General features: G+C 35.6%; 86 protein-coding genes, 6 pseudogenes and 1 other annotated feature. Of the genes and pseudogenes, 18 read left to right on the forward strand and 74 right to left on the reverse strand.

Annotated elements, in window-relative coordinates:
- Positions 1-174: 174 nt before the first annotated feature.
- From ACTDJC_RS19235 to ACTDJC_RS19245, 3 genes are all read right to left on the reverse strand, one after another.
- Entirely contained in the window at positions 175-1,131 is a 957-nt protein-coding gene (locus ACTDJC_RS19235; protein ID WP_440604386.1) for a VOC family protein, read from the reverse strand.
- A gap of 542 nt (positions 1,132-1,673) precedes the next feature.
- Positions 1,674-2,963: a replicative DNA helicase gene (gene dnaB, locus ACTDJC_RS19240; RefSeq protein ID WP_440604387.1), complete on the reverse strand. Its 1,290-nt coding sequence runs from the start codon at positions 2,961-2,963 to the stop codon at positions 1,674-1,676.
- Positions 2,960-3,811, reverse strand: coding sequence for a DnaD domain-containing protein (locus ACTDJC_RS19245; RefSeq protein WP_440604388.1), 852 nt, complete (start codon positions 3,809-3,811; stop codon positions 2,960-2,962). Before ACTDJC_RS19245 ends, dnaB begins: the two co-directional genes overlap by 4 nt.
- A 607-nt stretch (positions 3,812-4,418) precedes the next feature.
- Here ACTDJC_RS19245 and ACTDJC_RS19250 point away from each other — a divergent pair.
- Positions 4,419-6,653, forward strand: a complete 2,235-nt coding sequence (locus tag ACTDJC_RS19250; RefSeq protein WP_440604389.1) for an ABC transporter ATP-binding protein — start codon at positions 4,419-4,421, stop codon at positions 6,651-6,653.
- Entirely contained in the window at positions 6,650-8,524 is a 1,875-nt protein-coding gene (locus tag ACTDJC_RS19255; RefSeq protein ID WP_440604390.1) for an ABC transporter ATP-binding protein, read from the forward strand. Before ACTDJC_RS19250 ends, ACTDJC_RS19255 begins: the two co-directional genes overlap by 4 nt.
- A gap of 200 nt (positions 8,525-8,724) precedes the next feature.
- Here ACTDJC_RS19255 and ACTDJC_RS19260 read toward each other — a convergent pair whose 3' ends face one another.
- From ACTDJC_RS19260 to ACTDJC_RS19280, 5 genes are all read right to left on the reverse strand, one after another.
- Complete coding sequence (locus ACTDJC_RS19260) at positions 8,725-10,224, reverse strand: sodium:solute symporter family protein (RefSeq protein ID WP_440604391.1); 1,500 nt, start codon at positions 10,222-10,224, stop codon at positions 8,725-8,727.
- Entirely contained in the window at positions 10,221-10,421 is a 201-nt protein-coding gene (locus ACTDJC_RS19265; RefSeq protein WP_440604392.1) for a DUF3311 domain-containing protein, read from the reverse strand. The genes ACTDJC_RS19260 and ACTDJC_RS19265 overlap by 4 nt, the downstream gene beginning before the upstream one ends.
- A 12-nt stretch (positions 10,422-10,433) precedes the next feature.
- A complete protein-coding gene (locus ACTDJC_RS19270) occupies positions 10,434-11,606 on the reverse strand; it encodes a M20 family metallopeptidase (protein ID WP_253631082.1) in 1,173 nt (390 codons plus the stop codon).
- A 226-nt stretch (positions 11,607-11,832) separates the two neighbouring features.
- Positions 11,833-13,131, reverse strand: coding sequence for a hypothetical protein (locus ACTDJC_RS19275; protein ID WP_440604393.1), 1,299 nt, complete (start codon positions 13,129-13,131; stop codon positions 11,833-11,835).
- 609 nt (positions 13,132-13,740) lie between these two features.
- On the reverse strand, positions 13,741-14,475 hold the full coding sequence (locus tag ACTDJC_RS19280; protein WP_253628796.1) for a DUF975 family protein: 735 nt from the start codon (positions 14,473-14,475) through the stop codon (positions 13,741-13,743).
- A 447-nt stretch (positions 14,476-14,922) separates the two neighbouring features.
- On the opposite strand from ACTDJC_RS19280, the gene ACTDJC_RS19285 reads away from it, so the two are divergent.
- From ACTDJC_RS19285 to ACTDJC_RS19295, 3 genes are all read left to right on the forward strand, one after another.
- Positions 14,923-15,285, forward strand: coding sequence for a VOC family protein (locus ACTDJC_RS19285; protein ID WP_253628795.1), 363 nt, complete (start codon positions 14,923-14,925; stop codon positions 15,283-15,285).
- Positions 15,286-15,420: 135 nt separating this feature from the next.
- Positions 15,421-16,065, forward strand: coding sequence for an alpha/beta family hydrolase (locus ACTDJC_RS19290; protein WP_440604394.1), 645 nt, complete (start codon positions 15,421-15,423; stop codon positions 16,063-16,065).
- Between the two features lie 375 nt (positions 16,066-16,440).
- Entirely contained in the window at positions 16,441-17,352 is a 912-nt protein-coding gene (locus tag ACTDJC_RS19295; protein ID WP_218007836.1) for a phosphatidylinositol-specific phospholipase C/glycerophosphodiester phosphodiesterase family protein, read from the forward strand.
- 1,539 nt (positions 17,353-18,891) lie between these two features.
- Here ACTDJC_RS19295 and ACTDJC_RS19300 read toward each other — a convergent pair.
- The 10 genes and pseudogenes from ACTDJC_RS19300 to ACTDJC_RS19345 form a co-directional block, all read right to left on the reverse strand.
- Positions 18,892-19,353, reverse strand: a complete 462-nt coding sequence (locus tag ACTDJC_RS19300) for a hypothetical protein (RefSeq protein WP_255258080.1) — start codon at positions 19,351-19,353, stop codon at positions 18,892-18,894.
- 277 nt (positions 19,354-19,630) lie between these two features.
- Positions 19,631-19,972 (reverse strand): hypothetical protein, encoded by a 342-nt coding sequence (locus tag ACTDJC_RS19305; protein ID WP_253628793.1) that lies wholly within the window; start codon positions 19,970-19,972, stop codon positions 19,631-19,633.
- A gap of 50 nt (positions 19,973-20,022) precedes the next feature.
- Positions 20,023-20,259 (reverse strand): annotated as a pseudogene (locus tag ACTDJC_RS19310) (T7SS effector LXG polymorphic toxin); the annotation flags it as partial.
- Entirely contained in the window at positions 20,256-20,549 is a 294-nt protein-coding gene (locus tag ACTDJC_RS19315; RefSeq protein ID WP_440604395.1) for a DUF3958 family protein, read from the reverse strand. The pseudogene ACTDJC_RS19310 and the gene ACTDJC_RS19315, both read right to left, overlap by 4 nt.
- 30 nt (positions 20,550-20,579) lie before the next feature.
- Entirely contained in the window at positions 20,580-21,032 is a 453-nt protein-coding gene (locus ACTDJC_RS19320; protein WP_440604454.1) for an SMI1/KNR4 family protein, read from the reverse strand.
- A 257-nt stretch (positions 21,033-21,289) separates the two neighbouring features.
- A complete protein-coding gene (locus ACTDJC_RS19325; protein WP_098305849.1) occupies positions 21,290-21,622 on the reverse strand; it encodes a hypothetical protein in 333 nt (110 codons plus the stop codon).
- Positions 21,623-22,049: 427 nt separating this feature from the next.
- The gene (locus ACTDJC_RS19330) at positions 22,050-22,388 is read right to left on the reverse strand and encodes a hypothetical protein (RefSeq protein ID WP_440604396.1); all 339 of its coding nucleotides are present in this window, start codon (positions 22,386-22,388) and stop codon (positions 22,050-22,052) included.
- Between the two features lie 17 nt (positions 22,389-22,405).
- Positions 22,406-23,572: pseudogene (locus ACTDJC_RS19335) on the reverse strand (EndoU domain-containing protein); the annotation flags it as partial.
- Positions 23,573-23,631: 59 nt separating this feature from the next.
- A complete protein-coding gene (locus tag ACTDJC_RS19340) occupies positions 23,632-23,934 on the reverse strand; it encodes a contact-dependent growth inhibition system immunity protein (protein ID WP_440604397.1) in 303 nt (100 codons plus the stop codon).
- Positions 23,935-23,946: 12 nt separating this feature from the next.
- Positions 23,947-24,609 carry an RNase A-like domain-containing protein gene (locus ACTDJC_RS19345; protein ID WP_253628789.1) on the reverse strand — a complete coding sequence of 221 codons (663 nt, stop codon included), beginning with the start codon at positions 24,607-24,609 and terminating at the stop codon, positions 23,947-23,949.
- A 15-nt stretch (positions 24,610-24,624) separates the two neighbouring features.
- Between ACTDJC_RS19345 and ACTDJC_RS19350 the strand changes: the two are divergent.
- Positions 24,625-24,717: pseudogene (locus ACTDJC_RS19350) on the forward strand (IS3 family transposase); the annotation flags it as partial.
- A gap of 93 nt (positions 24,718-24,810) precedes the next feature.
- On the opposite strand, the gene ACTDJC_RS19355 reads toward ACTDJC_RS19350, so the two are convergent.
- Together ACTDJC_RS19355 and ACTDJC_RS19360 are read right to left on the reverse strand one after the other, a co-directional pair.
- Positions 24,811-25,203 (reverse strand): immunity 50 family protein, encoded by a 393-nt coding sequence (locus ACTDJC_RS19355; protein WP_253628788.1) that lies wholly within the window; start codon positions 25,201-25,203, stop codon positions 24,811-24,813.
- An 18-nt stretch (positions 25,204-25,221) separates the two neighbouring features.
- Positions 25,222-26,445 (reverse strand): annotated as a pseudogene (locus ACTDJC_RS19360) (HNH/endonuclease VII fold putative polymorphic toxin); the annotation flags it as partial.
- Between ACTDJC_RS19360 and ACTDJC_RS19365 the strand changes: the two are divergent.
- Positions 26,446-26,745: pseudogene (locus ACTDJC_RS19365) on the forward strand (N-acetylmuramoyl-L-alanine amidase); the annotation flags it as partial.
- Positions 26,746-26,782: 37 nt separating this feature from the next.
- On the opposite strand, the gene ACTDJC_RS19370 reads toward ACTDJC_RS19365, so the two are convergent.
- From ACTDJC_RS19370 to ACTDJC_RS19385, 4 genes are all read right to left on the reverse strand, one after another.
- Positions 26,783-27,082 carry a contact-dependent growth inhibition system immunity protein gene (locus ACTDJC_RS19370; RefSeq protein ID WP_440604398.1) on the reverse strand — a complete coding sequence of 100 codons (300 nt, stop codon included), beginning with the start codon at positions 27,080-27,082 and terminating at the stop codon, positions 26,783-26,785.
- 18 nt (positions 27,083-27,100) lie between these two features.
- The gene (locus tag ACTDJC_RS19375) at positions 27,101-28,669 is read right to left on the reverse strand and encodes an RNase A-like domain-containing protein (RefSeq protein ID WP_440604399.1); all 1,569 of its coding nucleotides are present in this window, start codon (positions 28,667-28,669) and stop codon (positions 27,101-27,103) included.
- Positions 28,666-29,028 carry a DUF3958 family protein gene (locus ACTDJC_RS19380; protein WP_440604400.1) on the reverse strand — a complete coding sequence of 121 codons (363 nt, stop codon included), beginning with the start codon at positions 29,026-29,028 and terminating at the stop codon, positions 28,666-28,668. The genes ACTDJC_RS19375 and ACTDJC_RS19380 overlap by 4 nt, the downstream gene beginning before the upstream one ends.
- 70 nt (positions 29,029-29,098) lie before the next feature.
- Positions 29,099-29,374 (reverse strand): TIGR04197 family type VII secretion effector, encoded by a 276-nt coding sequence (locus tag ACTDJC_RS19385; protein WP_440604401.1) that lies wholly within the window; start codon positions 29,372-29,374, stop codon positions 29,099-29,101.
- Positions 29,375-29,919: 545 nt separating this feature from the next.
- Here ACTDJC_RS19385 and ACTDJC_RS19390 point away from each other — a divergent pair.
- Entirely contained in the window at positions 29,920-31,044 is a 1,125-nt protein-coding gene (locus ACTDJC_RS19390) for an FAD-dependent oxidoreductase (RefSeq protein ID WP_440604402.1), read from the forward strand.
- A 219-nt stretch (positions 31,045-31,263) separates the two neighbouring features.
- Positions 31,264-31,692, forward strand: coding sequence for an SgcJ/EcaC family oxidoreductase (locus tag ACTDJC_RS19395; RefSeq protein WP_440604403.1), 429 nt, complete (start codon positions 31,264-31,266; stop codon positions 31,690-31,692).
- Between the two features lie 453 nt (positions 31,693-32,145).
- Here the strand turns inward: ACTDJC_RS19395 and ACTDJC_RS19400 are convergent, their stop codons facing one another.
- From ACTDJC_RS19400 to ACTDJC_RS19430, 7 genes are all read right to left on the reverse strand, one after another.
- Positions 32,146-33,585 (reverse strand): GntP family permease, encoded by a 1,440-nt coding sequence (locus ACTDJC_RS19400; RefSeq protein ID WP_440604404.1) that lies wholly within the window; start codon positions 33,583-33,585, stop codon positions 32,146-32,148.
- 122 nt (positions 33,586-33,707) lie between these two features.
- Positions 33,708-34,499: an enoyl-CoA hydratase gene (locus tag ACTDJC_RS19405; RefSeq protein ID WP_440604405.1), complete on the reverse strand. Its 792-nt coding sequence runs from the start codon at positions 34,497-34,499 to the stop codon at positions 33,708-33,710.
- A 58-nt stretch (positions 34,500-34,557) separates the two neighbouring features.
- Complete coding sequence (locus ACTDJC_RS19410; protein ID WP_440604406.1) at positions 34,558-36,156, reverse strand: ATP-dependent acyl-CoA ligase; 1,599 nt, start codon at positions 36,154-36,156, stop codon at positions 34,558-34,560.
- 313 nt (positions 36,157-36,469) lie between these two features.
- Positions 36,470-38,218 carry a sigma 54-interacting transcriptional regulator gene (locus ACTDJC_RS19415; RefSeq protein ID WP_440604407.1) on the reverse strand — a complete coding sequence of 583 codons (1,749 nt, stop codon included), beginning with the start codon at positions 38,216-38,218 and terminating at the stop codon, positions 36,470-36,472.
- Positions 38,219-38,825: 607 nt separating this feature from the next.
- Positions 38,826-39,515, reverse strand: coding sequence for a polysaccharide deacetylase family protein (locus tag ACTDJC_RS19420; protein ID WP_440604408.1), 690 nt, complete (start codon positions 39,513-39,515; stop codon positions 38,826-38,828).
- A 72-nt stretch (positions 39,516-39,587) separates the two neighbouring features.
- Positions 39,588-40,253: a TVP38/TMEM64 family protein gene (locus ACTDJC_RS19425; RefSeq protein ID WP_440604409.1), complete on the reverse strand. Its 666-nt coding sequence runs from the start codon at positions 40,251-40,253 to the stop codon at positions 39,588-39,590.
- A gap of 19 nt (positions 40,254-40,272) precedes the next feature.
- Complete coding sequence (locus tag ACTDJC_RS19430; RefSeq protein ID WP_440604410.1) at positions 40,273-41,448, reverse strand: MGDG synthase family glycosyltransferase; 1,176 nt, start codon at positions 41,446-41,448, stop codon at positions 40,273-40,275.
- Positions 41,449-42,168: 720 nt separating this feature from the next.
- Between ACTDJC_RS19430 and ACTDJC_RS19435 the strand changes: the two genes are divergently transcribed.
- Together ACTDJC_RS19435 and ACTDJC_RS19440 are read left to right on the forward strand one after the other, a co-directional pair.
- Positions 42,169-43,434: a Y-family DNA polymerase gene (locus ACTDJC_RS19435; RefSeq protein WP_440604411.1), complete on the forward strand. Its 1,266-nt coding sequence runs from the start codon at positions 42,169-42,171 to the stop codon at positions 43,432-43,434.
- Entirely contained in the window at positions 43,431-43,778 is a 348-nt protein-coding gene (locus ACTDJC_RS19440; protein ID WP_440604412.1) for a YolD-like family protein, read from the forward strand. The genes ACTDJC_RS19435 and ACTDJC_RS19440 overlap by 4 nt, the downstream gene beginning before the upstream one ends.
- 389 nt (positions 43,779-44,167) lie before the next feature.
- On the opposite strand, the gene drt5 is transcribed toward ACTDJC_RS19440, so the two are convergent.
- The 9 genes and pseudogenes from drt5 to dcm all read right to left on the reverse strand — a co-directional run bounded on the left by drt5 (position 44,168) and on the right by dcm (position 59,732).
- The gene (gene drt5, locus ACTDJC_RS19445) at positions 44,168-45,895 is read right to left on the reverse strand and encodes an antiviral reverse transcriptase Drt5 (protein WP_440604413.1); all 1,728 of its coding nucleotides are present in this window, start codon (positions 45,893-45,895) and stop codon (positions 44,168-44,170) included.
- A gap of 244 nt (positions 45,896-46,139) precedes the next feature.
- Positions 46,140-46,742 (reverse strand): annotated as a pseudogene (locus ACTDJC_RS19450) (IS3-like element ISBce13 family transposase); the annotation flags it as partial.
- A gap of 358 nt (positions 46,743-47,100) precedes the next feature.
- Entirely contained in the window at positions 47,101-48,264 is a 1,164-nt protein-coding gene (locus ACTDJC_RS19455) for a DGQHR domain-containing protein (protein ID WP_440604414.1), read from the reverse strand.
- A 20-nt stretch (positions 48,265-48,284) separates the two neighbouring features.
- Positions 48,285-48,806 carry a hypothetical protein gene (locus ACTDJC_RS19460; protein ID WP_440604415.1) on the reverse strand — a complete coding sequence of 174 codons (522 nt, stop codon included), beginning with the start codon at positions 48,804-48,806 and terminating at the stop codon, positions 48,285-48,287.
- 823 nt (positions 48,807-49,629) lie between these two features.
- Complete coding sequence (locus tag ACTDJC_RS19465; RefSeq protein WP_440604416.1) at positions 49,630-52,170, reverse strand: SNF2-related protein; 2,541 nt, start codon at positions 52,168-52,170, stop codon at positions 49,630-49,632.
- On the reverse strand, positions 52,170-53,378 hold the full coding sequence (locus ACTDJC_RS19470; RefSeq protein ID WP_440604417.1) for a ParB/RepB/Spo0J family partition protein: 1,209 nt from the start codon (positions 53,376-53,378) through the stop codon (positions 52,170-52,172). Before ACTDJC_RS19470 ends, ACTDJC_RS19465 begins: the two co-directional genes overlap by 1 nt.
- Positions 53,375-55,717 carry a hypothetical protein gene (locus ACTDJC_RS19475; RefSeq protein ID WP_440604418.1) on the reverse strand — a complete coding sequence of 781 codons (2,343 nt, stop codon included), beginning with the start codon at positions 55,715-55,717 and terminating at the stop codon, positions 53,375-53,377. The genes ACTDJC_RS19470 and ACTDJC_RS19475 overlap by 4 nt, the downstream gene beginning before the upstream one ends.
- A 61-nt stretch (positions 55,718-55,778) precedes the next feature.
- The gene (locus ACTDJC_RS19480) at positions 55,779-57,329 is read right to left on the reverse strand and encodes a MutH/Sau3AI family endonuclease (RefSeq protein WP_440604419.1); all 1,551 of its coding nucleotides are present in this window, start codon (positions 57,327-57,329) and stop codon (positions 55,779-55,781) included.
- 1,119 nt (positions 57,330-58,448) lie between these two features.
- Entirely contained in the window at positions 58,449-59,732 is a 1,284-nt protein-coding gene (dcm, locus tag ACTDJC_RS19485) for a DNA (cytosine-5-)-methyltransferase (RefSeq protein ID WP_440604420.1), read from the reverse strand.
- Between the two features lie 761 nt (positions 59,733-60,493).
- On the opposite strand from dcm, the gene ACTDJC_RS19490 reads away from it, so the two are divergent.
- Positions 60,494-61,153, forward strand: coding sequence for a BglII/BstYI family type II restriction endonuclease (locus ACTDJC_RS19490; protein ID WP_440604421.1), 660 nt, complete (start codon positions 60,494-60,496; stop codon positions 61,151-61,153).
- Positions 61,154-61,303: 150 nt separating this feature from the next.
- Here ACTDJC_RS19490 and ACTDJC_RS19495 read toward each other — a convergent pair whose 3' ends face one another.
- Positions 61,304-62,281, reverse strand: coding sequence for an ornithine cyclodeaminase family protein (locus ACTDJC_RS19495; protein WP_440604422.1), 978 nt, complete (start codon positions 62,279-62,281; stop codon positions 61,304-61,306).
- Positions 62,282-62,394: 113 nt separating this feature from the next.
- Positions 62,395-63,399, reverse strand: coding sequence for a proline racemase family protein (locus tag ACTDJC_RS19500; protein ID WP_440604423.1), 1,005 nt, complete (start codon positions 63,397-63,399; stop codon positions 62,395-62,397).
- 374 nt (positions 63,400-63,773) lie between these two features.
- On the opposite strand from ACTDJC_RS19500, the gene ACTDJC_RS19505 reads away from it, so the two are divergent.
- The 3 genes from ACTDJC_RS19505 to ACTDJC_RS19515 all read left to right on the forward strand — a co-directional run bounded on the left by ACTDJC_RS19505 (position 63,774) and on the right by ACTDJC_RS19515 (position 66,459).
- Entirely contained in the window at positions 63,774-64,451 is a 678-nt protein-coding gene (locus ACTDJC_RS19505) for a GNAT family N-acetyltransferase (RefSeq protein ID WP_440604424.1), read from the forward strand.
- A gap of 556 nt (positions 64,452-65,007) precedes the next feature.
- Positions 65,008-65,826: a histidinol-phosphatase gene (locus ACTDJC_RS19510; RefSeq protein ID WP_440604425.1), complete on the forward strand. Its 819-nt coding sequence runs from the start codon at positions 65,008-65,010 to the stop codon at positions 65,824-65,826.
- A 411-nt stretch (positions 65,827-66,237) separates the two neighbouring features.
- Positions 66,238-66,459, forward strand: coding sequence for a hypothetical protein (locus tag ACTDJC_RS19515; protein WP_440604426.1), 222 nt, complete (start codon positions 66,238-66,240; stop codon positions 66,457-66,459).
- Between the two features lie 80 nt (positions 66,460-66,539).
- Here the strand turns inward: ACTDJC_RS19515 and ACTDJC_RS19520 are convergent, their stop codons facing one another.
- Genes ACTDJC_RS19520 through ACTDJC_RS19535 form a run of 4 tightly spaced genes read right to left on the reverse strand, consistent with a single transcriptional unit; the run spans position 66,540 to position 70,317 of the window.
- Positions 66,540-67,508 (reverse strand): sugar phosphate isomerase/epimerase family protein, encoded by a 969-nt coding sequence (locus ACTDJC_RS19520; protein WP_440604427.1) that lies wholly within the window; start codon positions 67,506-67,508, stop codon positions 66,540-66,542.
- A gap of 1 nt (position 67,509) precedes the next feature.
- Positions 67,510-68,523 (reverse strand): Gfo/Idh/MocA family protein, encoded by a 1,014-nt coding sequence (locus tag ACTDJC_RS19525; protein WP_440604428.1) that lies wholly within the window; start codon positions 68,521-68,523, stop codon positions 67,510-67,512.
- A gap of 12 nt (positions 68,524-68,535) precedes the next feature.
- Positions 68,536-69,561, reverse strand: coding sequence for a Gfo/Idh/MocA family protein (locus tag ACTDJC_RS19530; protein WP_440604429.1), 1,026 nt, complete (start codon positions 69,559-69,561; stop codon positions 68,536-68,538).
- 24 nt (positions 69,562-69,585) lie between these two features.
- Positions 69,586-70,317, reverse strand: a complete 732-nt coding sequence (locus tag ACTDJC_RS19535; protein ID WP_440604430.1) for a ThuA domain-containing protein — start codon at positions 70,315-70,317, stop codon at positions 69,586-69,588.
- Between the two features lie 343 nt (positions 70,318-70,660).
- Here ACTDJC_RS19535 and ACTDJC_RS19540 point away from each other — a divergent pair, with 343 nt between their 5' ends.
- A complete protein-coding gene (locus ACTDJC_RS19540) occupies positions 70,661-71,578 on the forward strand; it encodes an AraC family transcriptional regulator (protein ID WP_440604431.1) in 918 nt (305 codons plus the stop codon).
- Positions 71,579-71,633: 55 nt separating this feature from the next.
- Here the strand turns inward: ACTDJC_RS19540 and ACTDJC_RS19545 are convergent, their stop codons facing one another.
- The 20 genes from ACTDJC_RS19545 to ACTDJC_RS19640 all read right to left on the reverse strand — a co-directional run bounded on the left by ACTDJC_RS19545 (position 71,634) and on the right by ACTDJC_RS19640 (position 90,254).
- Positions 71,634-72,620, reverse strand: a complete 987-nt coding sequence (locus ACTDJC_RS19545; protein ID WP_440604432.1) for an NAD(P)-dependent alcohol dehydrogenase — start codon at positions 72,618-72,620, stop codon at positions 71,634-71,636.
- 430 nt (positions 72,621-73,050) lie between these two features.
- Complete coding sequence (gene mce, locus ACTDJC_RS19550; RefSeq protein WP_440604433.1) at positions 73,051-73,461, reverse strand: methylmalonyl-CoA epimerase; 411 nt, start codon at positions 73,459-73,461, stop codon at positions 73,051-73,053.
- 822 nt (positions 73,462-74,283) lie between these two features.
- On the reverse strand, positions 74,284-74,982 hold the full coding sequence (locus ACTDJC_RS19555; RefSeq protein WP_440604434.1) for an endonuclease V: 699 nt from the start codon (positions 74,980-74,982) through the stop codon (positions 74,284-74,286).
- Positions 74,975-75,427 (reverse strand): toxin-antitoxin system YwqK family antitoxin, encoded by a 453-nt coding sequence (locus tag ACTDJC_RS19560; RefSeq protein ID WP_440604455.1) that lies wholly within the window; start codon positions 75,425-75,427, stop codon positions 74,975-74,977. Before ACTDJC_RS19560 ends, ACTDJC_RS19555 begins: the two co-directional genes overlap by 8 nt.
- Position 75,428: 1 nt before the next feature.
- Positions 75,429-76,160, reverse strand: coding sequence for a YwqJ-related putative deaminase (locus tag ACTDJC_RS19565; protein ID WP_440604435.1), 732 nt, complete (start codon positions 76,158-76,160; stop codon positions 75,429-75,431).
- A 352-nt stretch (positions 76,161-76,512) separates the two neighbouring features.
- Entirely contained in the window at positions 76,513-76,992 is a 480-nt protein-coding gene (locus ACTDJC_RS19570) for an immunity protein YezG family protein (protein WP_440604436.1), read from the reverse strand.
- Between the two features lie 3 nt (positions 76,993-76,995).
- Positions 76,996-77,700: a DNA/RNA non-specific endonuclease gene (locus ACTDJC_RS19575; RefSeq protein WP_440604437.1), complete on the reverse strand. Its 705-nt coding sequence runs from the start codon at positions 77,698-77,700 to the stop codon at positions 76,996-76,998.
- Positions 77,701-78,343: 643 nt separating this feature from the next.
- The gene (locus ACTDJC_RS19580) at positions 78,344-78,862 is read right to left on the reverse strand and encodes an Imm6 family immunity protein (RefSeq protein ID WP_440604438.1); all 519 of its coding nucleotides are present in this window, start codon (positions 78,860-78,862) and stop codon (positions 78,344-78,346) included.
- Positions 78,863-78,872: 10 nt separating this feature from the next.
- Positions 78,873-80,597, reverse strand: a complete 1,725-nt coding sequence (locus tag ACTDJC_RS19585; protein WP_440604439.1) for a hypothetical protein — start codon at positions 80,595-80,597, stop codon at positions 78,873-78,875.
- A gap of 31 nt (positions 80,598-80,628) precedes the next feature.
- Positions 80,629-80,961: a hypothetical protein gene (locus ACTDJC_RS19590; protein ID WP_440604440.1), complete on the reverse strand. Its 333-nt coding sequence runs from the start codon at positions 80,959-80,961 to the stop codon at positions 80,629-80,631.
- On the reverse strand, positions 80,961-81,692 hold the full coding sequence (locus ACTDJC_RS19595; protein ID WP_440604441.1) for a DUF5081 family protein: 732 nt from the start codon (positions 81,690-81,692) through the stop codon (positions 80,961-80,963). Before ACTDJC_RS19595 ends, ACTDJC_RS19590 begins: the two co-directional genes overlap by 1 nt.
- A gap of 20 nt (positions 81,693-81,712) precedes the next feature.
- Positions 81,713-82,018 carry a WXG100 family type VII secretion target gene (locus ACTDJC_RS19600; protein ID WP_253628725.1) on the reverse strand — a complete coding sequence of 102 codons (306 nt, stop codon included), beginning with the start codon at positions 82,016-82,018 and terminating at the stop codon, positions 81,713-81,715.
- Between the two features lie 50 nt (positions 82,019-82,068).
- Positions 82,069-82,452: a hypothetical protein gene (locus ACTDJC_RS19605; protein ID WP_253628724.1), complete on the reverse strand. Its 384-nt coding sequence runs from the start codon at positions 82,450-82,452 to the stop codon at positions 82,069-82,071.
- A gap of 202 nt (positions 82,453-82,654) precedes the next feature.
- The gene (lhgO, locus tag ACTDJC_RS19610; protein ID WP_253628723.1) at positions 82,655-83,887 is read right to left on the reverse strand and encodes an L-2-hydroxyglutarate oxidase; all 1,233 of its coding nucleotides are present in this window, start codon (positions 83,885-83,887) and stop codon (positions 82,655-82,657) included.
- Between the two features lie 85 nt (positions 83,888-83,972).
- A complete protein-coding gene (gene glaH, locus ACTDJC_RS19615; protein ID WP_440604442.1) occupies positions 83,973-84,911 on the reverse strand; it encodes a glutarate dioxygenase GlaH in 939 nt (312 codons plus the stop codon).
- Between the two features lie 229 nt (positions 84,912-85,140).
- Positions 85,141-85,332, reverse strand: coding sequence for a hypothetical protein (locus ACTDJC_RS19620; protein WP_440604443.1), 192 nt, complete (start codon positions 85,330-85,332; stop codon positions 85,141-85,143).
- A 204-nt stretch (positions 85,333-85,536) separates the two neighbouring features.
- Entirely contained in the window at positions 85,537-85,896 is a 360-nt protein-coding gene (locus tag ACTDJC_RS19625) for a DUF3870 domain-containing protein (RefSeq protein ID WP_429708011.1), read from the reverse strand.
- Between the two features lie 38 nt (positions 85,897-85,934).
- On the reverse strand, positions 85,935-87,377 hold the full coding sequence (locus tag ACTDJC_RS19630; RefSeq protein ID WP_440604444.1) for an aldehyde dehydrogenase family protein: 1,443 nt from the start codon (positions 87,375-87,377) through the stop codon (positions 85,935-85,937).
- Between the two features lie 36 nt (positions 87,378-87,413).
- Positions 87,414-88,742 (reverse strand): 4-aminobutyrate--2-oxoglutarate transaminase, encoded by a 1,329-nt coding sequence (gene gabT, locus ACTDJC_RS19635; RefSeq protein ID WP_440604445.1) that lies wholly within the window; start codon positions 88,740-88,742, stop codon positions 87,414-87,416.
- A gap of 45 nt (positions 88,743-88,787) precedes the next feature.
- On the reverse strand, positions 88,788-90,254 hold the full coding sequence (locus ACTDJC_RS19640) for an amino acid permease (protein WP_440604456.1): 1,467 nt from the start codon (positions 90,252-90,254) through the stop codon (positions 88,788-88,790).
- Positions 90,255-90,656: 402 nt separating this feature from the next.
- Between ACTDJC_RS19640 and ACTDJC_RS19645 the strand changes: the two genes are divergently transcribed.
- Both ACTDJC_RS19645 and ACTDJC_RS19650 read left to right on the forward strand, forming a co-directional pair.
- Positions 90,657-90,809, forward strand: a complete 153-nt coding sequence (locus ACTDJC_RS19645; protein ID WP_440604446.1) for a hypothetical protein — start codon at positions 90,657-90,659, stop codon at positions 90,807-90,809.
- 159 nt (positions 90,810-90,968) lie between these two features.
- On the forward strand, positions 90,969-91,253 hold the full coding sequence (locus ACTDJC_RS19650) for a hypothetical protein (protein ID WP_440604447.1): 285 nt from the start codon (positions 90,969-90,971) through the stop codon (positions 91,251-91,253).
- Positions 91,254-91,400: 147 nt separating this feature from the next.
- Here the strand turns inward: ACTDJC_RS19650 and ACTDJC_RS19655 are convergent, their stop codons facing one another.
- The 8 genes from ACTDJC_RS19655 to ACTDJC_RS19690 form a co-directional block, all read right to left on the reverse strand.
- Entirely contained in the window at positions 91,401-91,694 is a 294-nt protein-coding gene (locus ACTDJC_RS19655) for a YerC/YecD family TrpR-related protein (protein ID WP_098306298.1), read from the reverse strand.
- A gap of 457 nt (positions 91,695-92,151) precedes the next feature.
- On the reverse strand, positions 92,152-93,537 hold the full coding sequence (gene nhaC / locus ACTDJC_RS19660; protein WP_440604448.1) for a Na+/H+ antiporter NhaC: 1,386 nt from the start codon (positions 93,535-93,537) through the stop codon (positions 92,152-92,154).
- Positions 93,538-93,822: 285 nt separating this feature from the next.
- Entirely contained in the window at positions 93,823-94,638 is an 816-nt protein-coding gene (gene pdxK / locus ACTDJC_RS19665) for a pyridoxine/pyridoxal/pyridoxamine kinase (RefSeq protein ID WP_440604449.1), read from the reverse strand.
- Between the two features lie 117 nt (positions 94,639-94,755).
- The gene (gene tdc, locus ACTDJC_RS19670; protein WP_440604450.1) at positions 94,756-96,618 is read right to left on the reverse strand and encodes a tyrosine decarboxylase; all 1,863 of its coding nucleotides are present in this window, start codon (positions 96,616-96,618) and stop codon (positions 94,756-94,758) included.
- 54 nt (positions 96,619-96,672) lie between these two features.
- A complete protein-coding gene (gene tyrP, locus ACTDJC_RS19675) occupies positions 96,673-98,112 on the reverse strand; it encodes a tyrosine-tyramine antiporter (RefSeq protein WP_098306290.1) in 1,440 nt (479 codons plus the stop codon).
- 603 nt (positions 98,113-98,715) lie between these two features.
- The gene (locus tag ACTDJC_RS19680; protein WP_440604451.1) at positions 98,716-99,393 is read right to left on the reverse strand and encodes a protein rep; all 678 of its coding nucleotides are present in this window, start codon (positions 99,391-99,393) and stop codon (positions 98,716-98,718) included.
- Between the two features lie 414 nt (positions 99,394-99,807).
- Positions 99,808-101,070, reverse strand: a complete 1,263-nt coding sequence (gene tyrS / locus ACTDJC_RS19685; protein WP_440604452.1) for a tyrosine--tRNA ligase — start codon at positions 101,068-101,070, stop codon at positions 99,808-99,810.
- Positions 101,071-101,153: 83 nt separating this feature from the next.
- Positions 101,154-101,370 (reverse strand) — a binding site (T-box leader).
- Positions 101,371-101,823: 453 nt separating this feature from the next.
- Positions 101,824-102,083, reverse strand: a 260-nt coding sequence (locus ACTDJC_RS19690) for a hypothetical protein (RefSeq protein ID WP_440604453.1), incomplete at its 5' end; no start/stop codon positions are given.

The raw sequence follows: 102,083 nt of genomic DNA on the forward strand, positions 1-102,083 counted from the left end.
AATGTAGTGTAGTGCTATCCTAAGGGGAAGTAAAAAATCCCTCTTGGCAATAGCACTATTTTTATACCGTAAACAGTTGTTTTGTGCCTTTTAAAACATTTACAGGAAATTAGTATTTTTTAAGTCTTAATCTACCCCTGTTTCAATTTAACGCGGATTGTTTGCTTTTTGCGGCTACGCTTTCCTGAACACGATGGCAGCACCAAGCGCCGAGGCCGCCGGTACGAAGAGGTCGCCCGAGTTCGTCTCCGCTATCGGTAAACCGTTCTCTTCGAGATAACTTCGGGTGTGGGAGATGTCGCTCACTGCTACCGCGTACCCGGCGAATCCCGGCACCGGGGGTGCCACCTCTCCTGGTAGCAGCTCTGACAACCGCGATCCGGGAACGATTGTGATGCGAGCCCCTTCCAAGTTGAAGATGTGTGTCACTCCATCCGTCCGGACCTCACAATCCAAGTATCGGCCGTATCGCCTAGTGAATTCATCCAGCTCGGAATCGTCTACGCATAAGATTGATTCGACTAGATCCGTCGCCCCATTCGGATGGTTCGGAGGTATTTGCTCCCCCATTATGGCTGAGGGTGGGTTTTCCGCTGCGGCCAGACGACCTTCGTGCACGTTGTCCCCGTCAATTTCCAAATAACGCACGGGAATAAGTTGAATTCCCCCGGACATCTCAAGAGGTCGCTGTACGGTGTTAACACCGCCATGACTGATTCCACTCCGTTGGAAACGGTCCGCTGTCTGGTCGGCATCCTCGGTACCGAAACAAAGAATATGCGCTCCTTCATAACGGGACAGACATCTGGAGACAGTATCGACCGTGCGTTTGATTTTTCCGATTATTACTTGGAGCACATCCGGCGATGCCTGCAACGGAACGAGTTTTGCATTGATCGGAATCCTCGCGCCTTTCTCGGCAACCGTTACGATTTCGATGAAGCTGCCTAAAAACTCGGCATGTGAATTGGCTGCTCCGAATGGCTTCGGAGGTTCTCCTTCATTTTCGGCCATCGCCGGATAGGACGGCGGCGAACAGACAAATCCCAGTTTTCTGTACAGCTCGAGTGCAGCTTCCATATCGGAAACTACATGGCCGACGTGATGAATGAATTTGATTTCAGCATGCATCTGCATCCACTCTCCTTGAATTCAATAATTGTGACAAAAGAAAAGTTTATTTTAATTACATTGAACAATTTGAGGTAGAGACACATAGCCATCAAGCTAAAGTTTTATTGCATCCCTAGAACGAAATTTTTAGGCTTTCTTGTAACGAAGAAGCTTATTTATCGTTTTTGGGGTGACTTGTTTTCTTAAGTTGATGGCAATGTGGTGGTACCCCAATTTATAATCCTTTGTTTAGTTGATTATTCTTATTTTTAAGAACCTCGATGCTTTACATCTGCGGATACGCCTCCCGCTATAGGCTATGTCCTCCTCCAAAACCAATTAATCCCTTATATAATTCCCTTGTTTTATACTCTTTCGCGTATAGTATGTAGTCTTTTATTTTTAACTAATTTATTCTGAAAAGCCTACGGAAATAATCGAACTTTATTCAAAAGCTAACTATACACGGCCTATTTTATGATAAGAATACATACAACCGTAGAGATGTTTATGAGGTAAAGACTAGAAAAATAATACCTTATTCAAATACAATTGCCTCCTCACCTATTCCCCTCCACAAACCTCCCATACTCCTTCAAAAACCGCAGCTTCACCAATCCAACTGGCCCATTCCGATGCTTTGCCACATGAATCTCTGTAACATCTTTATCCTCTGTCTCCTCATCATAATAATCCTCCCGGTACATGAGCATAATTACATCCGCATCCTGCTCAATTTGGCCTGTTTCCCGTAAGTCAGACAAAAGTGGACGCTTATCTTGGCGCGACTCCACCGCACGGGAAAGCTGGGACAGCGCGACTACGCACACATTCAAATCACGAGCCATCAGCTTTAGCTTGCGGGAGATTTCACTCATTTCCTGAAACCTGTTTCCCCTGTATTTCGAATCGCCTGTAATGAGCTGTAAATAATCAATAATAACGAGCAGTTTTTTATTTGCATGCTTTCGTTTCAGCTTTCGTACTTGCATCCAAATTTCCTGCGTTGTGACACCTGCTTTATCATAAATCTCGAGTGGCAGATTACCAATTTCCGCAAATGCCCGGCTTGTTTTCTCCCAATCTTCTATTGTAAAACGGTGCTTCGGATTTTTCAGCCTTTTTCCCGATACCTCTCCGGTACAGGAAACCATCCGTTTCAGCAGTTGTTTATCACTCATCTCCAAGGAAAACAGCCCAACTGCCGCACCCGATTTTGCCGCATGAAGAGCAATATTTAAGGCGAACGCCGTTTTTCCCATGGAAGGCCGTGCACCAATCACAACAAAGTCGTCTTCCTGCAAACCGCACGTCATCTTGTTTAAAGCGGAAAAACCGGTTTCAATGCCTATAAGCTCTTCTGCGTCCTGATGAAACTCTTCGTACAAACCGACTAAAGTATCCTTCAAATCAAAATCGAGCGTACAATCCCCCTCTTCCAGTTCACAGAGTGCCGTAATCGTCTCGCTGATGACTTTCTCATCCTTCTCCGCAAGAAGCCTTTCACTCATACTTTGTGCCATCATTCCCGCATGCTGCATTTTCCATGCGCTCCGAACAAGCCCCTCGTAATAGGAGAAATTAGCAGTATTCGGAACACTCTCGATGATATTTACAAAGTATTCAATGCCGCCAATTTGCTTCAAAAAAGAAGGATCCATTCTCGAAACAAGCGTAACAAGATCAAGCGGCTGTCCATCTTCCTCTATTTGCCGTATTAACTTGAATATCGCTTGATGCACAGGCATAGAGAAGTGCTGCTCTGTCAGTCGGCACTCCTTAATCAATTCACCATCAAGCAACAAAGATCCTAATACGGTCTGTTCAGCCTCAACATTTTGAATACTCATGGACGCCACCCCTTTTCCTGCAAGAACTTCTGCAACTCTTCTTCAGACGGTACGTTTTTCTCCCACTCTTCACACTCCTCCAAAAACTGCTCAGTCTCATGAACAGCAGACGATTCCTTCTTCCGGAACTTCACTGCCGCTTCCTCTACTTCACTAAGTTTCATATATCCCTTTCCGTGCCAATCTCGTAAAATACCTTTTACATAAGCAAGCGTCCGCTTATTATTTTCATGAGCAATTTGGAGTGCTTTCAATACGAGCTCCTCCGATAGGTCATCAATCCAGCCGCTCAGTTCCTCTGCGGTATACGGCGACAAGCTGCCAAAGTTTTGTTCATAAAATGTGAATACATTGCTGTCGGAATCTATTTTTTCATCTGCTTCACAGCTTTCAGAGTCGTCTTGAGAAGCAGCCTGAGACTCTTCAAACGGCATGCCGAAATGCTCCAGTAATAGCGGAATGCTTAGCTCTTCCTCCAAGCACTTTTGAAGAAACATATGAACAAACTTTTTGCTTTTCACAGTCTTTAGCTCACGCAATACACATTTCTCGATATTCGTGTTCGTAACTGGGTTATAGCGCACCCAATTCAAGATATATAACTCCTTCGTTTTTGCATCATATAATATCTTTCCATAATCGATAAACCGCTGCAGCAGCTTCTCAACAGTCTCTCTGTTGTAGCCTGTTTCCATTTCCGCCAAACGCTTCGGCAATGGATAAATACCGCATTGCGTCGTTTTAGAACATGTCAGTAAGTATATGTAAAAGTATCGCTCCTCCGGCGTTAAGTCCAATACAAAATCATCCTGCCAAAAATTCACCTGTACGTTACGGTATACTGCCATGTTTATTCCTCCCGTCTTTAACAACAAATATGAAATTGCCATTTCTTTAATAGATATAAAGATGAGAAAGGAAATTTGGCAGTTTGATTTTAAATTTTTTTAAAAATTTCTTTTTGGGTCATTCTTGTAGTAGTTTTTTTGTTTTTGTTTTTGTAATGATTTATTACTTGCAAGGGGCTTGGTAGGGGTTTGATAGGGGTTTGATAGGGGCTGTTTTACATTCATCATTCATAAGGAAAAGAAGTTTTATCAAATGATAATCCCCCTTTTAAACTGCCTTCCCATTTCTTTATTATATTCCCACATATGCTGCTTCTTGCTTACGGCGAAATGGAATGATACCACTTCTCTTTATCTCGTGTAGCATTGTCAACAGCACCTTACAACTTTTGTTAAATTTTAAAATTATTTAACAAATTTATTTATCATGAATTCCATACTCTAAATGTTGCATTACAACTTAATATAGTCATAGAATTATAATTATCCTCTGACCGAAAGGACGTAAAGAGCTGTTAGAATGAATTACTGAGAATATGAAGAATGAAGCAAAGAAACGAAGGAAAAGCTAAAAAAATTAGAAAAGGAAAATGGAGAGATGAATTAAATGTTAAAAATTATAAAACATTTAAAACCTTTTACTGCCTCAATCATTGCAGTTATATGTCTTTTAACCGTACAAGCGGTATGTGACCTATCACTGCCAGACTACATGTCTAACATTGTCAATGTAGGTATTCAGCAAAAAGGTGTAGAAAACGCAGTACCTCAAGTCATTCGTAAAAGTGAGTTTGATAAACTTAAGCTCTTTATGAATGAAGATGAGAAGAAAAAAGTAGATGACAACTATGTGCTTTTAGATAAGAAAGATCTTTCTCAAAGTGAGTTACAAAATTACTTGAAAGATTATCCACAGCTTGATAAAGAACCACTTTATAAGCTACATACAAAGGATAAAGATACAATTAGTGAACTTAACGACATATTTGGGAAACCAATTTTAATTACAGAGGGAATTGAAAAAGGTGGTACATCCACTGCGCCAGGTGGCAGCAAAACACCGACGAATCTTCCGCCAAATACAGATCCTTTCGCAGTAATTGCTAAATTGCCTCAAAGTCAAATCGATGCAATGAAAGAAAAGGCAGATGAAAAGTTTAAAAATATGCCAGGCAGCATGGTAACACAGTCAGCTGTTCCATTCATTGAGAATGAGTATAAAACAATCGGTATAGATACAGGTAAGCTTCAAACAAATTACATTCTTACTTCTGGTGGGAAAATGCTGCTTTTATCTTTAGTAAGTATGGCAGCTACCGTTATCGTTAGTTTACTTGCTGCAAAAGTAGCCGCTGGATTAGGCAGAGATCTTAGAAAAAAAGTATTTCGGAAGGTTACAAGCTTTTCGAATGCGGAATTTGATAAGTTTTCCACTGCATCTTTAATCACAAGAAGTACAAATGATATTCAACAAGTGCAAACACTTATGGTTATGATGCTTAGAATCGTATTCTATGCACCGATTTTAGGCATAGGCGGCGTAATCAAGGTACTTACTACAGACGTTTCCATGGGATGGATTATCGCAGTTGCAGTTATCGCGATTTTAAGCTTAGTCATTGGTTTATTTAGCGTCGCTATCCCTAAGTTTAAGAGTATCCAAAAGTTAGTTGATAAAATTAACTTAATCACTCGTGAATCTTTAACAGGTATGCTCGTTATTCGTGCTTTTAATAATCAAAAACATGAAGAAAAGAAATTTGAAAAAGGCAATCAAGATTTAACAAGAACGAATTTATTTGTAAGCCGTTTAATGTCATTTATGATGCCAATGATGATGTTTATCATGAATGCCGTTACTGTACTTATTATTTGGGTTGGAGCACACCAAGTGGATATGGGGCATATGCAGGTTGGTGATATGATGGCATTTATGCAGTATACAATGCAAATCATCATGGCCTTCTTAATGATTTCTATGGTATCCATTATGGTTCCGCGTGCTTCTGTATCCGCACAACGTATCGCAGAAGTTTTAAATACTGATGTTACCATTCGTGATGCAGAAGAACCAAAAACATTCTCTTCAGACAAGAAAGGTTACGTTGAATTTAAAGATGTTAGCTTTAGATATCCAGGTGCGGAAGAAGATGTGCTTTCAAATATCACCTTTACCGCAAAGCCTGGAGAAACGACAGCTTTCATTGGAAGTACAGGTAGTGGTAAATCAACACTTATAAACTTAATTCCACGTTTTTACGATGTAACAAGCGGCCAAATATTAATAGATGGCACTGATGTTAGAGAAGTATCACAGAAGGAATTAAGAGAAAAAATTGGTTATGTACCACAAAAAGGAGTTCTATTCTCAGGTACGATCGAAAGTAATCTGAAATACGGTAAAAAAGAAGCAACTGAAGAAGAACTAGCAAAAGCAGCAGAAATCGCTCAAGCTATGGAGTTTATTAACGCGAAACCTGAAAGCTTTAAAACAGAGATATCACAAGGTGGTACGAACGTTTCAGGTGGTCAAAAACAAAGACTTTCTATTGCGCGTGCTCTTACTAAGGAATCCGAAATATTCATATTTGATGATAGTTTCTCAGCTCTTGACTTCAAGACAGACGCAGCATTGCGTAAAGCTTTGAACAATGAAATTTCAGGAAGTACTATTCTACTTGTTGCACAAAGAATCAGTACAATCATGAATGCAGATAAGATCATTGTACTTGACGAAGGAAAAATAGTGGGAACTGGTACTCATGAAGAGCTTATGGAAAACTGTGAGGTTTATAAGCAAATTGCTTTATCACAACTTTCAAGGGAGGAACTTTCGTCATGAGTGATAGAAAAATAGAAAATAAAAGACAAGGTGGCCCTGGTCCTGGTGGCGGCGGTCATATGGGCGGCGGCATGAGAAAGATTGAGAAGGCAAAAAACTTTAAGGGAACGATGAATAAGTTACTTCAATACCTAAAGCCATATAAGTTATCAATCATCATCGTCATTATTTTTGCAATCGGTAGTGCTGCCTTTGCAATCGCAGGTCCAAAGATTTTAGGTAAAGCGACAACAAAACTTTTCGAAGGACTAGTAAGTAAGATAACGGGAGCGCCAGGTGCTGCAATTGACTTTACCTATATTGGAAACATTGTCGTTATACTCCTTGGATTATATATAGCGAGCGCTGTGTTTGGTATTATCCAAGGCTATATCATTTCAGGAGTCGCACAAAAGGTATCTTATAATTTCAGAAAAGAAATTGATGAAAAGATTAACCGTATGCCGCTGAAATACTTTGATAAAACGACGCACGGAGAAGTATTATCTAGAATTACGAATGACGTAGATACGGTGAGCCAGACTTTAAACCAAAGTATGTCGCAAATCATCACATCCGTTGTTACAATCATTGGTGTACTCATCATGATGTTCTCAATCAGCTGGCAAATGACATTAGTGGCGCTTTTAATATTGCCAGTATCCATGATGCTCATAATGGGAGTCGTAAAGAGATCGCAAAAATACTTTAAATCCCAGCAAGAGTATTTAGGACACGTTAACGGTCAAGTAGAAGAGATTTATAGTGGTCACAATATCGTAAAAGCCTTTAACACCGAAGAAGATGAAGTGAAAAAATTCGAAGAAACAAATGATATCCTTTATGCTTCTGCATGGAAGTCTCAATTTTTATCCGGAATGATGATGCCGATTATGATGTTTATCGGTAATATCGGTTACGTAGCTGTATCTATTTTAGGCGGATGGCTTGCGGTAAAGAAAACAATTGCAGTTGGAGATATTTTAGCCTTTGTTCAATATGTGAGAAGTTTTACGCAACCAATCGCTCAAGTAGCTCAAATCGCGAACGTACTTCAATCCACAGCTGCAGCTGCAGAAAGAGTTTTCGAATTTTTAGATGAAGAAGAGGAAGTTCCAGAAGCAGAAAATCCAATTAAGCTGCAAGAGGTTAAAGGAGAAGTTAGCTTCAAAGATGTTCAATTTGGATATAATTCAGATAAGATCATCATCAATAATTTCTCAGCTCATATTAAACCTGGACAAAAGGTAGCGATCGTCGGACCAACCGGCGCAGGTAAAACAACAATAGTGAAGCTGTTAATGCGTTTCTATGACATAAACAGCGGTGCTATATGTATAGACGGTCACGATATAAAAGACTTCACGCGAGAAGATTTACGCAACATGTTCGGTATGGTACTTCAAGACACTTGGCTATTTAATGGTTCAATCATGGAAAATATACGTTACGGTAGACTCGATGCGACTGACGAAGAAGTAATCGAAGCAGCTAAAGCAGCTCACGTTCACAGCTTCGTAAAGACCTTACCAAATAGATATAATATGGAATTAAACGAAGAAGCAAGCAACGTATCCCAAGGACAAAAACAGCTATTAACGATTGCTCGTGCCCTTCTAGCGGATCCGAAAATATTAATACTCGACGAAGCAACAAGCTCTATCGATACTCGTACAGAAGTACTAATTCAAAAAGCCATGGAAAACCTCATGGAAGGCAGAACAAGCTTTATTATCGCTCATAGATTATCAACAATACGTGATGCAGATTTAATCCTTGTCATGAAAGACGGGGATATTGTAGAACAAGGTAATCATGAAGAGTTATTGAAGGCTGATGGTTTCTATGCTTCGCTTTATAATAGTCAGTTTGAGAGTGCGGATGCTTCGTGAGATGAAATAGAAGAAGCTTTCCCAAAAGGTCGTTGAATTACGACCTTTTGGAGAAAGCTTCTTTCTTTTTGTTATTTTGTTGTGGTGACTTAATTATCTCAAAAAAGGACGGTTCTTTTTTATTTATATGGTTAGCGTAAGTGAACTACTCTTTGAAGTTAGTATAGTCATGTTGAGTTAGCTGTTAGAGTCTTTTTGTATCAGATCTTACTCTCTATTACTGTTGTCTCCAAAGCATTGGTCTTCTGATGAGTATAAGCAATATTTTTTGTCAGCAAACTGACAATCACTAAGACTACAATATTAACAAATAGGGCAATAATTCCTTCATTCAAGTCTTTAATTGCTTGAGGAAGATGAGGAAACATTTGACCAATTTTTATGTTCCCTAAGTCCATAATAGAGACTAACAGTCCCCCTGTTATAATCCCGGCAAATGCTCCATGTTTAGTCACAAAGTTCTTTCTCATCAAACTGGCGAAAAACGCAGGAGCGAGTTGTGTGATAAAATTATAAGCGATTATAGCGAGACTAAAGAGAGTATTTCCACCTTTAAAGGTCAAGTAAATCCCTACGAGCGAAATAAAGGGAACCAAGTATTTTACTAGTTTTGCAATCTGATTGTCTGTTGCAGATGGAGTGAATACATGATATATATTTTTAGCAAGCAATGTTGATATTGTCATTAACAGCAAAGAACTTGGTACTAAAGCGGCTAACACGCCAGCTCCACCAATTAACCCGACAAACCATGGATCAAAAGCCTGTTTAGAAAGTTGCAGCAAAACAAGATCGATTTCGCTGCCTTTTAACCCTGGTATCTGTAAAATAGCTGCAAATCCGACGAAAAAGGCAAACAATAAAATCAATTGGTACATTGGCATTAGGATTGCATTTTTTCGTAAAGCTTTTTCGCTAGAGGCAGCAAAAATGGGAGAAAACCCATGCGGCCACATATAAAATCCAATGGAACTTAATATCACGGTCGATATATACCATGATATGCTCATTCCTTGTTCAGGAAGTATGGTAAAGTTCGGCTTTACTTTTTCAATGGCCTCATACATAGGTTGAAAACCGCCATAATAATGAATAGGAAAATAAACTCCTAAAAATACGATAATACCAAGAATCAAAATATCCTTCAAAACAGATGTCCGGGCAGAGCCGTGAATACCGGAAACCATCACAAAAATAGTTACTCCAATTGCTCCAAACCAAATAGCGGTTGTAGAAGAGATGACCCCATAGGATGTTGCAGAAACGATATATCCTAGCCCCTTCAATTGCAGAACCAAATAGCAAGTACAGGCTATAACACCTATAACCGCAACAAGCACACCAAGATAAGGACTTCGATATTTTTTCACAAAAAAATCCGATTGGGAAACTAATCGATGTTTCTTTGCATATCTCCAAATAGCAGGAAATGTCCAGTAGGAGATTACTGTAGCCAGACAACCGTATGTTACGATACTAAAGATGGAACCTCCCTCCCCATAAGCCGAACCGCTTGCACCCAAAAAGGTAAAGGTAGTATACATTTCACCTGCGGACAAGAGGAAAATCAATAGAGTTCCCATTCCGCGTCCTCCAACCGACCATTGTTCTAAATTCATTTCTTGTCCCTTTTTAGCCCGGATACCAATCAAAACAGAAATGACGAAAAAAAATAGGATGAATAACACGGCAATATTCATCTTGAATCTCCCTTCTGATTAGCAGGATCTAGTATATATATAATCCCCATAATACCTGTGGTTAGAAAAGACCAGAGTACAATCCAAAAGTGGAAAAATGGCATTCCCAGAACATAGGGGGTCACCTTATTTGTAAACAAAGCACCTAAAATAAATCCTAAAAACGGAATAGCACTAAGCCAATATATGGTTTTCATACTTTTATCCCCCTAGTTTGTTAGGTTTAACATTTTAAAAGTTCCGTGAACAAATAACTTCACCCCGTATTGTAAAGCCTGTTCATCGACAGTAAATTGGGGATGATGGTGAGGATAAATAATCCCTTTTTCTTCATTACGAGCTCCTATTATAATAAAAGATCCCGGAGCTACTTTTTGATAGGCAGAGAAGTCTTCACTCCCCATAATTGGCTTTAAAATCTCTCGACTATTTTCACTAAATACTTCACAGACCGTTTCGTCCATCAATCGTGTTACTTCTTCATCATTAATGGTCGGAGCATAACCGAACTGATAATCGAATTCATAAGTAGCTCCATGCGCTTCTGTAATCCCCTTTACTATACGTTCGATAAAAGTTGGAATCTTTTCCCTCAGTTCCGGATTAAAGCTTCGAACGGATCCTCCAATGCTTATCCTACTTGGAATAACGTTAATCGCACTTCCTGCAAAGAACTGAGTCACTGAAATCACAAGAGTTTCCTGAGCATCTCGATACCTCGAAACAATGTGCTGGAGATTTGTTACAATCTGAGTTCCAATTGCAATAGGGTCAATGGTTAGTTCGGGCTGTGAGGCGTGTCCCCCTTTACCCACCACGGTAATTTTAAAAGTATCAGCTCCAGCCATCATCGGACCGTAACTCAAACCAATTTTCCCTAAAGGAACCATCGACGAGAGATGAGTTCCCATAATCATATCTACTCCATCAAGCACACCGGTTTGCACAATCTCTTGGGCACCACCGGGCGGTAGTTCCTCAGCATGTTGAAATAAAAAGCGCACCTCTCCTTTAATTTGATCCTTTAACTGTGAAAGAATCTTTGCTGCACCAAGCAGCATCGCCGTATGTCCGTCATGTCCACAAGCATGCATCACGCCTGTATTCTGTGACACAAAGTCAAAATCATTCTCTTCTTCAATTGGAAGCGCATCCATATCTGCCCGCAGTACAATAACCTTCCCTGGTTGCTGACCAATCAAACGAGCCATAACACTTGTTTTTGTCGGACGTGAAATTTCTAAATCACCAAAAGTTTGTAGCGTTTCATAAACAAATTGTGCTGTATTTTCTTCTTGAAAAGATAGCTCGGGATACTTGTGTAAATATCTCCTCCATCTAATCACTTCGTCTTTGGTATCCTCGATTAAATTATGAATCATTGTTATTTGAGACACTTATTTCAACTCCTTCTTAATTCAACTTACATAACCAATTTTATTTTCGGATTATTTAAGGAAAAAATTCCTTAAATGAAGTATATTAGTTTCATAGTTAAATTTCAATATTTTTAGAAAATTATAAAAGTATTTTTATCAACTTTAATTTTTTCTCCTTTTGCATACGAATATAAATTGCAAAATAAATAAGCATCCCAATAATGGATGCTTATAACAATTGATAAATTTTACTGGGCCTTCCACGAGTGGCATAGGTCTCTTGACCGACGCATTGTGCCAAATCAACTTCGCACATATCTGTAACAATGCGTCGTACATTACGTTCTGTCATCTCAAGATGTGTGGCCAAGTCTTTTGTTGTAAAATAATCCCACTTCATTTTATGTATGAGGGCCAATATTTTTTTATACGTTTTCACACTGATATTTCCTTTTCTTAACTTTTCATAAAGGACTTCATTTTGGGTACGACTGGTAAATTGCAATTCTTTTTTGTCGCCCGGTGATTCAACAATTTTGCCATCATCTTGAACGATTACAATTCCGCGCTTCTTCATCCCCTTGGAATGTTGAATTGCACGGAAAGCATTGATTTCTGCCGAATACGCAGTCTCGCCAAAACCAATTCCGACGGCAACGGTAGTATCTGCTTCAAACGCTAATTTTTGAATGGTATCTTCCAGCGTAACTATCTCGCGTTCAATCGCACCGCGAGAACTAAAAATCATATATCTACCGTTTCCTTTCTCTGAAAAAGAACCGTTAATTGTTTCACCAAGTTGAATCAATATTTCTTTCAACCGGAGTTCCAAGTACTGTAAATGATAAGGAGTTTTCATTTCCTCTGCCACTTTGTTAAAATATTCAACTTCAATGATTTCGACTCCAATTTGTGTGTCTTTAAAATAGGAGGTCTTTACTTTTTCAGAAAGAATCCGAAGCGTCTGTCGTATTTCCATCTTACTCATCGACATCCGGTAAGATGGAATTCCATGTTCCCTTAAAGCTTCACACACTGATGGAAAACAAGATAGAGCACCTGCTGTTTTTCCTTTTTCCCATAAATTCATGTGAAAATTCAATAATTCATTCGTATCAACATCCAACTCAAACACTTTCGTATAAATCTTTGGTTTCTTTATATTTAACTGTGATAAAGCTTCTTCACTAATATTATTTAAAGACATAGTATCGATACTTAGTTGCTCAATAATTTTTCCTTGTTCATAGGTCATCTCTAAAAAAGATTTATAAAAACCTGATTCTGTAGCAGGAACATAAACCATTATTTTATCTGTACCTATATATTTTTTTGCAATTTCATAGGGAAGTGGACCAGAAAAAAGCCATGCATCTACATGAGAAGTATGTTCTTTTACAATTTTTTCTACCTCTTCAGTTTTTACATAGGAGTAAGAGATAAATTCCAACTCATGTTTGTATTCTTCTGCCATGTCTAAAATCTGTTCTATAGAAGTTTTTAGACCGACTAATCCGATTTTATACATACTGTATTCAACTTCCTTTATCATATTTAATATGCTCATTGTTACTTGTAAAATATTTTAGTTAAAATAAGTCCCGTTATCGGATTCTCTAATTATTCTGTCGTTTTTCAATATAATTATTTTATCTAACTTTTATTTGTATTAAAGAGTTCTATTTATTAGTTCGGCTATTTACTCTTAATTACATAAATAAACCAATAGAAATGAAAAATAACAATATGCAATAGAAAAGAATGATGGGAATGGCATTTTCAGCTGTAAATGCACTCACATCCTTACTAATTTTTCTGTTAATACTATAATCCATTTCTCAGTGTTAGATGTTCTTTTTGAAATAAGAATATCCCTTTAGATAATCATATCTAAAGGGATATAACCTGGCAAATTTTTTACAAAGTTCACAATTCTATTTTAAACATCATATTTTTTATAAACAGCATGATTTTATTTTTAATCAACATCTTTTTACTGTCTAGATTAAGATAATTATATCAAAACAAGTTTAGTAAATATTTTCCCCCTGATTGTACTGTTCTAGTGTAATGTTCCAATCGGTTCTGTTGCAAAGTTTTTTTAAAATAAACAACCCTAACAAACAATATTCTCTTTCTAGATAACCGTTTTTTCTTCCATACCTGTATCTCTATTCACTAAATTCAAGTAGAAATGCGATACTGTTGTCATGTAATATGGATAGATCCAAAGAAACGGGATACTAAATGTGAAAACCCCTATAATAGCCCCTAAAATAAACCATCCGATGAAACTTAAAGATAGTATAAATAAATCTAATTTATGCCCTTTCATCATTTCTTGACTCTTTTTAAGCGCTTCGCTCGCCGTATATTCTGGATGATCTAACATAATATAGTAAGCCATAGAATAAGAGAAACCTTTTATAATACCGGGAACAATTAACAATAAGCTCCATAAAAATACGTATACACCCATTAACACAGCTAACTTCATAGATTTAAATACATTCTTTTTTCGAAACCCTTCAAATAAATCATCAATTGTAGTAGTTTCTTTTTTCGCTAAACGTAATGTAACATTAAAATACCCATAAGTCATAATGCTTTGTACACCTATTAAAACAATACATATAATAGCGAAAGTAAGTACATAAGAAACAGCGCCTACTGCATTTAACGTCTCATCTCCTGTAACCGAAGCACTAGCATTCATGATTTCACTGAATAAGAAGCCCAGGAAAAAAAGGGGAAATCCTATAATAAACATACCAATACTAGAAAGGACATAATACAGAAACGATGCCCCTGCTCCCAATCCCCATCTACCTTTTAATGAAGATAAGGCTGCTTTTTTAAAGTCACTAATCATTTTAATCCCACCCTTCAAACTATTTGTTATCATTTATATAAATATTACATAGAGAATAGTAACATTTTTTAACAAGATTGACATTATGTGTATTTATTTATTTATTAATATCCAAATAAAAAAAAACGAAGCTGTTTTGCTATTTATGTCTCCATCATAATCTCCTAAAATCTTAATTAGACTTAGCGAAATCTAAAAATGGCCTAAATTATAGAGTTCATACAGTACAATTCTTTTTAATATCAATGTAAGTGTTATATTCTAGAAAAAATCTTTTGTTTTAAATTTAGATATCCGTAAGTAATACTTATCAATTATTATAATTAATCAGTATTTCACTTATTGTATTTGGCGTTATAAAATGAAAGAGGATTTAGAAACTTCAAGAAATTATTTGGTTATAGGAGAAAAACAATACAAATTCAATTGATAATGGGAGTGAATTTTATGATTCTTGGTTTACATCACGCTCAGATAACTATTCCAAAAGGTGCTGAACAAGAGGGGAAAAAATTTTATTGCGAAATTCTTGGTCTACCTGAGAAGGAAAAGCCCGAATCACTAAAGGGGCGTGGAGGATTTTGGTTAAAAGTCGGAGATAGAGATGTACATATAGGTACAGAAGATGGTTTTGAACGATTAAAAACAAAAGCCCATATAGCTTATCAAGTAGAGGATATATCTTACTGGAGAAATGTGTTAGAACAAAATAACATTCAGATAATTGAAGGAGTACCTATACCTGGTTTTGAACGTTTTGAGTTTAGAGACCCCTTCGGAAACAGAGTGGAAATGATTCAAGAAATTTAGTTACTCCATTAACTAATTGACATAAAGGATATAATTTATTTCTGATAAATCATCCTGCTATAAAGAGGATGATTTTTTTATAAAACAATTGGTAATTTATGTTATGGTATTATAAAAGTTTCGGAGGGGAAAATGATGAAAGGAAATAAAAAAGAGATACAAACAAACGACAAAGCGATTCGTTATACACATATAGAAGCGGGTTCCAAAACAATCTGCTTTATGTTTTCAGGTTCAGGTTACAATTACGATAAACCATTGTTTTATTATGCGACGATGGCAATGCTCCAAAATAAATTTGATATTGTCCATATCCATTACTCCTATAATGAGCAACCAACGAAAAACAATATTGAAAAGATAACAAAAATAATGATGGATGATATTAACCCTGTGATTTTAGATGTTTTAAAAAATGGACAATATAACAATTCTATTTTTTTAGGAAAATCACTCGGAACAATACCAATCGCGAATGACTTAATGAAGAGAGAAGAATTCCTAAAGTCAAAAATGATTTTATTTACCCCTCTAATAAATTTTGATTCGATCTTTGACTCAATCTTGAATAGTCATCATCAGGGTCTTTTAGTTATCGGGGATAAAGATCATTATTACAATGCAAATCAAATTGACCAATTAAGTAAAGCGAATTTAAAGATTGATGTGATTCAAAATGCAAATCATTCCTTAAATGTTGGAGAATTTGAAACAACAAATTCAATTTTAGCTTTATCAAGGGTAATGGAAAAACTCCAAGAAACCGTTAGGACAAATTAGTGATAAACTGATATTATAAAAAGTTTACCAATTTGGGTGCTCATTGCACCTCTTTTTAAATGGTTATTTTTAATGAAGTCGCAAAAGGGGTTCGGAATGAGACCATTCCGAACCCCTTTTGTGACAAACGCTTTTTCAACAACATAAAACTACTAGAATTCTAGTAGTTTGTCAGTTCTGTCTTTAACTTTTTCTAGTTCCGATATAAGCTTCTTCATTTATTTTGCTTATTTTTTTGTAAAAATATTCTGCGATTTACATAAAACATGTAAAGTAATTAAAGAGTTTGTTAAGAATCATGTAATTTCATTGAACTTTAATGGTTTTTCTCTAAGATGGAAAAGGTAATCTATTATTATAGGAGGACTAAAGACTATGAAAAAATGCTTGGCTGTTTTAACCCTTATTGCTTCTGTTTTCATGCTATCTTTTACAAATGTTTTTGCAGCTGCCGAGGAAGGCAATTCATCTTTATCTAACCAAGAGACTGTGGTTCCTCTTGCAAAAGCTCACGCACATAATGATTACGAGCATACTCGTCCATTAACAGATGCTCTGGAACATGGATTTACCAGTGTAGAAGCTGATGTTTGGCTTGTTGATGGAGAACTCCTTGTTGCCCATGATAAAGAAGATATTCGACCAGATCGAACATTGAAATCACTCTATCTTGACCCATTGAAGAAAAGAGTGAAAGACAATAATGGAGCCGTTTATCCAGGATACGATAAAGAGTTTACCTTATGGATCGACGTGAAGTCGGAGGATGCCGCGACCTATCAAGTGATCCATGAACAGCTTACAAAATATCAAAATATGCTTACAAAGTTTTTGCCTTCAGGGGTGAAACCGGGGGCGATTACTGTCTATATTTCAGGGAACCGTCCAAAAGAACTAATGGAGAGCCAGCCCGTTCGCTATGCAGCTTATGATGGACGAATGAGCGACCTTGAATCAGGTGACTCCAATGAGTTTATGCCAATTATTAGTGATAACTGGACCAAATATTTTACATGGATGGGTGAAGGCGAAATGCCAAAAAGTGAAAGGGAGAAACTAAATCATATCGTTTCAACCGCTCATGCTAATGGCCAAAAAGTTCGTTTTTGGGCGACTCCTGACATCGCATCCCCAGCTAGAGATGCTATATGGAAGGAACTGTTAAATGCTGGTGTTGATTTTATCAATACTGATGATTTAGCTGGGTTGCAGCTTTTCTTAATGAAAAATGATCCTCAGCCTTCTGAACCTAATATTACTTGGGAAACCACTAACAATAATAAATAAACGCTGAGGATTCAGTGTAATCATTTCAGATTATTGTAAAATAATCCTTAGCTAAACCACCACTTGTGTTAATAAGTTCGATTATCCATACAACGGAAAGGCGATGACTGAGTGTCATCGCCTTTGTGTGTTTAATACGGTCTATTGCGGTTATAAAGTGTTGATTTTTTTGTGATAGCCATTACTATTACATCTTCAACTAACGGGTGCGTTAGTTCAACAAACTATAAGCGATTTTAGCAATAAGCCCATATTTTAGTTATTCCATTAAAGGGCACTATTGCGGAAAATCTAAGGTGAAAAATGATCAAACTTTTTTATAAAACCGAAACTTAAATATGCTAAAGAAGAATCCATTTTGATCAATCTTTTTTTCAAAATGGATTCTTCTCATTTACCGTAAAATACGGGTTTGTGAGGTGTTTTTGATCAAACTTTATTTTAAAGTAACAACAGATCAGCATACAAGCATTCCCTTGCTATCATTATGTTATTTTTACAACATAATGATAACCAAAATAAAAAGTATAGGATGATTATTATGTGTTTTTTATTTTGGTTTTTTCAATTCTGGCGGGCTATATAGTAACTCTATGTTTTTAAGTAGAAATTAGTGCAAGATAAATAAAATGTCGAAATTATAATAATTTTGTGATTTTTTGTTGATTTATGTTATTTTTAATGTTAAACTCATAATAACAAAGAAAGAGTAAACGAAAACCCTTAGTGATTAAATTATCAGAATTTTCAGTTTGATGAGTCAGTTTACTCCATGTGATTTACATGTTTGTGTATTGCTTTTCCACTCTTTCTTTGTTCCACCCTATAAAAGAAAACAACCTGTTTTTATCCAAGTTGTTTTCTTTTGTAAAAATTTAATTTGTTGTTTTTATAACAGAGTTGGGATCACTATTTTAAAAGTTATTATGATTTATGGGGGTGACAGCTAATAAATTGGACATTTAATGAGGAGTTTACATTACAATGGGAGTGGATCCGGAAAGAGGTGAAAACTAAGCAGTTTGGATTTTAATTTTTGAAAAGGAAGAATAAAAATATAGTGGACATACAATTACAATAAGGGAATGCAGTATAGATCAGTATACAAGCATTCCCTTTTTATGTGTATGCTATTTTTTGTTTTTAGTTGAGTTTATAAGTATTTATAATCAATAAAGTTGAATATATCATTTTTAACTAGAGCATAATTTTGATAGACTTCGTCTTTTAATTGTGCACATACAATGTGATTTAGAAGAACGCGAATACTATTAGGGGTACCGCCCCATGCCCATTAAGCTAAAAATAACGATTTATCCCAAAACGAGAAAAATGTGAAAAATTTTCGTTCTGGGGTAGTTTCTATTGTTAGGTTGATAGCCATGGGACAGTACCCCAATATGGACTATTGGGGGTTATTGTATTATCTCTTCTTTAGGTTGAGTAAAAAAGAAGATAAAAATAATTAAAGGAAGAGCTAGAAGAAAGACTCCACTTTTAGATGGATTAATAGAAGGAATATCGGTTAAAGCCATGTCATCATTCCTTTGTAAGTGTTTTTAATAAATTAGGATTAACATCAAAATGTTTGGACACAACCTTTTGAAAGAAAGTATAATCTCTTTTCAAGTAAGGTAGAGTAGGTTCAAGTTTAGGAACACCAAAAATGGGTCCACTAACATTGATGGTAAATCTGCCAGGTGCAATAAAGCTACCCGTAACACCAATCTCATCATTGAGTAATAAAACGGCGAGGATAACGTCTATTACATCAATAATCACATTCGTAGTTTGTTTTTCAAATTTACCTTCGATTCGATTTTCCCCTGTTAATGGTCCTCCTAATGAAACGCGAAACCCTCCTGGTGTCACAAAAACTCCTATAATGGTGATTTGTCCAGTTAACAATAGTGCGACTGTCACAATATTGAGATCGCGTTGGATAGACCGTATGACTTGTATATTTTTTGTAATTTCAATGTTTTTTTCCAATATTGTCACACCCTCTAGGTACATATTATTCTGAGCGATGTTAAATGTGAGTAAGGATAAGTATGAAATATCGGAATTTATGTAGTAGTGAACCAAATTATCTTCAATAGACACATTAATTATGAAAATACATAATATAACTTTATGAATAAATGTGAATTAGACCTCCATTTATTACAACCCGCCGTCGGCGGGTTATTTTGTTATAATTTCGTAGTACCAGGGGTAGTGACAGGGTTAATCTGTCTAACTTTATGTAGATCACTTCATAGAAACTGATTTTCTTTTAGTTGTTATCTTTATAAAATCTTTGTGCTTTTCCCCAAGCTTCAGTTAATTTTCTTAATTCGATTGTTTCAATTTTACATATATTAGGATCATGGATAGAATATAAATCGGCAATTATGGTCTCATCCTTTTTTACTTGAACTGCGCATAATGTACCTTTAAATTCATTATATTCTTTTAAGTTGTTTAATACTTCATCAATTTGTTGTAACCACCAATTAATTGGAATGCCTTGTATATCATTTTCTAAAAATGTTGCTACAATTTCTAGTTCTTTTGGTAATTCTATTTTTAAAGAATCTAGGCCTTCATTTTTTGTTATATGATATTTATATTTCATATTTTTGCACCTCATATTCTTCAATATATTGGATAAGCGGTTATAATTTTATCATTTTGGCGAATTAATTCTTCACACAAGTAGATAATTCCTTGGGCTAAAGGACGAAAGGTTTGTGCAAAGAATGTTTTTGCACTGTCGTAAGTTTGCCCTTGCAAAACAGCATCGAATACAAAAGCATCAATCGAATTGATGGCTTGTTCCATACCTTGAATGGTTGCTACGCACAAAGCATTCATACTTTGTGTTTGAGCTCGCACTTCTCCTAGATACATGTTTAAACTCATGACTTCACCTCCAGTGCTAATTTTTGGCGTTGATAGTGAAGGTCATTTTCTAGATTACTGAGGTTTTGTTTCTCCTTTAGCAACGTTTCTTTTTGGTCTTCCAGTTCGTGAGTAAGCTTTCTCTCGATTTGTTGTGCATCTTGACGCAGATTATGAAAGAATTGTCCTAGTTCTCTATCGTTATGCCAAGTTTCTAATATACGGTCAAATAAACGATAGCTTTGACCTTTCCGTGAATATTCAGTTTTTTCATTAGAGTAAAATAAAAAAGCACAGATAGCAATATCCATGCCTTTCTAAAAAATATTTTGTACTATTAATTAATCGTCCTCATCTTCAAACTCATATAAGCTATCGAGTAATTCTGTAAAAGACGAACAAACTGGATAAATCGCTTCTTCCATCTCTTCCTCATGATCCCAAAATATAACCGTTGGTGATTGGGGATTGTTTCGATAATCAAAACATAAAAAATTCCCAAATGGATCACGAGCAAACGGGTATACTTTATCTACTAATCGATCTTTTATATTCTCATATCTTTGGAGAATAGAGTATTCACTTTCTAAATCGAAAGTTAGAAGGTTATTCATAACGTCATCATCTTGTCCTTCTATATCAAACGTATTAGGTCGTGGATGTCCTCCATCATTTTGCTTCACACATTCAATAAAATCATGAGGAAGTTTTACACCAAAATATTGTTCTACTTGTTGAATTTGTTCATCTGTAATTGTTTTTTTACTTGTTCCAATCCATGTAACATTGTTTATTTTAATGCACCTCCCTATAAAAATATAGCTTGATATCTATTGAATATAGTAGTCAGGCTTTTCAACTGAGTGTAAGACTGTATTTGCCAATCCTTTAATGTATTTCAGTACTTTGTCCTACTGTCATCACTTTATTTTTCCAGAACTAAATAACTATTGATGGATAGCCAAAGTATAAAGTTCATAATAGCAAGGTTAAAACATATTATATAACGGCTAATGAACTCTATGTATAGTATGAATCCATAAGAATTGGTTTATTTGTCATACTTTAAATTTTCTGCTTCCCATATTAAAATTAATTCTCTTAACTCAGAAGTTTCAATTGTGCATGAATATTTTTCATCTTCAACATAACGATTTGAAATTTTTGTAAAATCTGGATTTATTTCTAATTCACAGGCGTTTCCACCAAAGTTTGAGGATTTTTCTTTACCATTTAAAACTTGATCAATTTCTGTAATCCAGGGCTCAGCGCTCCCGCCTTGGATATCAGAAGCTAAAAAATCTGCAACTATAGATATTTCCGAGGGTAATTTCATTAGTAATGTATCATATGGGCCAATAATAAATTCATAATTATATTTCATTTTACTTTCTCCTACCTTCTATAAATTTGGAATGCCTATATGGTTTTTCTATCTGGAGTAAGAAACATCCTAATTTTCATTCCATTTGAAGTTACTCCGATGTATGCACTTTCTGCACCTTCCATCGTATGAATACTCTTTTCCGACGCCTGATCCATCTTCTAACGAATTAATTCTTCACACAAGTAAATAATCCCTTGCTCTAGAGGACGGAAAGTTTGTGCAAAAATACCTATATAACATAATGCAAAAACACCTTAGAATTCATCCAAGGTGTTCAATGCGTTTTTTACTAAATGGTAATTTCTATACTATCTGAACCTATTCCTTGATACGTATTACATTACGGCTAGCGATGCGTATATAAGTGTAAAGTAATAACAAAGCCGACTCCTTGTCAGGAGCCGGCTTTAATAAATATCATACATTAGTTGGAATCACGGTTTTGTAAGTAATTCTCATACTCTTCTAGCCATACTAACATCAAGTTCTTTAATTCAATTGTTTCAATTTTACAAGTGTACTCTTCATCTTCCACATAACGATGTGTAATCATAGTGAAATCTGGTCTAACTGCCAAATCGCAAGAGTTTCCACCAAAATTTGCACAATCAATTTCTTTACTCAAAACTTTATCAAGTTCTTCTACCCACTCTATACCATGAACATCAGATCGTAGAAACTCACCAACTAAAGCGATTTCTTCAGGTAAGTTAATAAGTAATATATCAAAAGGTCCTTTACTAAATTCATAGCTATATTTCATAGTTATATATCCTCCTATTAATAAATTGGAAAAGCTGATATAATCCTACCAGTTGATTTATCAAGAAACATTTGAATTTTCATTCCATTTGCTGCTCTACCGATATATGTATTTGTAGATCCTTTTACAAATTGAGCGTTTTGATAAGCTTCATTAATACACTTCAAAACTTGTACTCTATCCCATGCATCTGGGAAAAATGTGGAAGTTGGTCCTTTTACCACACCATTCACTGTAATCTTTGCTTCATATACGCCGTATTTATTAGGTTGTTTAGTAATCCTTAAAATTTCTCCTTCACCCATCATACTCACATGATGATACCCACCAGCTTGCCCTTTGTTATTTATATTCCCATGAAAGATATGTTCAACGGTACCATTATTTTTATAAATAGAATTAGGTTGGGACTTATATTTATTGAAGAATAAAAAAGTATCCTCGGCTTCATTAAAAGTAGAATAATCAAAAGACCTTAAATTAAGTCCGTTGGTATCGGCAAGAGCAAATTCGTTTTTTGGCATTAGAATATTATTCAACCTATCAATAAATTGCTTATACTTATCGGAATTCAATACGTTTTTTACACTTTGTATGAAGTTTACACTTTCACTAACTTTTGAAACTTCACCCACCTTCGAAACTGTACCTAATTTTGAAATTTTATCTGCACCTTTTGTTCCTACAAGTAATTGAGCAAGGGCTAGCTCGGCTTGCGCCACTGCATTTCCAGCCCATTTAGCTCTGCTATTCCAATCTCCATTTACAACATCTTGATTCCATGAATTAGAAATAGCTTGTTTTACAGCATCGAATGTTTCGTCTAGGTGAGAAAGGGCATACATAGCACTTTCAAAACTATCTATTGGGTGTAAGACTGTATTTACCAATCCTTTGAGTTCATCTATGACAGCTTCACGTTGTCCTTTTTTGTAGTTATGATAGAGTGTGGCGATATTTCCCACCGCTTCTATTCCGTCCTCAGCAGCATCCTTAAATTTATCAAGTAACGATTCGCCTTTTTTACTCTCTTCCTCAGCTTGACGAAGTTTATCTTCTGTAATTTTTTGAATAGACGCCGTCCACTCCATATTCAATCCTTGAGTGGTAAATGTACCGCTAACAACATTAAAACCTTTCCCACTTTGAACTTTCGCAAGACCTTGGGCAATACTGGCAGCTAGTGTGAAGTAATAACAAAGCCGATTCAATGTAATATGAGTCGGCCTTGTTTACTACAATTTTATTCTTCACCTTTTATAGCTTCTTTTAGTGTTTCAAGGGTCTGCTCTAACCATTCTACAGGTGTTAAATTTAATGCAGGGAAATAAATATCAGCATTATATTTAATAAATTCCTCTTTTTCACTATCAGTTAAATTACTGTTTAAAAATGAAAATATATCATTTATAGTATTTTCGATACAGATTTTAGTAACTTCTATTATAAATTCATTAAGAGCTTCCTCAGGTGATTCAATGTCTTGGTGAAATGTTCCTGCTAAAAAGTCACCTAATTCTTCATAAGGGCTATATTTATCTTCCATATAAATTCTCCTCTACTTTTCTGGATATCCTGTAATAATAAAACTTCCTTGGTTATCTTTTTTCAAAACAATCCTAGCATTTTCCACATCTAAAGCAATATCTGATCCTCTTTCGATATATCGACCAATTATATCCTCACCTTTATACCTTAGTGGTAAAGTTGGTCTGCTATTAGTATTGTTTAACCACCTATTTATTTTTGTTATATTTTGCGGGTTACTTAATACTTCATTAGCTACTCTCTCAGCTGTAGCTCGATCAGTAAAAGTTGACGCTGCTGGTATTCTAAGGTCTCTTTGTAATCTTTGTAACAACTCTGCATCTGTTTTTTCTACATGCCTTTCAATTAAATGCCCACCTCTTGCCTTATGGGCATTTAATCCTCCTCCTGGAGCTAAGGGACTACTATCTCCTGGTTTTACAGCATTAGTATCTCCGCCTTTAGTAAACTGATAAGTTGATAGCTTTTCTTCAGTTTCAAAAACAGCAGAATCCAGACTAGACCTTAGATTAAGTCCGTTGGTATCGGCAAAAGCAAGTCGATTTTCTATGTTTAAATCATCAACTAAACTTGTAAAAGTTTGTTGTAAGCGTGGTGCAGTGATTTCAGTTACTTTTGTGAAATTCGTACCTTTTACTAGCGTAGAGACCTTACTAGTGCCTTTATCCCCCATCCATACGAATTATTTTATCTATGGAAACATAATCACAAAAGAATTAAGGCAAAACTAAAAGGCATGAGCCCAGTACAATACCGAGCCCATGCCCAAGAAGTTACCTAATGAAATAACCTATCTCACTTTTTAGGGTCACTTCACCTATAAAAATATTAAAATGTGTGCACTATAAATCAAATTATCTGTTTCTCATCAAAGTTATGGTAATCCTATTAAACCTGGGGTTACCCCTTCTACTCTTGCCCACTCAAATAAACACTCAACTATCATTTGATTCTTACACTTAATTTTTAATAAACCTCCTTCTTCTGTCGTATTTATTTCAAAATAATCAATGATATTTTCTGTACCTAAACCTTCTATTGTTAAATTACGAATAGTATAGAAAGATATTTCTACATAAATTACATCCCACTTATTCCATCGCTTTGGCTTATTTTCAACATTTTCTTTTGTCATCAATTGGATAACTAATGTAGGACCATCTCTTTTAAGACGCACATCTAATAACTCTGATTCTTCAAATTTTGGTATTTTCCCAAAAATACTAATTAGCGCCTGTGGATTTAAAATTTTAAATTGATCAATCATTTTTATACTCCCTATTTTCTATTTTTTATTCCTCTTCTCAAAATAATAATGATCCGCCATCCCATCTACCTGTCCTGTTCGGGTATTGTATTCAGGTCTTACATTATGATGAGGCGGCTGATCTCCAATACCACCTTGTCCAAAATCATGACCAGCTGAATGATCCTGAATTACAATTTTTTGACCTTTTACTTCATATGTCAATTCTCGAGTCATAATAGGCTGTTTATTATCATTTAATATCCATTTACCATTGCTATCTGTTAATGGTACCATTTTTTGACTAATCGGATGTTGAGATTTAGGTATATTTAATTGCCTTTTAATTTCTTTTAAACTAGCTCCCCTAGATTCATGAGAATTTTCCCCCTCAATCTTCTTAACTTCAAAGCTTTTACTAGCATTATTTTCTAATCCCTTGAGTTCTCCACTACTTGCTTTAACAAAATAGTCGTTAATTGAAAACCCTTCATTTTTGAATGAACTCATACCAGCCAAAGCAAAACGGTCTCCCATTTGTAAATTACTTGCAACCTGGGACATGCCTTGTGAGAATTTTGAGACATTCGCACCTTTTGCTAGTGTAGTTACTTTGCTTATTTTACTTACTCCTTTATCACCAATTAATCCTAATCCAATTTGGGATAAAGCGTATGTACCCCATCTTGCACGACTTTCCGCATCACCATTTATTATATCTTGTTTAAATGACTCTGATAATACATGCCACATAGCAGGTAATGTTTCATCCAAGTGAGTAACAGCGTACCCCATATTCTTCCATGTTTCCAAATCACCTAATGCTACTATACCATCTATTGTATCTCCAATAGCTTGTCCTGCACCATCCCAAATACCATCACCGATTTTCTCTAATAGGGATTTTTCAGAATTACTATCACTCATTGCAGCTTTAAGTTTCTCAGCTTGACGAGCCTTATCCTCTGCAATTTTTTGAATAGACGCCGTCCATCCCATATTCAATTCTTGTACACTAAATGTTCCACTTGCAGGACTGAAACCTTTCCCACTTTGAACTTCCGCAAGACCTTGCGCGATGTTAGCAGCTAGTTGGAGTGCTGTATCATAATTACTACTAGAAGTATAATTGAATTCATGCAGATGTTCTAACTTTTCTTGAAGCTTTCGTTTCATCGCATCAAAAATATTCACCATAGCTTGCATACCTGGAAGGGTTCTACTAATTACTTCAATACCTGCTTTCGTTCGCTCAATCTCTCGATAGACTTAGGTGGAGGACAGTGGTGGAAATATGATCCGTCTTATATTCGATTTGAGAAGAAAAGCACTGTTGATTCATCTATTGTAGGAAAGCGTGTTGTTTCTAAAGTTGATAATCTACGTTCCTATGATTTTCCATCTTGGCAAGAGAAAGATGGGGCTGGAAGTGTTGAGGCAGGATTAAGATTTACTATTGATGAAAAAGTAATAGTAAATTGTTCTCCTCAGTATCAAGTACATAATTCGAAAGGGCAAACGTTTTATATTACGGCTAGTGATGCGTATGTAACTGTGCGTTAATACGAAAAGACCGCCTATTACGGGCGGTCGATTTTTACTAAGTATTTTTTAATGATTGTTTTAAGGTTTCAACTGTTTGTTCCAGCCATTCTATCGGAGTAAGTTTTAAGGAAGGGAAATAAATTTCAGTATAATATTCAATAAACTCTTCTTTTTCTTGTGCGGATAAATCACTTTTTAAAAATACAGTTATGTATTTTATAGTATTTTCTATACACACTTTGTGAGCTTCTTCTATAAATTCGTTTAATGCTTTTTCTGGTGTTCCCATATCTTGATGGAATGTTCCGTCTAAAAAGTCACTTAGCTCTTCATATATATAGTATTTATCAATCATAAGTATCCTCCTAAATTTCTATCTTACAGGGTAGCCTGTTCGAATATAACTTCCTTGTCCGTCTTTTTTTAAGACAATCTTAGCATTAGTTACCTCTAAAACATTTTCAGATCCTCTTGCAATTTGTCGACCAACGACTTCATCACCTCTATACCTTAACGCTAAAGTCGGCGGGCTATAAGGATCATTCAACCATCTTTCTATTTTACGTATATTTCGAGGGTCAGTTAACACTTCATCAGCAATTTTTTGAGCTTTTTCTAAATCATTAAAGGATGAAGATCCTGTGATATTTTGATCCTCTACTAATCGTTGAGCCAATGATTCATTAGATATTTCGACATGTCTTTCTATTAAATGTCCGCCTCTATTTTCGTGTTGTCTTAAATCACCATCAAATACACGTGGACTATATTGGGTTGATCTATCTATGTTTTCGGAAAAGGAAAAAGTATCTCTGGCTTCATTAAGAATAGGATTATCGGAAGACCTTAGATTAAGTCCGTTGGTATCGGCAAAAGCAAGTCGATTTTCTATGTTTAAATCATCAACTAAACTTGTAAAAGTTTGTTGTAAGCGTGGTGCAGTGATTTCAGTTACTTTTGTGAAATTCGTACCTTTTACTAGCGTAGAGACCTTACTAGTACCTTTATCCCCCATCCAGCCTAATCCAAGTTGCATAAAAGTATACGTTCCCCATCTTGTAATACTCTCAGCATCACCGTTGATTACATCATTAATAAATGAATCTGATAAGGCATTACACATAGTAGAAAACGTCTCTATGGGGTGACCTATAGCATACTTTATGTTCTCTTTTGTTACTGTATCGTCTAGTGATTTGAATCCTTCTATAATGTCTCCAACAGCCTGCCCTGAACCATAATAAATCCCATCCCAAACTTTCTTTAACATGGACTTTTCAGAATTACTATCACTCATTTCAGCTTTAAGTGTCTCTGCTTGACGAATTTTATCTTCTGTAATTTTTTGAATAGACGCCGTCCATCCCATATTCAATTCTTGTATACTAAATGTTCCTGTTGCGGGACTGAAACCTTTCCCGCTTTGAACTTCCGCAAGACCTTGCGCGATGCTGGCAGCTAGTTGGAGTGCTGTATCATAATTACTACTAGAAGTATAATTGAATTCATGCAGATGTTCTAACTTTTCTTGAAGCTTTCGTTTCATCGCATCAAAAATATTCACCATAACTTGCATGCCTGGAAGGATACTACTAATTCCTTCAATACCTGCTCTCGTTCGCTCGATCTCTCGAATTTGGTCTAGTATTTCTTGTTCAATGACATCTGTTGAAGCTACTTGTGATTGAAAATCGTTCGGAAAGGCATCATTCTGACGAATTAATTCCTCACACAAGTAAATGATTCCTTGAGCTAAAGGACGGAAGGTTTGTGCAAAGAAGGCTTTTGCACTGTCGTAAGTTTGCCCTTGCAGAACAGCATCGAATGCAAACGCATCAATCGAATTGATGGCTTGCTCCATACCTTGAATGGTAGCAACGCAAAAGGCATTCATACTTTGTGATTGGGTTCGCACTTCCCCTAGATACATATTTAAGCTCATGACTTCACCTCCCGTGCTAATTTTTGGCGTTGGTGGTAAAGGTCATTTTCTAAATTACTCAGGTTTCGTTTCTCCTTGAGCAACGTTTCTTTTTGGTCTTCCAATTCGTGGGCAAGCTTTCTCTCAATTTGCCCTGCATCTTGACGCATATTGTGAAAGAACTGTCTCAGTTCTCTATCGTTGTACCAAGTTTCTAAAATGCGATCAAACAAACGGCCACTTCGACCTTTCCATTCATAAAAATCTTCTTCCGTTTGTTCTTGTGTTTGAATAGCTTGTTGATTTTGAAATTGTTCTTCAGATAGACTTCTTAATTTTTCGTTCAGTTGATTGATTTGTTTTTCTATATCTTGACTCATCTTTTTCCTCCTACTTCTTACGTTCACGTAGGTTGTCATATTGGTTAAAAGTTCTTTTATTAAAGGAGAATTATGAAAAGTTTTTTTGAAGTTCGTTATCCATACGCTCAAACTCTTTGGCCACAGAATGAATGTTGTTAACTGCTTGTTGAAAAGCGGCATAAAACTGTTTTGTTAAATCCAAAGCTTGTTGATTGGCTTCTTGTGCTTTGGAGTTAACAGACAACGTTGTACGTTCCGACTTAGTTATGGATCTATTTGTTGCACTTTGAATCGTATCAGCAGCTGTCCCCATTTGCGTCGCGATTTGTTCTGCCGTTTGAAAATTACTTTGAAATTGTCCCATCGCTTGAATCCTCTCTATATTTTTCTGTCCAGTCTTTCAGAGTTTGTTCAAAAGTTTGTGAACTTCTTCATTACTTACTAAACTATGAAAATTATACCATATTAAAAAATGAGGGTTTCATGAAAAATCTCCAATTATTGTATATTATTTTTTCTTTTTTGTACCTCCTCAAAGCACTTAACTGTGTTACATATGATAGTTTCCCCGTCCTCTACACTGTCTCTCTGTTGTAGCCTGTGTCTATCTCCGCGTAATGATAAAACACAAAGGATTGTATTGTCTTCATCTTCGAATGTACTTAGAAAACTCTAAATCCCTACTTTAGCGTAACTTTCTATTTGCTCTTTCATATAATCGTCTGGTTGATAAAATTGCTCTTTAGAAAATTCAATTTCTAATTCAATGAATACATGATTAAATTGTAAACACTCAGTCCAATCGGATATGAGGTAGTAAATTTTTCGAAAAAATTCATTATTCATATTATTAATAGGTAAAAACCTATACTATAGTAATCAGTCATCTTTTATGAAAGGGTGTATACAATGAAACAGCAGATCAAAAAAGTTCTTATTATCGGCGGTGGAATAGGTGGACTATCTGCTGCAATTGCTTTAAGAAAAAATGGTTTATCTGTAACAGTATGTGAGTCTTCGAGTAGTAATTCACTTAAAGGTGCAGGCATTTTGCAACCTCAAAATTCATTTGGAGTTCTCAAAGAATTAGGTATATATGAACAATGCTTAAATAAAGGATTTCAACTCAATTCCCTAAAAATTTTTGATAAAGATGGCATGATAATAAGTGAAATTAGTGAAAGATTTATGGATGAAAACCTACCAGGTAGAAATGCTATTTGGCGTTCTGAATTAAGCGGAATATTAGTTGCAAAAGCTCAGTCTTTAGGGGTAAATATAGAATGGAATAAAACCCTAAAGTCTTATACCGAACATGAATATGGGGTTAATGTAACTTTTGAAGACGAAAGTACTCTCACTTGCGATATTCTTATAGGGTTTGATGGCATTCGTTCTAAAGTCAGGGATATAATGCTGGGGCGAAAAATCCATCCTCAATTTTTAGGTATGGGATCATGGAGGTTCCCTATAGAATTTCCTAAGAGTAAATCTTTTAATGAGACGCTCATGTTTCATAATGGAAGCACTAAAATTGGTATTGTACCATTGTCTGAAAGTGCGGGCTATGCTTTTATCTTGAAGCCGGTAAAGATAGATTACTGGGATGATAAAATGACACGTTATGAAAGAGTGATGAACATTGTAGATCAATTTAAAGGAGCATCAATTTTAATTAAAGAGGGGCTTTCTAAAGATTCTCCCATTATCTTTAATCTAGTTGAAGAAGTTGTATTGGAAGAGAACTGGTACAGCAACCGTGTAGTCATTGGTGGAGATGCTGCTCATGCCAGTGCACCAAATTTAGCCCAAGGAGCTGCAATGGCAATAGAAGATGCCATAGTATTAGCAGAAGAAATTGATAATCATGATTACTTTTATACAGCATTTCAATCCTATTTTAAGAGAAGGTATTATAGAGCTCAAAAAATTCAAAAGCTATCTTCAGAACTTATAAGAAAAGAATTACTAAGGGAAGAAGGTAGTGAAAAAATTATAATGGCGTGTCATTCTTTTCTTAGTACAGCCTACTAATCCAAAATATTAAATTAGCAAATCAAACTTTATATTGTAAAAAAGCCAATTTTTTGTGAATGTCTTTCCCTCACAGGAATATTCAAGTAACTGAGGCATATCGTGTTATGCCTTCTATTAAAGACAGGAACTTTATTTCCTGTCGCTGAATAAAATAGTGTGCCTAATAGTAATAGAGAGATATAGAAAAAATCTATTTTCCAAAGGGGTAGAGCAGAAATGAAAAATCAAACAAAGGACATTCAATCGATAAAGGACTTATTTGTGGCGTTGAGCAATGCCTGGAACAAGGGGGACGGAGGCGCTTACGGCGATTGCTTTACAGAAGACGCAGATTATGTGACGTTCATGGGACAGCATTTAAAAGGAAGAAAGCAGATAGCTGAAGTTCATCAAATGTTATTTAATGGTCCACTCAAAGGCACAACTTTGGAATCCAGTCTCACTATTGAAGTGCAGCCGCGCTTTATAGCATCCGATGTAGCCATTGTTCATGGGATCGGGGAAGTGAAATTGCCTAATTCTGCGGAGGACCCTAATGAACGGGGATCGATCAATACGAATATAGTAATCAAACAAAACGATGAATGGAAAATAACCGCGTTCCATAATTGCCGCATCCAGCAAATACATGGTGGTCGAAATTAATTCGGATACGAAGATTTGACGCTTACATCTCCGCCAAACGCTTCGACAACGGATAAATACCACATTGCGTAGTTTTAGAGGCTGGACAAACTTTAAAGAGTTTTTAAGAAGATGAAATTAGAATACTATTAACTGAGGTTTTACATTACGGAGAAAGATTAGTTAATTGAACTCCCCCCACCTACTGCTTCGCGATTGAGGTGGGGGTCTTACTGTCCATAATGTGGGATAAAAATCAGAATGCAAAGCCTTAGTCCAAACAATTTATGATGAGTTAACGAATGAAAGAAAATTTAAAAGGCATGAGCTTGGTACAATACCAAACTCATGCCTTACAAGCTTCCTAATGAAATAGAAGTCAGTTCATATGAAACAATGGTTGTTTTTGTTTAAATTTATACATAATCTTAACTTGATAGCTATGGTATTCATGACAGCCAACAAATCTCCCACCTACACAATAGAAAACACCAGGTAAACTCCAATAACAACGAAAACAGCTAACGTCTTAATCAAAGTAATGCCGAAAATCTCTTTATAAGCTTCACGATGCGTTAAGCCTGTAACTGCAAGCAAAGTTATAACTGCTCCGTTATGAGGAAGAGTATCCATACCTCCTGCCGCCATTGCGATTACACGATGCAGTACATCTAATGGAATACCGAAATTCGTTGCCGCTTCAATATATTTCTCCGCCATCAAACCTAATGTAATGCTCATTCCGCCTGATCCTGAGCCCGTCAGCCCGCATAATATATTTGTCATGACCGCTCCGCTGATTAAAGGATTTGAAAATGTCCCAGTCAAATAGTTTTGAATCATAACAAAGCCGGGTAAAGCTGCTATGACGGCACCGAACCCAAACTCGGCTGCAGTGTTCATGGCAGCTAGAATAGAACCACTTACTCCCACGCTTGTAATAGATTGAAAATGTTCTTTTACTGCTTGGAAGTTTAATAATACAGCGGTCAGTATACCGATAAGAAGCGCCATTTCCACTGACCAAATACCCACTACCTGCGTCATATCAATCTTTCCGTAATCCTTCAAACCTATTGTCGCGAAATCAAATCCGTTTGCATACCAAACGGGGATGAATTCTGTAAAGACTTTATTCATCACACCGACTAATACAAGCGGAAGGAAAGCTATCCAGTGACCGATTGTAATGGCATCTCCTGAGACAATCGGCATTGGCGCAGGTTGACTGACGCTAGTTGTAGCAGCCATTTCAGAAGTGGCACCGTTTTTTCCGAAATAACCCTCGCCATTAGCAGCTGCCTTCTTCCTACATCTCTCCAGATACAGCATGCCGCATGTAAAGATAAACAATGCGCCGATGATCCCTAATGTCGGAGCTGCATAAATATTAGTTTTAAAGAACGTAGTCGGAATGACGTTCTGGATTTGAGGAGATCCAGGAAGCGAATCCATGGAAAACGTGAATGCACTGAATGCGATTGTTGCCGGAATGAGACGTTTCGGAATATCAGCTTCGCGGAATAACTGCGCCGCAAATGGATAAATTGCAAATACTGCGACAAATAAGCTTACACCGCTGTATGTAAGAATCGCTCCCATCAGCACGATGGAAAGAATGGCTCTTTTCGCACCTATAAAACGGACAATGATTTTCGCGATTTTCTCTGCTATACCAGTAACTTCAACCAATTTACCGAATATCGCACCAAGCAAAAACACAGGAAAATATAATTTTATGAATCCGACCATCTTCGTCATAAAAACATTGGAAAAGAACGGAAGAACATGCCCCGGCTCCGTCAAAAACACAGCCAGCAAAGCACACAAAGGAGCGAACAGAATCACAGAGAAACCCCGATAAGCTAGAAATATAAGCAGGCCGAGCGATAACAACACAATCAATAAATCCATAACTCCAATCCCCCCTCAATAAAAATGAATTTTCTTAAATTCTTGTATATATCGTTGGATGCCTGTTAGGGACAGGCATCCGGGTATGAAGCTGCTTTCTGCAAATTTGCAGCCATACCTTTTTATTTATGATGAAAAAGCGGCATCCTTTTTTCTATAAAAGCTTCCACTCCCTCTTTTACATCACTCGTTTGAAATACATGGCCAAAGTTTTGTGCTTCCACTTTAAGCCCTTCCTCAAGAGAAAGAGACAGCCCCTTATTGATGGATTGTTTCATCAAAGATAGAGCCGGAAGGGAAAAACGGGTCATCTTTGCGGCCAGCTCCTTCGCCTTATTCAGCGCTTCACCACGCGGAACAACATGATTCACCAGACCCGCTTGCCAAGCCTCTTCAGCAGTGAGCGGTTCACCGGTAAACATAATTTCTTTTGCCCTTGCAGCCCCTATTAAGCGAGGCAAACGCTGCGTTCCTCCCGCCCCTGGAAACAAGCCCAGCTTAACTTCCGGAAGCCCGATTCGAGCATGTTCTTCCATAATCCGTAAATCACAGGATAAAGCTAACTCACACCCGCCTCCAAGCGCCAATCCGTTAATAGCGGCGATTACAGGCTTTGGCAGTCTTTCCATTTTATTTAACGGGTTCTGAAGCCACAATGATTTTTCCTCGGCATATTCACTTCCTTTTCCAATCCATTCCGGAAATGACTTGATATCCCCTCCAGCAACGAAGGCTTTTTCTCCAGCGCCGGTTATCAATACAACAATTACTTCATCATCCCGTTTAATTTCATCAACCGCTGCCGTCAGTTGTTCGATCACGGCATAGCTCAGTACATTAACAGGAGGATTATCAATCATAATGGTTGCAATCCCTTTTTCTTTAGACCATGAAACAACCTGCTTATTTTCCAATGCGATCCCTTCTTTCCAACATGTAATAAGACACACATTTTCTATGAAACAATCATCTTCAGCTCGTTCTTGTGATTACATATCCAGCCTGCTCACGATCCCAAGCAGTACCGATTCCTTCCTCCTTCAGCTTGAACTTCTGAATCCGTTCCGTCGCGGTTTTTGGAAAGGATTCACTGAACTGGACGTATCGCGGCACCATAAAATAAGCCATGCGTTCTTGACACCAATCTATAATCTCTTCATGAGACATCATTTCTCCTTGCTTCAAAATCACATATAATTTGACATCCTCTTCCCCTACTTCCGACGGAACGCCGATAGCTGCTGATTCAAGAACCTTCGGATGATTGTTCACGACCTTTTCAATTTCCCAAGAAGAGATGTTTTCTCCGCGCCTCCGGATACATTGTTTGATCCGATCGCAAAAGTATAAGTAACCTTCCTCATCCCGATAACCGCGATCTCCTGTATGGAACCATCCTCCTTCCAACGCCTCCTCCGTTTTATCCGGCATTTTATAGTAGCCTTCCATGACTGCCTGTGAGGAGCGGATGATAATCTCCCCGATTTCACCAATCGGCACTTCGTCTCCCTCCTCGTTGACGACTTTCGTCTCTACGTAGGAATACGGTTTTCCGATAGAAGGCGGCTTATTGGCGTTCAATGGATTCGTTAAACAAAAACCCGTCGTCTCCGTTAACCCATAGCCTTCCACGATCCGAACGCCGAATCTCTCCTCAAACGGCTTCCAAAATTCTTTAGGCGTAGCGGCACATGCCGTCACCCTTGCAGGATTTTCATGATCGTTCTCCTTTTCCGGCTGCTTGCAGAGAATCGGAATCATGGATCCTAAAGAATTGAAAATCGTCGCACCATGATAGCGGATTTCATCCCAAAAACGAGAAGCACTAAAACGCTTGCCAAGTGCGACCGTCGCATTGGAATGAATAGCACCGAGCACTGTATGGGCTTGGGCATTAATATGGAATAACGGCAGCGCTGTAAATAAAACATCTTTTGAATTCGCGCCAACCATATGATCGGCGAATGACTGTGCGGAATTTACATAAGCAGAATGACTTAACATGACCCCTTTAGGCAATCCAGTCGTTCCAGAGGTGTAAAGGATACTGTTGATAGAAGAGGAGGAAACAGCTTCATTTGGAAAATGGTGATAATTTGTATTCAATACATCTTTCAATCCGATTACCGGTCGTTCTTCACCATTCCCCATCATGATGACGCTTTCATTATTACTGTGGACAACAATTTGAATTTCCCTTTGTATAAATGGCAAACAAGAAGCAATTTGAGAAACGAATTCCTTATCAACGATAATAAGCTTACAATCGGAATGGGATAAAATATACTGCAGGCCTTCTCCTTTTAAATGCACATTAAGAGGCACCGCGATTGCTCCCATAAAAGATAAAGAAAACCACACATCCAGATATTCAGGAGCGTTATGTAGCATAATACAAACCTTGTCACCTTTTTGGATACCCAGCTCACGAAATCCCGCTGCGGCCCTAGTGATCCGATGATAGAGCTCTTCATAGGTGACCCTTTGTTCTTCAAATTGCAAATACACCTTATTTGGTGTCTTTTCGATACTTTGCATAATAAAATGCGGCAGGCTGTAATTCTCCATCATTGGCTTCTATTCCCCTTTCTGCTAAACTCTTTTTTATCCCCAAAATTACGAGGCTTTTATTTTTATATAGCAAGAGGTATGCCAAAACTCTAATCGTTATCAAATTCCTTATTTCTTCAGGGACATGCTGTCAAAATCCTTATATGTATACCTGCATGTGTCGCATTTATACTACAAATTATAACTATGACTCTTTTATGAATGTCGCATATGCAAGACACCGTCGCAAAAACGCGACGGTGAATATTGCTGTACACTCTATTGGCATCTTCAGCCCAAACAAAAAAAGGGCCTGTTCGCCCTTTCCATTTCCTCATTGTATGTCATATCTGTCTATTTTCCGATATAAGCTGGCCCGATGAATTCCTAAAAGCTCAGCTGCCTCTTTTCTGTTTCCAGATGTTTTTTCTAGAGCTCTAGCAATCACCCGTTTTTCAGCTGATTCCACTTCCATGTGCAGTGAATAATTCATCTCAATCTCATCTTGATCTACCGCAAACATTTCATGATACAGCTCCTCTGGCAAACCCTTTTTCCGCAAGTAGACAGGAAGGTGATGCACTTGAATAATAGTTCCTTCAACAACATTCATCGATCGTTCGAGCACATTCTCCAGCTCCCTAATATTCCCTGGCCAATCATGCTCCATGAATATATCTCTCACTCTCTCATCCAATGAAATAACACTGCTTCCAAGCTCCTCATTCAATTTCCGAATTAAAAATTTCGTTATATGTATAATGTCTTCCTTTCTTTCTCTTAACGGAGGAATATCAATCGCAAAAACATACAACCGATAATATAAATCCTCTCTGAATTCCCCTTTTTGAACCATTTCAATGAGATTTCGATGTGTCGCCGCAATGAAACGGACATCAATCTTGCGAATGTTCGTGCCGCCGATTCTTTCAATCTCTTTCTCCTGAAGAACGCGAAGCAATTTAACCTGCATGTCCAACGGCATATCGCCGATTTCATCCAAAAACAACGTTCCATTATGGGCCAGCTCAATCTTCCCAGGCTTTCCACCTTTTTTAGCTCCTGTAAAGGCACCCTCTTCATACCCGAACAGTTCAGCCTCCAAAAGATCCCTCGGAATCGCGGCACAATTCAAACGAATAAATGAACCTGCAGCACGCGGACTAGCATTATGAACCGCATGAGCAAAGAGCTCTTTCCCTGTTCCGCTTTCACCTCTTATCAAAATAGTAGACCGGCTTTTTGAAACCTTTAAGGCCATAGCCTTCACTTCGTTCATTTTCTCGCTCTCTCCTATAATGCTTTGAAATGAAAGCTTCCCCCGTTGCAGCCGTTTTAATTCAGACTGATAGTATGACAGCTTTGATTCCATCGTGCTAATCTGATCGGCTAAAGCCTTAAACTGCTGTATATCATGGAACATGATTTTGCCTATGGCACCAATGATTTTACCTTCCTTAGCTATAGGTATACGAATTGCAATAATATTCCGATTATTTATACGCTGGATATGTCCGATTTCCGCATTCCCCGTTTTCACGATAATATGCATCCTCGTATTCTCAACAACTTCCGTACAATGCTTTCCGATCGCTTCCTTAGGGTCATCGATTTCCAAAAATTGCGCATAAGAACCGCTAATGAAATTGATGATTCCTTGCTCATCCACCCCTAAAATACATTCAGACAGCAGATTCAAAGCATTTTCATACTGACTGATGATGGTTTCCAAGGACTGTATGCTCTTTTCCTTGCTTTGCTTGTTTTCCATGATTACAATCGATCCGGTTTTTTTCCCATCCTGATATACAGAGGATTCGTTCACGATAAACGCTTGATTGCCGATCTTACACTCGTACTTGTACAGGTTATCATTTTGATTGACTAATAGCTTTTTACTATTGGGAATGATTGTTGATATTTGCTTGCCAATTATTTCATTTTCTGTTTTGTTTAACATACTACTGAATGATTGATTGCTGAATGTGATGGTTCCGTCATGATTTGTGACGGCTATTCCGTTATTCATTAACTGAATAGCATGGCCGGTTAACTGCAGATTTACCCCTTCATCAATATGCATTTGAAAACCTCCCTATCAAATAGCGCTCTTTCTTGTATGTAATATATATCCATTTTACAACACCTTGTTAAATACTTGGAACTCCTAAAATTATTAAAAGTTCATTCAGTTGATTAATCGGCTTATAAGCAAACTACGACTTTAGGTTCACAATTATCTTTCTTAAGTCGTTCATGACTTTCTTGAGGTTTAATTATGAATATATTAAAACGCCGACCCAACTAAACATCCACTTGTTGAATCGGCGTTTTATATCTATGATCCTTAACATTTCGATGTTCCGCACAGAGGTTCAGAATGTACATCGAAATAATCATTAATTAATCCCTATAATGATTTTTCACCGTTAAATACTACGATTAGAAAATTGTATAGGGATCACACAATCACTCATTAATAAAAAAGTGCCCTATCGAAATAGAAGCACTAAAAACATTTCGATTATTATAATAGCCAGCTAAGTGCCTGTAACCTTGCCCGTTAATATTTATCCTCCAAGATGTACTGAACTGTTTGTCTTTTAAACTCTTCATCATATCTTTTCACGTAAACACCTCATGTTTAATTTTTTCTCATTAATAATCCATGTCTACTACTCAGTCTAATATCACAATTCATCAATTCTTACACAAGACATACCTCGGCTTGATACTTCTTTAAAGACATCTTTTAATGCATGAATGGTATTCATAGGAGCATCTTCATCCGCTCCAAAGGTTTTTCCACAATCATGCAAGAGGATGACATCCCCATTTTTTATACCCCGTAATAGTCTATTTTTAACTTTTTCACTGCCGCCTTTACTACTCCAATCCTCTGCCATTACCGACCATAGGATGATCTTATACTTTTTCATTAGAAAAAAATCGAATAAATTTAATAATCCCCATGGCGGACGATAATAGACGGGACGTTCCCCAGTAATGTTTTCAATGATGGAAGCACTCTTCCTTAAATGCCGCCTTATCGTCCAAGGGGCCATAATCCAATTGGACTTGTGCACGTAATTATGCATTCCTATTAAATGCCCCTCTGCTTGCATTCTTTCAATTAACTCAGGGTATTGTTCCGCTTTAGAACCGACGACAAAAAATGTCGCTTTCATATTATTTATTTTTAACAAATCCAATAGCTGCGGAGTATACATAGGATTTGGACCGTCATCAAAAGTAAAAGCAATTTTTGCAGAAGAATCTTTCCTTTTTAATACCCCGATACCAAAACCGGTAATAAGAATATATGGAACAAACCAGTATAATGCCAGTAAGAACAACACCAGTAAAATAACCTTGACCATTTCCTACACTATCCCCCTTTCTATAATTTCTGTTCTTGCAGTGTTTCATTTTAGAAGTGCTTGATAAGAGCCTTAATCCATTTTTCTTCGTAAGACAATACTTAAGATAAAAGACAAGATAAAAAGTCCGCCGCCAAGTATAAAAGGAATGAATCTTCCATAACGCACCCCCGCAAATAGGCTGCTTACCGATATCGTATAAGGCAATATCCCTAAGGCGGTCGTCCATATAAATGCCCTTCTGTTTACGCCCAGTATACCTGCCGTATAGTTGATGAAATGATAAGGAACCAACGGCACAAAGCGCAGAATCAAAAGCCCCGTAACTCCTTGTTTTTGTAGCCAACGATCTATCTTTACCAGATAAGGTTTAGCCAATGATTCAATGACTGGACGAGCAAGCCAATTGGATAGATGATACGCAAGGACTGCCCCTAAGATCCCGCCAATCCATGAATAGAATCCACCTGCAACTGCACCGTATATTTCTATAAGAAAAAGAGAAACAAATTCGCCGGGCACAGGGATTACATTGACAACCGTTTGAATCAGAATACCTAACAATATCCCGAAAACACCAAGATGACGAATGGATTCAAGCCATACTTTTGCCAATCCTGTATGAAGAAAATATAAATATATTCCTGTGAGAAGTAAGAAGATAATCAAACTTCCAATTGATAAAGAGCGAGCTACTGGTTTCTTGAACTTGTATGACGCAAACCTTGAAATTCCCATATTTCACCTTATTAACTAATCATGAACCAAACGAATACATTAGGTCATGTACATTATTATTGTTTTCTTTTGTATTCATAATTACTTCTACTGATGCAAACGCAGATTCTTTAGGATGAAATTGTTTCGAATTCTCCCTCATCTGTTGAAGTAGTTCTACATTGCTCAGTAATTTGGATAAATGATCCATTAAATCCCGATCCGTTTTTGCTTGAATCGCCACGCCTGAACGAACTAAAAATTTAGCGTTATCCTGTTCTTGACCAGGAATAGGTTTATAAAGAAGTATAGGCAATTCCATGGCAATCGCCTCAAAAGTACTGACTCCTCCTGGTTTTGTAATCATTAGATCGGAAATAGCCATTAACTCATGAACGTAATTGATATAACCAGTGAGATGGATGTGATGTTTGGAATCCTTTAACTTTTCCTTTAATTGCATACGGAGTTTTTCATTATGTCCACAGACAATGATGAATTGAATAGGCTGCGATAATGTATCAAACTCCCGAAAGGTGGAACTTCCATCACCAATCATGCCATAGCCGCCCCCCATTACTAACACTGTAGGAATATGAGGATCTAAACCATATTTCTCGAAAATTCCCTCTCGTTCAAAGGACTGAGAAAATTGCTGTCGAATCGGAATCCCTGTATGAGCAATCCGATTCTCTTTAACGCCTAAGTGAATCAGAGAATCGCGGACAATACTTGAGCCGACGATATATTGATCCGTAAAAGGATAAATCCAGCAACTATGATCTGTATGATCAGTAATGGTAGTTACAGTAGGAATATCGGTTAAACCATAGGATTTCAACCTTGACATCACAGCTGCTGCCAAAGGAAACGTACTGACTACGACGGTCGGCTGCACTTCTTCAATCAATTTTAGCAATCGTCCGAAACCTGTAGAGAAAATCGTCTTTATCAAATTGGATAAAGTGTTCACTCTCCGTGTTTTTTGATAAATATACCCATACACCCAAGGGAATTTTTTTACTCCTTGGAGAAAAAGAAAACGGCTTACATGACTAGAATAGGGATGGACCCATTGCATAAAATCAAAAATCACCGGTTCTAATGCCGGAAATCGAATTTGTATCGCTTCATGTAGAGCTTGGGCTACTTGAATATGACCATCCCCATAATTTCCGGTAAGGATTAAAATTTTTTCTTTACTTACTACCTCCATTGATCTCTGCTCCTTTAAAGTCTTCATGTGACTTCTATCTATGAGTTTCGAGTGCCCCACATAATCCAGTGGTTCATCTCAACACGAATGGCTAAACTGAAAACGATTTCTTAGCAACATGTTTTACTGTACGTTTCGGTAATAATAACCACCTATACACAAGCTCTACCATTTTAAATAAACATTCAACCTATACAATGACGGTTACAACCTCCATAATGACATGTTGTTTTATAAATAAAAACCATCTAATCTAACAATTAGATGGCTTTTTCTATACATAATATTCTTATGTTATTTTTAATGGTATAGTTCTTTCTTCACATTCTTTTTTAGTATCTTGTTTGTCGCATTTTTAGGAAGAGAATCTACTGATATTAAGTAAAAAGATGTAAAGTTCATTCTTAAACTTTTAGAAATTTAAAAACAAAAGTACCTTCTCATTTGTACCCTCCCCTGAATAACGAGAAATCACCTACTATTCAGGGGATCACATCTTAGTTACAACTACTGATGTTTTACGTTACAGAGAAAAATAAGTTAAATAAATTAAAATCAACAACAAAAAAACCGCCCTTGTAGGCGGTTTTACTTTACGCTTATACGTTCACTTTCTCTAACTCCATTGCCATGTGGAAAATTAATGAAATCTCCCCTTCTAAAAGAACGTAGGTTCGTATATAATAAGAACAAACGTTCTTATTATTAGGAGTGATTGCTTTGTATGACTATTCTCTTTTACCAAAACGGAACATCTTATGTGTAGATTTACGAAGTTTTTACACTAGTGTTTCCTGCATCAAAATGGGTCTCGATCCATTGCGCACAAAACTAGCTGTTGTTGGCGATGTGAATAGGCAAGGATCGATTGTGTTAGCCGCCACTCCTCCTTTAAAAGAATTAGGAGTTAAAAAGATGAGCCGATTATATGAAATTCCACGGCGTCACGACATACTCATAGTAAATCCTACTATGGAAATATATATTAGATGTTCAAATTACATAACAACATTAGCTCTACAATACGTTGCTTTTGAAGATTTTCACCAGTATTCCATTGATGAATTCTTTATGGACATTACAGCAAGTTTACATCTGTTCGCACGAACTCCATACGAATTTGCTATGAAGTTCAAAAGAGAAATATATCATAAGACACGTATTGATAGCACAATTGGAATTGGTCCTAATGTATTAATGAGTAAAGTTGCCCTTGATGTGGAAGCGAAAAAGAGCGCTGACGGGATTGCATATTGGAGTTATGAAGATGTGCCGGAAAAACTATGGCCAATCCGTCCACTCAGCAAATTTTGGGGAATATCGAGTAAGACCGAAGTAAAGTTAAATCGCAAAGGTATCCATACAATCGGTGATCTGGCCCATTATCCTATCAAGTACCTAAAGGAATCATTCGGTATCATTGGAGAAGAACTTCATTTACATAGTAATGGCATTGATTTTAGTCTCATTTCTGAAAAGTATATACCGAATGAGACTTCAGTCGGTAAAAGTCAAATACTCATGCGAGATTATACAACAGATGAAGTTCCGCCAGTTCTCTTAGAACATACCGAAGAAGTTTGTTATAGATTGAGGAGAAAAAGAAAATTAGCAAGGACTATACAGTTTTCCATTAGCTATAGCAAAGACTATCCGGGTGGATTCAAAAAAACTTGTACATTAGAGCGACCTACAAATTTAACTTTAGATATATACCGTGTTTGTTTCATGTTTTTAAAGCAACTCCATACAGGAGAACCGATTCGTACAATAAGCATTGCACTAACTAATTTAGTGAACGAAGGTGAAGAACAAATTAGTCTTTTTGATGACATACGAATGAGAGAAAGAGAAATTATACTAGCCAGAACGATGGATGAAATACGAACAAAGTTCGGTAAGAATAGCATTTTACGAGGTGTGTCTTATACTTCTACCGCAACAGGAAGATACAGAAATACACTTATTGGAGGGCACAAAGCATGAACAATACAGGAGTACCGAAAATGAAAGGGCGTGGGATGGTAAAATGGCAGCCATTTGCATCAATGCCTGAACAATTCGCTGGTATAAAACAAATCGTTGAGGAACAGACAAAAATACCACGCCCTATTCTTACACAAGATGCAAAAGAAGAAATCGAAAGAGCACTACTTGAATCAATGAAATTACAAAAAACAATTATGATTTCTTATTACCAAAACGGACAGATTCTACATGAGACAGCCGTTACAAAAGTGATTGCACGCCAAACAAGAATGGTGTTTTTTCAAGACTTGTTTGGGTTTACATTGCGGTTAAAATTTGATGATATTTTAGGTGTTTATTAGGATCTATTAACGTGTATTTTATGAAATCTGAATTTCTGTATTTAAAGGGATTTGAAAGTGTTGAGCACTTTCAAAAGAAATGAGTGAAATATATTGAATACTATAATCACACTCCCCTCTTAAAAAAAACATATAACTAATCACGGAAGTTATCTTCTATACTAGATGATTCATCTAGCAACTTTTCTAAAAAGCTTGAGGCTAGGCATTATGAAAGATAGAAATTGGAGAGCTATCGGGCACATACACTTGCGAATTTGTTGTTGAAAAAGCAGAGAAAAAACAACCTTTACTGGTAATTAAAATAGACTAACAACCATTTGTTAGTCTATTTTCCCCCTATTGTACGATTTTTTGCTACCACCATAAGAATTGTCTGGATACTAATATTAGAAAAGTAAGTCATCAAATGGATCAGTTTCTTCTTTAGAAAAGAAATCCTCAAGTTCTTCAGGTAACTCAAACGATTCCACATCAATAAATGGATTATTAGATTCAATTGTCTCTAAATAAACAAACTTATCTTTTTCATTAGATATTAATTCAGTAACTGCATCCCTGTCTAAATTACTCAATATACTGGTATACACTTTCATTATAGGATTTGATCTAGAAACATATTTATATATCTGATTCCTATTACTCTTCTCATGGCTAATTAAACCTACAATTGCACTTATAACCATTTCAGGTGCATTACCCCTCGCAATTTTCTTCTTTAGTTCCAGCAACCCGTAACTATTTTCTTGAATTTCTAGAATTAAACACTTAACCACATTAGTAGTAGAAGAATGGTTATATATTGTGAAAAGTATATCAACAATGAATTCATTCAGCTGAGTGAATTCTATCAGTATTTTTGCAATCCAAAACAACTGATATTCATGTAGTTGCTCATTATTTCTAATATAGCCCTTAAAAATATTAACTATCTCATTATCTAAGTACATAAAATTTCTTCTTATGCTATGATACAGATTTTTTGTGAGGTTAGGTGCTTTTTCAAGAACTAGTTTAACTAATTCAATATTTTCTTCTTGTGTAGTTGATAGTAAAGTTAAGATTAGTTCTATATCCTCTTCCTCTAAATTTCTAGAATTTTGAAGTTTTTGTTTTAAATAGTTTTCCTGCTCTAAAGTTAATTCGGGTTTATCTTCTCCAACTTCCTCAGAGTACCAATCGATAAAAGATGCTCTGGTTTGAAGTAAAGATTTTTTTATATCTTCAATTTGGAGCACTTCGTCCTCACTAGTTTTTAAAATTGCGGATTTAGACTCATTAAGTGAAAGTCCTTTTTCACCCAATAACTTTTGTATTTTTAGTACATCATTTTGAATAGTATCATGACTATTTGAAAACAAGAAGATATCATCCATGAAACGAATAATAACTTCTGATTTTAACTCTCTTGATTCTTCAACAAAACTTAAAAAGAAGCTTCCTACTATTTTGGCAGGAATTAAACCTTGTGGCATACAGCTTGTACTTCTTCCCTCGTTTATTTCTCTAAGAAACCTACCAAATTTCTCAGATTCTTCTTGTCCTATAATTCTCGCTATATAACTTACCATATCATGATGGTATATATTATTAAAGCAGTTAGCTATATCTAACTTTGCCATATATACGTATTCTGTTTTTTTCTCATAAATCTCTTTCTTAAATTTATTATGTTCTTCAATCCCAGAAACAAGATTGCCATCTTCAAAACAATAACCAAAACTTTTTCTATTTGTTGTACCTTTTCTTTCAAAAAAAGATTTATGTCGATATACGAAATCATATAAAAAAGTTTGTGCAATTGGATCTAACACAAAAGTTTGCCTTACATGATTTTTATCTTTAGATGCATAAACTAAAGGTTGAACCAAGAAAAAGTTTTGGCTCTTCTGTTCAATCTTCTTAATCGTTTCTTTCTTTATTATTTGTTGTACTTTTTTATATTCATCCTCTGTCAGCATAAGTTTTAGCCAAGAAGAACTAAAAATATCTTCATTTATAAATTTTAATAATCTCTCTAGACCATATTTACTAAAAACTCTTATGGATGATAAAGGAAAAAGAGTTCTAAAATGGTCTTTGTCCATAAAATCATATAATTGATTAATTTCACTCATAAATTCACCTTTTTTAACCCTAATTTTAAACTTAATATATCATAACTGTATAAAATTGAGGACTAGATGCATCAAAATGAAATTCCTAACTTCAAGCACCTTTTACAACAAGCATATTCGAACAATAAACATATTAGTTTCTCCAGGTCTTCTCGCAGACCTGGAGAAACTAATAAAAAATGTAATCCATTTCTCTATGCAATGCAGTCTAATCTAGATATAGGTTAGACAAATATGTTGAACAAAGATTTTTATATTCCTCTACAATTGTTTTTGATGAATATGGTTTGTATTCCCTCAAAATATCGGAACGAGCATTCTTTTTTCATGAGGCCTTACACACACTTTATACTTAACCGCACACCTTGATTTAACAATATTTGATGGATTTTAAGAGCACCATATCGCTCTCCACTATCTTAATAAAGAGATATAATTTTTTAGTTAGTTCCTTTGTTTCAATGCTTTTGTTCTGTACTGAGATTAGTGGTAAGAACTTCTCGATCCCCCGAGAACTTGCCACATCATATGAACAGAGTATATTTCTTTTTAACAATCGATAAATTAATGTAATGATGTAGCCTTTTTTCTCATGAATATAGTCATAGCTTTTTTTAAAATTTCATTCTCTTCTTTTAGACGAAGCATTTCTTTTTTCATCCATTTTAAATCTTCTAACATCATGTCTTCTTCAGCAACTGATGTGATGGAAGAATATGTTTTAATTTAATTATAAACTGTTACTTCTGATACAGAATACTCACTGCTTAGTTCTTTAACAGATTGTCCTGAACGATATAACTCAACAACCATTTTTTAACTCTTCATTAAATTTCTTGTTTATCATAATACGTATACTTTCTCCTTAAAATTCATTGTAAGAACTTAACTAAGTTGTGTCTATATGACTAGCTCCACTAATATAAAAAGGAATACTAGTTCAATTAATATTTTGGGAGATTTAATGAATATGGTGGAGATAAACCAAATAGATTCATCAGATTTTTGATAAGCTTAGGTGTTAACAAATCAACTGTAAATCCTTTAATAAAAGAAAGCCCTAATAATATACATTCTTTTTAAAATTCCATTAAACATTGAAGATAACTTATAAAACCAGTTAACAACCCGCATCAATTCGGATGTGGGTTTCCCTCATTTACTTATGATTCAATTCTCCTTACTTAGCTAAGCTAGATTTAATTTTAAGAATCTTTTAACCCTAGTGCTTTTTGATCGGCTTGAGTAATATAGTTTATATTATCTTTATCTGACATCATCCAAGATGAGATATAATCTAAGTATAATTTTCTTGCGCCACTATCACTCGAACCATAATCTCCATAAATTTTCTTATTAGAGAATTTACTTTTATAACTTTCAAATATTAATACAAGCTCATTTATAAAATATTCTTTTGTCAACGATTTCTTGTTTAGCCCTTTTAAATATAATGGTCTTAATAATTGAATTTTAGTAGTATATCCAATAGTTTTCTGAAGAAAGTTAATAGATTCATCATCCAGCATTTTTTGTTCTGCTTTATCAATTGCATTAAAGTAGTTAAAGAGTATCCTATAAATTATTTCGTCTTCATTATTATCTAAATACTCTCTAAAAATATAAATTTCACGATTTAAGGATTCTAATTTTTCATCAAATTTAAAGGCTAAATTATCTTTTTCTACGTTATTTGTAAAATACTTCATCAGGTTTCTAGATAGCGTTGCTTGAGATACTGTTGCATCAGGAGTTTCTAAAGTTTTAATTCCCAACATTTTTATCTTTCTAAATAATGCTGAGTCTAGATCTGAGTTTAATTGTTTTACCAAATAATTACATACTTTCTGAACTGTACGACCAGTAGATAATGAAAATAAGTCTAAAACTAAAGATTTAGAAACAGGCTTTTGATTTCCATTAATAATAGAAAATAAATATGCGTCTTGCTCCGGTGTTGTGTCTAAAATGAGCATAATAGGTAATGTAAACTTTTCTTCATAGCCAGAACGATGAATACCTTCTAATCTATGTTGGCCGTCTACTATACTAAATTTATATTCGTCTTCTTTTAGCAATTGCATATTAATATTTATTACTTCTTTTTCAAGGTCAAAATCAATATATTTAGAATCCCCTGATAAAATCACAGGAGTTGGAAAAATAGCATCTGGATCCTGACAGTATGTAGCAATAGCCTTTATTCGATCTTCATTTCTCGTTCTTTGAATACCATATATATCACTTTCAGTTCTAACTCTAGAATATGAAATAGAATAAATATCCCTAGCATTAAGTTTCCCCATATAAATAGTTCCAACAGGTTGCTCAATCTCTATAAATTTATAAGATAAATATTTTCCCTTCATTGTTATCACCTCTTCTCATTTTATAAGCTGATACCTTTATATTCACTTACTTTTTTAGCCGATTCCATAGTCTCATTACCTTTTTTATCCATTTCCTTCGAATACGATTCTTTGTTTTGAATAATATGATTTATCTTAAAGATCCAATACATCAATGTTAAATAAATAACAATTTGTATAAACATAAAATAAGGATTGAAGGTTGGAGGCATTACCGCATACGCTATACCAGCTGAACATACTATTACAATTAAGAAAGCCAATCCGACTTTATTTATTTCAAATACTAATTCTTTATTTTCTTCACGTTTATCAAAAAAATATATAGAGATTAGGTTTGAAGCGATAGATAGGCTAGATAGAAATAAAGAACCTTTCAATAAATAATTAGAAATCGATTCACTAAAAGAAATATCTCTTGAGGGACCAACAAAAAAGATAATCATTATTATACCTATCTGGCTCATAACAATAGTGAAAACACTTTTTAAAAACCAATGCTCCTTGAACCACGTACTATCTTCTATATTTTTCAAACTCAATTTATCTCACGTCCTCTAATTCAATACTATAAATTATTCTATATAAAAGGTATGAATATTTATAACAAAAAATTATTATTATTAAATTTAATCAAAAGTTATATTCCTTTCGAAGGAATATAACTTTATGTGACTAAAAACAGATTTCTTTCTACCATATACCCTAACTAAAACCTTATAATAAATTAAAGCTAATAGCCTCACTTATTTATGATACAGTTCAACTTAATTAAGCCTAAATGCCTTTGAATATATCAACACTAGTTTAGTTAATAATATTGTTACTATACTGTGTAATAACGAAAAACTACGGAACATTCTTCCAAAAAATATACATACAAAAAAGAAACTCATCAACATCTCCTACTACCGAAAATATTAAGACTCTTAAAATGTTTTACTATCTATACAAACGCTCCAAAGCTACCTTAAATAACACCGATGAATTCCTCACTATCAAACCCAAATGCAATTCTCTAACTATTCCTTTTTTCCAACTGTCACATTCCCTCGTTCATAATCAATCTTAGTGTGAACATCTCGAATATGATGGCTCTTGATGGAGGGTACCTGATTCAAGTATGAATAACCCACCTGCCCAACTTCATCCATTTTTCAGCTCAAGTTTCATTCTTCTTATGTTTTTTATTATATTGTCATCGATTGATAACCGCTTAAAACTAGAACCTGATATTGATATTATCCCTTTAAGTACACACTAAAAAGACTCTAATTTACTTCTAACTGTTGAACGCTAAAGAATATTCGTATGCTGGATGTACACAAATGTAGCCTTATCTTTTCAGATAGGATCCTTCTAAACTTAAATACTAAATAAATTATTTATATCTTCTGCATCATCAAATATCACAGGACCTAGAAGATTACCTTCTATAGCACCCTCCATGATTTTTTGCTTTTCCTTCAATCGCCAATAGATTTTTTCATCAATAGGGTTGCGCTTCTCTTGCTGACCATCCAACATTAAGTAATAATACTGTGTATATTGCCCCTCTGGTAACCCTAAACGATGAATACGGTCTCTAGACTGTAGCATATGAGTTAGATTAAAAGAATACTCCAGGTAAATAGCATCATGACATGTTTTATGAAGTGAGACAGATTCAGCTAAAGTATGTGGGTTCGTAATTAACACATCTATTTTCTGCTCTTTAAACAGTTGAATAATCTCATCCCGTTCCGACTGAGGTGTCGCCCCATAAATAACACGTGCTTTTATACCTCGATTTTGCAGATCCTTCATTACTTTATTAATCGTATCTACAAACATGCACCAAATAATAGATTGTTTTCCTTCCTCATATAGCTGCGTTGTTATTTCAATCGCTTTTCTATATTTCGAAGTTGAGGAAACAGAGCGAATTAACATCTTTTCTTCTTCACTAAATGTAATTGGATCATCTTCAATCATTCGCCAAGCTTCTTCATTTTCTACATCAAACAACTCGCTATTTTCAATAGATTTTAATAGTAATTCAGGATTAGATGATGCTTGTATTAAACGAATATACAATAAGAAAACTTGATGCCCATATTTTCGATACAACAAATCTATAATTTGTTGCTCATCCACATTCACTCCACATCGAACTAATGTGTCTTCATTAGCCTCTGGAACAGATAATTGTTTTTTTGTAGTACGCCAAAAGAAAGGGAATAATTTTTCATTGATTTTATCAATTTCTACTGGCGTTGGATTTTTCAAACGTAACAAGTCAAAATTAAAGAATAATTTATATTCTTCTTGATAAAGTACATTTAAAAAATTGTATATATCTTCATAGCTATTAGGAATAGGTGTCCCTGTTAAGACGTATTTATAGATTGGTTTTTTAGAAATTCTTTTCGCAATTTTTGCTCGCACACTCGAAATACCTTTAATTTTGTGTACCTCATCAAATACTAGAATAGTTTTCTCATTAATAATACTCATCAAAGCATCTTCATATTTAGCAAGTGATTCATAGTTGATTAAAATTAAATTTTTATCCCCGCTATTTAATCTTATTTGAACCTCTGCTCCATCTTCCTCATGAATATCTAATACTTTCAATTCTTTCTTATCGCCGAAGTTTTCAACAAACTCTAGCTTCCAAGATAAAAATGAGTTTTTAGGACCAATCATCACGATTTTATCCGCTTTATCAATTCCAGGCGTATTTAAAAATGCATATACGCCGTATATCATAGATGTTTTCCCTGAACCAGGGACTGAGAAATTTGCACACTTCTTCATTTGCATCATATAAAATGCACTCCAAAGTTGTTGATCCCTTAAAGAACGATGTAATTCTTTATTTAACACATACTTGAACTTTTCAAAATTATCTGAAACTAGTGGATTTTGTGTTTTTATCATTAGTGCATACTTGGCTCTCTCTTCAATCATGAAATTGTGATTGAAAATATATGTTTGAAGTCTATCACTAACAACAAAATTAAATCCTTTTTTGTCAGCATATTTTTCAAAAACTTGAATGATATTCTGCATATCGATGTAAGTTAAATCATCTTTAAAGTTTGGATACTCTCCCTCAAAATAATATCTCAATTTTTTAGATAGCAAGTAGTCTCCTGGATTCACTTGAACATTTTCAAGCTGATCATATAGTACAAGCTTTTCATTTTCTATCGTCAAAACAAGTGCATCTTTTGTTAAAGATTCTACATCCAATATGAGACGCCCCCTATCAAAACTTAGTATTCTTTTTTTCACAACTTCATCTATCTCAGCAACATAAATATTATTTACTTCATTACGCCAAAGTTTCTCAAAGCCGTCTTGTGCATAATCAATTTTTTGTCTATCAAAATCAGAAACTAACCAACTCGCTGAGACATCAAATGATTCATAATTTGCCATGATTGCGGCTTGAGTCTCATTATTAGAACCTGTAAAATAAATTACATTGTCATAAGAATCATAACAGAGACCATACTTTGCATGAAAAAGCCCTGACTTCTTAAAAGCAATTTTTATGTCTACATATCCTGTAGCAATTAAATTCGCCAAATTAAATAATTGCATTTCTTCAACTAAGGATAAATCTTCTTCCATTCTATTCAATAACTCTTGCTGGATTTTTTCTCGATTGGCATAACCACTTTTGATTAACAAAAAATCAGCTTCACTAATCTCATGTGAAATAATTAATCTAAAATTCCCGTTATTCTTTACAAGACCTTGTAACCCTTTTCCATAAGCAGCAAGCGCTTTTGCACTAAAATAACCACTTACTCTGTCATATCTAACAGCATTTCCTAAAACAGGATTATAAAATTCTTCGATGATATTTGATTCATCTGTATAATAACTAGGTTTCAAATATAATGTCTTGAACATTACATTTTGCTCTCTAATAGACCTAATGTCGAATTCATTTTATCTAATAGTTTCTTGAATTCTTTTTTATTTTCATCACTCATTTTAGAAACTGCAACTGAGTCAATGCTATCTAATGTAGTAAATGCTCTTGTTAGCAATTCAACCGGTTTGTTACGCGCATTGTTAAGCTTATTCTTTTCAATATAATCATCTACAAGGCCTTGACTTTGCTTAACAACCGCTTTCTCTTCTTGAATAGCTTCTTTAATTTGAACAACTGAGCCTTGTTTATCTTCACGTAATTTCTCGTAAATTTCTCCTACAATTTCTTCGTGATCCTCAATAAATTGAGCGACATTATCTGTCTTAATAATATGATTCCCAATGTCACGAATATGGCGAGTTAAATCCCCTTGCTTTGAAGTCAATAAATTAGTAAATAGTGTATCCTTGATAGCGTCCGCTTCTGCACCCTCAGGTACTTTATTTAAAATCAACATAATCTCTTGTAAAGGACCATCTAAGTTTAATTCACGTGCAATATAATATTTGCCTTTAGCATTAATAAACTCCAAGAATTCTACCATTAACTTAGATTTCTCGATTAACTTAGAAACCTCCGCTCTCGTTCGTGACGTATTGTTAGCATATTCTGCTTCTGTAAAAGTTTCTTCTTCGATAATATCACGATATACATCTACTAAATTATCAATCGGATTATAATCGACTGGCTTTTCTTCTGCGTGCTGTAAATTCAACTCTAGTCGTTTAATATCTTTACTTGTAATACTATTCGTTGTATCTAAGATAACTGCTTCAAAATAACAGTCCATACCCTCTTCATACTTTAATTCTCGTAAACATGTAAAACGACGGTTCCCATCGATAATTCGACCATCTTGCAATACTACGCCAGCAACCCTTTGACCAAATGCCTTAATATTATTCTTTGTTTTTGTTAAAGCACCAGGATTAGACTTGCGAATAAATTCATGAAGAATCTCATTATACTTTTTCATATCCTGTGTTGGATCCAATGGCCCTACGTCTGAAGTATGTTGACTAATCCAAGTAGCAATTCGTCCATTACGGTCATTATAAAACAATAACTCCAAAGGAATTTTATAAACTGTATAGTTTTCAGTCTCTCCTTTAATCGTTAGCTTTCTAGCACCCGAAGTTATTGTAATCTCAGTCCCAATTAAATCTAATAAGTTAATACTCATGAAAATACCTCCTCATAATAATCCTCTGCATCTAAATAAAATCTTTGTAATTCTTCCGAGTAAAAAATTTCCACATTTTGAATTGAACTAATAATTTTATAAGTTTCAATATCTAATCCAAATTGGTTTTGTAACTCTTGCAACAAATCGTATAAATTCAACTTTCTGTGAGCTGCTACGAGATGATATATGAAATCTGATAAACTAATTTGTTCTTCAGATAGTTTAAATACGTATCCCACTCCTAAACGAATAGTCGAAATCCCTTCAAATCTGGAAATCATACGTTCGTAAAAAATATCTTCAAAACCAAAATCCTCAATAAAGTGTTCAAATCCTAAATCTCTTAACCTCTTCAAAGTGAAAAATTCATTATGTTGTACTAACTCTAATAACTTTTCACGATAATCCATGATATCACCATGGGAAATACCAGCTGCGCCTAGTTTCTTAGAAGTAATATACATATCTTTCTCAACCTTGATAATATCGAAACTTTTTTCAAGCTTCGATATAGCACTAGTATAGCTTTGATTTTTATATATCGATAAATCTTCGTACACAAAATAATCTTGAGAGAGAATGTGTGCTCTGAAATATTCCTCAACGCTTGAATATTCATTTGATAGAACATAATTACTTCTTAGCGTATAGCCTATATTTATTAAGTTCATATTATTCACATACTTATTAAAATGTTTATCCACATTCAAGCCAATCGATTTAAACTGCTCTACAGTATAGATAGGTTCACTTAAATATGTTTTTAATTCTTGTATTTTATCTTTAGACAATAATTGATAGTCTACTTTAATATATTCATTGTGAATATACTGAGACAATTCACTTATAATATAACTCGCTAAAGAGTCTCTTCTGAGCCCGAAGTTCTCCTCTATATACTCTAAGAATTCACTGAATTCAATGGGTGCTAATTCATAGAAACTTTCAAGCATGAATTCTTTCTTTGTGATTTTACCTATTGTAAATTCAGGCATCCGTGTATATTTTACTTGCGGAGGATGTATATGTCTTTTCAATAAATTGTGTAATTCATATTCAGTCCTGATATCCAATTCTTCCATCAGTTCAGGGTTCCCACTAAAAAGTTTTTTCGTACTATATACGCCTCGTTCTAGCATTAATAAATCATTTAGACGTTTCAAAATCTGTCCATCAATTACTTGAAAGTCATAGTATCTAAAATAATGACTTTTACAGCGTATGATATAATCGCTTCTCTCTACAATTCCACGTATAGAGTTAATATCAGCCTTCAAATTTTCTGGAAAATTATTCTTTACAAGATAATCGTTATATCTTACTAATATATCTTCATTACGCATTTTTTCATAATGATATTTTTTTAGTACTTCATTAAAAACATTGAAACGTGTATATTCTAAAATTTCTCCGTTAGTAGAAATAAAACAATTAAAATACTGCAACAAGCATTCCCTTTGTTTGTCGTTAAAATTCAGATGGTAAAAACCTTCTAAAATCGATTTACTTTGTCGATTAAACTTATGAATCAGGAATTGATAGACTATAGGTGATTCATCAAATAATTTACAAAATAATGTTTCCTCAACATCATATTCTTCGAACAGTGCTGCAAATCTATACTCTTCTTCGAATATCGGCATTTTTGCTATTACCCTTTTAAAAACATTAATTGCACCTTGTCTGGAATAACCAAACTGGTCCGCCAATTGTTGAAAAGTTTCCCCCTCTAGTCTTTCTAAAAGCAGCTCTTTGTCTTCAAAATCATCTTGCAAATATTCCATTAAAGTAAATACATTCTTTTTAATGCCTATAGATGTAAATTTTATTTTTCTCGCCTTTTGCAAATCTGTAATGATTCGATTCAAACTATCTCCGATTGGTATTTGAAACTTCCTAAATAAAATATCCCTAAACTGAGAAATTGTAATAGATTGATTAAAAGTTAAATCAGAAACATAGTTATCTGCGTAACTTAGTAATTCATGATAAGAAACGGAACCTTTGTTTTTTTCAACTACATTGAATGCTTCAATAATTTTATTTAAAGTCGAATGCCTCAAAGAAATTTTCGAATGTGCACTCCCATTGACTAAGAGTTCTGGTACTTCATGATAACTAACACCAGCCTCTATTAAGTTTCCAATGATACCTAATGACAACCCTTCGTTATACAACTGATACAGATTATCCTCTTTTTCTTGTGAACCAATTTTATGCATCACTTTTTTTATATCACTACATAGCTTAGGTTTCATTTTTTGTAAATCTACCATTTTTTCAGTCGAATTTAGAAAATCATCTAGTATAAAGCCTTTTTTAACTAAAGATGACACCTGTCTCGCTGAAATCCCATGATTGCATAATGCATACAAGCTATACAGGTTCCTCACCTCATTATTCAATATATTGATAGTATGCCTCACTATTAATAAATAATCGTTCAAGTTCTTCTGAATAATATAGAAGACTTTGATTAGCATAATAAATAATATTATCTTGATTAATAAATGCATCAAATAGCTCAATAAATTTATCCTCTAGTTCATTTAATGAGATAGAAAATTCCTCTTCCATTAAAAATTTGAAGAGCGCACTAACATTAAAATCATCTAGTGTTTTCACAAAAAATGTCGTTTCATTGATTTTCATGTACTTAAGAGCACCTGGTCTTTTCAGTAAGCTCTCATAAAAAATCTCTTGGAACCCCAAATCTATTAAATAATGATGGAAACCTGCTTTTTCAATAGAATTCCATGTGTAAAATTGGCCAGCATTAACAAAATTTTCGACAGCCTCTTTAAAATCAATTAAATCTCTTTTATGAATACCCGCTTCTTTCAGTTTTTTGATTGTGATATAGGTATTTCCTTCTACTTTCACGAGATCATAACTGTTTTCAAGATTTACTAGTTTGCGCATAAATTGGCTACTATCATAAATAGGATCGATTATTTTAGTAAAATAATCTTGTTCAAATATTTTTTGTTCAAAATACTCCTCTGGTCTAACAACTTCTTTCACTAATATAAAATTAGGATGAATGTTATATCCCATCGCAGAAATATTTTCTGCATTAAAATAGTGTTGTTCAAAATTTTCTATCACTTTACTTGCAATAGCATTAAAATCTTCGAAAGTATAAATAGACTGTACCAATTTTTTTTGAATTTTTTCTATGGCTGAGGTGTCCAATACCTTGAACTCAATATCATTTTGTCTGCGTTTTTGCACTCTCGGCATTTCTCTAACAACCTCAGCTATATATTCCGCATTTAACCAAAATGCTTGTTTTGTAATATACTGTCCATTAGGTAATAAAACTTTATCAGATGCATCATTCGCCTTTGGTCTGACATGTGCAACATTATTAAATTGAAGTCCTGGCAAGTTATTTTTTTGAACAGTCTTCTTACCATGTTTCACTTCTTCAATCTTTAATCCATTCTGTAAAAGGCTTTTTGTCTTCTCCCAGACTGTTTTCACATCATTATCTAACGTTTCTAACGGCATTTGCCATATATAAACCCCTCTGAAATACAAGTTGTCGTCTAAAGTATCTTTACCTTCATATTCAAAAACTACGAACAAGAATGTAGTAGACAAAAATTTAGATCTTAACTTACTTGTCTCCCAAGTTTCTCTTGCTAGTTCATTAAACTTAATTTGTTCAAAAGACATCGACTCTTTCGGTTTACCATCATGTTTCAAACGAATCGTTTTCAAAGAAACTGATTCAATATATTTTTCGAAAATCAGTTCTCTTTCATCAAAATTTTCGAACTCCTTTAATTCCTTCACTAGTTTCACTGTGGATAGCTTAGACTTTAGTGTTTCAGGATTAATACCAACAGCTCTTGCTACATTAGAAAAAGAAAGACCCGTGTACTTATTAAATGTTTCATTTAATTGGTGTTGTGTTTTTTCCATATATTGCTGTTTATCCATATTATTCACCTACGTTTCAATTAAGTTCTCGAATAATACTAGCAGAAATTTTCATTTCGTTAACCTCATCATACATCCAAAAAGATATTTGGATAAATTTGGAATCGATCGAAAGTTTATTAAATTAGATCCAAAACTACTAAATGATTAATAAGAAAATGCTTTTACAAATACTTTTCCAGCATGTTAAGGAGTATACTCTACCGACGATGTAGAAGTATTTATCAGTTTGGACGAAGTAAGCGTGCCTTCGTTAATGCGTAGATCAATCATGGCTGAATTTGACGTGACATTAAGCAGCGAACCAATACAAGTTGTCCTCATTTCGCTCGTAGTATGCCATAATTCTTTTCAAGATACAAGCAACAAACTCAATACTTCCGTACACTAAAATTTAGAACAGATTCCTCTTTATCTTGAAAACACTCTCCAATCCTCACTCAATATGCTTGTATGCCACTTTGTTCTCTAAATATCAAATTATACTGAAGGAACGTACGATATCTTTGGGTAAAATATCTTCTTTTTCTAATTTTTTCGATTCTTTCTTCTTACTTTGGATATTCCAAATAATGAAATTCATGTTTATCTGTACTATATTTTGATAGCACTGTGAAAAAATTATGCTTTATTTAAATACCTTAATAGAAAATAATCTCCACATCCCCCTTACCAACTTACAATTCCAGGAAAATAACTTATAGAAAATCAAATGTATATTTGCCCAATCCACCTTTTAACATATATAAATACGATTCAACCACATTCCATATTATACAATATTTATACAAGATTTGTTGGAACTTAGTTAAACATGCAGCTTTCAATATTCCCTTAATTCAGATAAAATATGTGACTTTCCTTTTTGAAGACTCACATTTAGGTAATATTACTAAATAAATCCCTATAAATAATTCATATGGAATGTACTCCTATCAAGAAATTAACAAAGAGTCTAATAATGCACAAAAAATATACCTTTCAATAAACATCAGCTTTTCTAAGTAAAAATAAATAACCTGAGTCCACACAACTATAGGACTCAGGCTACTTAGATATTTTTCATTATGGTTTATTTCATATGATGTAGTTCGTTTCGTATAATCCAATCTTCATTTATTAAAACAAACTTAGTTGCACAAAACTTTTCATTTTTTCCTCTTCTTTATTTATTTCCAAAATTCTTTTTCCCATTTGCTCTACCAATCCAACAACAAGTGCATTACCCATACAAAAATATCTATTTCTTTGTGGCATACCTGTATTTGTCCAATCCATAGGAAAACCGTTCAGTAATTCACATTCCACAGGAGTTAAATACCTTAACCTTCTTGTGTATGGATCTTCAATAACATGAGAACTTCTGTTACATGTTCCTTCACTTGTTAGCATCGTACGGCCTGGTTTTTCTAAATCATCAGGGAAAGCCATCCCTCCCTCAGAATAGAAATATTTGTGTCCAGTTGCTTTTGATATTCTTTCTTCTTTTTTCGGACCTTTCAAGTACTGAAGCTCTTCAAACTCTGTTCGACCTTTTTTATTCACCTTATCCGTTTTTAAATAATAAGATTCATCAGCTGGTCCAAAGTTATCACATGCTTTTTGAACAACTTCACCTAATGTTTCAGGTTCTTCAGTTACTGGAAGAACTTCTTCAGTATATACTTGTCCATTTCTCATTACACCAGCGTTATAATATTCTGCTTTAAACGTATCCGACACTTCTACAATGTCACTTGGCAAAGTATATTGTCCTCTTTTTTTGTTTTCCAGAGGCGCTTCATGTACATTAAATATTGGTGCAAAGAATCCATTTTTATATAAGATTTCTAACGATTCAGTCCCATTTTGAACAGAAGCAAAATACGATTCGTTTAAATAAGCGAAAATAAATACCCTTCTTCTTCTTTGCGAGAATCCATAATCCGCAGCATTAATCACTCGCCACTCTACCGTATAACCTGCATCTCGGAAGCTCGCTAACATAATAGAAAAGTCACGGCCTCTTTGTTTCGCAGGTGACTTTAATAATCGATCCACATTCTCTAATAAAACAAACCTAGGCTTACGGTTATTAACAATGTTCATAATCTCCCAAAAAAGAACACCTTTTTTTCCTTGTATCCCTTTTTCGTTCGATAAAGTACGTGCTACAGAATAATCTTGACAAGGAAAACCTCCTACCAATAAATCATGTTCAGGTACATCTTGCCAAACTTTAGCTATATCTTCATTTACATGTATTCCTTTATTTTCAAAGCGAGTTGCATAACAATTATATGCATGTTGAGCTTTAGTAGACGGTTCCCACTGATTTCCCCAAAGAACCTCAAAGTCTTCATTTGCTTCAAGACCTAATCTAAAACCTCCTACTCCCGCAAAAAGTTCTATTACTTTCATCATAAATACACGAACATCCTTTCGGTATTTTATTTACCTATGCTTCATTATAATAAAAAGTAAGGAAAAGATCAACTATAACATAATGGGAAAAGAGAATTCATATATCTCTTTCATATAATTCACATACAATAAAAGAATACACTCAATATCTGGTACAAAAAATTCCCCTTGAATTTTTACCAGAAAATAAAACAGTCAACGTTTTTCATAAAGGAAAACTAGGGACTATGGTTAGAAAAAATCATTTTCTATTCAAACTAAATAACGAATCTACCCCCTATTTTTGAGAAACAGGAGTTAAACTGAGAGTTACTCAAATAAAAACGATATCTATTCTGCTAAAAACACTTGATTTTAAACATTATAAACTATATGTTGCTTACTAGTGAAACTTTCGAAACAAGCTTTTTCTAGATAAAAAACAAACTTTTACTATTGTCTTTATCTATATGCGAAAGAGAAATATAGATTTAATTACGCCATTACTCATTCAAGGCTATTTGAATTTCCGAAGAACGATTTAAAAATACCAAAAGATAATTGTTGTGAAATTCGAAAAACACAAAATGATTAAGCGTATAAATAATCCGAAGCCGCTACGAATTATTTAAGTACATACACAAAAGGAGCTAGTATAGGTGAATAACTTCATTCTCCTATACTAGCTAAACAATTGATTTATGCCTTCAAATCTCTATATACAGCATATATGCTAAAAAAGAATTAATCTAAAAACATCTTAATTAAGGGGGCGTAGTTAATTGAAAATAAAGACGTTTTCATACAGGTTTGCAGAAGAAATAATAACTCATCCAAACAACATCAAAATATATGCTGAATTGATGAACATTTGTGAGAATGCACCAATATCTTTATATAAAGGAAAATCTAAAAACCAAAAAAAACTTGATGTAGTCCAACAGGTTATGAATACATATTTTAGATTGAGATTTAGAGATTTTGGTTGGGAAGAGGAACCTCTAGCAACTCCAGATTCTTTTAGTGATGCCCTAAGGGGAGATTTTAGAAAAGAATTCGAACTTTCCAATCAAACAATAACAACTCAAGTAGAGGTGGAATTTGGTAATGCTGCTAGCTCCTATAGAGATTATTTCAAATTCCAACTGTCCTTCACATATGATTTGACTGATGTTTGCATATTAATATTACCTACCGACAAGTTGGCAAAACGAATCGATAGCGGTGTTGCAAGTTTTGAAAAAACAGTAAAAGAAATCCCCTCAGCAAAACTTTCTATTACAGTACCTATTTTTGTAATAGGTCTAGATCCGACTGATGAACCTGAATGGGATGTCAAATTAGTAGAACCAGATTTAAAGATATTAAAACGTGAAAACAAAAAAGTATACCAGCAACATGATGAGATAATAAAAAATTATATATTATCTTTAGATAAATAATAAAGTAACAATGTTCGATTTAGGAGTAACTCTAATTTGAACTGCACCTCGAATAGTGAACACTAAAAAACTCCAACTTACTTCTACCAAGTTGGAGTTTCATACCTCTATTAACCTATTCTTTTCAAATTTCGCGCTACGATATGCTTTCTACAATTCAACCGTAGTCCCCACATTATTCTTGATAGCCTTCTCATAAAAATACTTCGCCACCACAATATCCACAACAGCAAGTCCCACAGATTTAAATACAGTAATTTCTTGATCGCTTTCCCTGCCAGTTCGTTCGCCACTTATAATTTGTCCGAGTTCTGCGTGAATGTCGCTTTCTTTGAAAAGTCCTTCTTGTATTGGGATTTGCAGGTCACCGGTTTCTTCTAGTGCTGCTTCTTTTGATTCGACTACTACTTTATTAGCTGAGGAAATGACATGAGATGGTAGTTCTTGCATTACCGGTCTGAATGAACCGACTGCATTTACGTGAACACCAGGTTTTAATGTTTCTGAAAAGACTGGTGTTAAGGAGTTCGTTGTCGTGACAACGATATCCGCTTTACGTACTGCTTCATTTGCATCTGTGTATATGTAGACAGGTTTATTAAATTTCTCTTTAATATACTCGGCAAACTCGGCAGCTTTTTGTTCTGTCCGGTTATAAAGCATAATGTTTTCAATATCTCGCACGGCAACCATGGCCTCAGCAAGCCCTTTTGCTTGCTCTCCTGTACCGATGATGCATAAGTTTTTCGCATTTTGGCGTGCTAGATATTTTGTCGCTACACCTGATAAGGCTCCTGTTCGAATCATTGTTAAATACGATCCTTCTAAAAGGGCGAGCGGTCCTCCTGTTTGAAAATCAGATAGCATGACAACTCCGTTGATTGTTTTCTTTCCTATTTTAGGGTTATTGGGAGCTACTGTTACTACTTTTAATCCAAGTGCACCAAGGTCTTCAGCTACAGAAGGCATCGTTAATGCGGTATTTTGCGAATTCGCAAATGGCAAAGAGTAGCGAATCGGAGTAATCGTTCTTTCTGCAGAAAACTCTTTTAAGGCAATCGCTGCATATTCAATTACTTCATTCATATCTACTAAACTTCTTTGTTCAGCTGCATTTATGACTAACATATTTATCTCGTCCTTTCCTGAATCTTTTTCCAATGCTTGTTTCCAGTATAGTAGTTACTTTGCCATTCCACCTTCAATCCCCTTGTTTTCTAAACAGAAAACAACTCCAAACATTACGCCAATAAGAAGCCTTGTTTTAATGAATCTCTTGGGTCCATTAAAAATTGGTGAAATCCTGTAATAAATGCCTGACCAGTAACTTTTGGAATGATGGCCTGGTATTCACCTACTTTTGTCGATGACAACACTTCTCCAACAAATTGTCCGTCAGTAATGCACTCATGGACGAAACTTCCACCTTCTTGTAGAACTCCATTTTCAACAAGCGTTGCAAGTCTAGCTGAAGTTCCCGTGCCGCAAGGAGAGCGATCTACCTGTCCATCCGCAAAAATGGTTACATTTCGTAACATCGCATCTTTTCCATTTGGTTCATCTGAAAAGATAACGCCGTATATCCCTTTTAAATCTTCTTCGAGAGGATGTTTTACTTCCATTTGACTTTCAATGTAGTGCTTAATTTTCCCGCCCCACGTTTGAATAGCAGATAAATCTTTAAAATTTACTTTCAAACCAAATTCTTTACTGTCTACAACAGCATAGAAAGCTCCGCCAAAAGCAATGTCTACTTGAAATTCATAGCCATCAATTTTTACAGGAACATCTTTCTTGTAAACGAACGAAGGAACATTTTCAAATGTCACAGATTCTACTTGATTTCCACTGTATTTTGCATACGCGATAACCTCTCCTGCCGGGCTGTCAATAATGAACTTTTGTTCTTCTCCTGTCACTTCGAACATGCCTGTTTCAATTCCTACCGTGATTACAGCAACAATTCCATGGCCGCACATTGTACTCCAGCCTTCATTGTGCATAAACAATACCCCAAAATCAGCATGCGGACTTGCAGGAGGCGTAATAATACAACCGTACATACCATGATGTCCTCTCGGTTCATACATCAAAACTTCGCGAAGATGGTCCAAGTGTTCCATACAATACGCTCGTCTTTCTAATTGTGTTTTTCCTTTTATCGCTGGTAATCCGCCTGTAATAATACGTAACGGTTCTCCCGCTACATGTGCGTCGATTGTTGTGTACATTTTGCTAATATTCATTTCTTGTCCCTCCGATATTTGTATTCTCATATGAGACGCTTGTTATTTTAAAAGTTTCCTATTTTTTATTAGCAAATATTGTGCCGGAATTTAGGAACTGAATATTATCAATGACCAGTCAATTGGATTTGCACTTTTTCTAAAAATTTTTACCCTTTTCATAACAAATTTTTATACACGTGTATACTTTCTTTTACACTATTTCATCCTCTCGTTTTGGGATAGTTTATTTTTGTTAGGTTGATGGGCATGGGGCGGTACCCCAGTTAGAACAAATGGTGACGCTGGAAAGTAAAAAATAGTATACTCGTTAGTAAATATAAATTTTCAACAATTATATCCAGTTTTCAGGATATGAAAGGTGGAGATGTAATTTGGCTCAAGAATACAAGCTAATGGAAATACAGGCAGATGTATTATTTACATATGATAGTTCGGGCAGAATGACAGAAATAAATGAGCCTGAAGGTCATGTTGCCCCTTTATTTTTCCTTGGTCGTACCAGAGAAGGAAATGTGATTCGTTTCAACAAAAGTTTCCCAAATTCAAAGATGGGTAAAGTGTTGCAAGTTATTAATAACAATGAGCATATCGTTGACCTTAGAAACTTAATTGTTATTTTAAATGAGATAAGACCGATAAATAGCATATGGATTGGTCCAGCTTACGTTTTTCCCGAAAATTTTAATATGACTTCAAACGCAGTTAGAGTAACAAATGAAAATAAGGAATTACTAAAAGTGGATTTCCCAAATCTATTTGAGGAGTTTGGATGGAGACAGCCTTGTTTCGCTATTATTCAAGACGGTATTGCTGTTTCTGTATGTTGTAGTGCGAGAAAAAGTGCAGAAGCAGCAGAGACTAGCGTGGAAACTTTGGAGGCTTATAAAGGAAACGGATATGGAACAAAAAGTGTTATTGCTTGGGCAAACGAAATCAAGAAAGAAGGGTTACATCCTCTTTATAGTACGGCGTGGGACAATTTCTCTTCACAAGCAATAGCTAAAAAATTGGGTCTTCATAGATATGGAATAGACTTTCATATAAGTTAAGTTTTTTGTAATTAGCATCTAATTATCTTATTGGGGTCTTGACGCATGCCCCTCAAGTTAAAGACTTGAAATTACCCTAAAACAAAGGTTTTGTGCACTTAAACATTCAAGACCACCATATTGAATAAACCATGCCCCCAACAAAAAACACTAAACCTAAAGCTAAAACAACAAAAGCGAGTATTGCATTTTTATTATTTTCCATAAAATTGTCTCCTTGTGATTTTTTATTTTGTTTCATTTTTTATACTAAAAAACCTTTAGTTGTAATTATGGCTAAAGGTTGCGATCATCATACTTCTCAATTTATAAAAATTTCATATTTATAACTCTTGCATGTGGAAAAAGGGATTTACGAAGCTCCCCTCCTATCTTTTTCACTTCTCTCTCAATCTTGAGATGGGGGTCTTACTGACCGTTAATGCGGGATACATACCGTACATTTATAGTTTCCGCTGAACTACTGTGAATATATTCTTCTTCCATCGAAATGGACATTGAAATTCCAATCTTCTATGATAATGGAAAAGCACTCATTATTTATACGAGGTGAACGATGATGAAAAAGTATAAATTCGATTTACATACTCACCATGAACGTTGCGGGCATGCTGAACAGCCAATTCGAAATTATATTGAAGCAGCCATTGAAAAAGGATTACATATCATTGGAATTTCCGACCATTCCCCATTTTTCGCTAGTCAAGAGGACCACTTTCTTCCCTCCATCGCAATGGCAAAAAGTGAGTTCCCGAACTATGTAAACGAAATACTGCAACTGAAAAAAGAGTACGAAGGTAAAATCGAGGTTTTACTTGGAATCGAGGCAGATTTTTTTCCCATGCACATCGAAACATACCGCCAGTACCTTGACCGATATCCATTCGATTACATCATAGGCTCAGTCCACTACGTAAATGACTTGCAAATCTTCACCAAAAATATATGGGATGACTTAACACAATCGCAAAAAATCAAACTAAAAGAGGAGTACTACAATCTAATCGAGCAGTCCGCAAGAAGCAATACATTTCAAATACTCGGACACATCGACGCCATGAAAGGGTATTATCCTGCCTTCTCTTCCATCCAAACAGACGTCATCGACCAAACTTTGAAAGTCATCGCGCAGTGCGGCATTGCAATCGAAGTCAACACATCGGGCAAAATGAAGAGTTGTGGCGGCTGGTATCCAGCAGATGACATCTTAGCAAGAGCTCTCTACTATGGAGTCGACATCACTTTCGGGTCCGATGCACATTCACCTGATCGAGTTGGAGACGATTTTGATTTCGTTCAAAAACATTTGCAGGAAATCGGGTTTGAGGAATGGGTATACTTTAAAGAAAAACAAAGATACGCAATAAAGCTATAACTAAAAATGTATATAGCCTCATCCTTTTCAAGTAGACAGACTAAAAAAACGAGTATGTTTCGGTATGCAACCGGAACACACTCGTTTTTTTGTTTAGCGTCATTCGTAATTCTAAAACCGACTATCTCACCTATCTTATTCAATTTCTCTAAATCTTGAGGTAGGATTCTTACTGCCCGCAAATAACAGAATAAAATCATAAGAAGACCATATTTTAATCATTACATGCAAAAATGAACTTCACAGAGATTCGGTAGACTCGCCTTTCATGCCATAAAGAAACACCTCTCCTAAAAACGTGAGGTTATATATACAAATGAATTATACAAACAACCAACTCATCAGCACGGATGAATCTTGTTCAATTATGGACCGATATACATATCGTATAAGAAAGGAGATGGCTCTCTGTTGTATACATGCACCTTATACGATTCAAGAGATTCTTTTGACATCAGCAAATCTTATCATATTGAATACGAAATTCCTCCCCACCGATTTAGAGCGATTATGATGGAGTTTCGCCGTAATAAAGAAGTAGGAGAAAACATTGGAGAATTTGGTGAAGGATTCGAACGGTTTGGGTACGTCGATATTGTACAGTACGATGCAGAGATCAGGAGAATAACATGATACTAGCAAACAGATGAACATGTCTAAAAAAGAAGAAGCAGGCCGAACCTGCTTTCTTCTTTAAACTTGGATTGATTGTATTACACCCACCACATTTGTGAAGGTGTTTCTTCTATTAATACGCTTTTCAAATTCGTAACGGCACGTTTAAATCCTTCTTCAATCGACATGATTGGATCTTCATGTTCAATGCTTATTACGTAGTCATATCCGTACGTGCGAAGTGCACTCATCATGTCTGACCATTCTTTCATATCATGGCCGCATCCGACTGATCGAAATGTCCACGCACGTGTTTGTACTTCTCCGTACGGCTGCATATCTGTTAGGCCATACATATTTATATTGTCTTGATCCAAGTATGTGTCCTTTGCATGAAAATGATGAATCGCATTTTCTTTTGCTAAAATTTTAATGGCTCCGACAGGGTCGATACCTTGCCACCATAGATGACTTGGATCTAAGTTGGCGCCAATTGCTTTGCTTGTTTTTTCACGAAGTTTTAATAACGTATACGGTGTGTGCACTAAGAATCCCCCGTGCAATTCTAAACCAATTTTCACATTGTGTTTTTCTGCATATTCCCCGAGCTCTTTCCAATAAGGAATGAGCTTATGTTCCCACTGCCAAGTCCGTACATCAGCATATTCATTTGGCCACGGGGTAACAGGCCAGTTTGGATATTTCGCTCCCTCGTGATCCCCTGCTGTTCCGGAAAAACAGTTTACGACCGGCACATTCAGCAGCGATGCTAATTGAATCGTTTTCCGAAGCGTGTCGTCAGATTCTTTCGCAAAGCCTTCTTCCGGTGAGATTGGATTACCGTGACAGCTAAATGCACTAATGATTAGCCCTCGGTCTGTTACTTTTTTTAGGTATGCTTCCCTTTTATCCTTATCTTCAAGCAGTTCATCTAATGGACAATGATGATTTCCAGGATAACAGCCCGTTCCAATTTCAACGGCGTGAAGACCTGCTGCTTTTACTGTATCTAACATCTCTTCAAATGAACGATCTGCAAATAAAACTGTAAATACCCCAAGTTTCATTTTATTTTCCCCCTATTTTACTAGTGTTATATATTTCATCGATAATAGCTGATACTTGAAGTGCTTCTTCCGGTTTTACCACTAACTCAGCCTTTCCTTTGCAGGCATCAATGAAGTTTTTAGCCTGCATGAAACTATAATCCTCTTCTCCCTCTATCCAAGTCGCCGTACTGTCCATCAACATGCCGTTTTTCGTTGTGTAAAGTTCAAGTGGAAAAACGTTAATACCTCCGTCTATCCCAGAAATGCTAACATGTTCTTCATCATCTTTAATATTGGCAGACCAAGACGTTTCGAGCAGCAATGAAGCACCGTTTTCAAATTTTATATAAGCAGTTACATGATCATCTACATGAAAAGTCTCATGATCAAATGTTCCCCATTGATTTAGCTGATTCGGTGTTTTACTTAATTCATTGTACGCACTTCCAAGAACCGCTATATGTTTTGGGTTTCCCATTAGCCAAAGGGATAAATCAAGTAAATGGCAGCCATAATCTATTAAACTTCCTCCGCCTTGCAGTTCTTTATTCGTAAATACGCCCCACCCAGGAACTTTGCGGCGCCGCATCGCTTTCACGCGCGCTACGAGAGGACGGCCTACTTCTGTCATCATTCTTTTTGCTGCTTGTGCTTCTTTCATAAAACGATAATGATAGGCAATTGCTAGTTTTCTATCTGCTTTTTTTGAAGCTTCCAGCATCTCTTCGCACTGCTGCTTACATAGTGCCATTGGTTTTTCACATAATACATGAACGCCTGCTTGCAAAGCCTCAACCGCAAATTCAGCATGGAATTTATTTGGCGTACAAATACATACAGCATCTACTTCTTTCAGCATATCTTTATAGTCAGCAAATACGTGCGGGATATTATGCTCATTCGCTACTTCTGTAGCTCTTTCATGATTAATATCACTTACGCCCCAAATGACGCATTCATTACCTAACTGTTTAAACGCTGGAATATGCCGCCCGGTGGCAATTCCCCCTGCTCCAATTATGCCGATTCTCACGTTATCCACCTCTTATACGCGCGTAATTTGTTTCGTTTTGCTTGATTGTAAAGCTGCTAAAATGACAGCTAAGGATTTAAGCCCTTCTTCACCTGGAACAGCTGGTGCTTCATCAGTCAAAATGGATTGGACAAATTGTTCAATCACGTGCGAGTTACTTTGTCCGCCTTCCTCATTGGACTGAATTTTCCCTAGCTCATAATTGACAACTTCTCCTGTCGCATATTGAACAATTAATGAATACACTGGATGTTCTTCTAAGCGAAGAATCGCTTTTTCCCCATAAATAATCGTTGAGTTGTCTTCTTTCCCCGTATAAGCCCAGCTTGCCGCAAGTGTTCCGATAATACCGCTTTCTGTTTTCAATACACATACTGCGTTATCATCAACAGTAGCGAAATCTTTCGCATTATTTTCAACAAATGCACCAACCTCTACAAATTCTTCTCCGAGTAAGTAACGAAGTAAATCTGTTTTGTGAACGCCTAAGTCTCCCATCGCCCCAATAAACGCTTCTTCTTTTTTAAAGAACCAGCTTTCTTTTCCATCCGCGCTCCATCCTTCTGGTCCACCATGGCCAAAAGCTGTGCGGAAGCTATAGATTTTACCGATTTCGCCATTTTGAATCAGCTCGCGCGCTTTTTGATGAGATGCGACAAAGCGCTGATTGTGTCCGATCATTAATTTTTTACCGTTTGTTTTCGCTGCTTCAATCATTGCTTTTGCCTCTTCTTCTGATGTGGCCATCGGTTTTTCACATAATACATGAACGCCGCTGTTTAAAGCTGCAATCGAAATAGGCGCATGCAGATCGTTCGGTGTACATACACTGACCGCGTCCACGGTGCCGCTAGCTAACAGTTCTTCATAATTTGTATACGCTTTTACGCCATATTGCTTTGCTGCGCGATTTACACGTTCTTCGTTTCTATCACAAACTGCGACCAATTCTACATTTTCATTGAATTGATATTCTGGTAAATGACGATACTTTGCAATGCTTCCACAACCAATAACCGCTACTTTTATTTTTCCCATGATTTTTATCCCCTTTGTTTCAGTTTACTTATTCGTTTTTACAGCAATTTGTTCAATCGGCTCGGCATTACCGTAGACAGGACGTTTTCTTTCTACTGGTTTTGCCCATTGAATTGCATTTATGATCACGCGTTGAATCTCTTTATTATGGTACGTTGGGTATGTTTCATGTCCTGGTCTAAAATAGAACACTTTGCCGTTCCCCCTTTTATATGTGCAGCCGCTTCTAAAAATTTCCCCACCTTCAAACCAGCTTGTAAATATCAATTCATCCGGCGCTGGAATATCAAAATGTTCACCGTACATTTCTTCACGTTCAAGTTCAATGAATTCTGAAATTCCTTCTGCAATTGGATGGCTCGGCTCTACAACCCATAAACGTTCTTTTTCATCCGCTTCACGCCATTTTAAATCGCAACTTGTACCCATTAACGTTTTGAAAATCTTCGAGAAATGACCTGAATGCAAAACAATTAATCCCATTCCGCCTAATACACGTCGTTTTACTTTTTCAACAATTTCATCTGCCACTTCTTCATGTGCCATATGTCCCCACCATACTAATACATCTGTTTGATGTAATACTTCATCTGTTAATCCATGTTCTGGTTCATCTAAAGTAGCCGTTTTTACTTCGAACCCTGCTTTCGTTAAAAATTCTGCAATTGTACCATGAATTCCATTCGGATATATTTCACTTACAACAGGATTGATTTGTTCATGTCGATTTTCATTCCATACAGTTACTTTTAACATTGTGACAGCACTCCTTTTTCCTTTATCCCGCATTAACGGGCAGTAAGCCCCACCTCAAGATGCAGAGAGAAGCAAGGAAGATAGGCTGGGGATAACTGCCCGTAAAAGCCCGATTGGTTCAACTAACCATCAGTGGGGATGAAGCCCCCCACTGATGGAAGTTTCACTTTATTTGTGATTAGTATAGAAAAGATAAGGAATGAAGGATATGCTTAATTTAGCTGTCTTTTTATTCAAAAGTGTCATCATTTTTTTGGTTGTTAAAAATCGAAAGAGAAAATAAGAAGAATTATGATATGTTTTATTTACAAAAGTGGCATGTTCTAAAGGGGAGAAATTGCGTATGACTTTAATAAAAAACGATTTAGAAGTTATTAATGAAAAAGTCATTTATCAAAATCCGTTGCTGTTTCTAAAAATATGGGAAATTAATATGAAAAAACATCATTTCAGTACGATAGAGAAACACCCTTGGCATTATCATAAAGAAGTAGAATTTATTGCCGTCATTGAAGGGAATTTGGGGATACAAAGTAAAAACAAGTATGTTCTAATAGGCCCTGGCGATGTCATCGTTTTAGGAGCCTCCCAACCACATCGTTCTCATAAACCGCTGATGGACGATTTACGATATGTGGTGTTTCAAATCGATTTAGGGAAACACTTCGATGAAAGTATCATGCCCTACATATACTGTTTCTCTGAACAAACCAAACCTTTGAATGAAATAAACTATATTTTTGAAGAAAAGCAGGCTGTAAGAGATGAAATATATACTTTAATTATGGAAATCTTTCAGGAATCACAAACACAAATGAGAGGATATGAAATTGCCATTAGTTCTGCTATTAAGCGAATGATGCTATTACTCTTAAGAAATGATACACGCAACATATTAAACTATACAGAGGGAATTGGTCTGAACCGATTGCGGCCAGTTCTTGAATACGTAGACAAACATTTGGAAGATAAGATTACTGTAGAAGAAGCTTGCTCATTACTAGGACTTAGCTACCATTACTTTATAAAGTACTTCAAAAAAGTTATCGGTACTTCATTTATTGATTACGTTAATTATAAGCGAATAAAAAAAGCTGAATGTTTATTAATGACAAGCGATCTTAGTATTACGAATGTCGGTTATGAGGTTGGTATCTCTAACATGGCTCAGTTCTATAAACTTTTTAAAAGGTATAATCAATGCTCTCCAAAGGAGTTTAAACAACGCATGCAAAACGAATTGGAGGCTAAAAAAGAATAAAGTGAAACTTCCATCAGTGTTTCTTTCATCCCCCACTGATGGAGGTCTCACTTTATCAGAATTTGTTGTTATGTTCCACATTTATAATGACATTTCCCTTCTTATGTCCTTTCTCTACATATCTATGAGCTTCAACTATCTCCTCAAACTCATAGTATCTATCAATGACTACTTTTAACTTCCCCATCTCTACAAGTTCTTTGAGGAAATGTAGTTCTTCTGAAGTTTCAGGTGGATTTCGACTCAATAATAATTTCCTTCGGCTTGTCAATTTAGTCCATAGCATTCGAACACTTGGCAGCGGTTCAGTGACATTTATATAGGTACCGTCCTTCTTTAACAATTTCATACAAGCTGAAAAGGAACTCTTGTTTACCGCTTCAAAGATAACATCATATTTCTCATCTATCCTAGAAAAATCTTCTGTTGTATAATCAATTACCTGGTCAGCTCCCAGAGATTTTACCCATTCCAAATTCGTGGTACTGCATACCCCTGTAACGTTTGCTCCGAAATATTTGGCAATCTGAACTGCATAACTTCCTACACTTCCTGAAGCACCATAAACTAAAACCCTTTGGCAGCTCTGAATATTAGCCTTTCTAAGAAAATACAAAGCTGTGCGTGCTCCAATTGGAATGGCAGCGGCCTCTGCATAAGTTATATTGGAAGGTTTAATAGATACAGCACCATCTTCCGGCAGACTCTTATACTCGGCATAAGCACCAAACCCCGCCAAAGTTGCTGCAAAAACCTGATCACCTTCCTTAAACCTTTTGACATCCTTCCCAACTGACTCAACTTCTCCAGCTAACTCCATACCTAGTATCTCTTTTTTTGGTTGTCTGACACCAAGTGCTATTCGGGCTGGCAGCCAAAAAGCGGGAGGAACCGTAAAACTTCGTGACCGAATATCTGCTACTGTTACGGTTGTCGCTTTTACTTTTACCAAAATTTCATTTTCTTTCGGAATAGGTTTTTCTATCTCTTTCAGTTGAAGAACATCAGGGGGACCGTACTTTGTGTACACAATTGCTTTCATGTATCCACCTCTAATTCGTTATATTCATTAATATGATACGCATATTACGAATAAATAGACCAATGGTTCACTCTCCAGTAGCTATTCTTAAACTATCCTACTCTTTCAGTTAAATAGACATTATTCTTTTCTATTAATTTTAAACATAAATTTCCCAATCTTCATTAGGAAGGCCCGTTTTTTGCGGATAACTTGTGTGTAACATGCATCCGTTACAACACACTGTACGATGACTTCAAAAATAACACTTCGTGCACTTATAAAATTATAGTTCTCTTTTAAATTTTCACGTTAAAACACAAAAAAGCACTCGTTGCCTTTAGTTGACAATCAAGCGCTTTAAGTTCATGTATTTTTAAATGGCTTCAAGTTTATAAGTTTTATCGCGTTATAGTGACCGTATGACATCTTTTTTTCTCGTAAATATCAATCATATTTTATCCTCTTTATCACATAATTCGTACAATGTACCATATGTTGATTTTGGATGAATAAAAGCAATTTGCGCGCCTTGTGCACCAGTTCGAGGTAATTCATCAATCATCTGTATTCCATTTTGCTTTATATACTGAATTCTTTGTTTAATCGATTGGACTCCAAATGCTATATGATGAATACCCTCACCACGTTTTTGAATAAATTGTGCAATTGCACTTTTGTTACTTAGTGGCTCTAACAATTCTAGTTTACTTTCTCCTACTACTAAAAAAGCTACTTTTACTTGTTGTGATTGTACTTCTTCTATTCCTAAAAGCTTCAATTTTAATATCTCTGTATAAAATGGCAAAACTGATTCTATAGATTGTACCGCAATTCCGATATGGTCAATTTTCTCAATCACTTACTATCCTCCTTTTAAAATAGCCCATCCGTTTTATTTTTTATTATTGTATTTCTCATTAATTTTTTATTCGTCATACAGACTCTTCCTTCTTGGAATCTATGACTTAACTTATTGATCCCTCCATATGACCATACTAACTTCGGACAAAATTTAAAAATAATAATTATGAAAATTCAACTTAAAATTTTATGTCTTATAGCATTCACATATTATTTAACCTTTGAACTACCCTCCACTTAACGTCCTTGCGGACTGCTTGAAGTGGGGGATTCCTACGAACACCAAAGTATTCTTTGGTTATCTTAGTAGGCTAACATAGCAGTAGGCGGGTCACCTATTAGTCCTCTAAGATACTTACCAAAGTCAATTTTAATTAATGCTTCATTATATTCTTTAGTAATACCTAAATCAGACATCTTTTTACTAATCTCCGACAACCCATCTACACTAAAAGTATTATTTTGAATAGCATTTTTAAGCTTATTCATCTTAGTGACATTGACATTACCGACCTCGACTATATCATCAAGATAATCGCTTACAGTGTTACCCGTACCCTTAAAATAAAAAGCACTTGTTGCCTTTAGTAGACAATCAAGTGCTTTAAGTTCATGTGTTTTTAAGTAGCAGTAAATTTGTAGGTTTTATAGTAACAGTACGACAGCCTTTATATATTTTGACAAGTACTACGTTAAAACTTACGAGCTTGTATGAATGCATTATTACCTACGTTCATTATAGTTGTCGCCTAATAAATAGAGAATACACTATTTTATTTATTTAAAAATTTATAATCATTCAATATCTTAATTCTCTATGTTACCCTTCCATTAACTGCTTTCTCATTTTATGTGTTTCTAAATCTGCTAATCTAACGGGAATAGGTAAACGACTCTCGTTATTAATACAGTTCATAACAACTTCAGTACTTGTATCTAAATCAATCCAGTTCCCACAAGAAACAAAAATAGGTTTAACATTTTTTGTCGTTCTCAAAGTTCGACCATAGACTTCATTATTTATTACAATATCGGTGTAAGAACCTATTAGATTCTCTGGCATAATAAAATCTACACCTTGAATTTTAAGATAACTTTTTGCCACACCAATCGTTGGTTTATTTAAAAGAAAGGAGGCATGAGTAGCAATACCCATGTGACGATAATGTAAATATCCATTGCCATCAAATATATATATATCTGGTTGCTTCGTTAGTTTTTTAACTGCCTCTATTACTAAAGGTAACTCTCGAAACGCAAGGAAACCTGGAATATAGGGGATCGTTATTTCACCATAACTGTATACTTTTTCGACAATTTCCTTTGTACTATAATCAATGATTACAATACAGCATGTACCATACGTCGTTTTATTTACATCCCAGTAAGCTAAATCTACCCCTGCAATAAATTGTATCTCTTCTATTTGAAAATTATTTTCTAATTTAATTCTAGGTAATAATTCACTTTGAATTTTTGAAAACTCTTGTATTAATTCCTTTTCATCAAAATTATTCATTATCATCACGATCAGCGAATCGGGTAATTAGTTCTAACTCATCTTTTGTTGGAGAAACTTTTTTCCTGATTATATTCCCTTGTTTATCCCATTCAGTATACTTTAAACAAACGCCGAATTTAAACTCTCCTTCATATTTGAGTTCTTCACTTTCATACCAAATTTTTCTTATACCTCTTGTTTGTCCTTTTATCATATAATCTGTAGATTTCACTTTTCCATTATGATGAAATTTAACATTATTACCTTCTTTAAAACCATTCTTATAATAACAGTAATATGCTAAATTCCCATTGTCATATAACTCGTAAGCTAAACCAGTAAAAGGCTTTCCACCCTCATCTTCTGGGTTATCTAGCACTTCATCACTGTATGAGGTAAACCATAGTTCCTCATCAAAATCTATACCATGTTCTAATACATATTCTTTACTTAGTACATCCATCTTATTTTCCAACTTTTTTCACCTCTGAACTAAATTCAAATCCTTCAGTAATAAAATTACAATGTGGACAGGTTGGCATCATCATACCAGCCGGTTTTAATTTTTTACCAGACCTTACGACGTGGGTAATAAAATCTGTTGGCTGTGCTTTTGGATTCGCAAGTAATGCCTGATTCAAGGAGTATACCTCTGCATGGGAACCCGCTCCATACGTAAATTTATAACCATCTTTAACACTACTAGGCATGTTATATATCCTATCCCTAATAATTGGGTGCAATGTATCTGGAATATCACCGTCAGTATTATTAATTCCAAAATAATATTTTCCAGTTGTTTTATCAAATGTTCCTGCAACCGCTGGACCCATTTCATTTTTAGTCAGCCCTAATGTATTTAGTCTTTCAACTTCTTTTTCTACAGCACCACGCAAATTTATCCTATAGTTTAATTCTTGTGAAGTAAACTTTCCATATTTATTACGCAAGTATTCTATTCTACTTAAATTTTCGCCACTATTAGAAGCTTCACCCGTACCCTTACCAACAACACTCTCTTCCAACTCCGAAATCCGACTCTGAATCATCCCTTTCGACTCGTCATGACTCGCTTTCACCGCAGCTTCCCAATTCGTGCCACGACGAAGTCCCATGACTCCATCAACGGGTACTGGAGATTTACCTAATACGAAATCTTTCGCGATATTGAATCCACCTGTTGTACCGTCTACCACCTTGGCAACTCCGCTTTTTATCGCGTGATCCCAGTCATTTATATAGAAATTTCAGGAGAAAATCCATTATCAATGAAAATAAAAAATGATACCACTAGAAAAAGCTATTTAAAGAGAAAAAGAAGATAACTATCTATATAGTAGATAGTTATCTTCTTTCGTTTTCTTTATATTGATAGAATTTCTGTTACTTGCTCAAAGCAGGTACTTTTTCAGTAGCCTCATCAAAATTAAAGTCATTTTTTATGCTTGAATTTCTAAAAGAATTTTTATTAAACTCTTCATTTTATATGAATACATTTCATAATTCTCTTCCATTTTTTCATCTAGTTGGATATTTTAATAAAAAATATTATCTTTCCTTTTTGTATTTCTCAATAATATCTTTATCAAATTCATTATTTTCATCAGGTAATTTATTCAATTTTTTATATTTCCATATCACATGTCTTTCGTAATCATCATACTCACAATTATCCAAGTCTGTATAATCATAATCAATATTAAATTTACCCGAAGAAGTTAGTTCAAATGTTAAATTGGACCACAATGGTTGATTATTATTCTTAAATTCCTCGCGTAGTTTTTCTATATAGTCATTAAGTTTAAATAATTTTTCCATATACTGATCTTTTTCTAAATTATATATTTCAGGAATCTCTAAACTATAGATTGGTTCAGAATCATTGTTAGGATAGAAATAGAAAAATGCCTCATTACTAAAGTCATCTATTTCTGCATATAAATAAACTTCCTTCCACCCAACAGGGATTATACTATTGAGATAATTTGCAATTATTCCATATAATTCTTCCATTTTTTCAGTTTTCATATTCTAACCTCCATATACATTTTTTAAAATCTTCACTTTTTCGATACCATTTATTTTATAAATAATAGCAAAGCTATCCGGTCGTATTGAAGTTCCGCCATACCTTGGCCTTATATCCACAAAAACTTCTTTTCCTCCTCTTAAAGCTTTTGCCCAAGCAGATTCCAATTTTTTATAAGCACTTACATTAACATTACCATTCATTGCAACTATGTTATCAATTAGCGGAGATCCATTAAATTGTGTACCGATTAAATGTCCACCATGATCTCCTTGAGTACTAGGAGCTTTAACTCTATCTTCCCCCCCAGCAGCTAACTGATGCTTACTACTACGTTCTCCCATCTCTGACGTTAATTCTCCAGAAGCTCTCTCAATTCGTCCTAGTTCATCCGTTTGATACAGATATCCATTCGTTTCATATTTCACATTAGGTTTCAATTTAAATTCATCTAAAAAGTGACTACCATCTTTAACTACATCATCAGCAGCCTTACTAGTGTTACCCGTACCCTTACCAACAACACTCTCTTCCAACTCCGAAATCCGACTCTGGATAATCCCTTTCGACTCATCATGACTCGCCTTCACCGCAGCTTCCCAATTCGTGCCACGACGAAGTCCCATGACTCCATCAACGGGTACTAGAGATTTACCTAATACGAAATCTTTCGCAATATTGAATCCACCTGTTGTACCGTCTACCACCTTGGCAACTCCGCTTTTTATCGCGTGATCCCAGTCATTTATTTTATCTGCTGTTTTCCAGCCTTTTCTTCTTATGTTCGTACTGATATAAAAAATTTACACTTAGTACACTAATAAAATTATAATATACTTTTCAATTTTCATAATAAAATACAAAAAGGCACTAGTTGCCTTTAGTAGACAATCAAGCGCTTTAAGTTCATGTGTTTTTAAGTAGAATTAAATTTGTAAGTTTTATAGTAACAATATGACACCTTTTATATATCGTGACAAGTATTACATTAAAACTTACGAGCTTGTACGAGTTCGTTAGTTTCATGTCCATTCCATGTTCTTTATATTCGTCGCCCGGTAAAATGTCATCTCGCCTAAGCTCATACTTCGCTTTTGACTATATCGTTGCACATAGTAACCCATGATGGTACAACCATCATGAGTCTCTACTTTTAAACAGCCTATTCTTTTTCTATCCACTTCAAAATAAGTTCTTTTTCGCTTGCTTGCCTTATGTGCCTGTGTATATTTAACCTTAGCACTACGAGCTTTGTCGTTCTCATTTGCAAATATAACTTTAGTAGTAAGTCAAAATGATTCATTACGGGAATCAAAATCACACTTCTCTTAAAATGTAAATCTCTATTTTTTAATCACTTAAAATTTTTGTCATAAAATCATGTCTTGTGATTGTCTTATCGTCATTCACTTGGAATTTATGTAACAAACGTTGTTTCATTAGTTGAATTTTTTCTTTAGTAATAAAAGTTGTCTCAATAGCACTTTCTATTAATATTGCTATGCTCTCTTCTTTTATTCCTTCTAACGCCTGTGGTAAATATATTGTTTTCTCTCTTTTATAAGCTTTCCATGCCGTATAAGAAACTATATCAACTAATAGAGACCATAATCTCGCAATTTCCAAATCTTCCTCATCTTCAGCAAACTCAGATATTCCTGTACACTCTGCATTATCTATCAATTCATACAAGTCATCACCAGACACACTTTTATTTTCAACCCAAGCCCAACATTTATCTAGTGCATCTCTTCCATCTAAATACCGCTCATCATCATTTTTAATAATACTAAAAACCTTCTCACCAATAGTTAAAATAAATCCAATATTTACATCATCTTCCAATATATACATTTCATTATTTTCCATAAGGCACCTCTTATTCTAATATTTTTCCATCCTTTAATGTGAAGGATAACACTCCATTAACCTTGACAGTTTCATCTAATTCTGATGTTACCACAAATTTAAGGTTAGGAAATTTTTTGCTAGCTTGATAAAAAATGCCGCATTTATCTTCTGGAAACGGTTTTATTAACCCTTTAGTACATTTATTGCAAACCCCTCTAGGATTTGATTGATGAATATACAGAGTACCTTTTACATCATTAGGGTCAATGCCTGCTTTTTTAACAGCATCATTAAATTCATTGAGCACCCCTTCTTCAGCGTGTCTAGTAAATTGGGCCAATCTAGGATTTTTAATATGATTATAAGGTGCTTTGAATTCTCTATTCGGATTCACATCATCTAGTGAAGGTAACTTGGCCTGGTTTCTTACTTCTGGAGAAGCTCCCTTAAAAACCAAATTTTCTAAACCACTAACATCTGCTTTTCCAACTGAAACAGTGTTAGTTTCGGGTACATTGAGTTCATTCCTATACGCATCTAAATCAGTTTTTCCAAGTTTAAAAGTATTTTCACCCGTACCCTTAACTTCACTAGCTCCCTTACTTCCTCCAGAACCACTATGCCCCTTCGCAAGTTGATAAGCTTCATCCTTACTTGCACGCGTTTTCGCAAAGCTTTTTGCCACGTCTCCAGCAGTTGAATATTCTACATAGGGAAGCCTTACTCCCATTCCGGTATCTGCCCACTTAACTCCTACTGGAATTTGCGTCTTTTTCACTGTATTTAGCGCATTCTTTAAAGTACTATTATCTTGTAGCGATTGTACCACATTTTTCCCTAAATTCGGGTTGAAATTAGTTGCTCCATCTTTCAATTTTGATAGTTTCGCCATGGATGCAGCGCTACCTAATCCCTTGAATCCTTTTACCGCTGTTCCAAGGCCTGGGATGGCATCGAGCGCTCCGAATATCCCGTTCGCTGCTCGTTCCGCATCGCTTAACTTTCTGCCGGTTCCCCAATCTTTTCCGTCGTATGCACTCTTGATTTGTAAGCCTCCATATAGTGCTGAGGCTGTTAGTCCGGCTGGTGGGCAAGCAATGGTTAAAATGATAAGTCCGGCTCCTATTGCAAGATCACGCCACGTCTCCAACTTTTTTTGTTCGTCTTCTCTCGTTTTGTACTCGAATCCACGCATGGATGGGACAAGCTTTCGGTATTCGGCGTAATCTAGCTTCGCATCTGGATTTTCTTGTTTTATTTCTTGATACTGTGCGCGGAGAACTTTATCAAACGCTAAGGAGTCTTTGAAAATATCGTCCACTGTTATTTTATCTTTTTTCGTCGTAATCGTTTGTGCCATGCCATAGCCGTGTGCGTTTGGCAGCGTTGTCGTAGAAGTAGAACCAATTCGATTTTTTGTTGAGTAATTTCGAATCGATAGATCTCTCATTTTCCCCGCAGATTTGTCCATGTCCTTATAAAAAGGTTCATCGATATGTCTCGATACAGCTTCCCCCGCTTTTGTGCAGTAGTTTCCTAGTGTGATATAGTCGTCAAGCAATCGATTGATTTTCCCTTGTTGACTGGTGTGTTGAAAGTGAATACTTCGGTCGGAGTCTAGGGAATGTATTTTTGACTCTATTTTTTCTAGAAGGTCATTGGCATGTTTTAATTCCATTAGTGCATCTTTTGTAAGTTTGTCGATTCCTTCTTTCATTTCTTGCCAATCACTTGGCTTGTAATGCACATCCATTTCTTATTTATCCTCCCTTGCCGTATAATAATTAACCGCTAATACCTAAGATTTTTTGTAATTCTTCATCCTTTTTGATCATTTCTTCTAATGTATAATTCACAACGAGTGCCGCTTGTTTATAGTTGTCTGCGAGTTCCATCGTTTTTCCTAATATATCTTTGTACTGCTCGATTACTTTTGTTGCCTCTCCTTTTTTGTAAAAATCGCAGCTCGTGAGACCATCAATATTTTTCGCTACACCATCAGCATACAGGTTATAAATATTTTGCAGGCGCGTTGCAATATCAACCATTTCTGTGAAATTGACTAAAACTTGTGAGCCGCCTCCTCCTGAACTGCCATCCGTCATTTGTGCGTGCATTAGTTTATTCCTCCTAATGATAAACTTTTTGGATCAATAAATTTCTTATATGGCATTTTTAACACATCATATATCTTCTTATTTAAAGCATATAGACTAATCCATTCATATCGTTTCCGTTCTACATCAATTTGGATATAATCATCTTCCTCTGTGAAGTACAAGAAACAATCCCATTTTCCTTGTTCTATGAAACTTGTTGTACGCGGTCGACTGAATGTTTCTATTGCTAATACTTCTTTTTGCGACAAATCCATTTCTTCAAATGTTTCCTGTTCTTCCTGCGTCATCTTACTTGTTAAAAACGTAGTATCTTTCTCTCTTGGTTCTCGCATTAGAAATGGAATTCTCTCTAATAACGATAAATACACATCCCGCTTCGGTATGTAATGGAGTTCATATTTCTCATGTGGCTTTATTTCTGTTAGTACAGCTACTCGTTCTTTGTCATTTGGTAAAAATCCTATGAGCAGGTTATTGAATCGTGTATACTCCTGACTTTCTTGATACGCTTTCAGTAATTCAATGAGTTGGAATGCAGCCATTGTCAGTCCGCCATCTTCCATAATGAGCCCTTTTCCTCTTAATCTTTCGGTTGCTTTCGTTACACAATCGGCATCATCCATGATGAGTTTTTCACGCTCTGGCAAGCCAAATAAATAAGTAATGCCAGCTGCACCAGCTAATACATATAATTCAGAAGGACTGAAACTTTCTATGTTATTTTGCATCGTTTGATCCCTCATTTCTATTACAGGTTTTTAATCGTTTGTACTTCACTCGTGTTAGAGAATGTATGAATATGTTTGTCGAGATCTTTCAACGCTTTTGTATGATCTTCAAGTGCATCTGCCATATCTGCATTTAACTGAATGATTAACTCCAAATAAGATAGAAACGCATCTCGTGTTTTTCCTTTCCAATGAGAGCTTGTCACAGTTGCTTGTAAGTCTTTTGCTTGTTGGAGTGAGTCTTTTACACTATTTTCAATTTGCTGTGCATAGGTAATTGCATTTGCCGCTCCCTCACCAGAAATCTCAATTTCTTTCCCGCTCATGTTTAAACCTCCGTTTCTATTAAAATGCAGTATAAATTCATAGTTTGCATTTATTTTTTCGCTGCCGCAGCTTCCCGTTCTTCTGCCACTGCTTTTGCTTTATATTCTAAATATTTACTGTATGCTCTACTTTTAGCATGTGTAACGTTATCTAAAGAATGCTGAAAATGAGTCATAAGCGCAGATAAAGTATCATCTTTTTGGTGACGTTTATCCTCAAATTCCCGAGCTGGAATTTTCCCAGCCGGCAAGCCGTTACTTTTTGATTCATAACTTCTCTTTGCCGACTCTGCTTTCTCAATACGTTGTCTTACTTGTATTTCCTTAGATTTTAAATATTCATATAACCGGTCATATTCATCACGTTTTCGTTCATTTTCTGTATAACTAATATGAAAGAAGTTACCAACACTATCTAAAAACCTTTCTGACATTTCTAAACCTCCCCATTTCTGTGAATGCAACATGCTAGATTGGTATTTTTTTATCCACAATTCCATTTTCTATTCACAAAATGTTCAATACCGTCATTTTATCAAACCACTTATACATTTACCATATTTTATGAAAGAAGGAACAGAAAAGGATGGCTTCGGTATATGAACCAAAACCATCCTTTTATTAAATCTTGTTTATTCAAGCTTTCACCTGAAACGCCCCCGACGAACTTACCATATCCGCCACTGTATCTGGAATTTTCTCTGCAATCGACTCCCCAATTTTCAAGCTGGCTGTTGCCGCCGGAGACGGGGCATTGCAAATATGCATGGAGTTCGTGCCTGAAATAATGCAAAAATCATCTACCATATTTCCATTGGACATAATTGCCTGTGCTCTTACACCGGCATGAGTCGGAACGATATCCTTATCCGTGAGCTCTGGTATTAAGCGCTGCAAGCTTTTAAGAAATGATTGTTTACTAAAAGAGCGGATCATCTCTTTCATGCCTTCTTTCATGTTTGGCATTGCCATTTTCCAAAAGCCGGCATACGTCATTGTTTCCATAAAGTCTTTTAGATCAAAATCTTTTTTTGTATAGCCTTCGCGCTTAAAACTTAATACCGCATTAGGTCCTGCATGTACGTCTCCGTTTATCATTCTTGTAAAATGAACGCCTAAGAACGGAAAATCTGGATTTGGAACTGGGTAAATCAAGTGTTTCACGAGATGACGCTTTTCCGGAACAAGTTCATAATATTCGCCTCGAAACGGTACAATTTTCATATCCGTTAATAATCCTGTTTTTTTGGCAATTCGATCACTATGTAATCCAGCACAGTTAATAAGAAACCGCGTTGTAAAAACGCCTTGATTTGTCTCAATGGTAACGAAATCTTTTTTCTCAAAAATATGTTCTGCTTTCGTATCTAAGTGCACTTCTCCTCCGTTCTCTTGGATGAAATGTGCAAACGCATAACTTACCCCTTTATAATCGGCAATACCGCAAGAAGGAACTCGAATCGCTCCTAGCCCTTTTACATGAGGCTCAATTTCCGCTAATTCTCCTTGATCAATTTTAGAAATCTCCAAACCATTTTGCAGACCTCTCTCGTAAAGGTTCTGTAAAAGAGGAAGTTCTTCCTTTTCTGTAGCTACAATCACCTTTCCGCACATATCATAAGCAATTCCGTTTTCTTTACAAAACTGAACCATTGCTGCATTTCCTTCTTTTGCAAATCTAGCTTTGTAGCTGCCTGGTTTATAGTAAATGCCGGAATGGATAACACCGCTATTATGCCCAGTTTGGTGATGTGCAAGTATGGGCTCTTTTTCAATAACTGCTATTTTGGCATGAGGAAATTTTTTCGTTAAAGCCATCCCAGTTGAAAGCCCAACAATCCCTCCACCGATAATTATGAAATCATACATTAAACTTCCTCCTTACATCTTATATGTACGTATACCCGTATATCATGAAAGGCAGGTCTTATTTAAAGACCCGCCATACATATTATTATTTGGAAAAGCAGCCGCGTTGGCGCATTAACTCTCGATATAAATCTTTATTTTTTTCAAAAGGAGCTCGCCCGTGCATCCAAAATAGGTTATTTAAAAGAACTAGATCACCAACTGGTAATTTTAAGGCATGCGTTGCTGGAGAGTTTTCGACAGAGTGTGATAGTTCTTTCAGATATGTTGCCTGTTCAATATTATCAGGGTAAGCAAATTGATCGATAAAGCAAATACAAGGCGCATTATTTACATCAAAAAATGTTTCACGGTATACGATTTCCTGTGCATTTTTACTTGGCGGTGCTTTGTATGTGACTTTAACAGGTGCTAGTGGATGACTTCGAAACTTATCAAGCTCTTCCCAATCATCTAAATGAAGTAAACGTGATTCTCCGCCTACTGCGTTCTTTTCCTCAATTTTCATCATAAGCAGCCAATCTGTCGGTTCATCCACAAATGTTCCATCTGTATGAAGCGTGAATAATCGATACGCTTGGCGAAGATAAGAATCACTGCTGTCTGTATCTTTCACATTAAATCTAGCATAATACGTTCCTGTCATTGCATCAAAGTTAGACGTACCAATTAAATGTGTTAATGCCGTTGCAAATTTCACATAGTCTTCTGCATCTGTCGTTTCGCCTTGTACACCAATTGTAAATCCGCCCGTTTCACGGTCATGAATAATCCCTCGAACATTCTCCATTAAGGATGCACCAAAGATTTTTTTCATTTGATTAGCAAGGATAAAGCGAGAATAAGGAATGTATTGCAATGATTGCTCAGAATGTTCTTTTGCCTCTTCGAAAAATTGTTGAAGCAATTGCTGATTTAATACAATATGATACAAGCGTTTATGTTCTGGATGAGGAACAATTTCATATCCCTCATACTTCTTTGCAAATTTCATCTTTACTTCTTGTTCCGTAATCATCGACATCTTCCTCCTTAGTTCAAATAAACCAAAAAGCCAGTCATACGCATCCACAATAATAAATTGTAGAAACGTACAACTGGCTTAAAATTACGAGTGTTCTTTAATCTCTTAAAGTACAATAATAATAGACAGTTTTTTTTATTAAAATATGTGCAAAACAGAAAATGAAGATCGGATTTAGAGAAGGCTAATTTCTCGTATGGATCTTATCACTTTATAGTTAAATATTAATTCAAAATTTTCTGACTGTCAATGTATTTATAGCATTTATTTTAGATTTTTCAATTTGCATATTCGTGTACTGGTCTTTCTTTCGACTACACACTTTACACATTTTACACGATTTCGCTGCACTACTTTCCACGCACCCTCTTTTTGTTTTTGCCTGCTCCTTTACACCTTGAACTTCACTTAGTTTTGACATCTTTCTGCCTCCTTATTGTATATAAAATGAAAGAGCCAGTTATATTCCGCGCATCAAATAAGCAGAAATACAACTGGCTCTCGTTTACGAACGCTCTTTAAACGTTAAAGTGCAATAAACTCGACAGTTTCATAATTTAATTTGAAATCAAAAAACTACTTTATCCCTCATTAACGGGCAGTAAGACCCACACTGATGGAAGTTTCACTTTATAGGACCCATTTCCTCATATTCCTCCTGAGGTGTTTCGCCGTTTACGTAACTTGTATATTGGCGGTACAAATCTTTTAAAGCACTAATAATCGCATTTTGCGCTTTTCCTTGATAATGGTAAGAAATTTCTTGGATGATCTCTTCAATCCCATCTCGTAAACTATATCCTCTTAAAATTTGAGAAATAAAGTCTCTCCCGTGTCCTGTAGCAAGGGTACATGACGATTCGATAATTACATGATATTTGTGATCCGCCTCTATTGTAATCGTTAGTGTTTCATAGACGCTGCGTACAGCCATCCCTTTCGGAAGCCTTGCATGTCCTGCCATGAAAAAAGTACCTTTACGCATGTTCATCCCCCATTATTGTGCATCAGTTTATATTACGATTATACTTGATCTACATACACCGTTTTTAACCTTGTATAAAATTCTGCAGCTGCTTTCCCTTGTTCGCGTGGGCCAGCACTAGAATTTTTCATTCCTCCAAACGGAACTTGCGGCTCTGCTCCTGCTGTTTCGGAGTTTACATGAACCATTCCAACTTCCATATCATCGATAAATTGCTGCGCAAGACTTAAGTTATTTGTACAAATGGATGCACTAAGCCCATATTCCGTATCGTTAGCTAGGTGAACTGCTTCTTGATAATTGCTCACCTTAAACAAACAAATAACCGGGCCGAAAATTTCTTCTTTCGCAATGCGCGCATCGTGAGGTACATCTTCAAAAATAGTAGGTAAAATATAAAACCCGTGTTTTAACTCATCTTCTGTTGGTACGCTTCCCCCGCAAATTAAGGAAGCCTCTTTCTTACCTGCTTCAATCATTGATAAAACAGTTTGCTGCTGATTCTCGGATACACATGGCCCCATAAACGTATTATTTTCTAATGGATTTCCAACTTTAAGAGCCTCTGTACGCAACACGAGTTCATTGCGAAATTCCTCATAAATTTCCTCTTCAATTATAATTCTACTTGTTGCAGTACATTTTTGTCCCGTTGACATAAATGCGCCTCTTATCGCAATCTCTACTGCTTTACTAATGTCAGCATCTTTTAATACAACTAATGGATTTTTCCCGCCCATTTCTAATTGTACTTTTTTGCCGTTCGCAACAGCAGTTTGCTGAATTGTTTTTCCGACGCCATTAGAACCAGTAAAGGATATTGCTTTTATATCAGGGTTTTCTGTTAATTCCGATCCAACTACTGAACCTTTCCCAAATACACAATTGATAACGCCAGCAGGAATTCCCGCCTCGTGAAAAGCATTCACGAGGTGAAATACTGATTTTGGTGTAATTTCTGCAGGCTTAATGACAACAGTATTTCCGTAAATAAGTGCAGGTGCCATTTTCCATACTGGAATCGCAATCGGGAAATTCCACGGCGTAATTAATCCTACTGGTCCAACCGCTACTCGTTTGCTGTAGAGCATCGTTTTCGGATTGGCCGAAGGAATGATTTCTCCCATGGGCTGATTCGCTTCTCCTGCATAATATTCAAGAATACTAATCGCCCGCTTCGTCTCTCCTATCCCTTCAGCGAGTGTTTTTCCTTCTTCACTCGTTAAATCATGACCGATTTCAGTCACTCTTTCTTTTAAAATAGCTGCCGCTTTCCATAAATAACTTGCCCGCTCTTGAAACGATAACCCTTGCCAATTTTGAAAAGCTTCTTTCGCGGATGCAATCGCTGCTTGTGTATCTTCTGCTGAGCTTAATGGAAATTCTCCTAATACTTCTCCATTATGCGGATTATAGTTTTTAGAATATTGATTAGTAGATGGCTCTTTCCACTGACCATTTATATAATTGAAAAACTTCATTGTACTACCTCCAACTGGAAAAATAATTGCTTCTTCTTATTTGGATACCTTAGCAATTGCTGCTTCAAGAATAGCAAGTCCTTCTTCAAGCTGTTCATCAGTTATGACAAGCGGCGGTAAGAAACGAAGTACACTGCTATAAATACCAGCACTTATTGTGATTAAACCTTTGTTATGTGTTTCTTGCATAATTGCTTTAACCTCTTCTGTTGCCGGCTCTTTCGTATTTCGATCCTTTACAAGTTCCATAGCTGTCATCGCACCAAGGCCTCTTACATCGCCAATTAATTCATATTTATCCTTCCAGCTATTGAACACTTCCATCATACGATCGCCGATTTCACGAGCACGTTGTACTAAGTTTTCTTCTTCGATTACATCTAAAACAGCTAGACCAGCTGCGCAAGCAACCGGGCTTCCTGAAAAAGTCCCGCCAAGTTGTCCTGGACCAGGTGCATCCATTAATTCCGCTCTTCCTGTCACTGCGCTAAGCGGCATACCTGCTGCGATGGATTTTGAAAATGTCATTAAATCAGGTGCTACACCGAAATGATCCATTGCGAACAAGTTTCCTGTACGAGCAAAGCCTGTTTGAATTTCATCTGCAATCATGACAATTCCATATTTATCACAAAGATCTCTTACTCCTTGCATAAACGTAGCACTTGGGACAATAAATCCACCTTCACCTTGAAGGGGTTCCAAAATAATTGCGGCAATATTATCACTTGCTACTTCCTCTAACATAAAACGTTCGAAATACGCTAAAATTTGTTGATCTATTTCTTCTGTCGTCATACCATCTTCTGCGCGGTAATAATACGGATAAGGCAGCTTGTATACATCTGGTGCAAACGGACCAAACCCATGTTTATAAGGTTTTACCTTACTTGTAAGAGACATTGTCATTAATGTACGTCCGTGATACGCACGTTCAAACGAAACGATGGCACTGCGCCCAGTAGCTTTTCTAGCAATTTTCACAGCATTTTCTACAGCTTCAGCTCCGCTGTTTGCAAACATTGTTTTTTTCTTAAAATCTCCTGGCGTTAATTCATTCAGTCTTTCGGCTAACGCAATATAGCTTTCATACGGCGCTACATGAAAACAGCTATGAATAGAAGATTCTACTTGCTCTTGAATTGCTTTTACTACCTTCGGATGACAATGGCCTACATTTTGCATCCCAATCCCACCTGCAAAATCGATTAATTCGTTGCCATCTATATCAGTAATAATGGCTCCTTTCGCAGATTGAACATATAAATTGGTAATATTATATGGACCTGCAGGCACTGCGTTCTTTCTTCTTTCGTTTAAAATATCAGATCTTGTAGTTACAATATTGTTCTTTTCTTTTAACATTGAACTTACCCCTTTTTTCATTTTTTATTTTGCATTACACACGACTTAGTCCTTCTCTAAACCAATCTCCGAACCTTTTAAAATTGGAAATCCTGCCTTATCAGCCTTAATAGGCTTATTTCTAACTCTTAGAAAATAGGATGCTATCACTATAGCAGCAGCTAAAATCGTTAAATAAAATTGCATACGCATATCGGCTATAAATGCTTGTGAAACAAATATCGTAACAATCATAAGAAGCGTTGCGTATGTGAGATAAGGGAATAACCACATCTTCACTTTTAGTTTCCCTGGGTCTTCCCTTTCCGCTTCTCTTCTTAATCGAATATGAGAAACTGCAACAAACATATACATAAGCATCGTAACGCCGCCTGAGCTATTTGCTAAAAAAGCAAATAGTTTATCAGGAGATATAAACTTCAGCATTGCGCAAACAAATGCGAATAATACACTCGCAACGATCGCCCAAATTGGTGCACCTCTACTGTTTAATTTTGAAAAAGCAAGAGGAGCATCTCCTTTTTTCGAAAGCGAAAATAACATGCGAGAACTCGTGTATAATCCTGAATTTAAAACAGATAGCAAGGACAGGAACACAACTCCGTTCATAATTTCCGCAGCAGCAGGAACTCCTGCCATCCGAAATAAACTTGCATAAGGAAGCTTCAATAATTCTGCATTATTCCACGGCATAAAAATGACCAAAATCGTTACAGAACCTACGAAGAACAGCATAAGACGCCATACAACACTGTTAATTGCTTTTATAACATTCTTCTCTGGATTTTCAGATTCTCCCGCCGCGATTGCGGCTACTTCACTCCCTGATAAAGAGAAAGAAATAAATACGACACTCAGCAATACAGGAACAATCCCTTTTGGAAAAAAGCCACCGTTTTCAGAGATTGTAGAAAAGTTAGGCCTGTCCACACCAGGGACAATTCCAAAAATCATAGCAATTCCTAAACCTAAAAATACAAGAATTGCTGCAACTTTAATAAAGGCTAACCAATATTCAAACTCTCCATATAGCTTTACAGAGTAGATATTTGTAATCGTCATCAAAATAATCATGGAAAGACTAGCTATCCATGCTGGTATGGAAGGGAACCAATTGTTAACCATCGCCCCTAACAATACCGATTCAATTGCGATAATAATGACCCAGTTAAACCAGTATAACCAACCGATTGTGTAACCAGCCCAAGGTCCAATTGCCTTATGAGCATATGTTGCAAAAGAACCGCTATCAGGATTTACCGCAGCCATCTCTCCTAACATCCGCATCACGAGTACAACCATTAAAGCACCAATAATATAAGACAAAATTGCTGCTGGACCTGTTGATTGAATAATTGTCCCGCTCCCTACAAATAATCCTGCTCCGATAACCCCACCAATTGAAATCATTGTTATATGCCTGGTTTTTAAGTCTTTTTGCAGTTCATTTTTTTCTTTAACCAAAAAGATCACCAACCTATAAGTATTTATTTTCACAAATCCTTCTAGCATACATAAGATTGAAACATTGCCCGTCATTGATAACGCTTTCTAAAACCCGTCCTATAAATCGTTCTTCTGATAAGCATATGTAACGCTCATCCTTTTCTTATTTATAGAAAAAATAAAAAGAGCCAGAAAAACAATGTAAAGAGTCACATTGGATTTTACTGTCTCTATCCCTATGGCTCGTCTTCCTGCTAAGGAAGTTCAAGTGGAAAGAAGCCAATTCATTTCTATTCAATTCATCGTAACAATATCCGGGCTTGCAGGGAGGCTAATCACTGTCATCCGTTAATAGACTAATAATAATACAAATAAACTGAATATTCAACATTTATTTTAAATTCAGCAAAATTAACATAAACCGCCTTGTTTGAATACATTATCGTACAATCATAAAGGTGGGATAATATGGAACGAGAACAGTATAGACAAATGGAGAAAAAAGATCTGCCTCTTGTAGAACCGAAAGCATATGAAAATGTAAAGCAAATTGTTATTGTTGGTATTCCAACTTTCATTGGATTATCAATTTACGGCATCATAATGACGCTTTTGCACTGAAGTGAGACTCTTCATCAGTGACCCCCACCCATCTTCTTCACTTTTTTCTGCATCTTGAGGTGGGGGGCTTACTCCCCTAAAATAGCGAGATAAACACGGATGAATTTTGGTTAATTATAGAACAATATACATATCACGTAAGAAAGGAGCTGCTCTTTGTTGTATACATACACCTTATACGATTCAAAGGATTCTTTTGGTATCAGCAAATCTTATCATATTAAATGCGAAATTCCTCCCCACCGATTTAGAGCGATTATGATGGAGTTTCGCCGTAATAAAGAAATAGGAGAAAACATTGGGGAATTTATTGACTTCATGAAACGGGAATTTGATGAAGGATTTGAACTATTTGAGTATGACGATATTGTACAGTACGATGCAGACCAAGAGAATAGCATGATACTGGCGAATTTACTGGATCAAGCAGATCAACATGTATGAAAAAAAGAAGAAAGCAGGCCGAATGAACCTGCTTCTTCTTTAATCTCAAATTCATTGTATGATAGGAGCGTGAATCGTTTCCATATCCCCTATTTCCACTCTTACACCCACCACATTTGTGAAGGTGTTTCTTCTATAAAGTGAAACTTATTTTTCTTTCATACGATTAAAAACAACATCATACATATCATTTCCATAGTGTAAAGATCTCTTCACACGAGAAATTGTTGCTGTACTAGCTCCTGTTTCTTCTTCAATTTCATGATACGTGTTGTGCTTATATAACATTTTAGCTACTTTAAATCTTTGAAAGATTGTCTTCATTTCATTCACTGTGCATAAATCATCAAAAAAACTATAGTACTCATCTACCGTTTCCAATGTTAACATTGCTTCAAAAAATTCATCTAAATCTTTTCCACGTAATTTATCTATTAGCATATGCCTACCTCCACTTTCATTAGAGTAGCCGCTGCGCCACAAGATCCTCATTCTTATGCCAAAGTATATGAACGCTCTTCCACATGAGAAAGTTTGCTTTATCTTCTATTATGTTTTATCTGATAAGACTTTATCTATTTTTTATTTTCTTCTATATCGAATGTGAATTTCCTCACAAATATAAATAGTACGATTACACTCTCATGTCAAATCTACCCCTAAAGATATATCAAAAAAATATAAAAAAAGGTAATTCACCTCTATTTCCATCTTATTAATACTTTAAAGAGTATAAGGTATTATATCACTATTTTTTAATATTGAATCCTGCCTCTATATTAAATATTTGTGGCAAAATTTTGTCTAAATTATGTATCATATACTTCAAATAAAAAAGCTGGCATTTACCAGCTTTTTTAAAACTATTAAATTTCCTTTTACGATGGAAGATGATGCGTTAACTAGCTTCTTTATGTTCTTTTAATTGTTGTTTTCCATTCCCAATAAATCCTAAAGCAACATGAATTACAGGAACTACTAGACAAAATATAGTGAATGGCAAATACTGCAGCGTAGGTACACCTAGTGTACCAGCGATAAACACACCGCTCACTCCCCATGGAATCAATGGATTAACAGCTGCTCCGGCATTCGCTAAGATCCCTGAAAGATTTTTCGGATCTACATGAATTTTCTCATATTGTGATTTGAATGCTTCACCTGGTAAAATAACTGATAAATACTGCTCTCCTAAAAGAACATTGATGCCAATAGAACTTAATGCAGTCATGAGCATTAAGTTTCCTTTCGTACTTACCATGCCCGAAATTTTAGAAATTAGCTTTTCAATAATTTTTACTTCCACTAATAATCCGCCTAGTGCTAAAGCAAGAAGGATAAGAGAAACAGACCACATCATGCTTTGCATTCCTCCACGAGTAAGTAACACATCTACACTCTTTACACCTGTTTTAGAAACAAATCCATCTTGCATAAAAGCAGCCATTTGACTAAGGCTAGTATGTGGATGATAAATATAACAAATAACAATTGTAATCGTTATACTAAGTAATAATGTCGGAATAGCTGGTACTTTTTTTCTTGCACATAAAAATAATACTAATACTGGAATTAATGTGAAAGCTGAAATAGTAAAAGATGAATGAAGTGTCTGAACCAGCTCATCGATATTATTTCCTGCTGATACTGATGCTCCATGTCCCACAAATAAGAAAAAGATAAGAGTTATAACAAAAGCTGGAATAATTGTCCGCATCATACTACGAATATGTTCAAATAAGTCTACTTCTGCAATAGCAGCTGCTAAGTTCGCTGTATCAGATAACGGAGAAATGTTATTCCCTAGAAAAGCACCCGATATAATAGCACCTGCAATCATCGCTGGATCTAAGCCCATCATTTGTCCCATTCCTAAAAATGCAATGCCCACAGTTGAAATGGTTGTAAAGGAACTTCCCACCATTATCCCCACAAGTGCACATATGACAAAAACAGAAGGTAAAAAGAATTTTGCAGATAAAATTTTAAATCCGTAAATCATTATGGTTGGAATTGTTCCTGCCGCAATCCAAACACTAATTAAAATCCCAATTAGCATAAATATAATGATAGGAATTAAACCGGGTATAATTCCGTTTTGAATCCCTTTATGAATTGTGTCCCAAGAAAAACCTTTCACTTTTGCAAATAAAATAACAATTCCTATGGCGATTAAAATAGGCACTTGAGGAGGTAAACTTAAACCTATAATACAAGTTCCTATAATCGCTAATAAAACGACTAAAAGAAAGATACTTTCTTTAAGTGTTACATCTCTTTTCATTTTAATAACTCCTTATCATGTAAAATGGTTGTAGGATTCTACCAACTAATCCATTTACTATTAACTTTTGTGAACAATTGCACATTCAATATCTAAACACTATATTAAAAAAGAATCAATGGAAATAAAGTGGCACTTCCATCAGTAGGGGATTTTTTATTCCCCAAATGGTGCAATAAACCACAAAAGGACATAAACAATGCTTTGGATGAGTATATATATCACTTACAAATCATGCCAATGGATGTTTATGCCCTATTTTATTCACCTAAAAATATAAAACAGTTAACGCAAATCAGCTTTATTATATGCACCATGCCAAACTGGACCAACAAATGTATTAAAAGCAAATCCGCGTTTAATTCCCTCTGTCGTAAAGTCCTTCGCCTTCGCCACAGCTTCTTTTACCGAAAGTCCTTTAGCTAGTCCGGCTGTAATCGCTGCTGCAAACGTACATCCGGCACCATGGTTACAGTTCGTATGAATTTTCTCCGCTTCATAAAGCACAAACTCTGTTCCATCATAAAGTAAATCGATTGCCCTATGATCCGCTAGAGATTTCCCGCCTTTTATTACAACATTTTTAGCACCAAAATCAATAATTCTCTTTGCTGCTTCTTTCATATCGTTTACCGTTTTTACATTTTGCATTCCAGATAACTGACCCGCTTCAAATAAGTTTGGTGTTACAATTGTTGCCTTTGGTAAAAGAAGATCACGCATGGCAAGTCCATTTTCAGGATGCAGTGGTTCGTTTTCTCCTTTACAAACCATGACCGGATCAATGACAACACTTTGCATCTCATACGTTTCAATTACATCACTTACGAGCTCAATCATATCTATAGATCCAAGCATTCCTGTTTTCATCGCATCTAATTTGCCGCCGGAAAAAATTGTTTTTAATTGCGCTTGTACAAGTTCCTTATCAATTGGATGAACATGATGATGCCAGTTTTGATCAGGATCCATTGTGACGATTGTTGTAATGGCAGTTAGGCCAAACGTACCATACTCTTCAAATGTTTTCAGATCCGCCTGTAATCCTGCTCCTCCACTTGAATCAGAACCTGCTATCGTTAATACTTTTTTTACCATCACGTTTTCACTCCTCAATTGATCTTACTCAAATAAATAAGGTCAATTATATATAAAGATGAATGCATAACGACTGTTAGCGTTATACATTCATTCTATTAAAATGGTTTTCTACTAAACTTATTTCATTTCATTGTAGATTGCTTCAAGTTTAGCTTGAATTGCTTTTTCTAACTTAACAGCATATTCTTCAAATACTTCTTTATCATGAGCATATGGAGATAACGCACAAGCACGTAATACTGTTACTTTACCTTCACGATCCCATTCTCCTTCGCTAAATCCAAGACTCTTCACGAATGGAAGTGGGCTGTTACCGTAGTCAGGAATAGCAAAGTCAGTATGAGATGTAATGAACTCATTATTATATAATCCGCCTTTAACGTAAGAGGCTTGATCGAAGAAATCATGATTTAATTTGTTCATTTTTTCTAAGTCTGTATTACCTTCTTCATTAAATACATAGTCAACCATATTAAAGTCAGGTTTTGTTAATGGATACACACGAATTTTTTTATCGCCAACTTTAAATTCTTTTTCACTTAAGAAGTCATAGAAACGATAAGCTCCTTCAATACTTGCACCAATTAATTTTCCATAACCAGTTACATTTAACGGCAACACTTTATGAGCTGTCCAAACTGCTGCTGCAGTTGCACCTGCTTTAGAACCTTCTAATATATATGCACCTAATAATGCTGGAATATCTGCACCTTTTTCGAATACATAAGTTGCAAAGTAAGAAATTACATCGCGCATTCTAATATCTTTAATAACAATACCGCCCGCAGAGTAAGGAATATATCCCATTTTGTGTGGATCAATTGTAATTGTTTCTGCTTGGTTCATTGCTTTAAATGAATGATAAACTTCTTTTGTTAACCATTCACATTTTTCAGTGAAGATGTTGTGTTTTGCGTACACTTCTTCGATTTGATCCCATTCGATAAATTCGTTATTTTCATCTAAGAAAATAGAACGAGCATAACCGCCATAAGCTGCGTCTACATGAATGTAGAAATAGATGCCTTCTTCTGCTAACTTTTCACGAAGTTCTACCATTTTATCAATACGATCTACTTGACCTTCTTCTGTTGTACCAATAACCCCAACAACACCTAAAACAGGAATTTGCTCAGCTGCTAGTTCACGAATTTTTTCTTCTAATTTATTAATATCCATACGATAGTTGTCATCAACATCTACTTGCTCTACACAATCAAGACCAACACCGATAATATCAGCAGCTTTTAACCAAGAATAATGTTTTGTTTGTGGAATTAACCATTTACCTAATTTTTGTAGATTTTGACCACTGCGTGCAGAATGAGCTTTAATTTCATCAATTTGTTCAGGAATTTGATCTAAAATATCTAGAATTTCTTCTGTAGACATATTCAGTAATTCCCATTCAGATTTACCTGCAACAAATTCAGGAGCCACTTCTTTAATTGCTAGTGGTAAGGATTTCATATTACGCGCATACCATAAGCCCTCTAGGTTAGCAATGGAACCATCTGCGCAAATATGTCCCCAGCTTTCACCTTTTTTATAACTCATTAGTGCAGCAAATTCATGTCCCACTTCTTCTTCCATTTGAGAAGTACCTGGTGAAGATTCATATGCTACGTTATTACCGTTCCATAACATTGCTGCTGTATAAGCGATGATAGAAGGCATTAATGTTTCAGAGTTCATATGTCCCCAGAAACGACCAGCAGCATGCCAAGGTAAAGAGTTCGTACGTAATTTAGAAGATAATACATTGAACACACTGCGAATATGATCTGCAGTTTCTTGGAAATTTTTAGAACTTCTATCTTGAGGTGTGATAACAGGTAAATCTTGCGGCATATAGTTTTGTCTCCAACCGACATGCTCATCTACCATTTTTAATAATAGTTCTTTAAATAAATCTACATTTTCCCCTTTATCTCCTAAGAATAATGCTTTTAAATTAATGTCTGGCATTTCATATTTCATTTTCATTTCCTCCAATTTTCAATCAAATTATATAAATATATAGAATAATTATTTTTAATTAGCTTGTTTTAAATATTCTGCTTCGTTATTTTCTTTTTTCCATTCTGGTTTCTTACATTTGTTAATAATAAGAGCAATCCCAATCATAACCACCGTAGCGGCCACCTGATAAATTACGTAACCAGTATACTGACTTGGTTTTAAAATGGATGGTGGGATCAAACTTACAATAATCGTAAGTACAATACCTATCATTGAAACAATAGATACAAACCACATTAATCCATTTCCTTTACTACCTAATCTAAATGGTCTCTTAACATTAGGCATGTTATAGCGTAAGCGAATTGCTGAAATTGCAATTAAAGCATATACGATACAATATAGAATCGTTGTTGTAATGGTAATAATTAAGAATGCACTATTAACATCTGGAACGACTACATATAAGAAAGATACTAACGAAATAACAATTGCTTGAATCATTACAAAAGTGATAGGAACATCTTTCTCTGTTCTCTTTTGGAAGAACTTAGGTAGGTTCCCTTCGTCTGCCACTTTAATCATAGATTTACTTGGTCCAAGTACCCATGCACTTAGCTGCACTAAAACACCAATTAAAATCATTAAAGAAATGATGTTAACAAAGATAGATGGAATTCCTAAATCTTGACAGAAAATCAAGTATGGTTGTGTAATGTTAGCTAACTCTAAATGACCGCGTGGCACTGCGTTAGAAACTGTTAAACCAGCGATAATATTAAAGATTACTAGTAAAACAACAGAAGCGATAACAGCAATTGGATAGTTACGTTTCGGATTTTCAATATTATTTGCATGTACAGATGAGATCTCTACCCCCGCAAAAATAAAGATAATCCCTGATAAATACGCTAAGCTGCCCAAGTCTTTTAAATTAGGTATTAAATCACTTGGTTTAAAATTCCCTAAGTAACTATTTGGCTGAATTCCATTTTTAATCATATAGATAACACCTAGAACTACGAGAATAACAAATGGAATATATACACCAATAACAGCGCCCCAGTTACCTGCGATTTTTACCATATCAAACTTAAGGTTTAATAAAGTCACACCCCAGTATGAAATTAAGATTACGGCAAAAATAAAGTAGTTGTTTGAAGATAGTTCTGGCTTATTAATAACGTAACCGAATAGAACACCAACAGTTGACGAAACCATTACCATCCCGAAAAACATTTGAACCCATAATAACCATGAGGTAACAAATCCCCATTTTTCACCTAATGCATTTCTAACCCAAACTTGTGGGCCACCTTCTTCAGGAAATCCTGTCGAAAGTTCGGCTGACATGAGCGCAATAGGGAGAGCAAATACAACTGCAGCAATTAACATATAGAAAATTTGCGTCCATCCTGTAATAGCAAGCGTCGGTACACTACGTACAGTACCAAAGAATGCCATCGTAATACCAATTAACCCAAAAAGCGTTAATTTTTTTGTCTTGGCCATAACTATGCCCTTCTTTCCTTTATTTAATTTTTATAGAATACATAAACTGAACTAATACGCTAATTTTCAAAAGAACTGCACTATCAAAATACAAACGTTAAAAACTAGGGTATTAAAACAAAATATCTGATACAAAATTTGTAGATCCTATAGAATCATTCCTTTCTTCAAATCATGCTGTTATTTTGCAGAATACATCCATTCGCTTCTTCATAAAACAAAATGAATAATATTCATAAAATAATCATCTGTTTTGCTAAAAAGCAATTCAGAAAACTTAAGTTTCACCTTGTGAATCATTACACAAGTTAACTTATGACGTCAGTCTACTCCTGTAATTTTGTTTTGTCAACAACCTAATAAACACTGATTTGACAGTGTTTATTAGCAAAAATAAAAAACTTATTATTTAGGGCATTAAAGGTTTAATGCTTTCATCCATTAAAGCTTTAAATCTTTTATTTATAAAAACACACGAAATAAACATAAATAAAAATGAATATTAATACACAATTAAATGATAAATAACCACGGTAAAAATCAAAAAAAAAGAAGAGTAAATTTGCTTCACTCTTCTGCTACATAAAAAGGCTGATTATTATTTTAAAAAAGGAGTTTTTCATCTTCTCTTAAACCTGGATGCCAGTCTAACATATTTACAAACGCATGATTTGCAATTGAATCGTTTATACATAATTCATCCACGCCTAAATGAGATTCATTTTCATAAAAAAACCGCTCCATTACATTTTTTAACAATTTGCTGTATCCTATTAAACGTCTAGATGTAATTATTTTACTTTCCCGAAGAGGAATTTCACTTCTCTGTTCACGAAATTTTAACAATTTTTCTTGAAAAATTTCACGATCAGCTTCTTTTCCGTTAACTACTTTCACTTTTACAAACAAATCATTCTCTATCCCTAATGCTCTGCTCCACAAAGAGATCCAGTTATCATATTTGATATAGTATCTCCCCTGAAAATAGCTTTTTATCACCGGAAGTAACACGTGAATTCTCGGATGATACATATCACCTTTTTTTAAAATATCCAACATCCTAAAATAACCTAGATTGGCTTGTTGTACAGATTTATACTTAAATAACCGATTGAACCCAATTAACATCTTGTCTAGCATTCCATTAATTTGTTCTTCTTTTATATTATCTAAGCCTAAATCTACTAATAACCAATTGACTTGCTGCTTTTTATTAACTTCCGTTATCACATGATGATTAACATATGCTAATTCCAGAGTTCGTTCCCATGATGTCAGCATAATTAATCCCCCTCACCTTCACTTTATCTATATATAAATCTACTTTAATTTCCAAACAGATAAGTCGCTGCTATGCAGAATAAAGTGAACCTTCTGTAAGTGGGGGGTTCTTTATCCCCCACTTACGGTTAGTTGAACCAATCGGGCTTTTACGGGCAGTTATCCCCCACCTATCTTCTTCGCTTCTCTCTCAATCTTGAGGTGGGGGGCTTACTGCCCGTTAATGCGGGATAAAGTGAACCTTCCATTAGTGGTCCTCCACTGATGGAAAGCCTGCGAATAGCGGGATTAAAAATAACCTGCACTCGCTTTCCCTTCGCTGGCAGAAAAAGGCCCTGACCGCTTATATGCATGGCCAGGTGCCCTCGCCCACCTAAAAAGAAAAGGGGGTTGTATTTATATATTTACAGAGCTTTATTCTCCTAATTTCACCAAGCTGTAATTCTTTTTACCTTTACGGATAATAATAAATCTTCCATCGAATGAATTTTCTACCGTAACATCTGTATTTACATCTGTTACTTTGTCTCCATTCATCAAAATAGCCCCATTATTAATATCTTCCCTTGCTTGGCGTCTAGAAGGTTCAATTCCTAAATCTACTAACCACTCGACAATATTTTTTGTTTCCTTTGCAGCATTGAAAGTTGGCATATCTTTAAAGCCTTGTTCAATTTCATCCGCAGTTAACGCTTTAATATCCCCGCTAAATAATGCTTCTGTAATTTTTACTGCTTGTAGAAATGCATTTTCACCATGAACAAATTTCGTCATTTCTTCTGCTAACACTTTTTGCGCTTCACGTTTATGAGGTTCTGTTTGAACTTTAACCACTAATTCATCAATTCTATCTTTTGGTAAGAATGTGAAGAATTTTAAGTATTTAATCACATCGCGATCATCTGTGTTCACCCAGAACTGGTAGAATTCAAATGGTGTTGTCTTTTCAGGGTCTAACCAAATCGCTCCTCCTGCTGTTTTACCAAATTTCGTACCGTCTGATTTTAATAGTAATGGAATTGTTAATCCAAAGACTTTTGCATCTGGTCCTTCTTTTTTACGAATTAAGTCTAAACCGCTTGTAATATTTCCCCATTGGTCACTGCCGCCAATTTGCAGTTGTACGTCTTCTTCTTTGTATAAGTGATGGAAATCCATCGCTTGTAGAATTTGGTATGTGAATTCTGTAAATGAAATCCCTGTATCTAAACGACTTGCTACAATATCTTTTGCTAGCATATTATTTATACTAAAGTTTTTACCGTAATCGCGTAAAAACTCAAGGATACTTACTTCATGTGTCCAATCGTAGTTATTTACCATTTTCACTTCGCTATTTCCGCCAAAGTCGAATAACTTTTGCATTTGCGCTGTTAACGCCTCAACATTATGCTGCACTTGTTCTAATGTTTGAAGTTGTCTTTCTGTTTGACGCCCACTTGGATCACCAATTGTTCCTGTTGCTCCTCCAATTAAAATAACTGGATGATGCCCAGCTAATTGGAAACGCTTCATCATCATAAATGGAATTAAATGTCCGATATGCATACTGTCACCAGTTGGATCTACACCACAGTACAAGGAAATCTTTTTCTCTTCTACTAGTTTACGCAATCCTTCTGCATCTGTTTGTTGATTAATGGCATCGCGCCATTCCAATTCGTCAATGATGTTCATGTCTTTCCAGCTCCTTTAATTTGTATGTTTTGCTTACCTTAGTTTGATAAGCATATAAAAAAAGTCCCTATGTCTACACTAGACATAGGGACGATTTTTAACCGTGTTACCACCCAGATTGCACAAATAGTATTTACTATTCGTACCACTCTTAGCAATAGTATCGATTGCTACTCCGCTTAGCATTACCTAAGATACTCCAGAGTGTAATTCACAAGTTTGTTTGTGCTAGGTTCCATCAACCCCTAGCTTTCTCGATAACAGTGACAAACTGCTACTGGGCTCTTTCAACGTATTTGATATGTTAAATTATAGCCAATTATAGAGAAGTAAAATTTCATTGTCAATTCTATACAAAAATGTTTTGAAAGTGTTCACATTTGCTTTATTCTATTAAAGTAATAAATTGAAACTTCCATTAGTGGAGGGGGCTTTATCCCCTACTGATGGAAAGCCCGCCCAATCGGGCTTTCCATCAATACTAGGAGTCAATAATCTAGCTGCTCCTATAATATCAATAAACCACGGGTCAAATGTTTGAATTTATAGCATGGATATCAGGGGCGTAGAGGCATTGATTGAAACATTCTAACGGAAGAAAAAAGGGAATTAATGAACGAAATAAAAACATGACGAATGTACAATCAAATATTATATCTATTCATATACTTGTAATAAATCCATTATGTTCGCAAAAAAGGGGGGGACTGTTCTGAAACCATTTCATTCTAGGAATTACGAATACGAAGTTTTTTATTTCCCTTGCGCGCTTCCTCTTCCGGAACCCGGACCAGCAGGATCAACTGGAACGACTGGAACGACTGGGCCTACTGAAACGACTAGGCCTACTGAAACGACTAGACCTACTGAAACGACTAGACCTACTGAAACGACTAGGCCTACTGGAACGACTAGGCCTACTGGAACGACTAGGCCTACTGAAACGACTAGGCCTACTGGAACGACTAGGCCTACTGGAACGACTAGGCCTACTGAAACGACTAGGCCTACTG

The sequence above is a fragment of the Bacillus sp. GB_SG_008 genome (assembly GCF_052038115.1).
GTDB lineage: Bacteria > Bacillota > Bacilli > Bacillales > Bacillaceae_G > Bacillus_A > Bacillus_A rhizoplanae.

Bases quoted from the DNA above. Each gene is read 5' to 3' on its own strand.
- ACTDJC_RS19235 (WP_440604386.1), bottom strand. From the start codon at position 1,131: ATGCATGCTGAAATCAAATTCATTCATCACGTCGGCCATGTAGTTTCC.
- dnaB (WP_440604387.1), bottom strand. From the start codon at position 2,963: ATGAGTATTCAAAATGTTGAGGCTGAACAGACCGTATTAGGATCTTTG.
- ACTDJC_RS19245 (WP_440604388.1), bottom strand. From the start codon at position 3,811: ATGGCAGTATACCGTAACGTACAGGTGAATTTTTGGCAGGATGATTTT.
- ACTDJC_RS19250 (WP_440604389.1), top strand. From the start codon at position 4,419: ATGTTAAAAATTATAAAACATTTAAAACCTTTTACTGCCTCAATCATT.
- ACTDJC_RS19255 (WP_440604390.1), top strand. From the start codon at position 6,650: ATGAGTGATAGAAAAATAGAAAATAAAAGACAAGGTGGCCCTGGTCCT.
- ACTDJC_RS19260 (WP_440604391.1), bottom strand. From the start codon at position 10,224: ATGAATATTGCCGTGTTATTCATCCTATTTTTTTTCGTCATTTCTGTT.
- ACTDJC_RS19265 (WP_440604392.1), bottom strand. From the start codon at position 10,421: ATGAAAACCATATATTGGCTTAGTGCTATTCCGTTTTTAGGATTTATT.
- ACTDJC_RS19270 (WP_253631082.1), bottom strand. From the start codon at position 11,606: ATGATTCATAATTTAATCGAGGATACCAAAGACGAAGTGATTAGATGG.
- ACTDJC_RS19275 (WP_440604393.1), bottom strand. From the start codon at position 13,131: ATGTATAAAATCGGATTAGTCGGTCTAAAAACTTCTATAGAACAGATT.
- ACTDJC_RS19280 (WP_253628796.1), bottom strand. From the start codon at position 14,475: ATGATTAGTGACTTTAAAAAAGCAGCCTTATCTTCATTAAAAGGTAGA.
- ACTDJC_RS19285 (WP_253628795.1), top strand. From the start codon at position 14,923: ATGATTCTTGGTTTACATCACGCTCAGATAACTATTCCAAAAGGTGCT.
- ACTDJC_RS19290 (WP_440604394.1), top strand. From the start codon at position 15,421: ATGAAAGGAAATAAAAAAGAGATACAAACAAACGACAAAGCGATTCGT.
- ACTDJC_RS19295 (WP_218007836.1), top strand. From the start codon at position 16,441: ATGAAAAAATGCTTGGCTGTTTTAACCCTTATTGCTTCTGTTTTCATG.
- ACTDJC_RS19305 (WP_253628793.1), bottom strand. From the start codon at position 19,972: ATGAAATATAAATATCATATAACAAAAAATGAAGGCCTAGATTCTTTA.
- ACTDJC_RS19315 (WP_440604395.1), bottom strand. From the start codon at position 20,549: ATGGATATTGCTATCTGTGCTTTTTTATTTTACTCTAATGAAAAAACT.
- ACTDJC_RS19325 (WP_098305849.1), bottom strand. From the start codon at position 21,622: ATGAAATATAATTATGAATTTATTATTGGCCCATATGATACATTACTA.
- ACTDJC_RS19330 (WP_440604396.1), bottom strand. From the start codon at position 22,388: ATGAAATATAGCTATGAATTTAGTAAAGGACCTTTTGATATATTACTT.
- ACTDJC_RS19340 (WP_440604397.1), bottom strand. From the start codon at position 23,934: ATGGAAGATAAATATAGCCCTTATGAAGAATTAGGTGACTTTTTAGCA.
- ACTDJC_RS19345 (WP_253628789.1), bottom strand. From the start codon at position 24,609: ATGGGGGATAAAGGCACTAGTAAGGTCTCTACGCTAGTAAAAGGTACG.
- ACTDJC_RS19355 (WP_253628788.1), bottom strand. From the start codon at position 25,203: ATGATTGATCAATTTAAAATTTTAAATCCACAGGCGCTAATTAGTATT.
- ACTDJC_RS19370 (WP_440604398.1), bottom strand. From the start codon at position 27,082: ATGATTGATAAATACTATATATATGAAGAGCTAAGTGACTTTTTAGAC.
- ACTDJC_RS19375 (WP_440604399.1), bottom strand. From the start codon at position 28,669: ATGAGCTTAAATATGTATCTAGGGGAAGTGCGAACCCAATCACAAAGT.
- ACTDJC_RS19380 (WP_440604400.1), bottom strand. From the start codon at position 29,028: ATGAGTCAAGATATAGAAAAACAAATCAATCAACTGAACGAAAAATTA.
- ACTDJC_RS19385 (WP_440604401.1), bottom strand. From the start codon at position 29,374: ATGGGACAATTTCAAAGTAATTTTCAAACGGCAGAACAAATCGCGACG.
- ACTDJC_RS19390 (WP_440604402.1), top strand. From the start codon at position 29,920: ATGAAACAGCAGATCAAAAAAGTTCTTATTATCGGCGGTGGAATAGGT.
- ACTDJC_RS19395 (WP_440604403.1), top strand. From the start codon at position 31,264: ATGAAAAATCAAACAAAGGACATTCAATCGATAAAGGACTTATTTGTG.
- ACTDJC_RS19400 (WP_440604404.1), bottom strand. From the start codon at position 33,585: ATGGATTTATTGATTGTGTTGTTATCGCTCGGCCTGCTTATATTTCTA.
- ACTDJC_RS19410 (WP_440604406.1), bottom strand. From the start codon at position 36,156: ATGATGGAGAATTACAGCCTGCCGCATTTTATTATGCAAAGTATCGAA.
- ACTDJC_RS19415 (WP_440604407.1), bottom strand. From the start codon at position 38,218: ATGCATATTGATGAAGGGGTAAATCTGCAGTTAACCGGCCATGCTATT.
- ACTDJC_RS19420 (WP_440604408.1), bottom strand. From the start codon at position 39,515: ATGGTCAAGGTTATTTTACTGGTGTTGTTCTTACTGGCATTATACTGG.
- ACTDJC_RS19425 (WP_440604409.1), bottom strand. From the start codon at position 40,253: ATGGGAATTTCAAGGTTTGCGTCATACAAGTTCAAGAAACCAGTAGCT.
- ACTDJC_RS19430 (WP_440604410.1), bottom strand. From the start codon at position 41,448: ATGGAGGTAGTAAGTAAAGAAAAAATTTTAATCCTTACCGGAAATTAT.
- ACTDJC_RS19440 (WP_440604412.1), top strand. From the start codon at position 43,431: ATGAACAATACAGGAGTACCGAAAATGAAAGGGCGTGGGATGGTAAAA.
- drt5 (WP_440604413.1), bottom strand. From the start codon at position 45,895: ATGAGTGAAATTAATCAATTATATGATTTTATGGACAAAGACCATTTT.
- ACTDJC_RS19455 (WP_440604414.1), bottom strand. From the start codon at position 48,264: ATGAAGGGAAAATATTTATCTTATAAATTTATAGAGATTGAGCAACCT.
- ACTDJC_RS19465 (WP_440604416.1), bottom strand. From the start codon at position 52,170: ATGTTCAAGACATTATATTTGAAACCTAGTTATTATACAGATGAATCA.
- ACTDJC_RS19470 (WP_440604417.1), bottom strand. From the start codon at position 53,378: ATGAGTATTAACTTATTAGATTTAATTGGGACTGAGATTACAATAACT.
- ACTDJC_RS19480 (WP_440604419.1), bottom strand. From the start codon at position 57,329: ATGGATAAACAGCAATATATGGAAAAAACACAACACCAATTAAATGAA.
- dcm (WP_440604420.1), bottom strand. From the start codon at position 59,732: ATGATGAAAGTAATAGAACTTTTTGCGGGAGTAGGAGGTTTTAGATTA.
- ACTDJC_RS19495 (WP_440604422.1), bottom strand. From the start codon at position 62,281: ATGTTAGTCATAAATGCAGCTGAACAAAGAAGTTTAGTAGATATGAAT.
- ACTDJC_RS19500 (WP_440604423.1), bottom strand. From the start codon at position 63,399: ATGAATATTAGCAAAATGTACACAACAATCGACGCACATGTAGCGGGA.
- ACTDJC_RS19510 (WP_440604425.1), top strand. From the start codon at position 65,008: ATGATGAAAAAGTATAAATTCGATTTACATACTCACCATGAACGTTGC.
- ACTDJC_RS19520 (WP_440604427.1), bottom strand. From the start codon at position 67,508: ATGAAACTTGGGGTATTTACAGTTTTATTTGCAGATCGTTCATTTGAA.
- ACTDJC_RS19530 (WP_440604429.1), bottom strand. From the start codon at position 69,561: ATGGGAAAAATAAAAGTAGCGGTTATTGGTTGTGGAAGCATTGCAAAG.
- ACTDJC_RS19535 (WP_440604430.1), bottom strand. From the start codon at position 70,317: ATGTTAAAAGTAACTGTATGGAATGAAAATCGACATGAACAAATCAAT.
- ACTDJC_RS19540 (WP_440604431.1), top strand. From the start codon at position 70,661: ATGACTTTAATAAAAAACGATTTAGAAGTTATTAATGAAAAAGTCATT.
- ACTDJC_RS19545 (WP_440604432.1), bottom strand. From the start codon at position 72,620: ATGAAAGCAATTGTGTACACAAAGTACGGTCCCCCTGATGTTCTTCAA.
- ACTDJC_RS19555 (WP_440604434.1), bottom strand. From the start codon at position 74,982: ATGAATAATTTTGATGAAAAGGAATTAATACAAGAGTTTTCAAAAATT.
- ACTDJC_RS19560 (WP_440604455.1), bottom strand. From the start codon at position 75,427: ATGGATGTACTAAGTAAAGAATATGTATTAGAACATGGTATAGATTTT.
- ACTDJC_RS19570 (WP_440604436.1), bottom strand. From the start codon at position 76,992: ATGAAAACTGAAAAAATGGAAGAATTATATGGAATAATTGCAAATTAT.
- ACTDJC_RS19580 (WP_440604438.1), bottom strand. From the start codon at position 78,862: ATGGAAAATAATGAAATGTATATATTGGAAGATGATGTAAATATTGGA.
- ACTDJC_RS19585 (WP_440604439.1), bottom strand. From the start codon at position 80,597: ATGGATGTGCATTACAAGCCAAGTGATTGGCAAGAAATGAAAGAAGGA.
- ACTDJC_RS19590 (WP_440604440.1), bottom strand. From the start codon at position 80,961: ATGCACGCACAAATGACGGATGGCAGTTCAGGAGGAGGCGGCTCACAA.
- ACTDJC_RS19595 (WP_440604441.1), bottom strand. From the start codon at position 81,692: ATGCAAAATAACATAGAAAGTTTCAGTCCTTCTGAATTATATGTATTA.
- ACTDJC_RS19600 (WP_253628725.1), bottom strand. From the start codon at position 82,018: ATGAGCGGGAAAGAAATTGAGATTTCTGGTGAGGGAGCGGCAAATGCA.
- ACTDJC_RS19605 (WP_253628724.1), bottom strand. From the start codon at position 82,452: ATGTCAGAAAGGTTTTTAGATAGTGTTGGTAACTTCTTTCATATTAGT.
- lhgO (WP_253628723.1), bottom strand. From the start codon at position 83,887: ATGTATGATTTCATAATTATCGGTGGAGGGATTGTTGGGCTTTCAACT.
- glaH (WP_440604442.1), bottom strand. From the start codon at position 84,911: ATGTCGATGATTACGGAACAAGAAGTAAAGATGAAATTTGCAAAGAAG.
- ACTDJC_RS19620 (WP_440604443.1), bottom strand. From the start codon at position 85,332: ATGTCAAAACTAAGTGAAGTTCAAGGTGTAAAGGAGCAGGCAAAAACA.
- ACTDJC_RS19625 (WP_429708011.1), bottom strand. From the start codon at position 85,896: ATGCGTAAAGGTACTTTTTTCATGGCAGGACATGCAAGGCTTCCGAAA.
- ACTDJC_RS19630 (WP_440604444.1), bottom strand. From the start codon at position 87,377: ATGAAGTTTTTCAATTATATAAATGGTCAGTGGAAAGAGCCATCTACT.
- gabT (WP_440604445.1), bottom strand. From the start codon at position 88,742: ATGTTAAAAGAAAAGAACAATATTGTAACTACAAGATCTGATATTTTA.
- ACTDJC_RS19640 (WP_440604456.1), bottom strand. From the start codon at position 90,254: ATGCTAGAAGGATTTGTGAAAATAAATACTTATAGGTTGGTGATCTTT.
- ACTDJC_RS19645 (WP_440604446.1), top strand. From the start codon at position 90,657: ATGGAACGAGAACAGTATAGACAAATGGAGAAAAAAGATCTGCCTCTT.
- ACTDJC_RS19655 (WP_098306298.1), bottom strand. From the start codon at position 91,694: ATGCTAATAGATAAATTACGTGGAAAAGATTTAGATGAATTTTTTGAA.
- nhaC (WP_440604448.1), bottom strand. From the start codon at position 93,537: ATGAAAAGAGATGTAACACTTAAAGAAAGTATCTTTCTTTTAGTCGTT.
- tdc (WP_440604450.1), bottom strand. From the start codon at position 96,618: ATGAAATATGAAATGCCAGACATTAATTTAAAAGCATTATTCTTAGGA.
- tyrP (WP_098306290.1), bottom strand. From the start codon at position 98,112: ATGGCCAAGACAAAAAAATTAACGCTTTTTGGGTTAATTGGTATTACG.
- ACTDJC_RS19680 (WP_440604451.1), bottom strand. From the start codon at position 99,393: ATGCTGACATCATGGGAACGAACTCTGGAATTAGCATATGTTAATCAT.
- tyrS (WP_440604452.1), bottom strand. From the start codon at position 101,070: ATGAACATCATTGACGAATTGGAATGGCGCGATGCCATTAATCAACAA.